This is a genomic window from Pandoraea horticolens, assembly GCF_902459555.1.
In the GTDB taxonomy this organism is placed as follows: Bacteria; Pseudomonadota; Gammaproteobacteria; order Burkholderiales; family Burkholderiaceae; genus Pandoraea; species Pandoraea horticolens.
In genome coordinates this window covers 57,012-155,370 of the sequence record NZ_CABPSM010000014.1, presented here as the reverse complement: position 1 = coordinate 155,370, position 98,359 = coordinate 57,012, and the positions used below count along the sequence as shown (strand labels likewise).

General features: G+C 62.8%; 79 protein-coding genes, 1 tRNA gene, 3 pseudogenes and 1 riboswitch (1 of these 84 running past the window's edge). Of the genes and pseudogenes, 40 read left to right on the top strand and 43 right to left on the bottom strand.

The annotated features are described in order from the left end of the window. Window positions 1-100: 100 nt before the first annotated feature. The 7 genes from PHO31112_RS20730 to PHO31112_RS20700 form a co-directional block, all read right to left on the bottom strand. The gene (locus PHO31112_RS20730; protein WP_150622627.1) at window positions 101-508 is read right to left on the bottom strand and encodes a RidA family protein; all 408 of its coding nucleotides are present in this window, start codon (window positions 506-508) and stop codon (window positions 101-103) included. Window positions 509-510: 2 nt separating this feature from the next. Beyond that, the gene (locus PHO31112_RS20725; RefSeq protein WP_150622610.1) at window positions 511-981 is read right to left on the bottom strand and encodes an acyl-CoA thioesterase; all 471 of its coding nucleotides are present in this window, start codon (window positions 979-981) and stop codon (window positions 511-513) included. A gap of 71 nt (window positions 982-1,052) precedes the next feature. Next, a complete protein-coding gene (locus tag PHO31112_RS20720) occupies window positions 1,053-2,696 on the bottom strand; it encodes an AMP-binding protein (RefSeq protein ID WP_150622608.1) in 1,644 nt (547 codons plus the stop codon). A 37-nt stretch (window positions 2,697-2,733) separates the two neighbouring features. After that, window positions 2,734-3,918 carry an acyl-CoA dehydrogenase family protein gene (locus PHO31112_RS20715; protein ID WP_150622606.1) on the bottom strand — a complete coding sequence of 395 codons (1,185 nt, stop codon included), beginning with the start codon at window positions 3,916-3,918 and terminating at the stop codon, window positions 2,734-2,736. A 13-nt stretch (window positions 3,919-3,931) separates the two neighbouring features. After that, entirely contained in the window at window positions 3,932-4,795 is an 864-nt protein-coding gene (locus PHO31112_RS20710; RefSeq protein ID WP_150622604.1) for an enoyl-CoA hydratase family protein, read from the bottom strand. Between the two features lie 35 nt (window positions 4,796-4,830). Continuing rightward, window positions 4,831-5,652 (bottom strand): SDR family NAD(P)-dependent oxidoreductase, encoded by an 822-nt coding sequence (locus PHO31112_RS20705; protein WP_150622602.1) that lies wholly within the window; start codon window positions 5,650-5,652, stop codon window positions 4,831-4,833. 9 nt (window positions 5,653-5,661) lie between these two features. Beyond that, complete coding sequence (locus PHO31112_RS20700; protein ID WP_150622600.1) at window positions 5,662-8,004, bottom strand: bifunctional salicylyl-CoA 5-hydroxylase/oxidoreductase; 2,343 nt, start codon at window positions 8,002-8,004, stop codon at window positions 5,662-5,664. Window positions 8,005-8,502: 498 nt separating this feature from the next. On the opposite strand from PHO31112_RS20700, the gene PHO31112_RS20695 reads away from it, so the two are divergent. Continuing rightward, entirely contained in the window at window positions 8,503-8,817 is a 315-nt protein-coding gene (locus tag PHO31112_RS20695; protein WP_150622598.1) for a DUF5076 domain-containing protein, read from the top strand. A 117-nt stretch (window positions 8,818-8,934) separates the two neighbouring features. Here PHO31112_RS20695 and PHO31112_RS20690 read toward each other — a convergent pair whose 3' ends face one another. After that, window positions 8,935-10,230: an MFS transporter gene (locus tag PHO31112_RS20690; protein ID WP_246178432.1), complete on the bottom strand. Its 1,296-nt coding sequence runs from the start codon at window positions 10,228-10,230 to the stop codon at window positions 8,935-8,937. Window positions 10,231-10,286: 56 nt separating this feature from the next. Further along, window positions 10,287-11,684, bottom strand: coding sequence for a M20 family metallopeptidase (locus tag PHO31112_RS20685; RefSeq protein WP_150622594.1), 1,398 nt, complete (start codon window positions 11,682-11,684; stop codon window positions 10,287-10,289). Window positions 11,685-11,913: 229 nt separating this feature from the next. On the opposite strand from PHO31112_RS20685, the gene PHO31112_RS20680 reads away from it, so the two are divergent. Further along, window positions 11,914-12,840 carry a LysR family transcriptional regulator gene (locus tag PHO31112_RS20680; protein ID WP_150622592.1) on the top strand — a complete coding sequence of 309 codons (927 nt, stop codon included), beginning with the start codon at window positions 11,914-11,916 and terminating at the stop codon, window positions 12,838-12,840. Between the two features lie 41 nt (window positions 12,841-12,881). Here PHO31112_RS20680 and mdtD read toward each other — a convergent pair whose 3' ends face one another. The 8 genes from mdtD to gloB all read right to left on the bottom strand — a co-directional run bounded on the left by mdtD (window position 12,882) and on the right by gloB (window position 22,534). Beyond that, window positions 12,882-14,336 carry a multidrug transporter subunit MdtD gene (mdtD, locus tag PHO31112_RS20675; protein WP_246178430.1) on the bottom strand — a complete coding sequence of 485 codons (1,455 nt, stop codon included), beginning with the start codon at window positions 14,334-14,336 and terminating at the stop codon, window positions 12,882-12,884. Between the two features lie 249 nt (window positions 14,337-14,585). After that, a complete protein-coding gene (locus tag PHO31112_RS20670; RefSeq protein ID WP_150622590.1) occupies window positions 14,586-16,487 on the bottom strand; it encodes a propionate--CoA ligase in 1,902 nt (633 codons plus the stop codon). A gap of 325 nt (window positions 16,488-16,812) precedes the next feature. After that, window positions 16,813-18,591 carry an asparagine synthase-related protein gene (locus PHO31112_RS20665; protein WP_150622588.1) on the bottom strand — a complete coding sequence of 593 codons (1,779 nt, stop codon included), beginning with the start codon at window positions 18,589-18,591 and terminating at the stop codon, window positions 16,813-16,815. Between the two features lie 55 nt (window positions 18,592-18,646). After that, the gene (locus PHO31112_RS20660; RefSeq protein WP_150622586.1) at window positions 18,647-18,805 is read right to left on the bottom strand and encodes a lasso peptide biosynthesis B2 protein; all 159 of its coding nucleotides are present in this window, start codon (window positions 18,803-18,805) and stop codon (window positions 18,647-18,649) included. Continuing rightward, the gene (locus PHO31112_RS20655; RefSeq protein ID WP_150622585.1) at window positions 18,789-19,277 is read right to left on the bottom strand and encodes a hypothetical protein; all 489 of its coding nucleotides are present in this window, start codon (window positions 19,275-19,277) and stop codon (window positions 18,789-18,791) included. The genes PHO31112_RS20660 and PHO31112_RS20655 overlap by 17 nt, the downstream gene beginning before the upstream one ends. A 13-nt stretch (window positions 19,278-19,290) precedes the next feature. Continuing rightward, a complete protein-coding gene (locus tag PHO31112_RS20650) occupies window positions 19,291-19,473 on the bottom strand; it encodes a hypothetical protein (protein WP_150622583.1) in 183 nt (60 codons plus the stop codon). 229 nt (window positions 19,474-19,702) lie between these two features. After that, window positions 19,703-21,367, bottom strand: a complete 1,665-nt coding sequence (locus tag PHO31112_RS20645; protein ID WP_150622581.1) for a transglycosylase SLT domain-containing protein — start codon at window positions 21,365-21,367, stop codon at window positions 19,703-19,705. Window positions 21,368-21,709: 342 nt separating this feature from the next. Continuing rightward, window positions 21,710-22,534 (bottom strand): hydroxyacylglutathione hydrolase, encoded by an 825-nt coding sequence (gene gloB / locus PHO31112_RS20640; RefSeq protein WP_150622580.1) that lies wholly within the window; start codon window positions 22,532-22,534, stop codon window positions 21,710-21,712. Between the two features lie 14 nt (window positions 22,535-22,548). Between gloB and PHO31112_RS20635 the strand changes: the two genes are divergently transcribed. The 5 genes from PHO31112_RS20635 (at window position 22,549) to PHO31112_RS20615 (ending at window position 26,235) form a co-directional block, all read left to right on the top strand. Further along, entirely contained in the window at window positions 22,549-23,409 is an 861-nt protein-coding gene (locus PHO31112_RS20635) for a methyltransferase domain-containing protein (RefSeq protein ID WP_150622578.1), read from the top strand. An 11-nt stretch (window positions 23,410-23,420) separates the two neighbouring features. Then, window positions 23,421-23,867, top strand: a complete 447-nt coding sequence (rnhA, locus tag PHO31112_RS20630; RefSeq protein ID WP_150622576.1) for a ribonuclease HI — start codon at window positions 23,421-23,423, stop codon at window positions 23,865-23,867. Between the two features lie 100 nt (window positions 23,868-23,967). Further along, window positions 23,968-24,708: a DNA polymerase III subunit epsilon gene (dnaQ, locus tag PHO31112_RS20625; protein ID WP_150622574.1), complete on the top strand. Its 741-nt coding sequence runs from the start codon at window positions 23,968-23,970 to the stop codon at window positions 24,706-24,708. 267 nt (window positions 24,709-24,975) lie between these two features. Then, window positions 24,976-25,050, top strand: a tRNA-Val gene (locus tag PHO31112_RS20620). Window positions 25,051-25,203: 153 nt separating this feature from the next. Next, window positions 25,204-26,235: a tyrosine-type recombinase/integrase gene (locus PHO31112_RS20615; protein ID WP_343042771.1), complete on the top strand. Its 1,032-nt coding sequence runs from the start codon at window positions 25,204-25,206 to the stop codon at window positions 26,233-26,235. An 817-nt stretch (window positions 26,236-27,052) separates the two neighbouring features. On the opposite strand, the gene PHO31112_RS20605 is transcribed toward PHO31112_RS20615, so the two are convergent. Together PHO31112_RS20605 and PHO31112_RS27740 are read right to left on the bottom strand one after the other, a co-directional pair. Beyond that, the gene (locus PHO31112_RS20605) at window positions 27,053-29,071 is read right to left on the bottom strand and encodes an NEL-type E3 ubiquitin ligase domain-containing protein (protein ID WP_150622572.1); all 2,019 of its coding nucleotides are present in this window, start codon (window positions 29,069-29,071) and stop codon (window positions 27,053-27,055) included. Between the two features lie 62 nt (window positions 29,072-29,133). Beyond that, a pseudogene (locus tag PHO31112_RS27740) lies at window positions 29,134-29,337 on the bottom strand (type VI secretion system contractile sheath large subunit); the annotation flags it as partial. A 690-nt stretch (window positions 29,338-30,027) separates the two neighbouring features. On the opposite strand from PHO31112_RS27740, the gene PHO31112_RS28260 reads away from it, so the two are divergent. The 3 genes from PHO31112_RS28260 to PHO31112_RS28250 all read left to right on the top strand — a co-directional run bounded on the left by PHO31112_RS28260 (window position 30,028) and on the right by PHO31112_RS28250 (window position 30,868). Next, window positions 30,028-30,180, top strand: coding sequence for a transposase (locus PHO31112_RS28260; protein WP_174995814.1), 153 nt, complete (start codon window positions 30,028-30,030; stop codon window positions 30,178-30,180). Further along, window positions 30,167-30,310 (top strand): hypothetical protein, encoded by a 144-nt coding sequence (locus PHO31112_RS28255; protein WP_174995813.1) that lies wholly within the window; start codon window positions 30,167-30,169, stop codon window positions 30,308-30,310. The genes PHO31112_RS28260 and PHO31112_RS28255 overlap by 14 nt, the downstream gene beginning before the upstream one ends. A gap of 327 nt (window positions 30,311-30,637) precedes the next feature. Beyond that, window positions 30,638-30,868 carry a DDE-type integrase/transposase/recombinase gene (locus PHO31112_RS28250; RefSeq protein ID WP_425495224.1) on the top strand — a complete coding sequence of 77 codons (231 nt, stop codon included), beginning with the start codon at window positions 30,638-30,640 and terminating at the stop codon, window positions 30,866-30,868. Here PHO31112_RS28250 and PHO31112_RS20590 read toward each other — a convergent pair. The 4 genes from PHO31112_RS20590 to PHO31112_RS20580 all read right to left on the bottom strand — a co-directional run bounded on the left by PHO31112_RS20590 (window position 30,814) and on the right by PHO31112_RS20580 (window position 33,110). Then, window positions 30,814-31,551: a hypothetical protein gene (locus tag PHO31112_RS20590; RefSeq protein ID WP_150622568.1), complete on the bottom strand. Its 738-nt coding sequence runs from the start codon at window positions 31,549-31,551 to the stop codon at window positions 30,814-30,816. The two genes, PHO31112_RS28250 and PHO31112_RS20590, sit on opposite strands and share 55 nt — an antisense overlap. A 99-nt stretch (window positions 31,552-31,650) precedes the next feature. Further along, complete coding sequence (locus tag PHO31112_RS27215; RefSeq protein WP_174995812.1) at window positions 31,651-31,806, bottom strand: hypothetical protein; 156 nt, start codon at window positions 31,804-31,806, stop codon at window positions 31,651-31,653. A gap of 73 nt (window positions 31,807-31,879) precedes the next feature. After that, the gene (locus PHO31112_RS20585) at window positions 31,880-32,233 is read right to left on the bottom strand and encodes a porin family protein (RefSeq protein WP_217427057.1); all 354 of its coding nucleotides are present in this window, start codon (window positions 32,231-32,233) and stop codon (window positions 31,880-31,882) included. Next, entirely contained in the window at window positions 32,202-33,110 is a 909-nt protein-coding gene (locus tag PHO31112_RS20580; protein ID WP_150622564.1) for a surface lipoprotein assembly modifier, read from the bottom strand. The genes PHO31112_RS20585 and PHO31112_RS20580 overlap by 32 nt, the downstream gene beginning before the upstream one ends. 764 nt (window positions 33,111-33,874) lie before the next feature. Between PHO31112_RS20580 and PHO31112_RS20575 the strand changes: the two genes are divergently transcribed. Beyond that, on the top strand, window positions 33,875-36,115 hold the full coding sequence (locus PHO31112_RS20575) for an NADP-dependent isocitrate dehydrogenase (RefSeq protein WP_150622563.1): 2,241 nt from the start codon (window positions 33,875-33,877) through the stop codon (window positions 36,113-36,115). A 155-nt stretch (window positions 36,116-36,270) separates the two neighbouring features. On the opposite strand, the gene PHO31112_RS20570 is transcribed toward PHO31112_RS20575, so the two are convergent. Continuing rightward, window positions 36,271-37,581 carry an MFS transporter gene (locus tag PHO31112_RS20570; protein ID WP_150622561.1) on the bottom strand — a complete coding sequence of 437 codons (1,311 nt, stop codon included), beginning with the start codon at window positions 37,579-37,581 and terminating at the stop codon, window positions 36,271-36,273. Between the two features lie 625 nt (window positions 37,582-38,206). On the opposite strand from PHO31112_RS20570, the gene PHO31112_RS20565 reads away from it, so the two are divergent. Further along, window positions 38,207-39,106, top strand: coding sequence for a PhzF family phenazine biosynthesis protein (locus PHO31112_RS20565; RefSeq protein WP_150622559.1), 900 nt, complete (start codon window positions 38,207-38,209; stop codon window positions 39,104-39,106). Between the two features lie 140 nt (window positions 39,107-39,246). Here the strand turns inward: PHO31112_RS20565 and PHO31112_RS20560 are convergent, their stop codons facing one another. Next, window positions 39,247-39,897, bottom strand: a complete 651-nt coding sequence (locus tag PHO31112_RS20560; RefSeq protein WP_246178428.1) for a TetR/AcrR family transcriptional regulator — start codon at window positions 39,895-39,897, stop codon at window positions 39,247-39,249. A 157-nt stretch (window positions 39,898-40,054) separates the two neighbouring features. Between PHO31112_RS20560 and PHO31112_RS20555 the strand changes: the two genes are divergently transcribed. The 3 genes and pseudogenes from PHO31112_RS20555 to PHO31112_RS20545 all read left to right on the top strand — a co-directional run bounded on the left by PHO31112_RS20555 (window position 40,055) and on the right by PHO31112_RS20545 (window position 42,774). Further along, on the top strand, window positions 40,055-40,894 hold the full coding sequence (locus PHO31112_RS20555; RefSeq protein ID WP_150622557.1) for a metal-dependent hydrolase: 840 nt from the start codon (window positions 40,055-40,057) through the stop codon (window positions 40,892-40,894). Between the two features lie 217 nt (window positions 40,895-41,111). Continuing rightward, a pseudogene (locus tag PHO31112_RS20550) lies at window positions 41,112-41,390 on the top strand (porin); the annotation flags it as partial. A gap of 91 nt (window positions 41,391-41,481) precedes the next feature. Next, on the top strand, window positions 41,482-42,774 hold the full coding sequence (locus tag PHO31112_RS20545) for an NCS2 family permease (protein ID WP_150622555.1): 1,293 nt from the start codon (window positions 41,482-41,484) through the stop codon (window positions 42,772-42,774). A 107-nt stretch (window positions 42,775-42,881) separates the two neighbouring features. On the opposite strand, the gene PHO31112_RS20540 is transcribed toward PHO31112_RS20545, so the two are convergent. Beyond that, complete coding sequence (locus PHO31112_RS20540; RefSeq protein WP_150622553.1) at window positions 42,882-43,607, bottom strand: GNAT family N-acetyltransferase; 726 nt, start codon at window positions 43,605-43,607, stop codon at window positions 42,882-42,884. A gap of 257 nt (window positions 43,608-43,864) precedes the next feature. Between PHO31112_RS20540 and pdxR the strand changes: the two genes are divergently transcribed. Beyond that, window positions 43,865-45,430: a MocR-like pyridoxine biosynthesis transcription factor PdxR gene (gene pdxR / locus PHO31112_RS20535; RefSeq protein ID WP_150622551.1), complete on the top strand. Its 1,566-nt coding sequence runs from the start codon at window positions 43,865-43,867 to the stop codon at window positions 45,428-45,430. Window positions 45,431-45,448: 18 nt separating this feature from the next. On the opposite strand, the gene PHO31112_RS20530 is transcribed toward pdxR, so the two are convergent. From PHO31112_RS20530 to PHO31112_RS20510, 5 genes are all read right to left on the bottom strand, one after another. Continuing rightward, window positions 45,449-46,669 carry an MFS transporter gene (locus PHO31112_RS20530; RefSeq protein ID WP_150622549.1) on the bottom strand — a complete coding sequence of 407 codons (1,221 nt, stop codon included), beginning with the start codon at window positions 46,667-46,669 and terminating at the stop codon, window positions 45,449-45,451. A 162-nt stretch (window positions 46,670-46,831) separates the two neighbouring features. Then, window positions 46,832-47,947 carry an LLM class flavin-dependent oxidoreductase gene (locus PHO31112_RS20525; RefSeq protein ID WP_150622547.1) on the bottom strand — a complete coding sequence of 372 codons (1,116 nt, stop codon included), beginning with the start codon at window positions 47,945-47,947 and terminating at the stop codon, window positions 46,832-46,834. A gap of 88 nt (window positions 47,948-48,035) precedes the next feature. After that, window positions 48,036-48,569, bottom strand: a complete 534-nt coding sequence (locus PHO31112_RS20520; RefSeq protein WP_150622545.1) for an OsmC family protein — start codon at window positions 48,567-48,569, stop codon at window positions 48,036-48,038. A gap of 73 nt (window positions 48,570-48,642) precedes the next feature. Then, complete coding sequence (locus tag PHO31112_RS20515) at window positions 48,643-49,665, bottom strand: PhnD/SsuA/transferrin family substrate-binding protein (protein ID WP_150622543.1); 1,023 nt, start codon at window positions 49,663-49,665, stop codon at window positions 48,643-48,645. A gap of 193 nt (window positions 49,666-49,858) precedes the next feature. Further along, entirely contained in the window at window positions 49,859-54,883 is a 5,025-nt protein-coding gene (locus tag PHO31112_RS20510) for an NAD-glutamate dehydrogenase (protein ID WP_150622541.1), read from the bottom strand. Between the two features lie 130 nt (window positions 54,884-55,013). Here PHO31112_RS20510 and dbpA point away from each other — a divergent pair, with 130 nt between their 5' ends. Together dbpA and PHO31112_RS20500 are read left to right on the top strand one after the other, a co-directional pair. Further along, entirely contained in the window at window positions 55,014-56,426 is a 1,413-nt protein-coding gene (gene dbpA / locus PHO31112_RS20505; protein WP_150622539.1) for an ATP-dependent RNA helicase DbpA, read from the top strand. Between the two features lie 85 nt (window positions 56,427-56,511). Beyond that, window positions 56,512-57,132 (top strand): hypothetical protein, encoded by a 621-nt coding sequence (locus tag PHO31112_RS20500; protein WP_150622536.1) that lies wholly within the window; start codon window positions 56,512-56,514, stop codon window positions 57,130-57,132. 15 nt (window positions 57,133-57,147) lie between these two features. Here the strand turns inward: PHO31112_RS20500 and PHO31112_RS20495 are convergent, their stop codons facing one another. Continuing rightward, the gene (locus PHO31112_RS20495; RefSeq protein ID WP_150622534.1) at window positions 57,148-58,107 is read right to left on the bottom strand and encodes a LysR family transcriptional regulator; all 960 of its coding nucleotides are present in this window, start codon (window positions 58,105-58,107) and stop codon (window positions 57,148-57,150) included. A 221-nt stretch (window positions 58,108-58,328) separates the two neighbouring features. Between PHO31112_RS20495 and PHO31112_RS20490 the strand changes: the two genes are divergently transcribed. From PHO31112_RS20490 to PHO31112_RS20465, 6 genes are all read left to right on the top strand, one after another. After that, window positions 58,329-59,585 (top strand): D-amino acid dehydrogenase, encoded by a 1,257-nt coding sequence (locus tag PHO31112_RS20490; RefSeq protein ID WP_150622532.1) that lies wholly within the window; start codon window positions 58,329-58,331, stop codon window positions 59,583-59,585. A gap of 198 nt (window positions 59,586-59,783) precedes the next feature. Beyond that, complete coding sequence (locus PHO31112_RS20485) at window positions 59,784-60,686, top strand: transporter substrate-binding domain-containing protein (protein ID WP_150622530.1); 903 nt, start codon at window positions 59,784-59,786, stop codon at window positions 60,684-60,686. A gap of 89 nt (window positions 60,687-60,775) precedes the next feature. After that, window positions 60,776-61,504: a cysteate racemase gene (cuyB, locus tag PHO31112_RS20480; protein WP_174995811.1), complete on the top strand. Its 729-nt coding sequence runs from the start codon at window positions 60,776-60,778 to the stop codon at window positions 61,502-61,504. Between the two features lie 474 nt (window positions 61,505-61,978). Then, a complete protein-coding gene (locus PHO31112_RS20475) occupies window positions 61,979-63,751 on the top strand; it encodes a putative bifunctional diguanylate cyclase/phosphodiesterase (protein WP_174995810.1) in 1,773 nt (590 codons plus the stop codon). Between the two features lie 23 nt (window positions 63,752-63,774). Beyond that, entirely contained in the window at window positions 63,775-65,274 is a 1,500-nt protein-coding gene (locus tag PHO31112_RS20470; protein ID WP_150622524.1) for an HDOD domain-containing protein, read from the top strand. Window positions 65,275-65,878: 604 nt separating this feature from the next. Next, entirely contained in the window at window positions 65,879-67,249 is a 1,371-nt protein-coding gene (locus PHO31112_RS20465) for a nucleobase:cation symporter-2 family protein (RefSeq protein WP_150622522.1), read from the top strand. Window positions 67,250-67,308: 59 nt separating this feature from the next. Here the strand turns inward: PHO31112_RS20465 and PHO31112_RS20460 are convergent, their stop codons facing one another. The 4 genes from PHO31112_RS20460 to imuA all read right to left on the bottom strand — a co-directional run bounded on the left by PHO31112_RS20460 (window position 67,309) and on the right by imuA (window position 73,313). After that, window positions 67,309-67,545, bottom strand: a complete 237-nt coding sequence (locus PHO31112_RS20460; protein WP_150622520.1) for a HigA family addiction module antitoxin — start codon at window positions 67,543-67,545, stop codon at window positions 67,309-67,311. Between the two features lie 116 nt (window positions 67,546-67,661). Then, window positions 67,662-70,946, bottom strand: coding sequence for an error-prone DNA polymerase (locus tag PHO31112_RS20455; RefSeq protein ID WP_150622518.1), 3,285 nt, complete (start codon window positions 70,944-70,946; stop codon window positions 67,662-67,664). Between the two features lie 20 nt (window positions 70,947-70,966). Further along, on the bottom strand, window positions 70,967-72,514 hold the full coding sequence (locus PHO31112_RS20450) for a Y-family DNA polymerase (protein WP_150622516.1): 1,548 nt from the start codon (window positions 72,512-72,514) through the stop codon (window positions 70,967-70,969). Then, window positions 72,471-73,313: a translesion DNA synthesis-associated protein ImuA gene (imuA, locus tag PHO31112_RS20445; RefSeq protein ID WP_150622514.1), complete on the bottom strand. Its 843-nt coding sequence runs from the start codon at window positions 73,311-73,313 to the stop codon at window positions 72,471-72,473. Before imuA ends, PHO31112_RS20450 begins: the two co-directional genes overlap by 44 nt. A 147-nt stretch (window positions 73,314-73,460) precedes the next feature. On the opposite strand from imuA, the gene PHO31112_RS20440 reads away from it, so the two are divergent. Next, window positions 73,461-74,771 carry an Nramp family divalent metal transporter gene (locus tag PHO31112_RS20440; protein WP_150622512.1) on the top strand — a complete coding sequence of 437 codons (1,311 nt, stop codon included), beginning with the start codon at window positions 73,461-73,463 and terminating at the stop codon, window positions 74,769-74,771. Between the two features lie 72 nt (window positions 74,772-74,843). On the opposite strand, the gene PHO31112_RS20435 is transcribed toward PHO31112_RS20440, so the two are convergent. Beyond that, window positions 74,844-75,320 carry a nuclear transport factor 2 family protein gene (locus tag PHO31112_RS20435; RefSeq protein ID WP_150622510.1) on the bottom strand — a complete coding sequence of 159 codons (477 nt, stop codon included), beginning with the start codon at window positions 75,318-75,320 and terminating at the stop codon, window positions 74,844-74,846. A gap of 295 nt (window positions 75,321-75,615) precedes the next feature. Between PHO31112_RS20435 and PHO31112_RS20430 the strand changes: the two genes are divergently transcribed. The 4 genes from PHO31112_RS20430 (at window position 75,616) to PHO31112_RS20415 (ending at window position 78,090) form a co-directional block, all read left to right on the top strand. Next, window positions 75,616-76,257: a CsgG/HfaB family protein gene (locus tag PHO31112_RS20430; RefSeq protein WP_150622622.1), complete on the top strand. Its 642-nt coding sequence runs from the start codon at window positions 75,616-75,618 to the stop codon at window positions 76,255-76,257. A gap of 120 nt (window positions 76,258-76,377) precedes the next feature. Next, window positions 76,378-76,749, top strand: coding sequence for a DUF4810 domain-containing protein (locus PHO31112_RS20425; RefSeq protein WP_010805900.1), 372 nt, complete (start codon window positions 76,378-76,380; stop codon window positions 76,747-76,749). Beyond that, entirely contained in the window at window positions 76,746-77,411 is a 666-nt protein-coding gene (locus PHO31112_RS20420; RefSeq protein WP_217427055.1) for a DUF799 domain-containing protein, read from the top strand. The genes PHO31112_RS20425 and PHO31112_RS20420 overlap by 4 nt, the downstream gene beginning before the upstream one ends. Window positions 77,412-77,625: 214 nt before the next feature. Beyond that, a complete protein-coding gene (locus PHO31112_RS20415; protein WP_150622508.1) occupies window positions 77,626-78,090 on the top strand; it encodes a DUF995 domain-containing protein in 465 nt (154 codons plus the stop codon). A gap of 320 nt (window positions 78,091-78,410) precedes the next feature. On the opposite strand, the gene PHO31112_RS20410 is transcribed toward PHO31112_RS20415, so the two are convergent. The 4 genes and pseudogenes from PHO31112_RS20410 to PHO31112_RS20395 all read right to left on the bottom strand — a co-directional run bounded on the left by PHO31112_RS20410 (window position 78,411) and on the right by PHO31112_RS20395 (window position 82,928). Continuing rightward, window positions 78,411-78,551 (bottom strand): DUF3563 family protein, encoded by a 141-nt coding sequence (locus tag PHO31112_RS20410; protein ID WP_150622506.1) that lies wholly within the window; start codon window positions 78,549-78,551, stop codon window positions 78,411-78,413. 492 nt (window positions 78,552-79,043) lie between these two features. After that, window positions 79,044-79,424: pseudogene (gene cueR / locus PHO31112_RS20405) on the bottom strand (Cu(I)-responsive transcriptional regulator); the annotation flags it as partial. Further along, window positions 79,424-80,239, bottom strand: coding sequence for an endonuclease/exonuclease/phosphatase family protein (locus PHO31112_RS20400; protein WP_150622502.1), 816 nt, complete (start codon window positions 80,237-80,239; stop codon window positions 79,424-79,426). The pseudogene cueR and the gene PHO31112_RS20400, both read right to left, overlap by 1 nt. A 175-nt stretch (window positions 80,240-80,414) precedes the next feature. Beyond that, window positions 80,415-82,928, bottom strand: a complete 2,514-nt coding sequence (locus PHO31112_RS20395) for a heavy metal translocating P-type ATPase (protein WP_150622500.1) — start codon at window positions 82,926-82,928, stop codon at window positions 80,415-80,417. A gap of 271 nt (window positions 82,929-83,199) precedes the next feature. Between PHO31112_RS20395 and PHO31112_RS20390 the strand changes: the two genes are divergently transcribed. From PHO31112_RS20390 to PHO31112_RS20380, 3 genes are all read left to right on the top strand, one after another. Then, complete coding sequence (locus PHO31112_RS20390; protein ID WP_425495223.1) at window positions 83,200-83,400, top strand: heavy-metal-associated domain-containing protein; 201 nt, start codon at window positions 83,200-83,202, stop codon at window positions 83,398-83,400. A 221-nt stretch (window positions 83,401-83,621) separates the two neighbouring features. Beyond that, window positions 83,622-83,801, top strand: a riboswitch (FMN riboswitch). 97 nt (window positions 83,802-83,898) lie between these two features. Beyond that, complete coding sequence (gene ribB / locus PHO31112_RS20385; RefSeq protein ID WP_150622496.1) at window positions 83,899-84,639, top strand: 3,4-dihydroxy-2-butanone-4-phosphate synthase; 741 nt, start codon at window positions 83,899-83,901, stop codon at window positions 84,637-84,639. A gap of 146 nt (window positions 84,640-84,785) precedes the next feature. Beyond that, on the top strand, window positions 84,786-85,352 hold the full coding sequence (locus PHO31112_RS20380; RefSeq protein ID WP_150622494.1) for a PaaI family thioesterase: 567 nt from the start codon (window positions 84,786-84,788) through the stop codon (window positions 85,350-85,352). 111 nt (window positions 85,353-85,463) lie between these two features. On the opposite strand, the gene PHO31112_RS20375 is transcribed toward PHO31112_RS20380, so the two are convergent. Then, complete coding sequence (locus tag PHO31112_RS20375; RefSeq protein ID WP_150622492.1) at window positions 85,464-87,251, bottom strand: cation:proton antiporter; 1,788 nt, start codon at window positions 87,249-87,251, stop codon at window positions 85,464-85,466. Window positions 87,252-87,798: 547 nt separating this feature from the next. Between PHO31112_RS20375 and PHO31112_RS20370 the strand changes: the two genes are divergently transcribed. The 3 genes from PHO31112_RS20370 to PHO31112_RS20360 all read left to right on the top strand — a co-directional run bounded on the left by PHO31112_RS20370 (window position 87,799) and on the right by PHO31112_RS20360 (window position 90,662). Continuing rightward, the gene (locus PHO31112_RS20370; RefSeq protein WP_246178426.1) at window positions 87,799-88,509 is read left to right on the top strand and encodes a GntR family transcriptional regulator; all 711 of its coding nucleotides are present in this window, start codon (window positions 87,799-87,801) and stop codon (window positions 88,507-88,509) included. Window positions 88,510-88,511: 2 nt separating this feature from the next. Next, the gene (locus PHO31112_RS20365; RefSeq protein WP_150622490.1) at window positions 88,512-89,897 is read left to right on the top strand and encodes an amidase; all 1,386 of its coding nucleotides are present in this window, start codon (window positions 88,512-88,514) and stop codon (window positions 89,895-89,897) included. Window positions 89,898-90,149: 252 nt separating this feature from the next. Further along, complete coding sequence (locus PHO31112_RS20360) at window positions 90,150-90,662, top strand: disulfide bond formation protein B (protein ID WP_150622488.1); 513 nt, start codon at window positions 90,150-90,152, stop codon at window positions 90,660-90,662. A gap of 89 nt (window positions 90,663-90,751) precedes the next feature. Here the strand turns inward: PHO31112_RS20360 and PHO31112_RS20355 are convergent, their stop codons facing one another. Continuing rightward, window positions 90,752-91,717 carry a LysR substrate-binding domain-containing protein gene (locus PHO31112_RS20355; protein ID WP_150622486.1) on the bottom strand — a complete coding sequence of 322 codons (966 nt, stop codon included), beginning with the start codon at window positions 91,715-91,717 and terminating at the stop codon, window positions 90,752-90,754. A gap of 207 nt (window positions 91,718-91,924) precedes the next feature. Here PHO31112_RS20355 and xdhA point away from each other — a divergent pair, with 207 nt between their 5' ends. The 5 genes from xdhA to PHO31112_RS20330 form a co-directional block, all read left to right on the top strand. Continuing rightward, a complete protein-coding gene (gene xdhA, locus PHO31112_RS20350) occupies window positions 91,925-93,397 on the top strand; it encodes a xanthine dehydrogenase small subunit (protein WP_150622484.1) in 1,473 nt (490 codons plus the stop codon). 12 nt (window positions 93,398-93,409) lie between these two features. Then, window positions 93,410-95,758, top strand: coding sequence for a xanthine dehydrogenase molybdopterin binding subunit (gene xdhB, locus PHO31112_RS20345; RefSeq protein ID WP_150622482.1), 2,349 nt, complete (start codon window positions 93,410-93,412; stop codon window positions 95,756-95,758). Further along, on the top strand, window positions 95,758-96,837 hold the full coding sequence (gene xdhC, locus PHO31112_RS20340; protein WP_150622480.1) for a xanthine dehydrogenase accessory protein XdhC: 1,080 nt from the start codon (window positions 95,758-95,760) through the stop codon (window positions 96,835-96,837). The genes xdhB and xdhC overlap by 1 nt, the downstream gene beginning before the upstream one ends. Window positions 96,838-96,933: 96 nt before the next feature. Then, window positions 96,934-97,974 (top strand): adenosine deaminase, encoded by a 1,041-nt coding sequence (locus PHO31112_RS20335; RefSeq protein ID WP_150622478.1) that lies wholly within the window; start codon window positions 96,934-96,936, stop codon window positions 97,972-97,974. Between the two features lie 171 nt (window positions 97,975-98,145). Beyond that, a protein-coding gene (locus PHO31112_RS20330) for an NCS2 family permease (protein WP_246178425.1) crosses the window boundary here: on the top strand, window positions 98,146-98,359 show its start. 1,211 nt of this gene lie beyond the right edge of the window; 214 of the gene's 1,425 nt are visible here — the first part of the coding sequence; its start codon is at window positions 98,146-98,148; the stop codon falls past the right edge of the window.

The window sequence follows — 98,359 nt, the reverse complement described above, 5'->3', positions numbered from 1 at the left end:
GCGCCTTTCTGCAGCGAGTTGGGTTTATGTCTGAGAGGCGGAAAGGGGCTCCGGTCCGTCTGGAGGGCGGTGTTGAGGGCGGTATTAAGAACGGATTTAATTAAGCGGCAGGCACCACCGCAGTCACTTCGATCTCGACCTTGGCTTCGTCCTCGATCAGATCGGCGACTTCGACGGCGGTCATTGCGGGGAAATGGCGTCCGATGACGGCGCGGTAGTGTTCACCGATGGCGCGATAGCTTTCCACATACTCGCGTTTATTCTTAACGTACCAGGTCATGCGCACGATATGTTCCGGCTTGGCGTTGCCTTCGGCCAGAATCGCCACGATGTTCTCGAGGGTCTGACGAACTTGCAGTGCGAAATCATCCGTTTCGAAACGTTGCTGTCCGTTCCAGCCAATCTGACCGCCGACGAACACGATGCGGCTGCCGGCCGTCATTTCGAAAGCCATGCCGTTCGCGTAGCCGCGCGGTTTCGCCCATTCGGGCGGTTGCAGAACTTGCAGCATCAGGACACTCCTTCAATTACAGAATCGGGTGCGGCAAAGCGCACAATGGCCTCGCGTTGGGCTGGGGGTACGGCGATCGGGGCGGGTCTTCCGCCTGAGCCTTTCGCGACCCAGACCAGTACCAGCGTGGCTTGCAGACGCGTCTCGTCGTTTGCACCGGCGAACCGGATGCGCAGTGTCATGGACGAGCGGCCGAGACGCGTGACTTCCAGCGAGCGCAGTAGTGTCTCGCCTAAGAAACTGGGGGCGCTGAAGCGACATTCGATGTTCGCTGTCGGCACGCCCATGCCGTCGCGCAGGTGCATCTCGCCGAACGACAGGTTGAGCCCTTCGGCGCACCAGTCTTCGACCAGATCGTTGATCATCTCGAAATAGCGCGGATAAAAAACGATGCCTGCCGGATCGCAGTGTTTGAAGCGCACCAGCAGCGGCTTCACGAATGCGTGTGCGGCCACATCAGCCTCCGACATAGTTATCTCCTCCCCTGCGAGCAGGATTGTTCAACGTGAGTGAGCGCCGACTGGAGCGCTCCACCCGTGCGTCACTGCCCCGTCTGCCGGAGCTTGAAGCGTTGCAGTTTGCCCGTTTCCGTACGCGGCAACGTGTCGACAAACTCAATCGCGCGCGGATATTTATACGGGGCGATGTTAGCCTTCACATACTCTTGAAGCGCCTTCACCATCGCTTCGTCGCGCGATTCACCGGCCTTGAGCACTACATACGCCTTCACAATCTGGCCGCGCGCCTCATCGTTCGCGCCCACCACCCCGCACTCCGCCACGGCCGGATGCTTCAACAGCGCCGACTCCACTTCCGGGCCTGCGATGTTGTACCCGGCCGAGACAATCATGTCGTCGGAGCGGGCCTGGTAGTAGTAATTGCCTACTTCGTCGCACATGAACGTGTCGCCCGGCAGATTCCAGCCGTTCTTCACATAACTCGTCTGACGCGAATCCGCGAGATACCGGCAACCGGTCGGTCCCTTCACTGCCAGCTTGCCCACCTTGCCCGGCGGCAGCGGCTGCATATTCTCGTCCACGATCATCGCGATGTAGCCTGGCACCGGCTTGCCGATCGCTCCCGGCACAACGTCGCCGTTCGCCGCCGAGATGAAAATGTGGATCATCTCCGTGCCGCCGATGCCGTCGATCATCTCAATGCCCGACGCCTGCTTCCATAGCTGGCGCGTCGCATCGGGCAACGCCTCGCCGGCCGACACCGTCTTCTTCAGGCTCGACAAATCGTACTTGCCCACAAGCGCCGCCATCTGACGATAAAACGTCGGGGCCGTGAAACAGATCGTCGCGCGGTAGGCCTCGATCGCCTGCAACAAACTGTCCGGCGTGAGCTTCTCCAGTAACACCGTCGCCGCCCCGACACGCAACGGGAACGTCAACAAGCCGCCCGTGCCGAAAGTGAACGCTAACGGGGGAGTGCCGCAGAAGATGTCATCCGGCCCCGGCTTCAGCACATGACGGGGGAACAAATCGCACATCGCGAGCACATCGCGATGAAAATGCATCGTGCCCTTCGGCTGGCCCGTCGTACCGCTCGTGAAAGCGATCAGACAGACATCGTCCACCGCCGTATCGCAGGCCTCGAAGCTCGCTGGCTGACGCGCCATGCGCGCCTCCAGTGAGCCCTCACCCACATCGTGGAAATACACCACCTGCTTCAATGCCGGGCAGAAATACTCATGGCTCGATTCGCGGTTGAACTCAAGCTCCTCCTTCAGACGCCCGTCGCACAGTGCCGCGCCGACCTCCGCCTTGTCGATGATCTGCTTGAGTTCCTTCGCGCGCAGCAGCGGCATCGTCGGCACGCCGACGAGTCCCGCCTTGATCACGGCAAGCCATGCGGCGGCCATGAACAGATTGTTCGGGCCGCGCAGCAACACACGATTGCCCGGCACCAATGCCATGTCATTGCGAAGCACATGAGAGATGCGATCCACCATCTCGCGCAAACCGAGATACGTCGTGACCGTTGGCGTGCCGTTCTCCACCGAATAGATCGCGGGCGCATCGCCGCGACCTTCATCGATCACACGATCCAGCAGTTCGGCGGCGCAGTTGACGCGCGCCGGGTATACCACATCCGGATTGTCCAGCAGAAACTCGGGCCACTGATCTGCGGGCGGCAGATTGTCGCGCGCGAAAGTGTCGAGATGTCCAGATCGTTCCATGTGCTTCTCCTTGCCCCCGGTAAGTCAAAGACAGCGCTCAGGCGTCCTTGAGCAGTTCTCGCGCGATAATCAGCTTTTGTACTTCCGTTGCCCCTTCATAGATCCGCAGCGAGCGAATCTCCCGATACAGACGCTCCACAATGGCGCCCGATACCACGCCCGCGCCGCCGAACATCTGCAATGCACGGTCGATGACCTGCTGCGCCGATTCCGTCGCATACATCTTTGCCATCGCCGCTTCGCGCGTCGTACGCTGCCCCTGTACATCGCGTTGCCAGGCTGCGCGATACGTGAGCAGTGCCGCGGCGTCCACCGACGTCGCCATCTCGCCCAGCGCGGCCTGCGTGATCTGGAAATCGGCGAGCGTCTGGCCGAACATCTCGCGCGACTTCGCACGCGCGAGCCCTTCGTCGAGCGCGCGACGCGCGAAGCCCAGCGCCGCCGCCGCCACCGATGCACGGAAAATATCCAGCGTCATCATCGCAACCTTGAAGCCCTGCCCTGCTTCGCCCAGGCGCTGCGAGGCCGGCACGCGACAGTTCTCGAACTTCAGACGGGCGAGCGGATGCGGTGCGCTCACGTCGATGCGCTCGGCAATCGTCAGCCCCGGCGTGTTCGCGTCGACCACGAACGCGCTGATACCCCGCGCCCCAGGCGCTTCCCCCGTGCGGACGAACACACAGTAGAAGTCCGCGATGCCGCCATTCGAAATCCAGGTCTTCTCACCGTTCAGAACATAGTCGCCGCCATCCGGCGTAGCCGAACAGGCCATCGCCGCCACATCCGATCCGGCGTTCGGCTCCGACAGCGCGAACGCCGCAATCGCCTCGCCTGACGCCACGCGCGGCAAATAGCGCTGCTTGAGCGCCTCGCTGCCCGCGAGCGTGATCGCACCGCTGCCTAGCCCCTGCATCGCGAAAGCGAAGTCGGCGAGGCCGTCGTGACGCGCGAGCGTCTCGCGCAGCACGCATAACGCCCGCGAATCCAGCTCGTCCAGCGCGCCGCCGTGACTGGCGGGCACGCAATACCTCAGCCAGCCCGCACGGCCCAGTTGCCGCACCAGCGACACGCACGTCGCATCGGTATCCGCGTGATGATCGACCTGCAATTCGCGTGAGCACCAGGCATCGAGTTCCGTGCCCAGACGGCGATGCGCATCGTCGAAAAACGGCCATGCCAGAAAGTCGGCGTTGCGCGAGTTATGGGGAGTGATATCGCTCATCGTCTCGCTCACGTCAGTCGCCGTTGAACACCGGTTTCTGCTTGGCGACGAAAGCGTCGTAGGCACGACGGAAATCCTTCGTCTGCATGCAGATCGCTTGCGCTTCGGCTTCAGCCTCGATGGCCTCGTCCACGCCCATATTCCATTCCTGATGCAGCAGCTTCTTCGTCACGCCGTGCGCGAACGTCGGGCCGCAAGCGATCTGATCGGCCAGCGTCTGCGCAGCGCTGAGCACCGCGCCACCGTCGTGCAGCCCATTGAAGAACCCCCATTGCAGCCCTTCCTCCGCCGTCATCACGCGACCGGTGTAAAGCAGTTCCGAAGCGCGCCCCTGTCCGATCATGCGCGGCAACAGCGTGCAAGCCCCCATGTCGGCGCCGGCCAGACCGACGCGAACGAACAGGAACGCCGTCTTCGCCTGCGGCGTGCCCAGACGCATGTCCGACGCGAGCGCCATCATCGCCCCAGCGCCAGCGCAAATGCCATCGATGGCGCTGATGATCGGCTGCGGACACGCGCGCATCGCCTTGACCAGATCGCCCGTCATGCGTGTGAAATCGAGCAGCTCCGGCATGCTCATTTTCGTGAGCGGCCCAATGATTTCGTGGACGTCGCCGCCCGAGCAGAAATTGCCACCCGCGCCAGTCACGACGATCGTCTTGATGTCCGTCGCATAGACCAGTCCGCGGAAGAGATCGCGCAGTTCGGCATACGAGTCGAACGTCAGCGGATTCTTCTTGTCCGGACGGTTCAGCGTGATCGTGCCGATGCTCGGACGCCCCCCGGCATCGTTCGACACCGACCACAGAAAGTGCTTGGCTTCATAGTTCGCGAATGGGCGCTTGTGATGCGCCATCGTCAGTTTCACGTCACTCATTGGCCGATCTCCTTGGATAGATTTTGCATTCGCGCTCAGCCGACGGTGACTTCACCGCCGGCGACCGCGATCGACTGTCCTGTTACCGCACCGGCACCCGGCTGACAGAGCCACAGCACCGTGTCGGCGACCTCCTGCGGCTGCACGAGACGCCCCTGCGGATTTCGCTTGGCCAGTTCGGCACGCGCGTCGTCTTCGCTGCGTCCGGTCTTGGCGACAATGTTCGCCACGGCGTCGCGCACGATGTCCGTTTCCGTATAGCCCGGGCAAACGGCGTTGACCGTCACGCCCCTCTTCGCCACTTCGAGCGCCAACGCGCGCGTCAATCCGACAACACCGTGCTTCGCTGCGCAATACGCCGTCACGTAGGGGTAGCCGATCAACCCGGCGGTGCTCGCCACGTTCACGATACGGCCCCAGCCGGCGCTCACCATGGCGGGCAATGCGGCAGAAATGCAGTGAAACGTCCCCGTCAGGTTGACGTCGATCATCTGCTGCCAAAGCGCGCCGTCCGTCTTGCCGAACGGTGCGCTGACCGCTTGTCCCGCGTTGTTGACGAGCACCTGCACCGGGCCGAAACGCTCGGCCGCCTGCGCGAAGGCCGCAACGACCGCAGCGGCGTCCGAAATGTCAGCGCTCACCCAGGCAACGTCGCCATGCGCGGCGAGTGCCTGTGCACCGCGCGAGAGCGTGGCTTCACTACGTCCGAGCAGCGTTACACGTGCGCCCTGTACGAGCAGCGACCGGGCGACGGCTTCGCCAATGCCGCGCGCACCGCCGGTCACGAGGGCGTGCACGCCCTTGAGCGACGCCGGCGCTACCGGTGACAGGCTGGCCGAGGTTGTCGGTGACGTCATGAACTGTCCTTATTTACCAATCTGTTGAGCGTAGGCGGCAGCACGCTCCAGATTGGTCTCGTACTGCCGTTTGCCCGCATAGTACTGCGCCGGCCACGGCAAGTCCTTGTAGCCGATCCTGGCGGCTTCATGCAGCGTCCAGAACGGATCGGCCAGATGCGGACGCGCCAGCGCACACAAATCGGCGCGGCCCGACGCGATGATGCTGTTCACGTGATCCGCCTCGAAAATCGCGCCAACGGCAATCGTTGGAATACCCGCTTCGTTGCGCACGCGGTCGGCGAACGGCGTCTGGAACATCCGGCCGTACACCGGCTTTTCGGCCTTGCTGACCTGCCCCGACGAGCAGTCGATGAGATCGGCACCCGCATCTTTGAACGCGCGGGCGATGGCGACCGCGTCGTCCGGCGTAATACCGCCCTCGACCCAGTCGTGCGCGGAGATACGCACCGACATCGGCTTGGCCGACGGCCAGACGTCACGCACGGCATGGAAGACCTCCAGCGGATAGCGCAGGCGACTCTCCAGCGAGCCACCGTACTCGTCGGCACGCTGGTTCGTAAGCGGCGAGATAAAGCTCGAGAGCAGATACCCGTGGGCGCAGTGCAGCTCGAGCCAGTCGAATCCGGCTTCGGCAGCGCGGCGGGCGGCTTGTACGAAGTCGTCCTTCACCCGGTCCATATCGGCGCGCGTCATTTCACGCGGTGTTTGCGACACGTCCTCGATATAGGGCAGCGGCGAGGCGGAGATCAGCGGCCAGTTGCCCTCGGCAAGCGGTTGATCGATCCCGTCCCAGGCCAGGCGCGTCGAGCCCTTGCGACCGGCATGGCCGATCTGCATGGCGATCTTGGCATCGCTGCCCGTGTGCACGAAGTCGACGATGCGCTTCCAGGCATCGCGCTGCGTATCGTTCCACAGACCGGGACATCCCGGCGTGATGCGGGCGTCGGGCGACACACAGGTCATCTCTGCGACGATCATGCCCGCACCGCCCAGCGCGCGGCTGCCGAGGTGCACTAGGTGAAAGTCGCCCGGCACGCCGTCGACGGCCGAGTACATGGCCATCGGCGACATCACGATGCGATTCTTGAGTGTGAGTTCACGCGCACGAAATGGCGTGAACATCGGCGGAATCGCGTGCTGGCCTTCGGCGCGTTTCACACCGGCATGCTCGGCGAGCCAGTCTTCGTAGCCTTCGACGTAACCGGCGTCGCGCACGCGCAGATTTTCGTGGGAGATGCGTTGCGAGCGCGTCAACAGCGAATAAGCGAATTGTTCCGGAGAAAAGCGTGCATAGCGCTCGACGGTTTCGAACCACTCGGTCGAGTTGCGTGCGGCGTTCTGAATCTTGAGCACTTCGACGCTGCGCGCGGCTTCGTAATCGGCCAGCGCGCCCGGCAGGGCGTCGGTGCCCTGGGTGCCGAGACCGTCGGCGAGTGCGATGGCGTCCTCCAGCGCGAGCTTGGTGCCGGACCCGATGGAAAAGTGCGCGGTGTGCGCGGCGTCGCCCATGAGTACGACGGGCACGCGCTTGCCGTCGACATTGCTCCAGTGCACCCAGTGTTCGCAAATCACGCGAGGAAAACGAATCCAGATGGCTGAGCCGCGAAGGTGCTTGGCGTTGCTCATCAGTTCATGACCGCCGAGGTACTTGGCGAAGAGGTTTTCGCAGAATTTCACGCCCTCTTCCTGGCTCATCTGATCGATGCCGTGGGCACGCCAGACTTCCTCGGGCGTCTCGACGATGAATGTCGATGTGTCGGCATCGAACTGATAGGCGTGCGCCTGAAACCAGCCATGTTCCGTCTTCTCGAAGGCGAACGTGAAGGCGTCGAAACGCCGATGCGTGCCGAGCCAGACGAAGCGGTTCTGACGCGTATCGATATCCGGGCGGTAGGTGTCGGCGTAACGCGTGCGGATACGGCTGTTGAGGCCGTCCGAGGCGATCACCAGATCGGCCTGGTAGCGGCGCGCAATGTCCTGATCGTCGGCGACGTCCGTCTCGAAGACCAGTTCGACGCCAAGGGCTTCGCAGCGCGCTTGCAGAATGTTGAGCAGCTTCTTGCGGCCGATGCCGATAAACCCGTGGCCGCCGGAGGTGATGGTACGGCCTTCGAAGTGGATGTCGATGTCGTCCCAGTGATTGAAGGCGTCGTTGATCTGCGCGGCGCTGACCGGATCGGCTTCCTGAAGGTTGTCCATGGTGGCGTCGGAGAACACCACCCCCCAGCCGAACGTGTCGTAAGGCCGGTTGCGCTCAACCACCACAACACGGTGGGAAGGCTCGCGCAGCTTCATCAACAACCCGAAATACAGACCAGCAGGACCGCCGCCGATACAGACGATATTCATCTCCAACCTCCGGATTCACAGATCGCGTCGCGCTAGCCGATCTTTGTTAAATCGTAAATAGTTTATGCCTAAAATACTAGAGGAAAAAATTTCCGGCGGCAAGGTCGCCAAGCCTCAGCGCCGGAGGGGTCGGGAAAGTACTTAGAGGGGCCGCGCCCAAAGCCTCTTACGCGGCAGCCGATTTGGCGCCGAGGGCCGTCACAGGAAGATCGCGATCACCGTCCGCTCGCGATTTTTCCAGTGAAACGCCAATTTAGGTGGGGATATTCACCGCAGACATCGCTCCCGCAAACTTGCGGTCAAGCCGCGTTTTCAATGCCCCGCCGCAAGATAACTTATCGGACAAGTACCAAAGCGATCTACGGCCGTCACCTGATGGGTTTGGGGGATTTACCGCGTCATCATCGACAGTGGGTTTCAGCCAGAACCATGCCTGAAACCACTGCCCAATCCCGAGCAAGGGCTCTAGCGAGCCACCAACGTTAAGTGAGGACTGCGATGCACGAGTGCCCAATCCCCGATTCCGTCATGCACGACGACGACGCTGTGGAGATGCTGCGCGTCTGGACCGCAGATCAGACGATGTACTGCTCAATGAAGATCGGAATGTATCGGGAAACGAAGAAGGTGCCGGAAGAGGCCATCTGGGGCGTGATTCTCGCCGACGTCGCCCGTCAGGTATCGACCACGCTGCAACAAAGCTACCCACGCATGAATACCGACTCCCTGGCGCTCGTTCGGGAGCACTTCCTCAAGGAACTCGGCGCCCCCACCGCCGTGTCCAGCGACGGTACGTCACGGCAACATCACTAAGCCCGCACACCACCAGCACTATCGCAAGGCGGCGCCACGGCAGCCTCGCGTGCCATCCTCACACGCGACACTGCCGAGCGCCTCCTCTCGGGTCTCTCGCCCCACCAACCACTCACCTCAGCGTGCCCCCAGCCGCACTCGCGCGATCAGCAGTGTCGTCAGACTGATCACCGCTCCCACCATCAGATACAACCCCGGCGCCAGCTTGTTGCCCGACGCCGCGATCAGCCAGGCCACCGCCAGCGGAGTAAAGCCGCCGAAGATCGTCGTGCCGAGGTTGTAGCCGACCGCCATGCCCGTTGCGCGCGTGCGCGTCGGGAACAGCGACGACATCAGTGCGGGGATCGGCGCAAAGTACACCGCCTTCAACATACCGATCCAGAGCATCACGACCATCATCGTCGCCAGCGACGCATGCGCGTTCATGAACGCAAACGCCGGATACACCGTGCACAGGAACAACACCCCCGCTACCAGCATGATGCGGATACGCCCGACCTTGTCCGACCAATGACCGACGAACGGCGTCAGCGTCATGATGACGAAGCCCGTCACCAGCGTCGCAATGAAGCCTTGTGACGGCGGCAAGCCAAGCTGCTTCGTCGCATACGTGGGCATGTACAAGATCATGTAGTTCGCCGTCGTCGTCAGCACCAGCGCACCGATGGACACCAGCAAACGCGCCTTCTGCGTCGCCAACACTTCCCATACCGGCGATTTGCCCGCGTCACCGTCAGCCGTGCGCGCGGCGTTCTTACGCGCGACGTCGCGCTCGAACGCAGGCGTCTCGTCCATGTACTTCCGGATGTAAAGCCCGATAGGCCCCACCAGCATCCCGAACAGGAACGGAATACGCCATCCCCATGACTCGAGTTGCGGCTGCGTCAGCGCACCCGTGAGTACCGCCCCGAACGCCGACGCCAGCAACGTGCTCGCCCCCTGACTCGCGAACTGCCAGCTCGACATGAAGCCCGGCCGGTTCGGCACGTGCTCGACAAGGAACGCCGTCGAACTACCGAACTCTCCGCCCGCCGAGAACCCCTGCATCAGCCGCGACAGGAAAATGCCAATCGGCGCCCACACGCCGATCACTGCATACGTCGGCATGAACGCAATCAGCCCGGTGCCCACCGTCATCATCGCGATCGACAACATCAGCGAGGCGCGACGCCCACGACGATCTGCATACGCCCCCAGCACGAAGGCCCCCAGAGGACGCGCAAGATACGACAGCGCAAAGGTGCCCAGCGCCATCAGCAGCGACACGGTCTCGTCGTGCGCGGGGAAGAACAGCTTCGAAATCGTCACGGCAAAATAGCCGTAGACGATCAGGTCGTACCATTCGAGCGCGTTACCGATGGACGTCGCGACTATCAGTTTGTAGACGGGCACGTCCGTACGTGCGCCCTCCATACCGGCGCTGGACGCGCCGTTCGCATGATCCGCCCCGGCGGCGGCAACGGTGCTGTTCATCGCGGCTTCCCCTCTTTCAGGTCCACATTCCCCAAATCCCAGAACAGACCCGCCATGATCTGCAACGCTTCGCGCGCGACCGATCCAAGCAGATGCTCGTCCGGCGCGTGCTGCGAACACGCCGGGTACGAATGCGGCACCCACAGCGTTGGCAGGCCGAGCACATCGGCGAACACATCGTTCGGGAGTGTGCCGCCGAGATTCGGCAGCAGCACCGGCGCCTTGCCGGTCGTCTCACGCATCGATGCCAGCGCCCACAGCACCCACGGGTCATCCGGGTCGAGACGCGTCGCCATCACACCGCGCTCCACCTCGACCTCGACCATCGGGAAACCGTGTGCGTCCAGATGCGCGCGCAAAATCTCTCCCAGCCGCTCCCAGTCGGTGCCCACAACAAAGCGGATCTGCATGTGCGCATAGGCATATGGGGGGATCGCGTTGACGGGCTTCTCGGGATTGCCCGTCTTGAACGCCAATACCTCAATGTTGTTCCAGCCAATCACGCGCTCAGTGGGCGTCAGCCCGGGCTCACCATAGTCAACGTCGACCTCGGGATCGTTCGGCCCTCCGCCAACCTCCAGCCCAGCGAGCGCACGTCGCACCGACGCCGGCAACTCGGGCGGACGCAGCCCCTCCACGAGAATCTTCCCGTTGCCGTCGACGATCGACGCAATCGCGTTCGCCAGCACCACCCCCGGATTGCGCAACAGCCCGCCCCAGTTGCCCGAGTGATGACCGCCGTCGCGCAAATTCAGGCTGAGTTTGAAATTGACCAGACCGCGCGAACCGAGGAATACCGTGGGACGCTCCGCCGTCAATCGCGGCCCGTCGGAGGCAATCAGCACGTCGGCTCGCAACTCGTCGCGCAATTGCTCGCAGATCGCGTGCAGCCCAGGCGAGCCCATCTCTTCGCCCATCTCCACGATCATCTTCACGTTGTATCCGAGCTTGCCGCCGCGCGAAGCCAATACCTCCGCCAGCGCCGCCAGATTGATCGTGTGCTGACCCTTGTTGTCGGCAGTGCCGCGTCCGTACCAGCGGTCGCCCTCCACCACGATCTCCCACGGCTTCAGCCCGTCGCGCCATTGCGCGTCATAGCCTCGCACCACGTCGCCGTGTCCGTAGGTGAGCACCGTGGGCGCGTCGTCGCTTTCGTGACGCTGCGCAATCAGGAATGGCCCGCCGCCCGGCACCGGATTGGGCACGATGCGCGACGTGAAACCAAGCGCCGCGAGCGCGGGTGTCATTTCATCGGAGAGATAAGCGCGCAGAGCGTCGCCGCTATCCGCCTCCTGACTCTCGGTCTTGTAGGCGACGCGACGGTTAAGAACATCGAGAAACGCGCCCGAGTCGTATTGGGCGGTGGCTTGGGAAATCGCTGCGCTACGTGTCACTGCTTGTCTCCAGATGGCTTGTGAGGGCACGGCCGCCTGTTTCGCACATCACTGCGACGCGTGTCGGTAGCACGCTGCGGCACAACCGTTCAGGCCATTCTAGGAGCGGGTATTTTTGACAACAATGATAATATTTCGAAGGTTTCTTTGCCGTTTCGGCAAAGCAGAAACCGCGGTTACGCTCACGATCGATCGCCCCGTCACGCGTTCGTCATTCGGTCTCTCGCCCATGCAAACTCACGCGCTGCGTTACTTTCTCGAAGTCGCCCGTACGGGCTCGCTCAGTCGCGCCTCGGAACGCCTGCACGTGGCCGTCTCGGCCCTGAGCCGTCAGATCGCAAAGCTCGAGGAGGATTTGGGCACACCGCTGTTCGAACGCCGGCCGCGCGGCATGGTGTTAAGCGAAGCCGGTGAGTTGCTCGCCGATCATGCGCGTCGCGTGTTGCTCGATGCCGAGCGTGTCACATCGGAAATCCGGGGACTCGCGGAAGTGGGACGCGCGACGATTCGCGTCGCCAGCGCCGAAGGGGTTGCGCGGGATTTCCTGCCACAAGTCTTTGCGCGCTTTCGCGAAACGTATCCCGGCGCACACTTCCTGCTCGACGTCGTCTCGCCGTTCGAAGCCACCGTGCGGGTGCGAGATGGCGAGGCCGATATCGCCGTATGTTTCAGCGTCGCACCGGAAAAAGGGGTGCAGGTCGTGCACACGCAACCAGCGCCGATCTATGCCTTGATGGCCAAGCGCCATCCACTCGCCAAACAGCACGACGTCGCGCTGGCCGACCTGCTGCCGTATCCGCTGGCACTGTCGAACGCCGGCGTGACCATCCGGCAGATGTTCGACCTTTGCTGCACGCTCGAAGGCCTATTGTTCGAACCGGTGTTCGTGAGCAACTACCACGCCGCGTTGCACAGCTTCGTGCGCTCAGGCAATGCGGTGACGCTCACAGGTCTGCTCACGGTGCGCAGTCGTCTCGCGCCCGAAGGGCTCGTCGCTATTCCCATTCGGAATCCGGCGCTGCATCAGCGCTCACTGCAAGTGCAAACGATGGCCGGTCGCACCCTGCCCGCCCCCGTCGAAGCCTTCCTCGGTCTGCTGATCGACGCCATTCGCGCACCCGAGATTCTCGACAAACCCTTTACCTCAAGGGGCTGAAGTGCCTAAGCATCCCCACCGCGCACCTCAATTCGTCGCGGCTAATTTGTCGGCGGTGCAGGCGTAGCCGTCACGGCCTGTGCCTGCGCGTCGCCATCGCTGGCGGCCATCTGCTCACGATCGGTCAACTGCGCGAAGATCCACGCGGAACAACAGGTGATCACGCCGACGCACGCGAACGTCGACCGGAATGCGGGCAGTGCCCCAACGCCCTCACTCGCGCCGAACGCGCCGGTAAACGTCACCAGAAGCGCACCACCCACGGTCAGACCGAAGCTCATTGCCAACATCTGCACGAGCGAGAACAGGCTGTTGCCACCGCTGGCATCGTCCGGGTTCAGGTCCTTGAGCGTCAGCGCATTCATGGCCGTGAACTGTATCGAATTGATGCCGCCGAGAATCCCCAACTGGATGATCAACAATGGCACCGGATAGTTCGGGGTGACGACAGCAAAGCTCGCCATCACGCACCCGGCAAGGATCGTGTTCCACACCAGCACCGGACGATAGCCGTAACGCATGACCAGATGTGTCGCGAGACTCTTGGCAAAAATACCCGTGATCGTGATCGGCAGCATCAGCAGCCCCGCTTCGAAGGCCGTGTAGCCAAGGCTCACTTGCAACAACAGAGGCACGAGATAGGGCACCGCCGCGATGCCGATTCGCGCAAAGAGGTTGCCCAGCAACCCAACGCTGAACGTGTGCACACGAAACATCGTCAGCGAAAACAACGGCTGCGGCGCTCGGTTCGCGTATAGCCCATAGGCGACAAAGCCGGCAAACCCCACCACCAGCAACACCAGCATGAGGGCATGCGCGCCCGCCATGTCGGCACGCCGGTCGAGCGCCAGCGAGGTCGCCACCATACCGACGCAGAGCAACAGATAGCCCTTGATGTCGAACGGCGTCTGGTGCGGCGCGCGCGCGTTAATCAGGAAGAAGTGCGCCGCCACGCACCCCGCCACCCCTACCGGCACGTTGATCAGGAACACCCAATGCCACGACGCCACCTTGACGAGCCACCCGCCCAGCGTCGGCCCGATCAAGGGGCCGATCATCCCCGGCACCGCAACGAACGCGAGCGCCTGCAAGAATTGCTCGCGCGGGAAGGTGCGCAACACCGCCAGCCGTCCCACCGGCAGCAGCATCGCCCCGCCAACCCCCTGCACCACGCGCCACCAGACCAGTGCCTCGAGCGTGCCGGAATAGGCGCACATCGCAGAGCCGATGGAGAAGATCGTCAATGCGCTGGAGAAAACCACACGCGTGCCCAGGCGGTCCGCCAACCATCCCGATAACGGAATCGTCACGGCCATGGTCAGCGCATAGGCGATGACCACCGCCTGCATGTGCAACGGCGATTGGCCGAGATCGCGCGCCATGGCAGGTAGCGCCGTATTGACGATCGTCGAGTCCAGCGTCTGCATGAAGAAGCCGACGGACACCACAAGGAGCATCGCTTTCTGCCGCCACGCGGCCGGGTTGGGTGAAGTCATGTCGATGAGTAATGAGCGGTCATGGGCACGCGTGCCAGCCGTGGATAAAACAGTCGCCTGTCCCGCAGACGTCTCGCGAAATCATACCGGCGATGGTCGGCCGTATGTCGTAATGCGACGTCGATTACCGATATCGAACCATATCCACCGTCTAAATGCACTGCGGCGCAGTCCGAAAAATCGGATGCGCCGCAGTCTTGCTTTCTCTCATCGTCACCGAAGGTTTCGCTCCCGAAGCCCCCCAGCCGGCTACACGCCCTTCACGGCATCGCGCACCTGTTCCAGCGCCACCGGGTCCTCCAGCGTGATCAGATCGCCCGTTTCGCGGCCCTCGCAGATCGCCTGAATCGCACGGCGCAGCAGCTTGCCAGAGCGCGTCTTGGGCAGCGTGGTGACGAAGAATACTCGCGCCGGACGCGCTACCGCGCCCAATTGCTTGTCGACCGTCTTCATGACATCGCCTTCCAGCGCCAGACGCGCCTCGGGCGTCGCCGCCAATTCCGGCTGACGCAGCACCGCGAACGCCATCGCCACCTGCCCCTTGAGCGCATCCTGCGCACCGATGACCGCCACCTCCGCCACCGCCGGATGACTCGCAATGCTCTCCTCGATCTCACGCGAACCCAGCCGGTGGCCCGCGACGTTGATGACGTCGTCGGTGCGGCCAAGAATAAAGTAATACCCGTCCTCGTCGCGCAGCCCCCAGTCGAAGCTCGAGTACAGCATGCGGCCCGGCACCGTCTGCCAATAGGTCTTGACGAAGCGAGCGTCGTCGCCCCACACCGTGCTCATGCACCCGGGTGGCAGCGGCCCTTCGATGGCCAGCACGCCCTTCTGGTTCGGGCCGCAGTCCTCTCCCGTCACCTCGTCAACAAGCTTCACGTCGTAGCCGTACACCGGCTTGCCCGGTGATCCGAGCTTGCCCGGCAAGACTTCGACCCCACGCGCCATGCCGAGGATCGGCCAACCGGTCTCCGTCTGCCAGTAGTTGTCGACCACCGGCTTGCCTACGCCCTCGGTAAGCCAGCGCGCCGTCGGTTCGTCGAGCGGCTCGCCTGCGAGGAAGATCAGCCGCAGCGACGACAGGTCGTATTGCGTCAGATACGCCGGGTCCTGCTTCTTGAGCACACGAATCGCCGTCGGCGCGGTGAAAAGCTCCGTTACCTTGTACTTTTCGACAATCCGCCACCAGATTCCGCCGTCGGGACGAATCGGCGTGCCCTCATACATCACCGTGGCAATGCCCGCGAGCAACGGTGCATACACGATGTAGCTGTGCCCGACCACCCAACCGATGTCCGACGCGCAGAACATCGTGTCGCCCGGTTTCACACAGAAAATATGCTGCATCGACGCCGCCAGCGCCACCGCATATCCGCCGGTATCGCGCTGCACCCCTTTCGGTTTGCCCGTCGTGCCAGACGTGTAGAGCACGTAGGACGGCTCACTCGACTCAAGCCATTCGCACGGAACAAAGGCATCGAGGTGTTGTTCGCGCAATGACGCATAGTCGACATCACGGCCTTCCACACGCGTCATCGGCGCCACCCCCCGGTCGACGAGCAACACGCTCGACGGCTTGTGCTGCGCGAGCGTGATGCCTTCGTCGAGCAACGGCTTGTACGGGACGACCTTGCCATTGCGCGAGCCGGCGTCGGCCGAGACGATGACTTTCGGTTGCGCGTCGTCGATGCGGGTTGCCAGATTCACGGACGCGAAGCCGCCAAACACCACCGAGTGGATCGCGCCCAGACGCGTACACGCGAGCATCGCGAACAACGCTTCGGGCACCATCGGCATGTAGATCAGCACCCGCTCGCCGCGCGCAACGCCCAGCGATTGCAACGACGCCGCCATGCGATTGACTTCCGCTGCCAGTTCGTCGTACGTGTAGACACGTTCCTGTTCGGTCTCCGTCGACACCCAGATCAGCGCGTTTTGCGTGCCGCGCGACGGAAGGTGACGGTCGACGGCGTTGTGGCACAGGTTCGTTCGACCGCCGACGAACCAGCGGGCAAACGGCGGATTGTCGTAGTCGAGCACCTGCGTAAAAGGCGTCTCCCAATCGATCAGCCGGGCCTGTTCCTCCCAGAAGGCCGCGCGCGAATCGGGGGTAATCGAGCGGGCGTGAAACGACGCATACGAAGTCATATTGTCTCCTTGCATATATGAATTGGCTCGCGCGCCCGTCATGCCATACCGGCGGTGCCGGAGCGAAACGGAACTGGCGCGGCGCCGGATCGGGCCGGCGGAGTCGGTCGCGCATCGCCATCGACCGGCGATGCGTTTCAGTGCAATGAAATCGTCAGGCACGGGTGACGTGCCTCGCGTTCAGTGTGCGCGTTGACGCTTACGGAAGGCTTACCGGGCAACCTCGCCCTGCCCGCGAAATCCTAGGGGATTACACGGACACGGCGTCAGGCCGGGGCGGCGACGTTGCCGCGTTGTTGTGTTGTCGGCCTACCGGCCTGGCACATCATGCCGGTGCCGCCCGATGCTGGCCTGCATCCTGGCGCCAGCCGCGCACGAACATCTCTACGGCATACAGGCGACGGATCGTTGCCATCGATTCGAGATGGTGATGCGCAATGCGGCCGATGGCCCGCCGGCATGCGTCGCGATCGATCCATCCCGATGCCGCACAGTAGCCCTCCAGACACACCTCTTCCACATGCGGGAGGTTGGCCGCCACGTCCGCCCCCACGATGCCCGTCATCATCCCCTTGTCGCGCTGCCAGAGATTCGGCAGGCCGCTCGCAAGATAGGCGGCGCGGCGCAACGGCAGCCGGTTGTATATCGCATTGAAAAGGCGGTACGTCGGCATGGCGAAACCGGCTTCGACGACCGGCTGCGTCAGGAACGGAAACACCGTGCCGCTCGCGGCCAACGACGGATACACCTCGATGTCGCGAAGGTTGCCGAGCGTGCGCAGAATCTGCGCGCGCTTGCCCGGGCGTATACGAAGCGACCATTGCGCGAGCCACGCCTGGGCGAGCGGCTCGATGCCCTCGGCCAGACCGTCGCAGGCCGCGGCCGTAAGCAGATCGCTCGCCTGTGCCGCCAGGGGATCGGCGTGACGCTGCCGCAACTGTACGAAGGCGCGCTGCAACACCCACCATAGCGGCAAGCGCTGCATCACCGCCAGATCACGCCACGCGCCGAATCCTCGCCGCCACTGGCCGTCGGCGAAAGCATCGAGAAGCGCGCCATCGGGCGGCGAGGCAAGGAAGATTGCGTTGCCGCCATGCCCGTTGACGAGCCGGTGATCGCGGTACGACGTCAGCCGTTCGCGCAAGGCGTCGAGCTGCGCGAGCATGCACACATGCAGCGCGGGACGCGCCAGACGCGGGATCGTCGCAGGCGGCGAAAACGCGCCATGTTCGATATCGAAACGCTCGAACGCCATGCGCACGTGCCGCGCGACGCTGTCCGCATGATGCGACTTGTCACTCGATGGCGATGCCGGATCGCAATGATTCACCGCAGTGCAGTTGCCGGCACGCCCCGACTCGGCAAGCGCCAACGCGAGCGATGTCGACTCGACGCCGCCCGACAACTCGAGCACCGCAGGCTTGTCTCCGAGGCAACGCTCTGCCGATCGGCGCAGTAGTCCCAGCAGCCCCTTGCCAGACGCCGCTTCGCCTGCCCCATTCGCGTCGCCGCGCTGTCGCCACGACGGCCACCACACGACATGGGTCTTCGGCGCACCGCGCTCGGGAATCCACAGCGCATGTCCCAGCGGCAGACGTTCCACGTCGTGCAGCGCACACTGCACGCGGCCAACGTCGCCATGAACGAGAAAGGACTTGAGTGCGTCGCTATTGAACGCCGGGCGAGCGTCGGCAATCGAGGCCGGGTTCGCGGCGACATGCACCGCCCCGTCGCGGCAAAAGCGGTAGTACGTCGGACAGTGGCCACATGGGTCGCACAGAACGAGTGTCGTCGCGCACCAGCGGTCGTGCACGATGACCCGGTAATGCCCCCAGAACTGCTCGACGAATCGCTCCGGCGATTCGATCGCCGTGCGGGCTAGTTCGAGCCCCGGCGTCACTTCCTGACCATCCTCCTTGCGGAACACGCGGCCGCTCACATACCAGGCGAGTAACTCGCTCTGACCACTCGTGTACCGGCGCTCGCTGCTCGCTTCGGGGCAAATGCGGGCTGCGGGCTGGCCATCCAAGGCACGCAGTACGACGGCTCCGGGCAACGGCACGTGCCGCTCGGCCGGCCCAGGTCTCAGGCGGGCAATTCTCATTGCGGGCTCCGTTTTAATTGAGTCGTAACGCCAACTTGCCGCGTCTCACCTCGGCTCAGGCGGATGTCTCGAAGATCACGGCGAGTTGCTCTCGGCGCCGCGGATCGTCACCGACGACGTGTCCCTGCGCTTCAGCCCACGCGCGGGCGTAAAACGGCTGGCGCTGAACGCCGATCACGAGTTGAAGCCGCCAGCCGTCATAGGCGCACCACATGGCGAGCGCGGCATACCACGGCAGGCACCCGGTCGATCACCCCGGCAATGCGAGCCCGTCGCGTGGCGCGCTGTGCTTGCCATAGCCAGTAGCACGCACGCAGCACGTCGCGCTTGCGGGGTGCTACGCCGATGTCACCGGGCATCGCCAGCCAGGCGTGGAATCCGGGCTGCGCAGGCATGTCGCGTATTGCAGTGCACGAGTCGGGGGCGTTGCGCTCACCCGGCGCGAGAATGCCGTCCGCGTCGAACATGCTCTGCATCGCCTGTGCGGTGTCGACTGACATTGCAGGGTCATGCGACCAGCCGATCAAACGGCGTAACGCTTGTGAATGGTTGTAGGAGAGATTGAAGTAGCGATCGCGGGAGAGCCTGAGCACCACCATATGCCGGTCGATACCCGCAACGTGCACGTTGGGCGCCAGATGACGGAAAACCGGTGCGTTCGCACACGCGTTGGCTCCGATTCGCATCGAATCCGTCACCTCAGACGTTACCCCCGGTGGCCACCGGCAACGGCGGAATGCAAATCGGCGAGAAACTATGCGGCAGCACCGTGAAGCCGTCAGCGCTATTGCCAAGAACGCCGCGCATGGCACGGGTAGCGTCCACCGAGGAGAGCACATCAAGTTCTGTCACTACGTTCGTGGTTCCCACTTGATCCTTCATTTAGGACTCCTTTTTGAGTGAGTACGAACGGATCCATCCGCGTCTTCATCATAGGAAACGAGAGCCAGTCTATTTATAGGAATTTTCCGAAGCAGGTGTGAAGCGGGTCCAGAGACGCGGCAGACATTCCCCGCCCGCAAAAACAAAACGCCCGTGAGGGAGATCCTCACGGGCGTTTTGTTTGACGCCGGCGATACGGTAATCGCCGGGCGAAACGGAGGGCTGGCGCTTAGCGCTGCGCCGTCTTGGTGACCTTCGCAGGTGCCTTGGCGGCAGTCTTTGCCGGGGCCTTCGCGGGCGCCTTCGACGCGACCTTGGCCGGGGCGGTCTTGCTGCTGGCGACAGCGGCCTTGGCCGGGCTGGCGGCCGGACGGCGGTCGACCACGCGGATCATCTTGCCGTTCTTGCCACGCACCATGCGCGTACGTGGTGCGTCGTCTTCCTTGGCTGCCGGTGCCGCCGGTGCGGCGGAAGCGGCCATCACGCGCGAGGCATCCTTGACCGGCACATGCAGCACCAGCAGTTGGCCCGACGTGAGCGTATCGCGACGCAGACGGTTCCAGCTCTTGATCTGCGCCACGCTCACACCGCTGCGCGAGGCAACGCTGGCGAGCGTGTCGTGCTTGCGCGCACGCACCATGACCTTGCGGGTGTCGGGAAGGTCCGGCTCCAGCGCCAGCACCGCGTTGCTGGCCACCGACGCGCTGATGTCCTGATCGATGTCGTTCGAACGCGGCACCAGCAGCGTCGAGCCGGCCTTCAGACGCATACGCGGTGCAATGTTGTTGACCGAGCGAATGATGGCAGCGTCGACGCCCAGCTTGAGCGCCACATCTTCCGGACGCTCACGCGAGGCCGACGTGTAAGTCGTCCAGCTCGATAGCGGTTTGTCGTAGCCCCTCAACCGGCGCTGAAACACTTCGGCGCTGTCGAACGGCAGCAGAATTTGCGGCTGCGCAGCGCCGAGAATCACGGGCTTGCGGAACGACGGGTTAAGTGCATGGAATTCGTCGAGCGGCAGATCGGCCAGCTTCGCGGCGAGCGCCACGTCGATGTCGCGCTTGGTGGTCACGCTGACGAAATACGGGTGATTCGGAATCTCGGGCAGCTTCACGCTGTAGAGGTCCGGGTGCGCAATGATGTTCTTGATCGCCTGCAGCTTCGGCACGTAATAACGTGTCTCGGTCGGCATACGCAGGCTCAGATAATCGGTGGGCAGACCTTGCGCCTGATTGCGGTCGATCGCGCGCTGCACGTTGCCCTCGCCCCAGTTATAGGCAGCGAGCGCCAGGTGCCAGTCGCCGAACATCGCATAGAGCTTCGAGAGGTAATCGAGCGCGGCGGTCGTCGAGGCGAGCACGTCGCGGCGCTCGTCCTGGAACATGTTCTGCTTGAGGTTGTACGTCTTGCCCGTGCTCGGGATGAACTGCCACATACCGGCGGCCTTGGCCGTCGAGAGCGCCTGCGGATTGTATGCACTTTCCACGAACGGCAGCAACGCCAGCTCCGTCGGCATGTGACGGCGCTCAAGTTCCTCAACGATGTGGAACAGATATTTGTTCGACCGCTGGATCATGCGCTCGACGTATTCAGGACGCTGTGCGTACCACTGCGTGCGGTCCTGCGCGAGGTCGGTATCCAGATCGGGGATAGCGAAACCATGACGAATGCGTGACCAGAGATCGGCGTCGGTGCCGTAGGCCAGATCGTTCAAGGAGTCGTTATCGAGATCGATGGTCTGATCGCTGGAGACTCGCTGCTTGCCTTTGGCGGTCGACGCGAGAGGCGACTTGCTCTGCGCTTCGGGGGTGGAATTCGATGCACCTGTGGTCGGCGCTGTGCTGGCGCAAGCCGCAAGAAGCAGCGTCAGTAGCAAGCTAACGAGAAGTCGCATTGATCGGGCTCAAATAGGGTGACATCTTCATGAAATTGGCATGGATGGTAAGGAAACCCTTCGGATGCGTCAACCTTTCTGCCTATTTTTTTTGCAAAATTTATGCCCAAATGCCCTAAAAATGGGGGTTATCCCTTAGTTTGATTTTCGACAATGTCGTCGAAGAGATACACCAAAGTTGCGTATTCGATGCCATCGAAACAGCGCCAAAACTTCATATCCGAGGCGATCCGGCAGGGTTGAGCAGGCGTGTATGAATATGTCAATGTCCGTCTTATGGCAGAAGTCATGATGCGTAATGCTATTGACAGCATGACGCGCTCACGTCATGAAGCACGCCGATTAGCGGAAGGTATCTTTCCAGCGGCGTACGGTAGCGAACACCGCCTCACGGGAAGGCGTTGCGTGGCCGGCGTGCGCTTGGGCGGCGGCGATGACTGCCGGCGCATCGCTGCGCAGGAAAGGGTTCGTCTCCCGCTCCTGAGCGAGCGTGGTGGGCAGCGTCGGACGCCCGGCAGCGCGAAGCGCCGTTGCCTGCCGATGCCATGCGGCGAGTGCCGCGTTGTCTGGATCGACTGCCAAGGCGAAGCGAATGTTCGACAGGGTGTATTCGTGCGCACAGTGCACGAGCGTGGCGGGCGGGAGTGCCGCGAGCGCATCGAGCGACGCGAGCATCTGCGCGGGCGTGCCCTCGAACAGGCGGCCACAACCGCACGAGAACAGCGTGTCGCCGCAGAACAGACGCGGCGCGCCTGCACCGGTGCCGAGGAAGTATGCGATATGGCCCGATGTATGGCCGGGCACGTCGATCACTTCCAGCGTCATGGCCGGGAATGCAATGTGAACCGTCTCGCCACCGTCATGCGGATGATCGACACATGCGATGGCTTCGTGGGCCGGGCCGTGCACGGGAACGTCGAAATGCTCGAGCAGCGTGCCGACGCCGCCAATGTGGTCGGCATGCTTGTGCGTGACGAGGATAGCGCGCAGCGTGAGGCCGCGCGATTCGAGATAGGCGAGCACCGGGGCGGCGTCGCCCGGGTCGACGGCTACGGCATCTTTGCCGTTATCGATGACCCAGAGATAATTGTCCTGGAACGCGGGGACGGGAAAAACTGTCAGTGTACCGGCCGACTGCTTACTCGCCGCATCTGCGTGCGCATCCATATATACTCGCCACCATGTCAGAACGTCCGATTATAGACTGGCCCGTCTGGCTCGTCTCACCGCCAGGCCGCTACGCGCTTGCATGGGAACAAACCCTCTTCGACCAATGGGTCGGGGATCTGTTCGGCTATCACGCACTGCAACTCGGCCGCCCCGAGCTGGATACGCTGCGCGAAAACCGCATGCCTTACCGGGGCCTCATTCTTCCTGCCGCACGGGGCGTCGAAGCACCGCCGCTCATGACCAAGGCCGCCAGCGATACGACCGGCAGCACACCGTCGTGCGATGCGAGTTCGGCGGCCATGGTCGCCCGCGACATCCTCGTGAGCCGGTTCGACGAGTTGCCCATCGCCACGGCAAGCACCGATCTTGTCGTACTGCCGCACGTGCTCGAATTTGCCGAGAATCCGCACGACATCCTGCGCGAGGTCGAGCGCATTCTCGTGCCCGAGGGACAGGTCATCATCACCGGCTTCAACAATCTGAGCCTGTGGGGCGCACGCGAGGAACTGGGCAGGCTCGCCGGTGCGCCATTTCTGCCGCCGGGTGCCGATCTCATTGCGTTCACGCGTCTGAAAGACTGGCTCAAGCTGCTGTCCTTCGACATCGATCGCGGACGCTTCGGTTGCTATCGCCCGCCCCTGCGCGGCGACCACTGGCTGCAACGCTTCGAGTTCATGGAACCGGCGGGCGACCGTTGGTGGCCGATCTTCGGTGCGCTCTATGCAGTGCGGGCGGTCAAGCGGGTGCGGGGCATGCGCTTGGTCGGAAAAGTGCGCAAGCGTATACTCGGCCTCCAGCCAGCGGCGGCACCGGTCGCTACGCCCAATACCACGCATCGCCAGATGGCCGAAGCGACCGATGCGCCCGATTGATTGTTTGAGAGATGACCTTGCCGCAAGTTGAGATTTATACCGACGGTGCCTGCAAAGGCAACCCCGGCCCCGGCGGTTGGGGCGCCCTGCTCGTCGCGGGCAAACACCGCAAGGAATTGTTTGGCGGCGAAGCCAACACCACCAACAACCGCATGGAGCTGCTTGCCGTCATTCGCGCGCTCGAAGCGCTGAACAAGCCCTGCCACGTTGTGCTCCACACCGACTCGCAGTACGTGCAGAAAGGCATCAGCGAGTGGATTCACGGCTGGAAGACGCGCGGCTGGAAGACGGCAGCCAAAGCGCCGGTGAAGAACGCCGATCTTTGGCAGACGCTCGATGTCGTTTCGCAGAAACACGAGATCGACTGGCGCTGGGTGAAAGGCCACGCCGGGCATGAAGGCAACGAAGCTGCCGACCAATTGGCCAATCGCGGCGTGGAGAGTCTGCGTCGCGGTTAGCGCGACGGCGGCGATCCGACGAGCACCATCCGCGCGCTGCGTGAGGCGTCATGACCCGCAGCGCGCCAATTCCGAAAGCACACGAGACTCACCGAACATCATGCGACAACTGATCCTCGATACCGAAACCACTGGCCTGAATGCCAAGACGGGTGACCGTCTGCTGGAAATCGGTTGTGTCGAACTGGTCAATCGCCGCCTGACCGGCAACAACCTGCACTTCTACATCAACCCCGAGCGCGACAGCGATCCGGGCGCACTGGCGGTGCACGGATTGACCACCGAATTCCTCTCCGACAAGCCAAAATTCGCCGAGATCGCTGAAGAGTTGCGCGAATATTGCCGCGACGCCGAGATCATCATCCACAACGCCGCGTTCGATTTGGGCTTCCTCGACATGGAGTTCGGCCGTCTCGGCTGGCCGCCATTCATGCAGCACTGTTCAAGCCTCATCGACACGCTGATGCGGGCCCGCGAGATGTTCCCAGGCCGACGCAATTCGCTGGATGCGCTTTGCGAGCGTCTCGGCGTGAACAATGCACACCGCACGTTGCACGGCGCATTGCTTGACGCGGAACTGCTTGCCGACGTCTACCTCGCCATGACGCGCGGTCAGGAAAGCCTCGTCATGGATACGAACGACGGCGACGACGGGGAAGCCAGCGCACATCGCGAGAAGATTTCGCTGCGTCAGTTCGACCTGCCGGTCATCGCGGCCGCGACCGAAGAGATTGCGCTGCACGATGACGTGCTGAACGGCATCGACAAGAGCATGAAGGGCATGTGCGTGTGGCGCAAAGAACCGGCACCGCCCGAAGGCGACGCACCGTCCGCCGCGTAAGTTCGCGCAGCACGATCCGGGACTTTGCGAGAATTTCGCATGCGGCTCTTCCCAAGCGAAGAAAACATCCTTATAATCGCTGTCTTTGCTGCTTGCGAGTCATCGCGAGAAACGGCGTGAAGTGATCGAGAGATATCGTCACGGCGGCAGCAAAAAAGAACGAAAGAAAGGTTGCAGGCTTCTGCGAAAACAGTTAAAGTTCTGCTCCTGATTGCGAAGCGGAAGCTTCAGCAATCAACACTAAGTCATTGATTTAGTTAATGATTTGGGTGGTTAGCTCAGCGGTAGAGCACTGCCTTCACACGGCAGGGGTCACAGGTTCAATCCCTGTACCACCCACCAAATTTGCGCGAACCGCGCGGAATAAGGCCCTCAGGCAATTGCCGAGGGCCTTTTTCTTTTGCCGTCGAACCTCTGTTTAAGAGCTTTTGGTGCAAAAGCGGTGCAGTCAGAAAATGCGTCCAGACCTCAACAAGAACTTGTCTGGAGCAGCACGTGGCATCGATCTCAAAACGCGGGAACTACTGGCGAGCGTTCGTCCGGAGAAAGGACTATCCGGCGCAAAGTCGGACGTTCGACACTAAGGCCGAAGCAGAAATGTGGGCTCGTCAGGTCGAAGCCGAAATTGACCGCGGGGGGGGCGTCGACAGATCGCAAGCAAGGCGGCATACGCTCAAGGATCTTTTCCAACGATATGCAAAAGAGGTGTCTCCTCAGAAGAAGGGAGGATCCTTGGAGATCTTGCGGCTTCGCAAGCTCAAAACCGACCCAATAGCCCAGGTCAAGATTGCAGACCTCGGCGGCCACAACATCGCTCGCTACCGGGATCGACGCCTAACCGGCACCGGGGATGCCAAGCCCGTGTCAGGATCGACGGTGAATCGAGAGTTGACGCTCATCGGTCACGTTCTGAGCGTGGCACAAAAGGAATGGGCGATTCCGATCGAAATCAACCCCGTATCGCAAATTCGACGCCCCAAGGAAAATCGGGCTCGCTCTAGGCGTTTGCGTCCTGGCGAGGAGGAACGCCTGTTGGCAGAGCTTTCGCTGGGCTCAAGGTCTGAGAACGGGACGTTTGAGGCAGGTGGAAGTAGAAACGAATTTCTGCGCCCTATCGTAATTTTGGCGATCGAAACGGCCATGCGTCGCAGCGAAATGCTGTCTTTGCGCTGGGGAGATGTTCACCTTCCCGAACGATACGCACGCCTCCACGATTCCAAAAATGGGGAAGCGCGTGACGTTCCATTAAGCACTCGGGCGATTCAAACGCTAGAGCTTCTCTCAGCGCATGGCGTAACACCAAACTCTCCGGTCTTCCCCATTTCCGTGGAATCCCTAAAAAAGGCATTTGTGCGCGCCTGCGAGCGAGCCCGCATCGAGGATCTTCACTTCCACACGACCTTCGCCACGAGGCAACGTCACGCCTCGCCGAGCGACTGGACAATGTACTTGAACTCTCTGCGGTTACTGGCCATAGGACGGTACAAATGCTGCGACGCTACTACCATCCTCGGGCCGCGGACCTAGCCTTGAAGCTGGGTTAAGAACACCATTCGATCCGGAGCGGTCGAGCCTGCTGCGCCAACAGCAGGCCCAACCTGACCACATTGACACCTACCGAAGAGGTGAAGCATGGCTAAATTCGATTTTACCGATGTCGCGATGATGCTGTGGGCAAACGTATATTGGGTCGTTCAGTCACAAGCCTCTGAGTCAGCGCAAGAAAAGGCGCTGACTTACGCTCGGCAACAACACTACCTTGAGTACCCTCAGTGCACCGCAGCGCCTCAATAGGCCCACAAATACCGTGCGACACGTTGAGATACAGCACGGCAACGTTGCGCAACGTGCAGCAAGTTTGGTCATGGACACCAATGCGCAATCGAAAGGAGTGAGCGAAGTGCAATCTTCGGATAGACCAACAACATCGCGAATCCTCGTCGTCGATCTTGAAGCAACCCGGCACCAGCCATCCAGATTGCAGCCCCCACTAAGAATGCCCGCCAATCTCCGAGGTCAGACCACGAGGAACTAGTGCGTTGTTCAAACAGGCGCGACTGCCCGTCAACCATCCGCATCGTGGTTGCCCGGAGCGTTGCCAAGTCGGCTCGAATGCTTGCGAGTCCGTCGTTACCCATGATCTTCTGCCTGCTTAGTCGAAGTGGGACGATTGTAGCCATACGTGCCGACGATCTCGTAGACTTGATTCGGGTCATACGGCACTTGCTTGACGCGATGATCCGTCACCAACGAATGCGGCAACTTTGCCGCGCGGGCTGGCACCGAGGCCAGCGACATGGATGCACCGGCGACAAGGGCCACAGCGAGAGAGATACCGGTGCCGTCACCGATTGGCCGCACCCAAGATCTGGTCCATGAGTGCCTCCTCACCCCGCTTGCGCAAGAGTTCTCGAGTGAGCTCTTCATAGACCGCCAACTGCTGTACCTTCATGAGGCCAACCCCAGCCTGCGCCTGCGTTTCAGGATCTTCCGGCACCCCAAGACTGGCCAGCTGCGCGGACACCTCCCGGTCGTAATCGGCGAGCATGTCCTGCAATTTTTGATGCGCGCGTTCGGTTCCCTCAGGATCCAGCCGGGCCAGCACCTGCTGCCAAGGCTCCCATTCGACTAGGAAGTACTGGGAGAACTCCGTCTGCTCTCGGGCGAGAACCTCCTGCACGGCATCCTCCAGATCCTGCGCATCCACCCTCGAGAACCAGAGGAAGCGCATGTTTGCGATGTCAGTGGGCAAGTGCAGCCGATCACGCAGTTGGACCTGATAGGCCAGATAGACTTCGATTTTGTCGACCAGCCATAACGCCTCGGCTTTCTTGCGGGCAATCCTCTCCAGTGCGTCCAGGCGAAATGCCCCACGCCCGCGCTCGACGATCTCAACGAGCCTGTTGTCATAATCGCCACGGCTGACGGCATGCGCATGACTGAGTTTAGTCAGGTCGTTATACGTCAGTGCAACGCGATCCTCGCAGGTCGCGGCGGCCCCTTGGGCGGCCAGGAAGGTCAGTTGGCGAAATTCTCCATCCTGGGAGAGTTTGGTTAACCACTTGGCGACCCCCGCCTTGAACTCGGCATTGTCGTCGACGGCCGCTTTCAAATGGAACAGAAAACGTGCGAACCCATCGGCATTTAATTCGATGCTGTGCGCCTGCCATCGGCGTATCTGCGTTTGTTCGTTGTTGCTCAACCATTCCCGAACTGCTTCGCCCACACAGCGAAACGCCATCTCGAAGCGAATCTGAGGCCCGTTATAGCCTGGCGCCAACATCGCCTTGTGCGCCTGTTCCATAAATATGAGCGAAAATAAGTTGGATTCGGCATTTACCTCACCCTCATACGGCATACCAAATACACTTGGCGGCAGGTGGGTCAGTCGGTTGGACGAGATATCAAGCATTCTTAGACTTGCAGGCAGCGCCGGCAGGTGGGTCAGATGATTGCCGCTTACGCCAAGCGTCTTGATACCCTCGGGCAACGTCGGCAACTCGGATAGTCGGTTGCTGCTTGCGAAAAGCGTTGTGAGACCCATGGGCAAGGGGGGCAGGTAGGTCAGCAGGTTGGTGCGTACGTCAAGCTTTGTGAGGCCCTCAGGCAATTCTGGCAGGTGGTCTAAGTAGTTGCCGGCAGCTGAGAGCTTCACGAGGCTCTCAGGCAAGGCTCGCAGCTCAGTCAACCCGTTACTGCGTACGTCAAGCGTTGTGAGACCCGCAGGCAAATCCGGCAGGCTATCCAAAAGTAGACCCTTCAGGTCTAATTCGCCACCCACCATGTTGAGAATCCTGTCCTGCGCGATTGCACGGCCTTTCCTCTCATCCCCCCTCGGCGCGAATGCCACCCATGCGGCCAAGGAGTACCGATAGAGCTCATCGACGCCGCTATCATCTCCCGCCTGCTGCCCGGGTAAGTCTGCGATCAGTTCTCTCAAGAGTTGACCCGCGTTCACGCGAGCCTCCAGCGTGGCGAGCACATCACGGGCGAGTTTCACATGAGCTGGCGACGGTTCACGGGTCTGGCCACCGCGCGCATTTTCCAAGCCAAGGTTTACGAATGCATCGACCAATACCTCGATGTCCAGGCCTTCACGGCATGAGCGTGCCAAATGCTGCGTCAAGTCCCGGCACACCCACTCAATGTCCGTGCGACCCACCTGGCTGAGCTGGCGATGGGTCCAGGCGAGCGCGGCCAATAGCGCGGCGCAGCGCCACTCATGGTCCGGATCGTCCCGCTGGCCGGCATACTCGAGCATTAATTCTCTTTCTTCATCGACTTGCGGGGACGAGCAAGGGCATTCGCACAGCACTTGGGTCAGCCCGGCCAGTAAATGTGATCCTATAGAAGTGATCGGCATGGATGAAAAGTCAATGGAAGAAGGTAACGGCTTGGCTCGACTTCGACGCCAGTTCGAGGAACGCGCACAATGCGCTCGTCGGCCGACGCCTCGGCGAGCATGTCGTTGTCACGAAACGCCTCGATAGAACGTGCTTCGGTCACGGGTTGGAGGCTGATCTTGCTGCACAGCGAGGCGTACACGCTGTCGTGGGCAGCCTTGGGGGCGTCATGGGCGTCCGGGACTGCGGCCTGAGCCGCGCCTTGTTGCGATTCCTTCGACTTCATATCGGCTTTCGCCTGTGTTCGTGGGGTGATTTGACTGTGAAAAGCGGTGAAAGCCCGTTTGGGCTTATCGCGCTCAGGCATGGCCTTCGGGTTGAGTGGCCGCCATGGCAATCTGGGCCAGCTCCGAGCGTAGCCTGTCGGATCGAGGGTGATCGAAATGCGGTTTCGCGGAATTTCTCTCTGGAAGCTGTTCAATTTGCTTTTTTCTTTCAGATTTAAAGCGACTATCGCTCAGTGCGGCGTAATGTTCGGTTAGGCGTGCGAAATGGCACTATTTCACGCGCGTTTCTTCTTTGAGTCAAGGTCGGACTGGCCTAGTAGAATCCACTTAGCCGTCCATTTTTTGAGATTTGTTTCATTGACAATTTTTTCGATCATCGATCGTGAAAAATCCTTAATTATATGGAAATCCAATAGCCGCACGGATTTTATGGAAATTTACATAATGTGGTGGAGCGGCATTTCAAATATCATTCACAAATTATTTTTAAAGTTTTTTGAGAAACCTAATTCTTTATGTTGTGTTTCCTTGACGCAAAAAAACGTCAACTTAATTTGGCTCTGTGAATTTCTCGAAAATTGCGCATAGAATCCAGCGCCTTATGGGCTTGGTTCTACTGGCCTGTCCGGGAAATCTCGTACCAGCGAAATCTAGAGATAATGGCTCCTCAGCTCAGACGAGGAGTTGGTATGAAGAAAAGCCGATACAACGACGAACAGATTGTGCGGATACTGCGCGAGGCAGATCGGGACACAGTGCCTGAAGTGACCAAGCGACACGGCGTGAGCGAGGCGTCGATTTACGGCTTGGTGAAAGCGCTTCGGCGAGATGGTCAGCGATGACGTCAAACGCCTCAAAGCGCTCGAAGCGGAGAATGTCAGGCTGAAGAAGCTGGTCGCCGACCAAGCACTCAATATCCAAGTCTTGAAGGAGATCGGCGCAAAAGGTGGTGAGCGTGCAGGTTCACTGTGAGCAAGCCCGGTTTGCGATGACGCGGGGCTTGAGTCAACGGCGGGCCTGTGCGCTTATGCAGATCAGCCGATCGAGCTTGGTCTATATGCCCAAGATGCCCACAAAAAACGCGCCTGTGATCGAAGCGATGCGAGCGTTGTCGGGTCAATTCCCGCGCTTCGGTTCTCGCCGCATCCGAGTGGTGCTGGGATGCGAAGGCATCGTCCTCGGTCGTGTCCGATGTGCTTCGCTTTGGGCGCAGGCGGGTCTGCAAGTGCCGAAGAAGCGACGTAGGCGCCGCGTGGCTGGCAGTCGGCCAAGACCCCATCGCCGGCAGCCCGCAACTCGGTGTGGTGCTATGACTTCGTGTTCGATGCCTGCGCGAACGGCCAGCAAGTCGAATGTCTGACGGTGGTCGACGAACCTACGCAGGAGTGCCTGCCGATCGATGTGGCGGGATCGATTCGCTCACGTCGAGTCATTGAGGTGCTCGGTCGATTGATCAGCGTGCACGGCGCACCACGTTATCTCCGGTCAGACGACGGGCCGACTCTCGTGATCCCCGATCCCGTCACGTAGGTCTGTCCGGGCATCGCAATATTCAAATTAGGCGTGACGTTGTACTGCGCATTCTGAAACGCAATGCTGAGCGCCCCCGATAGCGTGCCAACCGCGCCCGTCGTTATGTCGACAGCCTTCGTCGCGCCGGCGAGCGCATAGGTCATCGTGCCGGACACCGGCAGATTAGCATCCAGCGTCGGGCGCCCCACGAGGTATGGCATGCCCGAGCGCCACGTCGACAGATCGAACGCCACGTTGTGATCGGACACACTCCCCAACGTCCATCTCCCCCACCCGAGGTCGTCGAGATTGCCGACCTCAACCACCGTCAATGTGGAGTTCACGGCGAACGGCATGGCCGATCCCGTGAAGTTCACCAGCCAGTTCGACGCATTGAACGTCGCGGTTCCCGAGCCAAGATTGCCAAGACCGTCCGCCCCCCAGTTCGTCAGGTAATAGCCGGCGCCGCTTGCCAGCACTACCGGCACAGTGACCGGCGGTCTCACGACAGGGAGAATGGGCGGCGTCACGACATCAGGCGGCGGATTGCTGGTCGACGACGGATGAAAAAAAACGGGCGGCGGCGTGAACATGATCCCCGGATTCACGGGCACGAGGATCGGCGGCGGGGTCATGTTTGGCGTTGGCGCGAAGCCGAACTGCCCGGCAGCGAACAGCTGCGTGCCCGTAGGATTTGTCACGTTGATCAAGCCGTCCAGCACCTGAACATAAAGCCCCGGACTCAATGGTGTGCGACTACCACCAGTGCCGCTCGGCACAGTACTCCCCGGTGCCGAGGGTTACGCGAAGCGGCCGAAATCCGGGATCACGGTCTGAGCGGCGGCTGGCGCAATCCCGGCCACCATCAAGCAAGGCATTGCGCTCAGAAGTGCCGCCACACGCCGGAAGGCATCGCGAGACACACCACGGGTCGGTATCGGTTTGCGCAACGTCATTTTTCGCTCCATATCGGGACGGCAAGGCAACATATCGAAGACGGAAACAGACCGGGCACGCACCCGCGAAGCGTCAGCGGAAGTCATAACGCGCCACAACTTCATAAACGCTGCGGTGATAGTCATACAGCGTCAGACTGGAACGGTTGCGCGTGAAGCTATATTGCGGCGTGATTGAAAATGCCTTCGTCACGAAATACGAATAGCCCGCTCGCACATCAAGCTGGCGGTCGCGGCGCTCGACGAGAAACATGCTGTCGAGCGTGTCGTAGTTGCGCCGCTCGAAGCTCACGTTCGCAAACAACACCTGATTGGGCATCGCATGCCATTCGCCACCGAAGCGTCCGCCCCACAGGTGATTGCCGAACGCCGCAGCGTTGTTGTCCTTGGGACTCTCACGTCCCGCATACATCGACGCAAAGACCACCGGCTCGCCATACACCCGACGTGAATCCCTTGACGAGGGAGGCACCGCCCAACGCCCGGTTCACATCGCGCACGTCTGTTCCCATATAACGCAGCGGCGTGTACTGTGCGAACGCCGCAGCCTGAAGGCTGTCGCCCAGGTCTCGCGTCCACTGCGCCGTGAAACCGTTCAGATTGCGATAGCTCTCCGCGTCCAGCCACATGTGCTGATTGGCATATTGCAGGCCGAAGTTGTTCGGACCAGATAGCCAGTTCGCCCCAAGCTGGAACATATAGCTGCCCTGATCGAACCCCCGGGCGTTGCCGCCATATCGGCGAATATCGACGTCGGCACCGCCCGACACCACGAGGTTCTCCGTCAAGGCATGACGCACCGACAACCCACCGCTAACATCGCCAAAATTGGCGGGCGTGCCGCGTGCGTTGCCGTCGAGAACGAACACCAGACCGCCGAGCGACGGAATGGCAATCGACGAGTTGATCGTCGCGTTATTGGCGTTGGTGTCGCGTCCGAAATTGCCTTGCACGTATCCCGACCACGCGGTGCGCACGCCCACCGGCGCATTGATCGCGTTCAGATAAGCCTGAATGACCGGGCGCACCCCCTCCGGCACCTCGCCTGCGGCCACGCTTTCGAATTCGCGTCGCGCATTCTCGCGTTGCCCCAGCAGAAAATAGGTTCTGGCAAGCTCGAGATGCGTGGGGCCGTCATCGGGACGCGCTGCGGCACTGCGCTTCAATGCACGTTCGGCAACCTCGAGATGACGGCTATCCGCCGCGGCGATGCCAAGCAGATAGTCATACTCCGAATCCCCGGCCAGACGGCTCTCCAGCGGAGCGAGCACCGCATAGGCCGCATCGGGCGACTTCGTGCGCATCAATGCGCGCGCCTGTTCAAGCGCCTGATCTTTTGCGGCGGACGAATCTGACGAGCCGGGCTGAGCGGAGGAACGAGCGTCGACAGAAGCGCCTTCGGAAGCGTATGCACCACCAGCCAGAACGACAGAAAACGCCGCTGCAACGAACGCGCGCCAGCGAAACGATAGAACGGACACCCGATACGACGAGACCCCGGTCGCCGGTAGCCTCTTGCGGGTCTGTTTATTGGTTTTGCTTTGTACAGCCGAATCCCACTGTCGCGCGTCTACCTGTTTTCATTGCAGCAACGGCAGTGGACGCGCAGCGCAAAGTCGGGGGCCAAGACCGAACCCGCAACGACAATGTCCCAGGGCCGGCGCGTGGGCGCCATTAGAGCGCAACGATATAGGCATGGCAAGCGGGAAACCCGGAGGTGCGCCCACGGCATTCGCTCTGGGTTCGCCTGGCGAATCCGATTTTGGCGCATCTTTTTCATAGATTATTTCTATTAAAATATGAAATTCATTAATATTCGACTTCCCGCTGCCTCCCTCAACACACCGTCTGATCCACGCCTCGCCTCACGTTGCGGGATCTTGCACGAAGTTATGCGGCCTACAGAGGCAGTCTTATATAAGACCCAAGCATTCACATTACGAAAAGGCATTTCAGTTTTGCCCCCGACCCGTGTCACAATCGGGGAAATTTGTCATGGCTAGCGGACTGGCACCTCAGTCAGCGGCGTTCCCCCACCTTTCCCTGCTTCTTGAATCCGAGACCAGCGATGAGTACGCAGCAACCCAGCATCATCTACACCCTGACCGACGAAGCACCGCTTCTGGCCACCAGTTCCTTCCTCCCGATCATTCGTACGTTCACGGCACCGGCGGGCGTGTCGGTCGAGACGAGCGACATTTCGGTCTCGGCCCGTATCCTCGGCGAGTTCCCCGAATTCCTGACGGAAGAACAGCGCGTGCCGGATAACCTCGCCGAGCTGGGCCGTCTGACGCAAGAACCGGACACGAACATCATCAAGCTGCCGAACATCAGCGCATCGGTGTTCCAGCTCCAGAGTGCCATCAAGGAACTGCAATCGAAGGGCTACAAGATCCCGGATTATCCGGAAGATCCGAAGACCGACGAAGAGAAGTCCATTCAGAAGCGCTATTCGAAGTGCCTCGGCTCGGCCGTGAACCCGGTGCTGCGCGAAGGCAACTCGGATCGTCGCGCCCCGCTCGCCGTCAAGAACTACGCCAGGAAGCACCCGCACAGCATGGGCGAGTGGAGCATGGCTTCGCGCACGCACGTTGCGCACATGAAGCATGGCGACTTCTACCACGGCGAAAAGTCGATGACGCTCGACCGCGCCCGCGATGTCAAGATGGAACTCGTCACCAAGAGCGGCAAGACGATCGTTCTGAAGCCGAAGGTCTCGCTGCTCGACGGCGAAATCATCGACAGCATGTTCATGAGCAAGAAGGCGCTGTGCGACTTCTACGAAGAACAGATGGAAGACGCGCGCAAGACCGGCGTGATGTTCTCGCTGCATGTGAAGGCCACCATGATGAAGGTCTCGCACCCGATCGTGTTCGGTCACGCCGTGAAGATCTTCTATAAGGAAGCCTTCGAGAAGCACGGCAAGCTGTTCGACGAACTGGGCGTGAACGTCAACAACGGTCTCGTGAACCTGTACGAGAAGATCGAAGCGCTGCCTAGCTCGCAGCGAGAAGAGATCATCCGCGATCTGCATGCCTGCCACGAGCACCGTCCGGAACTGGCGATGGTCGACTCGGCCAAGGGCATCTCGAACCTGCACGCGCCGAACGACGTGATCGTCGACGCCTCGATGCCGGCCATGATCCGCATCGGCGGCAAGATGTGGGGCGCCGACGGCCGTCCGAAGGACACGAAGGCCGTGATCCCGGAAAGCACGTTCGCCCGCATTTATCAGGAGATCATCAACTTCTGCAAGACGAACGGCAACTTCGATCCGACCACGATGGGTACGGTGCCGAACGTGGGCCTGATGGCTCAGAAGGCAGAAGAGTACGGCTCGCACGACAAGACGTTCGAAATCGCCGAAGACGGTGTGGCGAACATCGTCGACATCGCCACGGGCGAAGTGCTGCTCTCGCAGAACGTGGAAGCTGGCGACATCTGGCGTATGTGCCAGGTCAAGGACGCCCCGATCCGTGACTGGGTGAAGCTCGCCGTGAACCGCGTGCGCAACTCGGGCATGCCGGCCGTGTTCTGGCTCGACCCGTACCGTCCGCACGAAGCAGAACTGATCAAGAAGGTCGAGACGTACCTGAAGGATTACGACACCAACGGCCTCGACATCCAGATCATGTCGCAAGTGCGCGCCATGCGTTACACGCTCGAGCGCGTGATCCGCGGTCTAGACACCATCTCGGTGACCGGCAACATTCTGCGCGATTACCTGACCGACCTGTTCCCGATCATGGAACTCGGCACCAGCGCCAAGATGCTGTCGATCGTGCCGCTCATGGCCGGTGGCGGCATGTACGAAACGGGGGCGGGCGGCTCGGCACCGAAGCATGTGAAGCAACTGGTGGAAGAGAACCACCTGCGCTGGGATTCGCTGGGTGAATTCCTGGCATTGGCCGTCTCGCTGGAAGACCTGGGCATCAAGACGGGCAACCAACGCGCCAAGATCCTCGCCAAAACGCTGGATGCCGCGACCGGCAAGCTGCTCGACAACAACAAGAGCCCGTCGCCGAAGACCGGTGAGCTGGACAACCGTGGCAGCCAGTTCTATCTGGCAATGTACTGGGCGCAGGAGCTGGCCGAACAGAAGGACGACGCCGAACTGGCCAAGGCCTTCACCTCGCTCGCCAAACAACTGACCGAGAACGAGAAGACCATCGCGAGCGAATTCGCCAGCGTGCAGGGCAAGCCGACGGACATCGGCGGCTACTACAAGCCGGACTTCGAGAAGCTCGATCAGGTCATGCGTCCGAGCAAGACGTTCAACGCGGCACTGGCAAGCGCCGCGAAGGCGTAAGACGGGAAAGCAAGCGATGCGGGCGGTCTGTGAGGACCGCCCGCTAACACCGCAGCGTCCAACAAAAAAGCTGGCCTAGGCCAGCTTTTTTGTTGACTTCACGCCGATGGCGCGAAAGCGGGCCATGCCGCCCTTCGCCCCACCGGATCAATGCGTTAGCGATTGACCTGTTCCTTCGATTGCGTGAGTGCGAGCACGGCGCCGATGGCCAGTGCCGCCGATACGCAGTACATGCCCGCGTTGGTGCTGTGCGTCACGTCCTTGAGCCAGCCGATGACGAAGGGGCTCACGAAGCCAGCGAGGTTGCCGATCGAGTTGATCATGCCGATGGCCGCGGCCGCCGAACCACCGACAAGGAGCGCGCTCGGATACGTCCAGAACACAGGCATCGTGGCGAGCATGCCCGCCGTGCCGACCGAGAGTGCAACCATCGCGAGCGGCACGTTGTTGCCCCAGACGGTGCTCAGGTACAGGCCCACGGCACCGGCGAACGACACCACGGCAAAGTGCCAGCGACGCTCGCGCGTGCGGTCCGAACTACGTGCGACACCAATCATGCTGAGCACGGCACAAGCGTACGGAATGGCGGTGAGCAGACCGACGTCGAGTGCGCTCTTCACGCCGCTGGCCTTGATAAGCGTCGGCAGGTAGAAGCCGATGCCGTAGAGCCCCATCATGCAGCAGAAGTAGATCACGGCCATCAGCCACACGCGACCGTTCGCGAACACCGATGTGACCGAATGCTGCGCCTTGCCCGCGCTGTCTTGCGCAATGTTGTGCTCAAGAACCGCCTTTTCGTCTTCCGTCAGCCAGGACGCGACGCGAATGCCGTTCGGCAGATACATCAGCGTCACGACACCGAGAATCACCGACGGAATGGCTTCGATGAAGAACAGCCACTGCCATGCAGACCAGCCACCCACGCCATTGAACGCGGCGAGAATCCAGCCCGAGAGCGGCCCGCCGAACACGCCCGCAATGGGAATGCCGATCATGAAAAGCGCGTTCATCCGGCCACGGCGTTGCGCCGGGAACCAGTAGGTCAGATACAGCACGATGCCGGGGAAGAAACCTGCCTCGGCCACGCCGAGGAAGAATCGCACGACGTAGAACTGCGTCGGTGTCTTCACGAACAGCGTGGCTGCCGAGAGGATTGCCCACGAGATCATGATGCGCGCGATCCAGCGGCGCGCACCGACCTTGTGCATGATGATGTTGCTCGGCACCTCGAAGAAGAAGTAACCGATGAAGAAGATGCCGGCGCCCAGACCGTAGATGGTCTCGCTGAACTGAAGGTCGTTCAGCATTTGCAGCTTGGCAAAGCCGACGTTCACGCGGTCAAGATAGGCCGCGACGTAACACAGGAAAAGGAACGGCAACAAACGCCAGGTCGCTTTTGCATAGGCTTGCGCCTCGATCTCGCGCGTATGCGCGTTGGGTTTGACTCCGCTAGCGATAGTACTCATGGTCTCCACTTCGAACCTTGGCTGCCCAAGCAGCCAGAATCACGACTGCAACGCTGCCTCCGGACCACTCGCACTGATCACGCCGCCTTACCCGCTCGACTGCTCTGAAAGACCTCACGGTTCTCGCCGTAAGAGAACCGATCGCGCGAAGTCCGGACGCATTGTCTCCGGACGTCGCCCCCGGCCGGCGGGCCGTTGGGCGACGTTTCTCACCCTGCCATCCCCTTTCGTCATTGGGAGGCCGACGCGATTGTAAACCATAGGACACCGCTCCATTTCGAACGCTTGCTCGGTCATTGGCCACATTCCGAAATCGCGTACGACGAGAATGTCGTGTTGACACGACGTTCATCGTGAACTGACACAATGCGGCGTTGCAAGCGATGTCAGCGTTGCAATGCCATACAGCGCGGTGCGTCCGGAGGCTGACATGCGTATGCCAGTAAGGATGTGTCCGAAAAGCCATCGAAAATTCGTCACATCGCCACCTGACAGGCTGGCGGCTTAGCGCGTAACCTAGACGTTTTCGGGTGGCATCACGCGGTGCACGCAATGCCCGTCGCAAGATGGGGCGAGACACCTTGCCAGGCTTCCCACCAAGACATTTTCCGAGTCACCTATCGCCATGACGTCACTCACTGCCCTTTCCCTCCCCACGCCGGCGACGGTCTCATTGGTGAGTGTGTTTCCCGCTGCCGAGAATGGCGGCAATCCGGCGCCCATCGTGCTCGATGCGGATGCCATGACCACAGACGACATGCGTGCTGTGGCCGCACACTATGGTCACGAGAGCGCGTTCGTGATGGCTCCGGAACACACGGGCAATGCCTGGCGTTTTCGATTCTTCGTACCGAATCACGAGATGGAGATGTGCGGACACGCGACGCTGGGGGCGTTGTGGGTGTTGCGTCGTGCCGGACGATGGGATGGCAGCCCCGTCACGATCGAGACACTCAGCGGACGGGTCGAAGGCCGCCTCGCATCGGATGGCGAGCATATCGAGGTGAGTCAGCCGGCCGGGCGCACCGAACCGGTCATCGATGCCAGCGCCATCGCCGCCATTTGCGCAGCGCTGCGAATCTCACCTGACGACATCGCGCTCGAAGGCATCTGTAACGCTGCGACCAGCCGCGTGAAGACGCTGGTGCCGCTACGCAGCGTCGAACAGTTACAGGTGTTGGCGCCCGACTTTACGACGATGCTCGCCACATGCGATGCCATCGGGTCCACCGGCCTGTACCCGTGTGCCCGGGAAGACGTTGGCAACGGACGTGCGTTACCGGTACTGCAAGCGCGCCAGTTCCCGCGCGCTTCCGGCTATCCGGAAGATGCGGCGACCGGCATAGCGGCCGCCGCGCTGCTCTATGGCGCGCGCCGCTATGGCTGGCTCGCGCCCGGCGAGCGTGGCGTCGTCGTACGCCAGGGGGTGGCAATGGGGCATCCCTCCGCTATCACCGTCACGTTGCGCGATCCGCTCGACGCTGCCGCAGGCTGCTGGATCAGCGGCGACGTGCACGCCATGTGACGACGACCGGCACACCGGGCACAGCACCACACAGGAACACCGCACGGGTCAGGCAGGCGAGAAGACGCCATGGCGTGCCGGCGAACGTGGAACGTCGACCGAAGGACCACGATGGGAAACGCCTGCCGGTGCTTGGGGCCTTAGCTGTCTGCGCGTAACAGCCCCCAACATAACCGGTAGAGTTCGTCTTCGAACTCGGGAGTGCCAAGCAATGGGGAGTCTTCGAGCGCGGCGGAGCGCAGCGTACCCATGACGGCGCGCGTGAGCACGAAGATGGTGGCGGCGGTGGGCGGACGCATCTCGGGGGCGTCGCGCCGCGACATGGCGACGGCGATATGTTCGGCGGCCTCGCGCATGGCTTGCATGATGTTCTCGTGATGATCGAGTTGCCACGCCATCTTGATGAGCGAGCGCTTCACGCGCCCGCCCGCGCCGAACGCTTCGATGAGCACCCGAAGCCGCTCACGGATCACACGCTCGGGGTCGGCCCCTTCTTCAGCGGCTCGGGCGATACGCTCATTGAGTTCGTCCATCACGCGGCGACGTTCACGCGCGATCATCGCCAGCAGAATCGCTTCTTTGGTCGGGAAGTACTGGTAAAGCGTGCCGATAGAGAAACCGGCCTTCCGGGCAATGCGATTGGTGGTGAGCGCAGCCTCTCCTTCTTCGTCCAGAACCTGAGCAGTGGCCTCGAAAATCGTTTCAACGGTGTGTTGTGCGCGTGCCTGCATCGGCCGCTTTCGCATGGTGGACGGGGCGTTCGGGGTAGCGGGCGGCTTGGGTGTGAACACGTTGAAAAACCTGAGCGGGAAGCGAGTTGCGGCAAGACGCCTGAAAAATGAATAATGCTCACATTCAAGACAAAACTCAAGTGACGGCGACAAAGTGTGCCTTCCGCACTCAACGAGTGCCGCGAATTCGCCAATATCGCCGGCGAGCCAAGACACCATGAGCAACGACATTTCCGCCCTGACCGTACGTAAGCTGACTGTCGACCTGGCCAGTGGCTTCGACCGTCATTGGCATAGCGGCGACGCGTATCGCACGATGTACTACAACGCGCTGTCGATGAGCTTCCCGGTCGGCGAGCAATCGTTCATCGATTCAGTGCGCGACACAATGGACCATCTGCCCGGCGATGCCCGCTACGACAAGTTGCGTGCCGACATCGTGCAGTTCATCGGACAAGAGGCGACACATCGTCATCTGCACGGTCAGTACAACGCGCAGTTGGCCAAGCAAGGGCTGATCAATCACTGGGAGAACTGGGCGACGGCCCGCATTCAATGGGCTCGCCGCCGCAAGCTCTCGCCGATGTATATGCTCGCCGTGACGGCGGCATACGAGCACTGCACCGCCGTGTTCGGCGATGGCGCGCTTCGCTACGACCGCTGGCTCGCGAAGGCAGAGCCGAAGATGCGCCTGATGTGGCGATGGCATGCGGCTGAAGAAACGGAGCACAAGGCCGTCGCGTTCGATCTGTATCGCGCACTCGGGGGCAGCGAGCGTCAGCGCATCCTGACCTATCTCTATGTGCTGTTCATGTTCGCGCTGGAAAGCCATGCGCAGACGATCAATAACCTCTGGCACGACGGCACGCTCTTCAAGCCGCGTACCTGGTGGGGATTCACCACGATGTTCTTCGGCCGGGATGGCATCGTCTGGCGTAGCACCAGGCCAATGCTCAAGTACCTCGCACCCTCGTTTCATCCAAAGCGTCACGGAGATCCGAAGCTCGCTGAAAACTGGCTTGAGGCGCATAGCGCCAGTTGGCGCGCCGTTCGCTGATTTGCTTTGCCTGCTGCTGACGGCTGATCTACGCTTCCCTCAGCGGTCGGCCGCCGGGCCGCTCCCCGCCGATGGCAGACCGCAGCCGTGTGCAAGAGGCAAACCACCGGCGTTAACCCGAAAATTGTGCCGTCAACAACGGAATACCGAGTATCAAAGCCAAGTGATATGTCACATGAGGCAACTTGATAATAATAATCACGCCTCAAAGCAACACCGATATCAGCACATCAAAAACACGATTACCGGCGGCAACCTGACGTCGAACGGCGGTCAGTTAGGCATGTCGGTGCCGCTCGGCGCGGGTAGCGTGATGGCATCGTTCGCCTATACGAAGAATTCGGGCATGAACGACACGAGCCGAAGCACCTGGGCACTTGGCTACGATTACGACCTCTCCAAGCGCACGGATCTCTATGCGGCCTACCTGAACGACAAGGTGTCCGGGCTCGAAGCCGGGAATACTTTCGGGGTGGGCATGCGCACCAAGTTCTGACAAACTCGGCTGCACGGGTTCGCTCACAGTACAATGCGCGCGCCCCCGCTGCACACGGACAACGGCATAACAAAGTCACAAGGAGAGCACGTTGCTGACTAAATTCTTCAAGCTCGAGGAGCATGGCTCCAATGTACGAACAGAAATGGTGGCCGGTCTCACGACCTTCCTCACCATGTCGTACATCATTTTCGTCAACCCCAACATCCTCGGCACGACCGGCATGGACAAGAGCGCCGTGTTTGTGGCGACCTGTCTCGCGGCCGCCATCGGCTCAGTGGTGATGGCGTTCGTCGCGAACTACCCGATCGGCATGGCGCCGGGCATGGGGCTGAACGCCTTCTTCGCCTTCACGGTCGTCGGCGCAATGGGCTACACGTGGCAGCAGGCGCTGGGCGCGGTGTTTATCTCAGGGTGTTTGTTCATCATCCTGACGGTAACAGGCATACGCTCATGGCTGATTGCCGGGGTGCCCAAATCGTTGCGATGTGCAATTGCGGCCGGTATCGGGCTGTTCCTCGCGATCATCGCGCTCGGTAACGCCGGCGTGGTCGTGGCAAACCCGGCGACGAAAATCGGTCTGGGCGACCTCCACTCGCCGCAAGCGCTGCTCGCGATCTTCGGCTTCTTCCTGATTGCCGTGCTCGACGCCCTGCGCGTACGTGGCGCCATTCTGATCGGCATTCTGGTAGTGACGATTCTCTCGATGGTCCTGGGCCTGAACCAGTTCCAGGGTGTCTTCGCCATGCCGCCAAGCCTGGCCCCGACGTTCCTCCAACTCGACATTCCAGGCGCACTGCACGCAGGCTTCGTTCACGTGATTCTCGCGTTCGTGCTAGTGGAAGTGTTCGACGCCACCGGCACGCTGATGGGCGTGGCAAAGCGCGCCGGTCTGCTCGAAGGTACACATTACAAGGGCCTTGGCCGCGCGCTCTTCGCCGATTCGATCGCGATTTTCATCGGCTCGCTGCTGGGTACGAGCAGCACGACAGCCTACGTGGAAAGTGCCTCGGGCGTTCAAGCCGGCGGCCGCACGGGCCTCACCGCCCTCACGATTGCCGTGCTCTTCATCCTCGCACTGTTCATCGCTCCGCTGGCCGGTTCGGTACCCGCCTACGCAGCCGCCCCGGCACTGCTGTATGTCGCAGGTCTGATGCTGCGCGAACTGCTCGACGTGGAGTGGGACGACATCACGGAAGCCACCCCGGCCGCATTGACCGCACTGGCAATGCCGTTCACCTACTCGATCGCCACGGGTCTGGCATTCGGCTTCATCTCGTATGCCGTGCTCAAGCTGTTCACGGGCCGCGCGAAACAAGTTCACCCGGCCGCCTGGGTAATCGCCGTCCTGTTCGTGCTGAAGTACGCGTTCTTCCCGGGTTGATCGATTCGATATCTCCATGACAAAACGGCCCGCCGGAGGATTTCCCGGCGGGCCGTTTTGCATTGTGATGCGATGCTGCGACTTGCGGCCGTTGCCCTATCCGGCACTCACGCCTTCGCGGCCGAAATCAATGCCGCCAACCCCGTGCGATGCTGCCCCTGCGCATCGAAGTTCTCCGGCGACAACCATTGCTGGAAACCACGGCTGATGGCCGGCCATTCGCCATCGATAATCGAGAACCACGCCGTGTCGCGGCTACGGCCCCGGTACACAATCGCCTGACGGAAGATGCCCTCGAAGATGAAGCCGTAACGCGCCGCCGCCCTGCGCGACGGTGCATTCAAAGCGTCGCACTTCCACTCGTATCGGCGATAACCCAACTCGTCGAACGCTCGACGCATCAACAAGTATTGCGCCTCCGTACCCGCACGCGTGCGCTTGAGCAACGGTGAATACGCCACATGCCCAACCTCGATCACGCCGTTCGCCACGTCGATGCGCATGAGCGCAAACGTCCCCACCGCCTTGCCCGTCTCCCGATCAATGATCGCGTAATGCAACGGATCAGTAGACGACGCCAACTTGGTCGCGTACGCGTAGTAACTGTCGAAGTCCGGGAACGGGCCGCCACTCATGTATGTCCAGTCGCGGCCGTCCGATGCTCCGGCATATGCCTCGTACAAATCCTTCGCATGACGCTCCACGTCAATCGGCTCGATCCGGCAGTAACGCCCCTCGATCGGCGTACGAGACGGCGCAGCTCGCGGCTTCCAATCCGGCAGCGCAGCACCGATCGGCTGGTCGTAATCGTTGAAGTTTGGTGCGTCAGTCATGTCCTTCTTTCTCCGAAAATTGGCCCACGTTCAGTTCATGACGCTCAAGGTATCGCTTCAGTGGTACGATTAAAAGCACCACTGTAACGGAATCTCATGGTGCCAGGATTTGCGCTAAACCCGCCGAAAGCCAGACCGGAGCCCCATTCCGCCACTCAGACAGTGACCCAACTCGCAGCGGAATGGGGCTCCGGTCCGGCAGCACACGCTCTCGGTTGCGCCTGGACACCCCTCCCCCTCTATTTCGCCCCGTCGCCATGATTACCGCCCCGAAAAGCCGCCCCGCTCTCCACGATCACCCACCGGAAAACGTCGCCGCACTCTTCGATAGCCCCCTCACCGTCAAGCCCGGTCGCGGCGCCTCTCTCCAAAAACAACTCCTCTCCCGACTCAAACACGCCATTCTCGAAGGCCGCCTGCCCGCCGGTGCCCGACTTCCCGCCTCCCGCACCCTCGCCGAAGATCTCGCCGTCTCCCGGAACACCGTCTCCATCGTCTACGATCAACTCGCCGCCGAAGGCTTCATCGTCCCCCACCGACTCGGTACCCGCGTCGCACAACTCTCCCTCGACCCACACTTCGCCGCCGAAGCCGCCAAACAACAGGCCAACGCGCTCGTGCCCCCGCTGCCGGACGATCTCCCCGCCACACCCGCCGCCTCACGACGCATTCAACGCCTACCATCCACCCGGCACGCCGCCCGCGCCAACGAAACACCCCTCCCGTTCACCCCCGGTGTGCCCGCGCTCACTCGCTTTCCCGCCAGTACCTGGCGTCGCACACTCGAACGGGTCATGCGCGAGGCCCAACCCCGCCACTATCACTATGGCGACCCGCTCGGGGAACCCGCCCTGCGCGAAGCCATCGCCGAACACCTCCGCATCTCTCGCGGCGTGCGTTGCGATGCCTCTCAGGTCGTCATTACGGAAGGCGCGCACGAGGCGCTGATTCTCTGCGTCCGGCTACTCACCGACCCCGGCGATACGGTCTGGATGGAAGATCCCGGCTATCGCGGCGCCAAGGCCGCCTTTCATTCGAGCGATGTTCGCCTCCAAGCCCTTCGTGTCGACGACGAAGGGATCGTGATTCCGGAAGGTCTGTGGGAAACGTCGCCTCCACGGCTGGTGTATGTCACCCCATCGCACCAGTATCCGCTCGGCAGCGTGCTGTCGGCCGCTCGCCGCCTCGATCTGATCGCTCAGGCTCGACATTACGGTACCTGGATTCTGGAAGACGACTACGATAGCGAGTTTCGCCATCAAGGCGAACCCATCGCCGCCATGCAAGGCATGGTGCCGGATAGCCCCGTGGTGTACGTCGGGACGTTCAGCAAGACAATGTTTCCCGCACTCCGCCTCGGCTTCCTGATTCTGCCCGCGACACTCGCCACCCAAGCCCGCGATGCACTCGACGAACTCCTGCGCGGCGGTCATCGCTTCGAACAACTCGCTATGGCTGATTTCATCCGAAGCGGTCAGTTCGCGCGACATCTCGGCCGCATGCGGCGTCTGTACCGGGAACGTCAGACCGCACTGCGTGACGCGCTGGCCTCGTATTTCGACCCGGCGTATGCGGTGATCGGGGAACGCTGTGGCCTACACCTGACAGTGCGGCTCGACCCCGCTTTCCCCGACAAAGCCATCGTGGCCGCCGCACAGCGCGAAGGCATCGGCCCCCGCGCCCTGTCGAGCTTTGCACTCGACCCACAGCCCTCAGATAACGGTCTCGTGATCGGCTACGGCGATACGGATGCTTCGCGTATCCCCAGTCTGATCAAGCGGCTTGCCACCCTCGTGGCAGCGCAAAAGTCAGCGGCAAGTTGATCGCGCCGCCGTGCGGCATTACGCAGTTTGTGCGACTTTCTTGCCGCCTTCGCGAGCCTGTGCAACTCGCGCCATCCACAACGTCAGCAAGACGGCCGCGATGGCGGCGATGGCCGCACACAAGTACACCTCGGCGTACCCATACGCCCCCACGATCAGGCCCGCTACCGGCCCTGTCACGCCAAGCGCAACGTCGAGAAACACAGAGTACGCACCCAGTGCCGCACCACGGTTCTGCGCCGGCACCAAGTTGACGGCCGCCACGCCCAGCGACGGAAACACCAGCGAGAAGCCCGCCCCCGAGAGTGCCGCCCCCAACAACGCGGTGAATCCGGTCGGCGCTATGCCAAGCACGATCAGGCCGAACGCTTCGAGCGCAAACGACACCATCGCAACACGGTAGCCGCCGAAGCGCCCGATGCTGCTGCCAAGCAATAGCCGCACGCCCATGAAGCACACACCGAACGCGGTCAGCGCAAGCGCCGCGTTGTCCCAGTGATGGCTCGCGTAGTAAAGCGTGATGAAGGTGGAGATGGCGCCAAAGCCGATGGAACCCAGCGCAAGGCCCATGCCGAACGGCAATACGCGGCCGAGCACGGCATGGAACGCCAGACGCTCACCGTGGATGACCGGTGTCGCGCGCTTCATGCGCGCCAGCAGCAATCCCACAATGCCGGACAGCGCAATCGCACCGCCCAGCGCTTCAATGCCATAGGCATTGTCGAGCGCGACGCCCAACGGTGCGCCCAGCGCCAACGCGCCGTATGTCGCAACACCATTCCACGAGATAACGCGTGCGGTATGCGACGGCCCCACCTGCCCGATGCCCCACATGATCGCGCCCGTCGACACCCAACTCTCGCCGAAACCCAGCACGAGACGCCCGAGAATCAACGCAAGGAGCGAGAGCCACGCCACGTCGGAGAACACACCGGCCAGCGCCACGAGCAACCCGGATGCGCCGCAGGCCACCAATCCGCACAGCACGGTGCGCTTCGGTCCCCACGCGTCAGCCGTGCGCCCGGCGTAGGGGCGCGAGAGCAGCGTCGCCAGATACTGGACGCTGATGGCCAACCCGGCGACGACCGAACTGTAAGCCAGATCCACGTGCACGAACGACGGCAGCACTGCGAGCGGCAAACCGATCGTCAGATAGCAGAGGAACGTGAAGAACACGGTGGAGACGATCTGCAACGTCGTCGCGAACTGTCCGTTCGAAGGGCGGGTGTCGTTAGGCATTGCACAGGGGATCAAGAATCGACGAAACCCCAGGAAGCGCCAACCCACGCGCCGGGCAAGCATGCGCATAGGTCAACTCGATCCTAGGGTTTTCCCGGATGATACGCCGTTTCGCGTTTTTTGTGTAAACGCTTAAAAAATGACGGCGAACCGGATTTTCAGCTACCGATTGGCCACATTCCCGCGCGCCCGGTCCCTCTCGGCCGCGCCTTCGCGCAGCAGGGGAATGAGCGTCTGGCCATACGCCAGGGTGTCGTCGAGCAGATTCCAGCCGCGAATGTAGAAGGCGCTCACGCCAATGTCGTAGTAACGAAGATAGGCCTGCGCCACTTGCTCCGGCGTGCCGACCAGTGCCGACGTTGAGCCGCCCGCGCCAAGCAGCCGCGTGTACTTGAGCCAGAGGCGTTCGTCAGCCACGTCCTGCTCCTGCGCCACGGCGTCGAGCCGTTTCGCGCCGACGGAGCTGCGTACCGGGGACGAGAACTGCGGGCCATCCGCCTTCGCGGCCGCCTCGAGTTCACGGCGCGATGTCTCGAAGATATGCTCGGCGCGCTCCCACGCCTCGGCTTCGGTCGCCCCAAGAATCGGGCGCTGCGATACGCTGAAACGGACTTGCCGCCCGTGTCGCGCCGCTTCGCCCCGAACCCGCTCGACGAACGCCTGTGTCGGTGCAAGCGGCTCGCCCCAGAGCATATAGATGTCGGCATGCTTGGCGCCAACGCGCACCGCCCCGTCCGACGCCCCCGCGAACGACAGCTCGATCGAATCGGGATGGTGCGGCTTGACCGCCGAAAACGCACCATCGACACGATAGAAGTCGCCGTGGTGAGAGAACGTGGACGGTTCGCGCCACACGCGTTTGAGTACGTCGAGATACTCGTCGGTTCGCACATAGCGGGCGTCGTGCGGCACCTCATCGCCGTCACGACGCTGATCTGCTTCGTCGCCTCCGGTGACGATGTGCAACGCCACGCGCCCTGCCCCGGCCAGTCGCTCCAGCGTGAGCGCCTGACGCGCAGCCAGCGTCGGTTGCGTGAAGCCGGGGCGATGTGCCACTAGCGCGCCGAGCCTCGACGTCTGATACAGCACATAGGCGGCAATCTGGAACGCGTCCGGACGCCATGACTCGTGTCCGATCAGCACACGGTCGTACCCTGCCTGCTCGTGGGCGCGTGCTACCGCCGCGATGTACTCCGGTTCAAAGGCACTGGCGCCGCGCAATCCGGTCGTCTCAGTGACACGGCTGTGCGACACCGTGCCGAGGATCTCGATGGGCATGACAGGTGTTTCCTAAATCAGCATCAATCAACATCGATCAACATCAGCCAGCGTGAACGCAGCCCACGCCGGAAGTCGTTCCATACGCTCACGCGGCAGTGCGGGTGTGCTCGATCTGGCCCTGAATCGTCTGCGGGTTGATCAGGAAGTTGTAGATCGGGCAGGTGCGCTCAACCGCTTCGTGCAGCGCCGCGATCTGTTCGCGCGACGCGGGCGATTCGATATGCGCCGTGTAGCGCACGTTGACCGGATAGACCGGCACGTTCTCGAAACCCGGCTGCCCGGCACGGTGATCGATGTAGGCCGTCACCTCGACATTGATCGCATCGAGCGGCACGTCCTGCAACGCCGCCTGCGTCAGAAAAATGTGCGTGAGGCAGGTACCCAGCACGCCGAGCTGCATCTCCTGCGAACCTGGGCCCAGCGAATGCCCCGCCAGTTCGGGCCCGCTATCGAAGATGATCTGGAAGTCGCGCACGCGGATGCGGCGCACGCCCGTGCGACCTTCGGCGCTCACACGCGCGCTCAGTTGCGCGGGTTGCGAACCGTCGTCGCGAATCTTGTTGCGCCAGCTTGTCACGGCGCCTTTCTTTTGCAGCAGATATTCACGCAAGTTGCTCACGAAAACCTCTTCGATGAAGTCGATGAAATGAATGGGATGAACGGCGCGAGGACAAGGAAAACAGGCGACACCCTCACGCCGTCGCACGCGCGGCAGCCGCCGCCAATACGGTGTTGAAACGGGCATCGAAGACGGGGCGCACCTCCACGGGCCGCGCGATGATGCCGAGCGACGCGAAGCGCTCGGCTTCCTGCTGCACGGTGGCGATGAGCGCGTCGTCGATGGGGGTGAACTGCCCGCCCGTGCGGCTCGCGGCAAGCGCGGCAGCGTCAGGCGACAGACGTGCGGTTTCGACCTGTTTGCCCGCCCATGCCTGCGCATGCGTCCGAACCCAATCGGCAGCGGTCTGTGCCCGCACGAGATAGTCCTGCAAGGCGGCGCGACGGGCGCTGTCGCCAAGCACGGACTTGCTGGCAAATTGGAAGGCGTACGACAGGCGCTGAGGTGTCGCGAGGATGCGCGCCCCGTATTGGCGCTGTGCAATCGCCGCATTCGGGTCCCAGATGCCCCAGGCATCGACCTTGCCGCCGATGAGTCCCGCAAGACCGTCGGCCGGTGTCAGATAGACCGGCTCGATATCCTGCCAGCGCAAACCCGCCTGCTCGATGATCGACACGAGACTATTGTGGAAGCCCGAGCCGCGAAAGACCGCCACGCGCTTGCCCTTGAGTTCGCTGACCTGGTGCAGCGGCGAATCGCCACGCACCAGCAGCGCCCCGTACAGGCCATTGTTCTGTGCCCCCACAACGAAGGCGTTGCCCGGCCGTGCGGCAATCGCCAGCGTTGGTGTGTCGCCCCCCGAGAAAACGTCGATATGTCCGCTGAGCAGCGCCTCAAGCGCTGGCGGCGCCGCATCGAAACTCGCCCACTCGATGCGATAAGGCAGGTCTCGCAACGCACCCGCGATCTGAAGCTGAACGTCTGGGCCGAGACGGCTCGCCAGACCGACGCGCAGCGTCACGCCCGAGGGAATCGCCTGCGCGGCACGAAATTCGTCACGGGAATAGGCACGCCTGGAAACGGCTAGCGGCGGTAAACCAAACGCGGCAGCGCCCGCCAGACGAAGCGCGCCGGAGAGAAAACGTCTACGACCCACGGGGTGTCCTCTACGGTGAAAAACGAATAACCGTGTCGATTACATCATCCGTGGGCCGCGCGCCCAACCAACGATTCGCCACAAGGAATTCCGCGCCCGCCGCATATGCAATCCCGGCAAAGCCATCGATCTCTCGATCGTGACCGCGCCCGGAACCCCTCGTCACATCACACCCACCGCCATCCGCCAAACGTCAGCGCCCGACCTCCGCCAATGCCTTCAGACTCACCGACAGCATGGCGAGATCGGTATTGCCCACGGCCACCTGATCGGCAAGCACGCGGTGATAACGCGCCAACGCCTCGGCATGCGCGTGCTGCCACCCGGCGACCAGTCTGCCTGCCGGACTCGCGTCGGCGACGTCGGCAGCGTGAACGGCGGCCTCTGCCCGCGCCCCGCCGTCGAGCACGCTGGCCGTCAAACGCCGCCTAAGCACCGACAACTCCTCGAGCAACGTGGCACGCGCGAGCCGTTGCCAGTGCGTCTGCATCGGCAAACCCAGTATGCCGGTCTGCAACCAGCCATAGCCGAGCGGCGCATCGAGCGAGAAATACACCTGCGCGGCAAGCGCCGGCTCGCGCGCGCTGGTGCTGGCCACTTCCGCGATGTCGAGCAATGCCATTCGCGCGCCGATCCCCGCCGCCGTTTGTGCAAGCGACAGCGGCACACCAGCGTCGATCATCGCCTGCGCCTTGAGGCGCGCATCCTCAGCCGCCTCACCGCTGACCAACGTGTCGAGCGTCGGCAGAATCGGATCGAGCACACCGCGCAACCGCTCGACGGTCTGCGGCACATCGCCCAGCCGCCGGCGCAGGAACCACAACGTCGCCTGCTCGTGCCATTGTGCGATGGCCGTAAAGAGCGACGCCTGTGTTTCGTGCGAGACCCGTGCGTCGAGCGCATCGACCTCGCGCCATAGCGCATCGAGGCCATAGGCGCCGCGCGCCGCCAGACTGGCCCGCACAACGTCGGCCGGCTCCGCGCCGGTCTCCTCGCTCAACCGGTGCACGAACGTCACCCCTGCCCGGTTCACGAGCGCGTTGGCGTGCATCGTGGCGAGAATTTCGCGTTTGAGCGGGTGACGCAGCATCGCCGCGCCGCATCGGCTCGCCAGCGGCGTGGGGAAGTAGGACGGCAACTCCTCGGCAACGAAGTCGGCATCGGGCAGATCGCTTGCGAGCAGTACGTCGTAGAGCCACATCTTGCTATACGCCATGAGCACCGCGCGCTCCGGCGACGTCAGCCCCGCCCCGGCCGCGCGACGCGCGTCGAGTGCTTCGTCGTCGGGCAGAAACTCAATGGCGCGCACCAGCCGCTGTGCCCGCTCGAGATAGCGCATGAAGCGCGCGTCGTCGTCGAGCGCCGCCGCCGCGCGCAACCGTCCCAGCGACAAAGCCTGCGTCTGCAAATAGTTGTCGCGCAGCACGAGCGTACCAACTTCTTCCGTCATTTCCGCGAGCAACGTGTTGCGCTGCTTGAGCGTCATTTCGCCATCGGCCACCACCAGACCCAGCAGAATCTTGATGTTGACCTCGTGATCGGAGCAATCGACGCCCGCCGAGTTATCGATGGCATCCGTGTTGATGCGCCCACCGTGCTGCGCGTACTCGATGCGCCCGAGTTGCGTGAGCCCAAGATTGCCGCCCTCGGCCACGACCTTGCAGCGCAGCTCTGCACCGTTCACCCGCAGACTGTCGTTGGCGCGGTCACCCACTTGTGCGTGTGTCTCGGGACTCGCTTTCACGTACGTGCCGATGCCGCCGTTGTAGAGCAGATCGACGGGGGCTTTCAATAGTGCGCGCAACAGGTCGTTCGGCGGCATTTCCGTCGCCTCGGTACCGATCAATTCACGCACCTGCGGTGAGAGTGCAATCGCCTTGGCCGTGCGGGGAAACACACCGCCGCCCTCCGAGATGAGACTCGTGTCGTAATCGGCCCAACTGGAGCGTGGCAGCCGGAACATGCGCTCGCGCTCGGCGAACGACGTCGCCGCGTCGGGGTTCGGGTCGAGGAAAACGTGCCGATGATCGAACGCCGCCACGAGCCGGATGTGTTTCGAGAGCAACATGCCGTTGCCGAAGACGTCGCCCGACATGTCGCCGATGCCGACGACGGTGAAGTCCTGCGTCTGGGTGTCGACGCCGATCTCGCTGAAGTGACGCTTCACCGACTCCCAGGCGCCGCGTGCCGTGATGGCCATCTTCTTGTGGTCGTACCCGACCGAGCCGCCCGACGCGAAAGCATCGCCAAGCCAGAAACCGTACTCCGCCGAAATGGCATTGGCGTAATCGGAGAAGGTGGCCGTGCCCTTGTCGGCCGCGACCACGAGATAGGGGTCGTCGCCGTCGATACGCACGGTTTGCGGCGGCGGCACCAGCTGGCCGTCGACATAGTTGTCGGTCAGATCGAGCAAGCCGCGCAGGAACATCTGGTAACACGCCACGCCCTCGGCCAGATAAGCATCCCGGTCGCCCGGCGACGGCGGTTGTTTCACCACGAAGCCGCCCTTCGAGCCGACCGGCACGATCACGGTGTTCTTCACCATCTGCGCCTTGACCAAACCCAGTACCTCGGTGCGGAAGTCCTCGCGGCGATCCGACCAGCGCAGGCCGCCACGCGCGACGCGTCCGCCGCGCAGATGCACACCTTCCACACGTGGCGAGTACACCCAGATCTCGAACATCGGCTTCGGGTCGGGCAGGCCCGGTACCTTCGATGGATCGAACTTGAACGACAGGTATGTCTTTTGCGTGACACCGTCCTTGCCCGTCTGGAAGTAGTTGGTGCGCAACGTCGCTTCGAACACGCCAAGGAATTGACGCAGAATGCGATCTTCGTCGAGATTGGGAACGTCTTCGAGCGCCGCATGAATCTGTGCGCGCAGCCGCTCTGCCTGCGACGAGCGCATAGGCTCGCTCAGCGCCGGATCGAAACGGGCGAGGAACAGACGCACGAGCACGCCGGCAATCGACGGGTTTCCGGTCAGCGCACTCTCGATATACGCGTTGCTGAAGGTCGAACCCACCTGACGGATGTATTTCGCGTACGCCCGCAGAATACGCACTTCTCGCCACGTCAGCCCGGCTTGCAAGACCAGACGATTGAGGTCGTCGTTCTCGACATCGCCGGCCCAGATGCGCGCGAAGGCATCTTCGAAGCGCGAGCGGGCGTGCTCGAGATCGACGTCTGCACCATCCAGACTCGTCATACCGAAGTCGTGCATCCAGACGGCCCCCGTGTCGGCAGGCTCGATACGGTACGGACGCTCGTCATTCACCCGCACGCCGAGGTGCTCGAGCATTGGCAGGCTGCGCGAGAGCGCGATAGGCTCGCCCGCCTGATAGATCTTGAAGCGCAACGTGCCAGACGAGGCCTCCAGCGGCCGGTAGAGCTGCATGGCGAGCGGTGTAGCGCCGCTGGCACCGGCGCGGGCCGTCGGCGTGGCTGCCAGCAGCGGCTCGATCAACTCGACGTCGCGCACCGCCACGCGGGCGGCGTAATCTTCGCGATACCCGGCAGGGAACGCCTGCGCGAAGCGCCGCAGTGCACGCGTGCCGCGCTCTTCGCCCAACTGTTCGCGCAGTGCGTCGGACAGGTCGTCCTGCCAACGGCGCGTCGCCTCGACGATGCTCGCTTCGAGTTCGTTGACATCGACGTCCGGCACGTGTCCCGGCTCGGTGCGCACGGTGATGTGAATACGCGCGAGCATCGACTCGGAGAGTTGCGGCGTGAATTCCACGCTCGTGCCGTGATAGGCCGTCTGCAACAGGTTCTGCACGCGCACGCGCAGATCGGTGTTGAATTTCTCGCGCGGCACGAACACCAGACACGACACGAAGCGGTCGAAGCGATCACGTCGCACGAACAAGCGCGTGCGCTGACGCTCCTGCAATCGCAGAATGCCCAGCGCGATATCGGCCAGTTGGTCGACTTCGATCTGAAAAAGTTCGTCGCGCGGATATTGTTCGAGAATCGTGGCGAGCGTCTTGGCCAGATGCCCGTTCGGCAGGAAGCCGGTGCGCCCGATCACCTCGGCGACCTTGCGGCGCACGAACGGAATTTCGTCGACCGGCACCATGTAGACAGTCGACGTGTAGAGCCCCAGGAAACGACGCTCGCCGCACACGCGCCCCTGGGCGTCGAAGCGTTTGACGCCCACGTAATCGAGATAGCCGGGGCGGTGCACGCTGGCCCGCGAATTCGCCTTCGTCAGAAAAATTGGCGCACTCTGCCGCACGATGCCGATGGCGCCGGGCGACAGACGGGTGACGTCGGGGGTGCTGGCGTCGCGCCGCGCCTCTCGAAGCACGCCCAGACCGGTGCCCACCACCCCTTGCAGATAGTGCTCGCCGTCGCGCTCGATCAGTTCATAGTCTCGATAACCGAGGAAGGTGAAGTGACGGGCAAGCATCCAGCCGATGAATCCATGCGCTTCGTCGATCTCCGCCCGCTCCTGCGAACTCACGCCCTTTCGTCCGGCATGCTGCACGAGAGCTTCGATGGCCGCATGAGCCGCCGCCTGCATCGCGCGCCAGTCTTCGACAGCAGCGCGCACGTCGCCAAGCACACGTTGCAGGCCGTCCGCCAGCGCCTGAATGCGCTCGGGCTCGGAGAAGCGGTCGACTTCTATATGGATATACGATTCGAAACGGCCGTCGTCGGCCGTGGTGTCGCTGTCGCTCTGTGGCGCCACATCCGACGCACCGGCCGCCAGCAATGCCCCCACGTTGCTCCCGCCATTGGACGGAACATGCGTGCTTCCAGGCTCGGGCCGAACGAGGCCGCTGCCCGGCACCACCGCGAGGCGCTTGCCTGCCGCGTCGCGCCTGATACGGTAGACCGGATGAAACGCGGAGTGCAGGGCCAGCCCCTGCCGGTTGATCTCCATCGTCACGGAATCGACGAGAAACGGCATGTCGTCGTTCACGATTTCGATGACGGTATGGCTGCAATGCCAGCCGTGTTGATCGAGCGTGGGGTTATAGATGCGGATGCGTGGCTCGCCGGAGACGAATTTCTGGCCGAGTTGCCAGTGCGCCATCGCCGCGCCATAAAGATCGGCGACACTGCGCGAGACGACATCGTCGGCATCGGCCAGACCGTAGTAATGCCGTACGAAGGGTTCGAACAGCGCAGCCACCTCTGGCGCACGCTCCCGGGCCATCGTGACGACTTCCGCCATGTGCTGGCGGACTTTCTCTTCCGAATTCACGGGCATGGGCAACCTCAAGCGGGAATGGACGAGACATCGACAGGCAGAGCCATGCTACGCCCGGCAGCCCCAGGCTGGCAACGTCGCGAACCCTGACGCGAGCGCAACAGGCCCAACCCGACCGGTATAATTGCGCATGAACTCAAAAGCCACCGAATCGCGCAACGACAGCGCCCCCTTCTCGAGCCTGCCGCTCTCGCCTGCCATGCAGGAGAACCTCGCACGGCTCGGTTACGTCTCGATGACGCCCATCCAGCAGGCGTCTCTGCCCGACATCCTCGCCGGCCACGACATCATCGCGCAGGCCAAGACCGGCAGCGGCAAGACCGCCGCGTTCGCGCTGGGCGTGCTCCGGCGCGTCGATGCCCGCGATTTCGCGGTGCAGGCTGCCGTGCTCTGCCCCACGCGCGAACTCGCCGAGCAAGTCGCGCAGGAGGTACGCCGTATCGCGCGCGCCGAAGACAACATCAAAGTGCTTACCCTGTGCGGCGGCTCGCCCCTGCGCCCGCAGGCGGAAAGCCTCGCCCACGGTGCCCACGTGATCGTCGGCACGCCGGGGCGCATCATGGATCACCTGGACCGCGGCACGCTCTCGCTCGCCAACATCAAGACGCTGGTGCTTGACGAAGCCGATCGCATGCTGGATATGGGCTTTTTCGACGACATCGCCACGGTTGCGCGTCAAACGCCCGCTTCGCGTCAAACGCTGCTCTTCTCCGCCACGTACCCGGAAGGCATCGGCAAGCTCGCTCAGCGCCTGCTGCGCACGCCGCGCGAGATTCGTCTGGAAGAGAAGCACGACGCGAGCAAGATTCGCCAGCGCTTCTATGAGGTGAGCGAGAACGAGCGTCTGCACGCCGTGGGGCAACTACTCGACCATTTCCGGCCGGTGAGCACCATCGCGTTTTGCAATACGCGAGCGCAATGCCGCGATCTCACCGACGTGCTGCACGCCGAGGGGTTTCACGCCCTGATGCTGCACGGCGATCTGGAACAGCGCGAGCGCGATCTGGTGCTGATCCAGTTCGCGAACCGTAGTTGCTCCGTGCTGGTGGCCACCGACGTGGCGGCGCGCGGGCTGGACATCGCGCAGCTCGAAGCAGTTGTCAATGTCGACGTGACGCCCGACCCCGAGGTGTACGTTCACCGCATCGGCCGCACAGGCCGCGCCGACGAGGAAGGCTGGGCGTTCAGTCTGGCATCGATGAACGAGATGGGCCGCGTCGGCAACATCGAGGCCGCACTGGGCCACGAAGTGCCGTGGCACAAGCTCTCGGAACTCACCCCGTCGGGCAGCGGGCACCTGCTGCCGCCGATGGTCACGCTGCAGATGCTTGGCGGCAAGAAGGACAAGATCCGTCCGGGCGACGTGCTCGGCGCCCTCACCGGCGAGGCCGGTTTTGCCGCCGCCCAGATCGGCAAGATCAACGTGCTGGAGAACTTCACGTATATTGCCGTGGATCGCGACATCGCACCGACGGCATTGCGCAAGCTCGCAGATGGACGTGTCAAGGGCCGCAAGGTCAAGGTAAGATTTCTCCAGGATTAAGGTTCCTAAGGTTCGGTTCGTTACCCGCCGGGTTCGTCACCATCCGGATCGTCCCCTGAGCGCCGCGCGCGACAAGGAGGCTGCAATGAGGTCACTGCGTACCCTGTGGTTCTCCCCTGTCGCGAGTCTCGCTCGGCGTTCGGCGCTGACGGCGCTGATGGCACTGGCCGTCGGCTGGCTGGCAGCGTGCAGCACCAAGGGCGTACCGCCCAACCCCACCCTTACCGAAGACACCCTCGACGAGTACGCCATCGTCATCGTCGGCCTCGACACGCCGCTGCAAAGCACGTGGGGTCCGTGGACTTTTTCGGACGTCTCTCAGACGGTCAACGGCATCATCGGCGGCAAGGTCACACGCACGCTCAACAGCAATCCGCCCACGCGCGGCTTCGTCGCCATGCGCGTCTCGCCGCTCATGCGCAACGAGCGCTTCGGACCGATGGAATTCACCCCCGCCGACAACAGCTATCGCTTCCGCTATTGCAAGGGCCGCAAGGTGCCGACGGTGCAGGTCCGCCGGGGCGACGTGATCTACGCGGGCACGCTGGTGCTCGACAGTCACGACGGCAAGGTCTGGCTGCGCACCGAGTTCGATATGGCCGGTGCGCGGCGTTTTGTACAGGCAAACTATCCCTCGCTCGCCGACAAGCTTCAGGCCCAACCGTTTACCTACTTTGAAGTGAAAAGCGAGCCGGGCTGCCGCTGACCCCGCCGGGCGGGCTTACCCCTCGTCGGCGTGCTCGCCCGGCGTGAGCACGATCTCCCGTCCCTCGCACAACGCTTCGGCACGTTCGCTGAGTTCGCTCGCGACGTCTGCCAGATGCCGCCGCAGCGTGTCTGCCAGCACGGACTCGGGCTGGTGCGCGGGGCGCAACATCTCCACCGGAAATTCAATGGCCGGCGCCACGCGGTACAGGCGCTGCGTCTGCACATGCGCACTCGCCGCCGTGAACTGGTCGAGCAACGCGTAACCCAGACCATGCTCGACGAGCGCCGCCGCCAGCGAATACGTCTGCACCATCAATTCGGCGTCCTGCAATAACGCCGTCTGATCCAGACGCTCGTTGATCAGCGCACCCAGTGGCGTGTCGTCGTGCAGCTTGATGAGATCGCGCCCGGCGAGTGCATCGGCACTTGCCGCACCGCGACGCGAGAGCTTCGGCCACGACGCAGGCACCGCCAGCACGATATGTCCCTGCGCCACCGGCCGGCTCACGATGCCCGCCGCCATCGGCGGTGCCGAAACGATGCCGACGTCGACCGAAGACGTCAGGATCGCGGTAATCGTCTCGGTGGTGTGATGCGTGATCAGTTCGAAGACAACATCCGGATGCGCGCGACGCATGCGCTCGATGGCAGCAGGCAACAGGCTCTGCGCAAGACTCGGCGTCGCCGCAATGCGCAGATGACCCACGCCATGCTGGCGCAGGTTACGCGACGTGGTGCGCAGCCGCTCCAGATCGCTGAAGATGCGTTCGACGTCGGGATACAGCCGGCGCGCTTCGGCCGTTGGGACGAGCCGGCCCTTGATGCGGTCGAACAGCTTGAAGCCCAGTTGCTGCTCGGCGTGCTGCAACACGCGCGAGACGACGGGTTGCGATACGTTAAGCAATTGCGCCGCGCCACTGGCCGAACCGGTCAGCACCACCGCGCGAAACGTCTCGATATGCCGCAATTTCATGCCTGACGCCGTCCCCCTGTTCCAGATACCGGATTGGCAGCGAGGCCGACCCTATAGCCAAAAGACATATGCTGCCTCAAATCCGCATAGGTTACCGAATTTTCTCGCTCTACACTGCGTAGCAAAGGGTGTGTAGAAAGCCCGCCGCGAGGCCCCCGTCCTCCCGCCCGGAATATTTTCCGCCTTGCATTCTCTAGCGTTTTTGGTTGTTATTCATCGTCATGCATATTGGAGTCATCGGGGCGGGCATCGTCGGCCTCGCCAGCGCGTATCAGTTGCTTCGCGCAGGCCATGAGGTCACCGTCATCGACGCCGGACGCGGTCCGGGCCTCGGGACGAGTTTCGCCAACGGCGGTCAGTTGAGCTACGGCTATGTGTCGCCGCTCGCCGCCCCCGGCGTACTTTCGCAACTGCCCTCGCTGCTGTTCTCGCGTACAGGACCGCTACGCATCAAACCATCGTTCGATCCGGATTTCTGGCGCTGGTCGATCGAGTTCGTCAAGCACTGCAATGCGCGGGCCAACGCCAGCTCCACGTTGCGTCTGCTCTCGCTCGGCCTGCACAGCCGTGAGGTGATGCAGGAGTTTCTGGCGAAGGAGTCGGTGTCGTTCGACTACCGCCGCAGCGGCAAGCTCGTGGTGTATCGCGATGCGGGCAAACTCGCCGCCGCCGAGCGCTCACTGGAGCTTGCCAACGGCCTCGGTTACACGCAACGTCGTGTCGACGCCGCGACGTGCGCCACCCTGGAACCCGCACTGGGCAAGATCGCCGGCGAGTTGGCGGGCGGGATTCATACGCCGGGCGAAGGCACCGGCGATTGTCAGTCGCTGTGCAAGGAACTGGCGCGACTTGTGGGTGCGCACGCAAGCGGCACGCTGCTGTTCGACCGCGAAGTGACAGGCTTCGACACGCGCGGCGGCGCCGTGCAGGCGATTCGTACCCGCGCGGGCGACGTGGCGGTCGACGCCTGCGTCGTCGCCAACGGGTTGGCCGCCATGCCGTTGTTGCGCACGATCGGCGAGTCGGTGTCGCTGTATCCGCTCAAGGGTTACAGCCTCACGTATCGCGGCGCCCCGGTCGACGCACGGCCGCAGGTGTCGGTGACCGACGCCGACAACAAGGTCGTCTATGCGAGCCTCGGCGAGCACCTGCGCGTGGCAGGCATCGCCGACCTGGTGGGGTATGACGATCGCATCGCGACGCATCGCATCGACGCATTGCGCTCCCTCTCCGCAGGGTTGTTCCCTGCGCTGGGCAGCGCGCACGCGCCGCTGGAATGGACTGGCATGCGACCAGCCACGCCGCACGGCCGTCCGGTTCTGGGGCGCGCGGACAAGTTGGGCAATCTGTGGCTGAACGTCGGCCACGGGGGGCTGGGTTTTACCTTGTCGATGGGCGCGGCGCGTGTGATTGCCGACGCCATCGACGGCAAGCGTCCCGCAGTCGATCTGGCAGGGTTTGCCCGGCTGGCCGGGTGACCCCCGGTGGCCGACCATGGCGGGCCGGCCGGATCGAACGCCCTGATGACGAAGCAGGACGAGGCAGGATGCGGGATTTCAGTGCATCACTCCCACGGGGATCGTCGAGTGCAAGTGTTGGGTTGTACCAGTGTGTTTGGCTTTCGATATTCCAACGGCGCGGACCACCGCGCCATCACTTCCGATAGGACAGAGACCATGAAGAAGTTGTTTGCCCCCCTGCTGCTCGCCAGCGCTGCCGCCGCCCTGTTCGCGCACACCGCGAGCGCACAGGAACTGACGGGCACGCTCAAGAAGATCAAAGACACCGGCGTGATCGCTCTCGGGGTGCGCGAGTCGTCGATTCCGTTCTCGTACACGGACAATGCCGGCAAGACGATCGGCTACTCGCAGGAAATCGCGCTCAAGATCGTGGACGCGGTCAAGAAGGACCTGAACCTGCCGAACCTGAAAGTGACGGAAACGCCGATCACCTCGCAGAACCGCATCGCGCTGATGCAGAACGGCACGATCGACCTGGAGTGCGGTTCGACCACGCATACGTTCGAGCGGGAGAAGCAAGTGGGTTTCTCGCACAACATCTTCCTGTACTCGATCAAGATGATCGCCAAGACGGGCTCGGGCATCACCGACCTGAACAGCCTGAAGGGCAAGACCATCGCGACGACCGCCGGTACGACGGCCGACCGTATTCTCTCGGGCAAGAAGGGCGAGATCGGCTTCAACCTGATTCAGACGAAGGAACACTCGGATGGCTTCCTGACCGTCAAGCAAGGCCGTGCCGCGGCCTTCGTGATGGACGAGCCGCTGCTGTACGGCCAGCGCGCCGCGCTGTCGACCGACGAAGCCAAGGGCTATGAAGTGGTCGGCCCGAACCTCCAGTTCGAAAACTATGCGTGCATGCTGCGTCGCGACGACCCGGCGTTCACCAAGGTCGTGAACACGGTCATCGCCGACATGGAAAAGTCCGGCGAAATGGAGAAGCTGTACAACAAGTGGTTCACGCAACCGGTTCCGCCGAAGAACCAGAACATGAACTACCCGATGACGCCTGAAATGCGCGCCATGTTCAAGGATCCGATCACCAAGGCTTACGACTGATCCTGATGGGCCGTGCGTTGTGCGGGGGCCCCGGCCCCCTCACCGCGCGCGATCCGGTTTTCTGCCGCTCCCCCCCCATTGTCATCATCATGAACTCGCACGCCACGCTCGGCATCCTCGGCGGCATGGGCCCCGCTGCCGGCATCGACCTTTGCCGCAAGATCGTCGATCAACATCCGGCCAGCCGCGATCAGGATCACATCCCGTTCATTCTGTACTCGGTTCCGCAGATTCCCGACCGCACCGAAGCCCTGCTGCGCGACGGCGACTCCCCACTCGACGGCATGCTCGACGGTGTGCACGCGCTCGAACAATCCGGCGTCGGCTGCATCGCCATCGCCTGCAACACGGCCCACGCCTGGCTCGACGCACTGCGGCACCGCACCCGGCTGCCGGTGCTCGATGTGGTCGAAGCCGTCGCCGGCGAGTTGTCCACATGCGTCGCGCCCGGCGCCCCCATCGGCCTGATGGCCACCGAAGGCACGCACCACGCCAACGTCTACCGGCCGCGACTCGAGGCCCTGGGCTACCGATTTGTTCAGGCGGCCGAACCGCTCGCGCATCAGGCGCTCGTGAACGAAGGCATCCGGCTCACGAAGGCCGGCGACGTGCGTCGCGGCGGTGAAGCGCTCGCCATGGCAATAGAGCAACTGCTGGCCGCCGGCGCGCAACGCGTCATTCTCGGCTGCACCGAAATCCCGGTCGCTCTCGCCACGTGCGAAACCCCGCTGGGACGCTTCGGTCTGGACGCCTCGGCAGCACTGGCTCGCACCTGCATCGCGTGGTCGCTCGCCCACGAGCGCCCGGCCCACGCCTGAACCGGCCGCATCGGCCGTCGACACCCTCTTCCCGAACGACACGCCACCGCCAGGCACCGACAGGGGTAGCCGCAACGGTGGCGATGTTGCATCGCAGTAACAAAAATTCACGATTGCTGCTCCCCAAAGTGCTTCGCGCTTGAGTAGACTGACGCTCGCAGGAGAATCGCACCGGGTGCCGGTGTGCAGAAGGTCCGGATGGTGAGCGTTTTGGGGCGACTATCGACCAAACGCCAACAGCCGCGCAGGAAATAATCCCGATTGTCTTGTCAGAAAAAAACCCACAGGGAAAAACCTGTGGAAAGCGGCATAAAACGGGGATTGCGGCGGCCAAAATCGCTGGCGTCTTTAGCTATAATGGCCCACAATCCATCGGACACCTGCCGGACCACGGTTCGGCCAAGAGCGTTTGCCTGAACGGGGAAGCACATGAGCGGCAGCGCGCTCGACGTGATGCATGCACAGACAACAACAATGAGTTCAGATCGACTCCTAGCCGGTGTGCCTTTCGTCGAACCTTCGACCATGGCGCCGGTCATCGCCGAGGGTAGCCCCCCGGCACCGGCACCCGCATTATCCCGGGCGCTGGTCGAGCTGACCGGCGGACTCTCGGCGCACGTTGCTGCCGACGGCCGCTTCCTTTTCATTGCCGAAGCCTCCCTGCGCCTGCTCGAGTACTCACGTGAGTACCTCGATCACGCCACGCTCTTCGAGCTGACCGGCATCGAAGACGTGCCGATGTTGCAGGATGCCTTCGCCGCCGCCCAGACGCTCGGTCCCCAACAGTGCACGGTGCGCCTGTTGCGCGGTCTGACCGACCGTATCTGGATGCGCCTGCGCATCGCCCAATACACGCCGCGTATCGCTGGTGCGAGCGCGTCGTTTATCGTACATGGCGAAGACATCACCGCCTTCAAGGAAAACGAAGCGCGCCTGTCCGATCTGGCCGTGCGCGATCCCGTGACCGGCCTGGGCAATCGCCAGTACATTCAGCAATGCATCGCCGAAGCCATTCAACACGCCCGTGAAGGCGGCCCGAACTTCGCCGTCGCCCTGCTCGATCTGGACGGCTTCAAGAAGGTTAACGATTCGCTTGGCCACGATGTGGGCGATCAGCTCCTGCGCGACGCGGGCCAACGCCTGATCGCACAGATTCGCGAGACGGACATGGCCGCACGCATGGGCGGCGACGAGTTCGTGCTGATACTGCCCGGCTGCGACAACGAACAGGCACTCGGCGGGATCATGAAGCGCCTGCTCTCTGCCGTGCAGCAGCCGTTTCAGGTCGGCGACCAGTTGCTGCACCTCACGACGAGCATCGGCGTGTCGTTTTTCCCGCAACATGGCGATTCGGCCGGCTTGCTCATCAAGCATGCCGACGCCGCCATGTACTGCGCCAAGGATCGCGGCCGCAACGGTCTGTTCGTCTACACGGACGATCTGGGCAATCTGCACCGTAAGGCGTTCTCGTTGGAATCGGCCATGTTCGAGGCGATTCACAACGGCGAATTCAGCTTGCACTACCAACCGATCTGCGACCCGACTTCACTGAACGTGAAGGGTGTCGAAGCGCTCATGCGCTGGCATCCGGCGCTCGGTCCGGTCTCGCCGACCGAATTCATTCCGCTGGCCGAAGCCAATGGCCTGATCAACCTGCTGGGCGGCTGGGCATTGCGCGCCGCCTGCATGCAACTCGCGCGCTGGGATCGCACCCGGCTCGACGGGCTGTACATGTCGGTCAACGTCTCGGCGCAGCAATTTCACCATCCGTCGTTCCCCAGCCTCGTGTGGCAAGCGATTGCCGACTCGGGCGTGGAAGGTCACCGGCTGGTGCTCGAAATTACCGAAAGCGTGCTCATGCGCGACCCGGAGCAGGCCAATCTTGTGCTGCGCGAGTTGCAGACACTGGGCGTGCGTTTCGCCGTCGACGACTTCGGCGCGGGCTACTCGAGCCTGGGATACCTCAAACGGTTCCCGCTCTCCGCGCTCAAGATCGACCGCAGCTTCGTGAAAGACATGCCCACGTCACCGAACGACCGTACGATCGTGACGGCCGTCCTGGGGCTGGCGCGCGAGTTGGGTCTGTCGGCTATCGCCGAAGGGGTCGAGACAGAAGAACAACGGCAGATGCTGATCGATCGCGGCTGCCATTCCATCCAGGGCTGGTTGGTGTCGAAAGCCCTGCCTGCGGGAGAACTCGAGGCGGCCTTTGCGAGCGGGCGTCTCAATGTGGATGCCGGCCACTGACCGGACATCCCCGCTACCATGACATGAGCCTTACCAAAGAAAAAACGCTCGAATTACTGTGGCAGCGCATGGCCGAGCGCGGCGACTTTCCGTCGCTGCAACGCTCGGTCACGGGTATCGTGTCCGCTATGCAAAGCGAGAACACAAGCACGGCCGACCTGGCGTCGTCGGTGCTCTCCGACTTCGCCCTCACCCAGAAAGTGATCCGCCTGGCCAACTCCGCCATGTATGCGCCGTTCGGCTGCAACGTGACGACGGTCTCGCGCGCGATCATGATCCTGGGCGTCGATACGATCGGGCACCTCGCGCTGAGCTTGAAGCTGCTCGAGGGTTTCGGTGAAGTGGCCGCCCGTCGCGACGACATGGCCCGCGAGTTGGCCCGCGCCACGTTGGCCGGCGCCTTCGCGCGCGACATCACGGCGAAGAACGGTATCCGCGATGGGGAAGAAGCGGTCGTCTGCACGTTGCTGCACCACGTAGCGCGACTGCTGGTGACCTACTGCTTCCCGGACGAGTGGATGGAAATTCAGGCCATCGCCGCCGCGCAAGGCATCAGCGACAGCGACGCCTGCGAACAGGTACTAGGCATCTCGTTCCCCGAACTTTCGGAAGCCGCAGCCCGCAAGTGGGGTCTGCCGGAATCGATTGCGACGAGCATGCGTCCGATCGATCTGGAGGGCAACGCTCCGCTCTCGCACGCCGACTGGCTGTGCGCCGTGGCGAACATGTCCAACGAGATGGTGACGGAACTCACGCGCGGGGCAGACCCGGTGCGTCTGGCGGAACTGGCGGAGCGCTATGCCGAACGCCTCGCGCTGGACATCAGCGAGGTGGTTTCCGTAGGCGAAGAGATGGTGCGCGACACGAGCCATCAGGAATTCATCGCGATCGGCACCGGCGCGTCGAAGACGCGTCAACCGCCGGCGGGCAAGCCGCTGGACTCGGCGCGGCGTCTGGCTGACGGTCTATCGGAAGTGCGGGCCGCCACCGGCGAGACCGATGCCGTGGGCCTGCTCAATCTGACGCTCGAGGCCATCCTCCAATCGCTGGGCTTCGTCAACTGCGCAGCCTTCGTGCGTGCACCGGCGAGCAAGGTCTTCGAGATGCGTTTCGGCATTGGACGCGACGTGCAGCCGCTACTCGGCCTGACGTTCCCCGAAGCCTTCGAGCCGGACGTTTTCCATCTGGCACTGACCAACGGCCGGGCGATTCTGATCGATAATGCCCGCGAGCCGCGCATCGTGCCGCGGATTCCGATGTGGCACCGTCACCATTTCTCGAGCGTGAAGTCGTTCTTCCTGCTACCGGTTCGCCAGCGCAACCAGACCGTGGCACTGCTCTACGGTGACTGGGGCGGCGCGCTGTGCGCGGGCGGCATCGGCGCAAAGGAAATGGAGTTTCTTCACCACATGGGCGAAGAGATCTCCTGCAAGCTCGAAAGCGTGGCGCAGCAAAACGCCAGCACTGGTAATACCATCGATTCGCTCGCCCGTCGGCCATCCGGCACCACCGGCACACGCTGAGCATCATCACACGTCGCCAAGCCGCCGGTGTCCGGCAGCCTGGTGTCGAGTGAAGCCTCGTTCATCGGGCCCTGGCGCCCCTCCCTCTTCGCTGACACTCCCCCGTTTTCCATTCCCCGTGCCGACGGCGTGTTCCCGGCCATTTCCGTTTGGCCCGCGTCGTTCTCGTTGCCAATCTTCCGTCGTGGCGAGCCCGTTTATTCGCTGCCGGGCAGCGCTCGTGTGTCTCTGCAATTCATACGCCAAACACAATCTTTAGTATTTCGGATTCGATATAAACCTCTGTGGCTCGCCCGCACTCACCGCCGCGCACAGGACGATGCGAACGTGGCCAATCTCGGCCCGCAATGTCTCTCGACCGGTTTTCCGACGGCGCCCACCCCATATGGCATAAGGCTTTCCGGGTGTTCCACCACGGCGGTGCGGTCGGGCTTAACATGTCGCCATGCCGCAGTTCTCGGCCGTTACGGCGTGCCGGTCACCGCTCATGGCAGCGACGTCGCCGGTCCGACGGCTTTTTGACTGCACTCGCTGCGCCCCGGTAAAAAATTTACGCTCGGTTCCGCCATGTAAATCAAATCGTATCGTCGGATCAGGAGAAAACATGACGCAATCTGCTGCTTTACCGGTGCATCCGGTCGACGAGCGCCTGCCGCTCCCCAAGTTGTTCACGCTGGGATTGCAACACGTGCTGGTGATGTATGCCGGGGCGGTTGCAGTACCGCTGATCGTCGGGGGCGCACTCAAGATGTCGGTCGATCAGATTGCCTTTCTGATCAACGCCGATCTGTTTGCCTGCGGTATCGCCACCTTGATCCAGACGCTCGGCCTCTGGATCTTCGGCCTGCGTTTGCCGATCATGATGGGGGTAACGTTCACCGCCGTCACGCCGATGATCGCCATCGGCACGAACCCCGATCTCGGACTGCTCGATATCTATGGTGCGACCATCGCGGCCGGTCTGATCGGCATTCTGATCGCCCCATTCATCGGGAAGCTGCTCCGGCTCTTCCCACCGGTGGTCACGGGCACTGTCATCACGGTGATCGGTATCTCGCTCATGGGCGTGGGGATCAACTGGGCGGCAGGTGGCTTCGGCAATCCCGACTACGGCAACCCGCTTTATCTGGGCGTGTCGTTCGCGGTACTGCTGTGCATTCTGTTCGTCACCAAGTACGTGCGCGGCTTCTTCTCCAACATCGCGGTGCTGCTGGGCATTCTGTTCGGCACGATCGTGGCGATTGCGCTGGGCAAAGTGTCGTTTGCAGGCGTGTCGGAAGCGCCGTGGTTCGGCCTCATCATGCCGTTCCATTTCGGCATGCCGCGCTTCGATCCGATTGCCATTGCGACGATGACGCTGGTGATGCTCGTGACGTTCATCGAATCGACCGGCATGTTCCTCGCGGTGGGCGACATCGTCGGCCGTCCGGTGGATCAGAAGACACTGGTGCGCGGCTTGCGCGTCGACGGGCTGGGCACGATGATCGGCGGCATCTTCAATACGTTCCCGTACACGTCGTTCTCGCAGAACGTGGGGCTGGTCGGCGTGACCGGCGTCAAGAGCCGCTGGGTGTGCGCGATGGGCGGTCTGATCCTGATCGTGCTAGGCATGTTTCCGAAGGTGGCCCACGTGGTGGCGTCGGTACCGCAGTTCGTGCTGGGTGGCGCGGGTATCGTGATGTTCGGTATGGTCACCGCCACGGGGGTGAAAATTCTCTCGACGGTGGATCTCTCGAAGAATCGCTACAACCTTTACATCATCGCGATCAGCATTGGCGTAGGGATGATTCCGGTGGCGTCGGACAAGTTCTTCATGAAGCTGCCGCACGCCCTGGCCCCGTTCTTCCACAGCGGCATTCTGCTCGCCTCGATCAGCGCGGTGCTGCTCAACGCCCACTTCAACGGCTTGCGCAGCGAGGAAGAAGCGAGTGCACTGGCGCAGGAAGCCGGTAAGCAGGCAGACGCTGCGCACTGATGCCGCGGCGGCACGTCGGCCGGGGGCAATGACCCGGCTGACGTGCTGTGCGCCCGCGATCACGCCACCGCGAGAATATCCCGGGCGCGACGCTTGATCTCGCGCAACACGTCGGCCATATTGGCGCGAGCGATCTCGGCGTCGTATTGATTCTGCAGATTGAGCCAGCTCTGTGCATCGACACCGAAGAACGCGCCCAGGCGCAGTGCCGTATCGACGGTGATCGCGCGCTTACCGAGTACGATTTCGTTGATGCGACGAGGCGGCACATCGATGACTTTCGCCAGCTTGCGCATGACGACCAACTCCACCGCGCGCCGGCGCGTCGCCCTGCGCCCATCACGTCAATTGAGAGTGACGGGGTCCACGCATGACCGGGGGGCCGAAGACACACCATCCTATCGAAATCCCTTCAGTGAAAGTTCCGACTCGAGATGGCGAGATCGCCTAGCATCGACGAGAGGTCGACCAGGCGATGGGCGACCAGATGGGTCACACGTTCCTCGCGTTGCCAGACACCTTCCACGCCCAATAAGGACGACGCCAGCAACGCCTTGCGTTGCGTCTCGACCAGATCGGGCCAGACGATCACGTTGATGACGCCCGTCTCGTCTTCCAGCGACACGAAGACCGTGCCATTGGCCGTGCCCGGCCGCTGCCGTCCCGTCACGATGCCTACCGTGCGTACCCGGTGCCCGTTCACGCCCTCGGTCTGCAATTCCTTTGCCGTTCGTACCCGCATCCTCGTGAGCTTCTCCCGCAACAACAGCAGCGGGTGACGGCGCAGCGTCAGTCCCGTACTCGCGTAATCGGCCACGATGTTCTGCCCCTCGGGCATCGGTGGCAATGTCACCTGCTCATCGCGACTGCTCGGCACCGCGTCGCGCAGTGCCGTCGCCCCCAGCAGCGGCGTGGGCGGCTGCCATGCCGCAACCGTCCAGCGCGCCTGACGCCGCCCGCCCAGCAATGCCGACAGCGCATCGGCGGCAGCGAGCGCGTCGAGATCCCGTCGCGACAATGCAGCCCGTGCCGTCAGATCGTCGATGTCGGTGAACGGCTGCTGCCGGCGCGCGCGCTCGATTGCCCGCGCGCCTTCGTCAGACAAGCCCCTGACCAACGACAGCCCCAGTCGCACCGCCGGCCTGCGGGCATCGCCGTACCGTCCGATGCGCGCTTCGGGACGCGACTCCACATCACTCACGCAAACGTCGATTGCGCGCACCTCGACGCGATGCCGTCGCGCGTCCTGCACCAATTGCGACGCCGAATAGAACCCCATCGGCAAACTGTTGAGCAACCCGCACAGGAACATCTCCGGCGCATGGCATTTGAGCCATGCACTCGCGTAGGCGAGCAACGCGAAGCTCGCCGCATGACTCTCGGGAAAGCCGTACTCGCCAAAGCCCTCGATCTGCCGGCAGATAGCCTCGGCAAACTCGCGCGGATAACCGTTCTTCAGCATCCCGCTGATGATGCGCGTCTGGAATTTCTCCAGCCCGCCCTTGCGCTTCCAAGCGGCCATCGACCGGCGCAACTGATCGGCATCGCCCGGCGTGAAATCGGCGGCGATCATCGCGATCTGCATCACCTGCTCCTGAAAGATCGGCACACCCAGCGTGCGCTCAAGCGCCTCCTTGATTTCCTCACGCGGATAAATCACATCCTCTTTGCCCTGCTTGCGGCGCAGATACGGATGCACCATGCCGCCCTGAATCGGCCCCGGCCGTACAATCGCCACCTCGATCACCAGATCGTAGAACTTGTCCGGCTTCAGGCGCGGCAACATGCTCATCTGCGCACGCGACTCGATCTGGAACACACCAACCGTGTCGGCGCGACGAATCATTCCGTACGTCGCCGGATCGTCTCGCGGAACGTCGGCCAGCTCCATCGGCGCACCGCGCCATTCTCCGAGCAGATCGAGCGTACGGCGCAAAGCGCTCAGCATGCCGAGCGCCAACACGTCGACCTTGAGCAGCTTGAGCGTCTCGATATCGTCCTTGTCCCATTGAATGACGTAACGATCCTCCATCGCCGCCGGGGTGATCGGCACGAGCCGCGAGAGCCTGTCGCGCGAGATCACGAAGCCACCGACGTGCTGCGACAAATGCCGGGGAAAGCCGATCAGCCGCGCCACCAGATCGGCCCATAACCGGGTGGTCGGCGCGTCGGGCGACAACCCCTGCGCCGCCATGCGCGCGAGCAGATTCTCACGGCCATCCCACCACTGCTGGCTCTGCGCAACCTGCTCGACGATCGACAGATCGATGCCCAGCGCTCTGCCCGTGTCGCGCACCGCACTGCGCATGCGGTACGAGATCACCGTCGCGGCAAGCGCCGCCCGGTCCGTGCCGTACTTCTTGTAGATGTACTGAATCACCTCTTCACGCCGCTGATGCTCGAAGTCGACGTCGATATCGGGCGGCTCGTTGCGCTCCTTCGACAGAAAACGTCCGAACAGCAACTGCACTTCGTCGGGGTTGACCGCCGTAATCCCCAGGCAATAGCACACTGCCGAATTCGCCGCCGACCCGCGCCCCTGGCACAAAATGTTCTGGCTGCGCGCGTAACGCACGATGTCGTAGACCGTCAGGAAATACGGCTCGTACTCGAGATCGCCGATGAGCGTGAGTTCGTCCTCGATGAGATTGCGCACCTTCAGCGGCAACCCATTCGGATAGCGCCGCTTCACCCCCGCCTCGACTTCCTGACGCAGATACGTCACCGGTGTATGACCGGCAGGCACCAACTCCTCCGGATACTCGTAATGCAGACTGCGCAGATCGAAATGGCACCGCGAGGCGATGGCCACCGTTTCGGCCAGCGTATCGGGGGGATACAACCACGCGAGCCGCAGCCGCGTGCGCAGATGCTGCTCGGCATTGGCCGCAAGCGAAAGCCCACAAGCCTGCACCGGTCTGCCCAGACCGATGGCGGTCAGCGTGTCCTGCAACGGCTTGCGCGAGCGCACATGCATGAGGACATGGCCGGTGGCGACAAGCGGCACACTACACTCGGCGGAGATCGTGCGCAGACGCGCCAGATGCGCGTCTTCGTCGGCACGGTGACGGCGCTCCAGCGCCAGCCATACCCGCCATTCGCCAAACGTTTGCGCTGCCCAGCGGGCTTGCGCCAGCGTGCACTCGGGACTCGCATCGGCGTCCGGCACCAGAATCATCAGACACCCCGGCAGCCCCCGCAGGTGCGCTTGCTCGGTCGCCGGCGCACTGAAGTCTCGTGCATGCAGACGATAACTGCGCTTCGGGCCGCGCATGCGACCGAGCGTAATCATCTCGGAGAGATTGCCGTAGCCTTCGCGATGCTGCGCCAGTGCGACCAGATGGATAGTGCCGAGGGCATCCGGCGCGCTCTCCGGCGTCAGACGAAACTCACTGCCCACGATCAACGACACCGAGGGATGCTTCATCACCTCAGCCAGTGCGCGAACCACACCGGCAAGCGAGCACTCGTCGGTAATCGCCAGCGCGGTGTAGCCCAGATGCGCCGCTCGCGCGATCAATTCCTCCGCGTGCGACGCGCCACGTTGAAACGAGAAATTCGACAGACAGTGCAGCTCGGCATACGCGGGCAGGCTGCCGTCGCCGGCCGCGCGCGAGTCCGCCGCATCGGCACTGTCGTCGTTGGCGGCCAGCCCTTCGGTCGGGCCTTGCCATGGCAGGAAATCGTCGACATTCATAAGACAGGGACCCCGTGGACTCAGCCGAACAGACCATGCAAATACCACGCGGCATCCGCCCCTTTCACGGGACGCTCGCGAAACACCCACAGCAATGCCCCCTGGGTATCGGCCGCAATGAAGTAGTCGCGCGTAACGGTGCCCGGCTCCCACCAGCCCGCTTCGATACGCTCCGGGCCGCTCACCAGTTGCAACGGCCCCTGCCGCCACGGACGCTCCTGCTGCACGCTGAGGCTGAGCCGCTGCGGCACATCGAGCAGCCACGCCGGACGCGGCGGCAACGGCTTCTCGCCATCCGGCAGATGACGGCTCGTACCGGACGTCGCGCCATCGGCAGTCGCCGCCGCACGTACCGGCGCCCCGTACGGCACACTGACGAACGCCGCCTCGGGCCGATGATCGCCGCGCACCTGCAAACGCCTCACATGCTCGTCGCCCAGACGGGCCGTCACGCGCTCCATCAGTTGCACAAAATCCTGCCGGGCACGTCCTGGTTCGGGCAATAACGAGCCGCTTTGCGGCACATGCGGAACCGTTTGCGTGATGTCGAGCCGCAAGGTCAGCACCGGGGCGACCAATGGCGAGCGGGCGAGCCGCTCCTTGCACAACGACAACAAATGCGCAGGCGCGGCACTCGCTTCGGCGAGACGGATATCGAAACGCGTCGGCGCCAGCGTTTGCCGCCCGAGCGGCTCATGCTCGAGCACCAACGTGAGTGCGCGCGTGGCCAGTTGTCCGGCACAAAGCCACCCCGTGAGTTGCGCCAGCAAACGGCGCAGGCCAAAGAGCAGCACGTCGATGTCATGGGTAAGCGATGGCAGCGGCAGCACCGCCTCGAAGCGGGGCGGCGCGCGATACCAGTTCGGCGACTCCGGCGTTTCACCATAGGCCCGGCAAAGCGCGGCAGGCAGATCGGCGCCACAGCGGCGGCGCACGCCCGCCGTGGGCAACGCGCGCAATTCGCCCAACGTCGCACAACCAATTTGCGCGAGCCAGTCGAGCCACGGCTGCGCCTCGGCCAATAACGTCACCGAAAGCAAATCGAGTTGTTGCGGGAGATCCGTCGAGGCAGGGGGCGACGTTTGCCTCAGCGGCATTGGCATGGCCGGCTCGCCGGACAGCGCGAGAAGCGCTGCCGCGCTGGCCGTCGCGGCAATACCCAGCGACGCACGATGACCCAGCGCCTCGGCACTCTCGAGCACCTGCGCCGCCAGCGATGCCAAACCGCCGAACAAACGCAGACTTGGCGCCACGTCGATCAGCACGCATTGCAGCGAAGCGATGGCGACATCCGGACCGAAACGCAGCAATGCCAGCGCCAACGCTTCAAGCGCCACGGTCTCGGCCGCCTCGTCGCGATCGTGAAACCGCGCTTGCGGCAACAGCGCCAACACGCCCCCACGGCGCATGCCGGGTTGTACCCCCGCAGCCTGCGCCGCTTCACTCGCCTGCCAGACACGCGACTGTGCGAGCACGACCGTCGTGTCGGTCAGCGCGTCAGCCCGTGTGAGCGAAGAGGCGATCTCAAGCGCCAGACAGGGCAGATGCAGGGCGATCCAGCAAGCCATGCGAGACTCCGGAAGCAGAAACCAAAGACACCGTAGACGGTGCAAACGAAGGGGCCGGATCGGGCCTGACCGGCATCAGCCTGTCGTCGTCGGCAACCCCCGTGACCGGTTGCGGGGCACGGGTATAAGGCGCAGGCAACGTCAACCATAGCGGTTCGGTACGAGGCGGCCCGCGGCGCTTGTGAAATTGCACGCTGAGACGGCTCCCCTCTGCGACGGTAAGCCCCAGCCTCAGCGGTGCCGCCGAGGCCGTCGCGACGGCGGCCGGTCCGCGCATCACCCAGGCCAGCGTCTCGCCACCACCGGCTGCGACCTGAAGCCGCCGGATCTGCTCGGGCGTCGCCGCCGGAAGCCAGGTCAGCACCGCACCGCAGCACGCGCTTTTGAGCGCCTGCTCGGCGCACCAGAGCATGTCCCGATCCTCGGTCTTCATGCCTCGCCCGCCACGCCCCCCTGTCATCGGACCCGTCTGACGCGCCGGACGCATCACGACACTGAGCCAGCGCAGGTCGATCCCCCACCCTGCCAGCGCCGGGGCGTACGGCAGCATCGGCGGCGCAATCACCATCACCGGCTGCCCCGTCTGCGTGAGATCGCGCAACGCCGGTGCCAGCAGCCGCCATTCACCGATACCCGGACGCTCGCTCAACAATTCCGTCACCGTGCCATGCGGCCAGCCGGCGCCGGGCAACTCGGCGTCGAGCGCGGCAAAGCCAGTGGTGTGACCAGCACGGTGGCAACGCGCCAGTTCACTGGCACGCCACAACCCAGCAGGCAAGGAGGAAAGCGGCAGGGTCATCGTGCACCCGAATACTGTATGAATATACAGTATAACAGTTCATACGCTGTTTACGGATTATCCGCGCCTCGCCTGCTGTCAGGATCCTGCTTGCGGTGGAACGCCGCCCCGGCTAACGTTGACACCATTGGACGAATCCCCTCCCTCATGCCTCTGCCAACCACAGCCACTGCGCCTTTCTGTCCCTCCGAGGTCAAAGGCAGTATCGTCATCGACGCGCGCGAATCGCGCTGGGTCAAACTCAAACGCTTCACCGGCCCCGGGCTACTCGTCGCGATCGGTTACATGGACCCCGGCAACTGGGCGACGGACATCCAGGCCGGGTCGCAATTCGGCTACTCGTTACTCTGGGTGGTCGCGCTCTCGAGCCTCTCGGCCATCTTTTTGCAGATGCTTGCCGCCCGGCTAGGGCTGGTTGCCGGACGCGACCTCGCGCAAGCCAGCTATGACCGCTACGGTCACGCGGGACGCCTCGTGCAGTGGATCACCGCCGAGATCTCGATCATCGCCTGCGATATCGCCGAAGTCCTCGGCTGTGCGCTCGCATTCAAGTTGCTGCTGGGCGTGCCTATTGCCTGGGGCATTGTGCTCACCGCGCTCGACACGATGATCGTGCTCGGCCTGCAAGGCAAAGGCTTTCGTCAGATCGAGGCCATCGTCTTCGGGTTGATCGGCACGATGGCGTTCTGCTTCGTCGCGCAGGTGGCGATGGTGCCGCCCGACTGGCATGCCGTGGCGGCAGGCCTCGTGCCCGGCGCTCCCAGCCACGACCGGCGCGACGCCATCGTGCTCGCGCTCGGCATCGTCGGCGCCACGATCATGCCGCACAACCTGTACCTGCACTCCAGCGTCGTACAGACTCGGCGTGTGGTCGGCGGCAAACGCGGCGATGTGCGCGACACCCTCGCGATGGTCCGTATCGACACCTGGGTCTCGCTCGTGATCGCGATGGGCGTGAATGCGGCCATTCTGATTCTTGCCGGTTCGGCATTTCATGCCAGCGGTCAGACCAACGTCACCGATATCGAGCAGGCGTATCGGCTCATTACGCCGATTGCGGGCAGTGCGGCGGCGTTCCTGTTCGGCATCGCCCTGCTCGCGTCGGGGCAAAGCTCGACGCTCACCGGGACCATCGCCGGGCAGGTCATCATGGACGGGTTTCTGAAAATGAAGATCCCCTGCTACCAGCGTCGCCTGATAACCCGCGGGCTTGCGCTCGTACCCGCGCTGATCGGCGTGCTATGGCTTGGCGACGGCGCCGTCGGCAAGTTGCTCGTGTGGAGTCAGGTGCTGCTCAGCCTGCAACTGCCGTTCGCCATGTGGCCGCTCATCCGCTCGGTCAGCGACCCGCGCGTGATGAACGGCAACACCATCGGACGCCCCACGCAAGTGTTCGCATGGGGCCTCTTCGCAGTCATTACCGCCACCAACCTGTTGTTGATCTTCGGACTGGATTGAGGCGAGCGGTCTGAACCGGGCGGACGGCGACACGACATGCGCGACGCCTGGCCGCCGCCGTCACGGTGCGTTCTACAAACCGAGATCGCTCAACCCCGGATGATCGTCGGGGCGGCGCCCCTGCGGCCAGAGAAACAGGCGCTCGCGCTCGGTGATGCGCGAGTCGTTGATGCTGGCGTGGCGCTCGGCCATAAGCCCTTGTGCGTCGAACGCCCAGTTCTCGTTGCCATACGAACGAAACCAATTGCCCGAGTCGTCGCGCCATTCGTAAGCGAATCGCACCGCAATACGGTTCTCGGTGAACGCCCACAATTCCTTGATGAGCCGATAGTCGAGTTCGCGTTGCCATTTGCGCGTCAGAAATTCGACGATCTGGTCGCGACCGCGCGGAAACTCAGCACGATTGCGCCAGCGACTGTCGACGGTATAGGCCAACGCAACCCGTGCAGGATCGCGCGAATTCCAACCGTCTTCGGCCATTCGAACTTTCTGAATTGCCGTCTCACGCGTGAATGGCGGAAACGGCGGGCGGGCTTCATTGTCGGCCATGACAACTCCTGTCAAAAACATGAGGGGGACGCGGGGCGAGTGTATCGCCAAGCGCCGCGCGCTGCTTATCGCAGAGAGCGTACGCACCGTATTTCCGTGCATCAACACGCCAAAAACGCGTGCTAATATCAGGCCCCCTAACCCGAAATTACAACAGTAAAGCGCCGCAAATCGGTAAGGGATCAGAGGCCCGCGACAGGTCGACGTCACCACGCGCCGCCTGCCGGGTCAAAACACATACAGGGGTATCACCGTGCAGAAAAGCAAGTCCAGCATTGCGCTGCTCAGCGCCGCCATGGTCGCCGTCGGCGTGCTTGGCGGTTGCGCCACCGAAAGCTCGCGCACCGTGCAAGTCGCCAAGGTGGAAAGTGCCAGCCGTCCGTACGTGGGTGTACGCACGCCTATCGCTGTCGGCAAGTTCGATAATCGTTCCGCTTACATGCGGGGCGTTTTTTCCGATAACGTCGATCGACTCGGCAGCCAGGCCAAAACGATCCTGATCACCCATCTGCAACAAACCAATCGCTTCAACGTGCTCGACCGCGACAACATGGCCGAGATCCGTCAGGAAGCCGATATCAAGAAGACTCAGCAGACGCTCAAGGGCGCCGACTACGTGATCACCGGCGACGTCGTCGAGTTCGGCCGCAAGGAAGTGGGCGACAAGCAACTCTTCGGCATCCTCGGCCGTGGCCGCGAGCAGATCGCTTACGCCAAGGTCAACCTGAACGTGGTCGATATCGCCACGTCGGAAGTCGTCTACTCGAGCGGTGGTGCGGGCGAGTTCGCCCTGTCGAATCGCGAAGTGATCGGCTTCGGCGGTACCGCTGGCTACGACTCGACGCTCAACGGCAAGGTCCTCGACCTCGCGATGCGCGAAGCCGTCAACAATCTGGTCGCCGGTATCGAAAGCGGTGCCTGGAAGCCGGGCAAGTAAGCCAGCCAACTCACTTTTGCAGCATGCTGCAGGTGCGTCGCGCGTAACGCGCTCGGCCTCGCACATCAGTGCAGGCCCGCGCTCGCCCGCCGTGGCATGCGTATCAGGATCTCTATCGCCATGAACCGCAAGTTCTCATCCGGCCGCGCCGCCGTGGCAGCCATCATCGGTGGTGCACTGCTCACGGGCTGCGCCACCCCGCCCAAGCCTCTGTACGACTGGGAAAGCTACCAGCCGCAAGTCTACGAATACTTCAAGGGCGAATCGAAAGAAGCCCAGATCATCGTGCTCGAGCGCGACCTCGAGAAAATCAAGGCCGCCAATAACGCCGCCCCCCCTGGCTTTCACGCTCACCTCGGTCTGCTCTACGCCTCTGTGGGCAAGTCCGACAAGATGGTCGAGGAATTCCAGACCGAGAAGCAGTTGTTCCCCGAATCGGCCGGTTACATCGACTTTCTCCTCAAGAACAAGACCCCGGAGGCCAAGCAATGATCGCGCGACTCTGCAAATGGATGACGGTAGCGGCGCTGGCCGCCGTGATGACGGGTTGCGCGGTGCATCAAGCCAAACCGTACGACTACACCGCGTTCAAGGAAAGCAAACCGAAGTCGATTCTGGTGCTACCGCCGCTGAATGAATCGCCTGACGTCGATGCGACCTACAGCGTGCTGTCGCAGGTTACGGTACCGCTGGGCGAGGCTGGCTACTACGTGATGCCGGTGGCATTGGTCGATGAGTCGTTCCGTCAGAACGGCCTGACCGTCGCCGGTGACATCCATCAGGTAAGCCCGGCCAAGCTGCGCGAAATCTTCGGCGCCGACGCCGCGCTCTACCTCAAAATCACGCAGTACGGCACGAAGTACATGGTGCTCGACAGCGCTACGGTGGTGACCGTCTCGGCCGAACTCATCGATCTTCGCAACGGCGCCAAGTTGTGGAGCGGCGCGGCCAGCGCGTCGAACAACGAAGGCAACAACAGTAGCGGTGGCGGCCTGATCGGCATGCTGATCACGGCGGCGGTCAAGCAGATCGTCAACAGCGTGTCGAACGCCGGCTACACAGTCGCCGGCACGGCCAATGCGCGCTTGCTGTCAGCAGGTCGTGCCAACGGCCTGCTCTACGGCCCGCGCTCGCCGAAGTACGGCACCGACTAAGGTCGGTTCCCACACCCCAGACACGCGGTCGTCGCTTGACCGTGTGTCCGGGGCGCACCGACTGTGCAGACCGTGGCACGTCGCCTATAGTGGTAACGCATCACGAGGCAAGACCCTGACCGATAGCTACACCGTGCCCCGAGCACGGGACGATAACGTCTGACGACGCATGCGCGCGCGTCGGGCGTCAATCAAGCGACGTCCAGGGGTCATCATGGTTCCCCGCTTTGCTTCCCCCATCACCGCCTTCCTCGCCAGCGGCCTGCTCGCGCTGTCGACATTCGTATACGCCGACCCGATGCGTCTGTCCGACCTCAAGGACGCCAACGGCCGGCAACTCAGCGTTGACGACTTGCGTTCGCTGATGCCCGGTGCACATATCACCAACGTCATCAACAATGGCAGTACGCGTAAGTGGATTAACAAGACCAATGGCACGCTCAATGCCACGAGCGACAACAAGGGCAATCTCGGATCGGGGGGGCGCCTGGTCCAGGTCGCCCACGCCACTGGCACCTGGTCAGTCAACGACAACGGATCATATTGCGTGAACCTGGAATGGCGAGCGCTCACCGAGAACTGGTGCCGCTTCATGTTCAAGGTCGGTGACAAGTATTACGGCGTGACCTCGCTCGCCAACGGGGCTGCGATCACCACCGAGTTCACCATCGAGAAGTAAACAGCGGTCTCCGCCGATGAAAAACGCCCTGGTATGGCTTTCAGACCGGGGCGCGACTGCTGACCGCGTTTTTCGTCGTCATCGCCAAGGGAGATGCTTGGAATTGCGTTCGCCCGATGTGCCGCGTAAACGACAAAGCCCGCCAACGTGGCGGGCTTACGCGAGCCAATCCTGAGAACATCAGGGATTGGCATCCGAACTTACGGTTGGGTGCCGTCGCACATCATCACATCGATGACGGGGATCGCCCAGTGTGACGATCGACTTGCCTGATTGCGCCAGCGACGACCGTTCGTCCGGAACGACTTGCTACAGACAGCTTAGTAACCGGCGGTTTCCAGCGTGCGGATACGTTGTTCCAACTCAATGATGTCCTTCGACTCCGCCAGGAACGCTTCACGACGACGGCGTTCAGCAGTTTCGAACCAAGTATTCACAACTTCAAACAGGGCGGCAAACATGGCGTTTCTCCAATTTATTTAGTGTGCTGCATCGCAGCAGTGTTTCGCATTATATAGGGTTTTCCCGTTAAGGGTTAGACCCTATATTGGAAAACCACAAAAAATCTGCTATAGGATTGGTAAAAATGCAATCACCCCCGAGTAAACACTATGAAAATCAACAATTTAAACAACTGTCAGCGCGACACAACACCTCACTGCGGCGCACTGTCGCAGGGGACGAAAAAAATTCGGAAAATAAAAAAAGCGCCGCTACTGCGGCGCGTCATACCGGATTCTGGAGGCCAGTGAGTGGCAGCCAGCCCCCGCGATTTATCGTCGGGGAATCTGACTGGCCTGAGCGTCGCCGTCACCGACCGGTTTGTCCGTCGGGGCCGCAGATTCGACGGCCGCAGCCTCAGATGCAGCGGCTTGCGGCGCAGGATTGCAGGACGTCATCGGACTAGCGGAACACTCTGCCTTGGTGCCCAGATCGCCGGGAAGCGCTGCGGCGGCAATGCCCTCCAATATCGGGCAATCGGGGCGGTCATCGCCGTGGCAATGCATGGCGAGATGCGAAAGTGTGTCGCGCATGGCCACCAGTTCGCCAATGCGTTGATTGAGTTCGTCGACATGAGATTGGGCGAGCGCTTTCACCTGTGCGCTGGAACGGCCGCGATCCTGCCAAAGTGCCAGTAACTGGCGGATCTGGTCGATCCCGAAGCCCAATCGTCTCGACTGGCGAATGAACCGAAGCAGATGAAGATCCTGCTCGCCGTATCGCCGGTAACCTGCCTCGGAGCGAGGGCTCGGAGGCATCAGGCCGATACTTTCGTAGTACCGGATCATCTTGGCCGTCACGCCGCTGGCCTGTGCCGCTTGTCCGATGTTCATCACTGCCTCACTGGGGGGAACCGAGGGTTGAACGACGGGATGGAGGAACCGTTCATCGCCTTGTCGTTACCCGATAGCACAAGCCGGGCGCTGATAGGCGCGTGATCGGAAATCCGTGACCAGGGGCGCCCACGCAAGACCTGCGCCCCTTCGATATGAAAGCCGCGTGCGTAAATGCGGTCAAGTCGCAAAAGCGGCAATCCACTCGGGAAACTACGTGCGGGACGCCCCGCACTGTTCTGAAACACCTCGGTCAGCGCCAGTTTTTCCGCCAGCAACCGATCCGCCTGATTGCTCCAGTCGTTGAAGTCGCCCGCGATGATCAACGGCGCATCGGCGGGAATGGCATCGGCAACGCGCTCCGCGAGCATCTCGAACTGGCGCCGGCGGCCGCGACCTGCCAGCGACAAATGCACACACAGGCAATGCAGCGGTTGCGTCAGTCCCGGCACGGCAATCTCGCAATGAAGCATGCCGCGCTTCTCAAAACTATAGGTCGTGATGTCGTGATTGTCCGACCGGACGATCGGATAACGGCTCAGAATCGCGTTGCCATGATGCCCATGCTCGTAGACGACATTGCGTCCATAAGCGTGATCGCGCCACATACCTTGAGCCAAAAACTCGTGTTGTGGCTGTACCGGCCAGTTACTGTGACGCAGGGCATGCCGCTGGTGCATGCCCTGCACTTCCTGAAGGAAGACAAGATCCGGTGCAAGTCCCTCCAACCCCGCGCGCAATTCGTGAACACGCAAACGGTTGAATGCGGAAAACCCCTTGTGGATGTTGTAACTTGCGATATGCAGACTATTCATATTCGGCAGCACTGGCTCCACGACAAAAGACGGGCGATATCATCCAGATGACGTCGCTTTCGACGATTTTCAAGCCAGATGGAAATCCGGGTGAGGCACCAGCAGGACCTTTTCCGTGCCTCACCCCTAATCATTTCATTATGCGCCGTTCACCTTGCGTCCGGGCAAACCACCCTCACGCGCCAGCGCGACGGGCCTCGCCAATACTCCTGGCAGCGCTCTCATTGACCTCTTGCACCACTGGACGCCACCGGCGCAGCAACAGCGCATTACTCACCACACTGACACTGCTGAGCGCCATCGCCGCACCGGCGATCACCGGACTCAACAGCCCGAAGGCCGCCAGCGGAATACCGATCACGTTGTACGCGAAGGCCCAGAACAAGTTCTGACGGATCTTCGACCACGTACGACGGGAGACATCGATAGCATCGGCAACTCGAAGCGGATCGCCGCGCATCAGCGCGATGCCCGCCGTCTGCATCGCGACATCGGTACCGGACCCCATCGCGATACCGACGTCGGCTGCGGCGAGTGCCGGAGCGTCGTTGATGCCATCGCCAACCATGGCTACGACCACACCGTCGCGCTTGAGTTGCGCAATTACCTCCGCTTTGCGCTCCGGCAGCACGTCTGCATGAACCTCATCGAGCCCCAACGCGTCGGCCACGGCCTTGGCACTCCCCGCGTTATCCCCCGTGATCATCACGCAGCGCACACCAAGGGCATGCAATCGGTCGATGGCCGGGCGCGCCGTGGCTTTGAGCGTGTCGCCGAACGCCAGCAGCCCTAGCAACCGCGCCGCACCCGCACTAGTGCCCTCGTCGCCGGTCTCCACCAGCCACGAGACGGTACGCCCCTCAGCCGCCAGACGCTTGGCCTCCCCGGCCAGCGCTGCCTGCGAGATGCCCAGTTCGTCGAGCAACCGGGCATTGCCCAATTGCAGTCGATGGACACCGCGCAGTTCGCCCACGTCGCCCGCCTCCTCGACACGCGCGCGCATCCCTCTGCCAGGCAACGCGGCAATCTCGGAAGCCACCGGTATTGCCAACGTTAGCCCAGCCTCCTCCGCCGCCGTCATCACCGCCTTCGCCAGCGGATGCGAACTCCCCGACTGCACCGCAGCGGCCCAGCGCAACAACGTCTCGGCGCTCGTGCCCGGCGCAGGCAGATGGGCCACCAGTCGCGGTTTGCCTTCGGTCAGCGTTCCTGTCTTGTCGAAGGCAACGACGCCGATACGGTGTGCCAGTTCGAGTGCTTCGGCATCCTTGATGAGAATGCCATGCCGCGCTGCCGCGCCTGTGCCTACCATGATCGCGGCAGGCGTTGCCAGCCCCAGCGCACACGGGCAAGCGATGACCAGCACCGCCACCGCATTGAGCAGCGCTGCCTCGAGTCCGATACCCAGCATCCAGCCAACGACGACCGTGGCAATCGCAATAAGCACGACCACCGGCACAAAGACCGCAGCCACCCGATCGACGGCACGTTGAATCGGCGCCTTGCCGGCCTGCGCGTCTTCGACCATGCGAATGATGCGGGCCAGTGCCGTATCGGCACCGACAGCCGTCGTCTCCACTCGCAGCATCCCGGCCCCATTGATCGAGCCACCGACAACTTTGTCACCGGCCGCTTTGTCGATAGGCAACGGCTCGCCAGTCAGCAACGATTCGTCGAGCTGGCTGGCGCCGTCACGAATCTCGCCGTCCACCGGCACACGCTCACCGGCACGCACCACGACCCAGTCACCCACTTTCACTTGCCCCAGCGGCACCGTGACCTCGTTCGCCGCACCTTGCGGGTCGCGCAACACCTGCGCCGTCTCCGGGCGCAACGCCGCAAGCGCGCGAATCGCTTCCACGGTACGGCGCTTTGCCCGCGCTTCGAGCCACTTGCCGAGTAGCACCAGCGTAATGACGACGGCTGCTGCTTCGAAATACAGATGCGGCATGCCACCCGCGGGCGCACGCCACCATTCGTACAAGCTCAGACCGTAGGCCGCAGACGTGCCCAAGGCCACCAGCAAATCCATATTGCCGCTACCCGCGCGCACCGCCTTGTAACCTGCTCGATAGAACCGCGCACCGAGCCAGAACTGCACCGGTGTGGCAAGCAGCCACTGCAGCCACGGCGGTGGCATCAGATGAATGCCGAACGGCTCGAGCAACATCGGTAACAGCAACGGCAGCGATAGCACCGCGGCAACCGCCACCGGCCACCACGCAGGGCCTTCCTGCGATGTCGCAGCCTGCGCCGGGTCCGTCACCGGCGACGCTTCATATCCTGCCTTCTCGACGGCCGCGGTGAGCGCGGCTACGTCGACGACCCCACGAACGCCGCGCACGGCAGCGCGTTCCGTCGCCAGATTGACGTTGGCTTCGACTACGCCCGGCACGTTCCGAAGCGCTTTTTCCACACGTCCCGAGCACGAGGCACAGGTCATGCCGCCAATCGCCAACTCGAAGGATTGCTCTGCAATTTGATACCCTGCGTCGCTCACGGCCGTCTCGAGCGCACCGAGCAACGCCGCAGGGGTCACGTCAGGCGCGGCCTCCACGGCCGCCGTCTCAGTTGCAAGATTCACGTTGGCACTGGTCACGCCCGGCGCTCGCCGCAACGCCTTCTCGACCCGCGTCACACACGAAGCGCAGGTCATGCCCTCAATACCGACCAACCAGTTCCGATTCATTTCAGGGTCTCCAGGAAGACTGCCATCATCCGTCACACCATAATCCTTGCCATGACAGGAAGGTCAAGCGGCTCGCGTCAACATGTCGCAGCCCTCACCATGACAGCCTCGCCAGCCCTCACGATAGCGCGCCCGGAGCCGCCCAGGTTTGGGCGACGTCTGAGCGATCGCGCGAATTCTCTGAAAAAAGCGCTTGAGCTTCCTGCCGTAGGAAGGTCTATCATCGATTTGCCTGGTCAGTGCCACCCCAACCTCTTTCAAGGAGTTGAACATGCAAGTGCAAGTCGAAGGTATGAGCTGCGGTCATTGCGTCAAAGCCGTCACGCGGGCAATTACCGAGCGCGACGCTGCGGCCAAGGTCAATGTAGATCTGAGCGCGGGTCGCGTGGACGTCGAAAGCCGTCTCTCGCCGGCTGAAGTCAGCGCCGCCATCACCGACGCCGGTTACACGGTGAAAGGCACCACGGCCTGAACGTCGTCCGGTAAGTCAGATGCCGCAAGCCTCACTCGACGTTGCGGCATCTGACGCCCCCCAACTGCCGGCGAATCGTCCGGTCTCGCCCCGTTCCACAATCCCACGCGCGCCGCGCAGTCTTCCCTGCAAACGCGCGACACCTTGTGCTACGCTCTCTCTCGCCGAATACGCACGGACGCCGCGCGATAAGTCACCGCGCGGCTCTGCGCGTGCGGCATACACGTCTTCAGGGCGGGGTGAAAGTCCCCACCGGCGGTATGTGACACTGCGCAGCGAAAGCTGCGTTCGTCATGAGCCCGCGAGCGCCTGCCACCGTCGCTTTCGTGACACCGGCAGGGTCAGCAGATCTGGTGTGAAGCCAGAGCCGACGGTCATAGTCCGGATGAGAGAAGATGCGTCGATACCCACGTGCCATGGGATGCCATTCCATGGCGACGTCCGTTCGCATGCCCCGAAAACGTTTTTCGCCCGATTGACTTACGCGAGGAGCGTTTCATGTCCGTTATCACCAGTACGACCCAAGCTGCACCGCAAGACACCGCATCGGCCTCGACAGTCGGCACAGCCGACACGGTCGACGATCTGCATGCCTACCCGGCTTTCACCCACCTGCCGCCCGTCGAAGTCCGTCTGGCCGCCTCGCTCCAGGCGATGCGCGAAGGCCGTCCGGTCATTCTGATGGACGATCTCGACCGCGAGAACGAGGCCGACCTGATCGTCGCCGCCGAGAAAATCACCCCGGCCACCATGGCCATGCTGATTCGTGAGTGCAGCGGCATCGTCTGTCTGTGTCTGCCTGACGAGACCCTGCGCCGTCTCGATCTGCCGCCAATGGTCGAGCAAAACCAGAGCCGTTACGGCACGGCGTTCACCGTGACCATCGAGGCCCGCCAAGGCGTGAGCACTGGCGTATCCGCCGCCGACCGAGTGACCACGGTTCGTGCCGCGATTGCCGACGACGCCCAGCCCTCCGACCTGTCCCGCCCAGGCCACGTCTTCCCGCTGCGTGCGCAGCCGGGCGGTGTACTCACGCGCCGGGGCCATACGGAAGGCTCCGTCGATCTGGCGATTCTCGCCGGTCTGAAACCCGCCGCCGTGCTGTGCGAGTTGATGAATCCGGACGGGACGATGACGCGCGGCGCAGACATCGAACGCTTCGCCGAGCAACACGGTCTGCCGATTCTGACCATCGACGAGTTGGCCAACTATCGCCTCAGCCACGCACAAGCGGCCTGAGGCCGGCCTGAACCAGCGTCGAGGCGAGGGAGCACTGCGGCGCCCCCGCCTCGACGCTTCCCTCTAACGCGGAATGCCCCAACGCACCTCGCGACTTCTATAATCGGGCATATCGCTAGCATTATAAAAGTTACGAGGAAGACACCATGAATACCCGAGCGGACGCTGCCACCGTACTGGCGCAGTGGGAAGCCGACGAAGCCGCCGTGCGCGAACGGCTCGCCCGCAATGGTCCCTTGCGTTACGGTGTTGCAACGCCGTCCGACGTGATCGGTCTGACCGGTCAGGAAATGTTTCAGGCGATGTTCGACGGCAAGCTACCGATGCCGCCGATCAGCGAGACGCTCGGCTTCATTGCCATTGAGGTGGCGAACGGCCGCGCCGTCTTTCAGGGCCGCCCGGCCTTGCCGTATTACAACCCGCTCGGCTCCGTCCACGGCGGCTGGTACGCAACCCTGCTGGATTCCGCCGTCGCTTGCGCAGTTCATTCGACGCTACCCGCCGGGCGCAGCTACACCACGCTAGAACTCAAGACCAACATGGTCCGTGCGCTCACGCGCGACGTCCCCTGCGTGCGTGCCGAAGGCAACATCGTTCAGGTCGGACGCCAGATCGGCATCGCCGAAGGCCGCATCGTCGGGCCGGACGGCACGCTCTACGCGCACGCCACGACCACCTGTCTGATCTTCGACTTTCCGCCGCGCAAAGCCTAGCCCAAGCGCAGCGCCGGCAAATAGAAAAAGCCCGCCGGAGGCAACCCCGGCGGGCTTTTCATTACGCTTGTCTCGCACCCGACACGCTATCGCGGCAAGCGCGAGCCTCGATCAATGCGACGACGGACCGCCGCCGTGCTGCTCGCCATCGGGTTGGTGCTCCAGCGTCTCTTTGAAGGCGATCTGGAGCTTGGCGTGCATACGCACGAACCAACTGCGCATCACGATAGCCAGCACCACCGTGCCCGCAACGATCAACGCGATCATTTCCGTCGACGGTAGAATGCTTGCCGACAAAGCCGCTACCAGCAGGATCACCCCGACCATGGCGGCAATCGGCAGGATCTCGGCCACCACGCGGCGCACCTGAAGCGTGTACCGGCCGGTCAGGCTCGGCGGCACCGACAGTTCCACGAGCAACAACGAGAGCGACTTGAGCTTGCGGTACACCGCAATCAGGAATGGCAGCGACAGCACTAGCGCCGCGCCCCACACCACGGCGCTTTGCAGGCTAGGGTCGCGCACCCAGGGCGACATCAGGTCGGCCAGCCGCCGGTAGAAGAACGCGCCACCGAGGAAGATCGTGACGACCAGCGCCAGATTGATGGCAACGCTCACCACGATACGCCGCACGATCGTGACAAGCGCAGCACTGTCGCCCGTCAGTTGAATGCTCTGCAACCACTGTGTGTACTGCCCCAGCACATAGGACAGACGCCCCGGCATCGCCCGGCCAAGCCATCCTGTCACCGGATCGGCGCTCTTGATCAGATACGGCGTGAGCAGCGTCGTGATGATCGACACGGCCACGGCAATCGGATAAAGGAAGTCGCTCGTCACCTTGAGCGAAAGCCCGAGCGACGCAATGATGAACGAGAACTCTCCGATTTGCGACAGGCCCATGCCCACGCGCATCGACGTACGCCCATCCTGCCCGGAGAGGTACGCTCCCAGACCGCACGACACGATCTTGCCGATCACCACCGCCAGGGTGATAACCAGAATCGGCCAAACGTACGTAACGAGGACGTGCGGGTCGAGCAACAGGCCGATGGTGACGAAGAACACGGCGCTGAACATGTCGCGCAGCGGTGCAACCAACCGCTCGATCGTGTGCAGCTCACGCGCCTCGGCCATGATGGCGCCGATCAGGAACGCGCCGAGCGCCACGCTGTAACCCATCTGGATGACCATCAGGCAGAAGCCGAAGCACAGACCCAGCACGACGATCAACAGCATTTCGTCGCTCTTGAACTTCGCCACGTACGCGAGAATACGCGGCACGAGCAGAATGCCCACGACGAGCGACACCACCATGAACAGCAGCAGCTTGCCCAGTGTAAAGGTGGCTTCACCGGCATCGACCGAGCCGCTGATGGCAATGCCCGAGAGCAGCGCGATCATGCCGATGGCGAGCACGTCTTCCACGATGAGCACGCCGAAGATGAGCTGGGCGAAACGCTCGCGCTTCATGCCGAGTTCGTCGAGCGCCTTCACGATGATGGTGGTCGACGAGACGGCGAGCATCGCGCCGAGGAAGATCGAGTCCATCGCCTTCCAGCCGAAGAATCGTCCGATCTCGTAGCCCAGCCAGAGCATCAATACGATCTCGGTGATCGCGGCCACGAATGCCGTCACGCCAACCCGCGCGAGCTTGCGCAAGCTGAACTCCAGCCCCAGCGAGAACATCAGGAACACAACACCGAGTTCGGCCAGGATGCCGATGGTCTTCTCGTCATGTATCAATGCGAACGGCGGTGTATACGGGCCGATGATCACACCCGCCACGATATAGCCGAGCACGACCGGCTGCCGGAACCGGTTGAAGATAACTGTCACGATGCCTGCCAGCAGCATGATGACGGCCAGATCCTGAATGAAGTCGATGGCGTGATGCATCCGATACGTTCTCCCCGCGGCGTTTTACACCGATATTGCTGTTCTTGACTCCACGCCGGTCGCACGCCGCGCCCCTGCCGGGCCGCAGCGATTAACACAAGACGTGATGCTTGATGAAGGTGGGAAGCCGGCCGCGTGCAGCCGGCTTGATAGACGTTGTGTTCGTTCGCCCGGTCGTCCATGGTGAACCGTCGCCGGGGGTGCTGGCCTGCGCATCCCCGAAGGGGCTCCGGCACGATGGCCGAATTGGCAATTCCAGACGAAACACCGGCCGAAAACTGGCGCCAAATCAATATACGCGATGGGCGAACACGCGCGCAACCCAAGATTGACGGGGCTTTTCATAAAAAATTCCCGTTTTTCGTCACTTGCGACGAATTTTTTCTTCTTGCTTTTTGTCTCGTCGCCATATGAAATATCACACAAATATCAATCGAATTTCACAGAGATTGCCGGCTATGCATTTTCATCCGTCCGTCAGAGAGAACCGTGACGGCATCGATACGAGCGTCGATGTGCCCATCGCCGGCCGATACCTCCCCCACTGATGCCCAACGACACCCCCCTCGAACCCAGCCACTCCGCAACGGCAACAACCGGCCTCGTCAATTCGCCGGCGATCGCTGACGGGCGCAGCCTGACGCAGCGCGCTTACGAAGCCATCAAGCACGACATCATCACGTTGCGTCTGCGCCCCGGCGAAACGCTCAACGAAGCACAGTTGATGCAGTCGACGGGACTGGGGCGCACCCCCGTGCATCAGGCGATGCACCGGCTCGCACTCGAGGGGCTACTGGTCATCCTGCCGCGCAAGGGCGCGATGGTCGCGCCCGTCTCGCTCAACGACGCACTCGAGATCATCGACGTTCGCATGATCAACGAAACGTACTGCGTGGAATTGGCCGCGCGCGCCGCCACGCCCGACGACCTCGCCGCCATCGAAGCGGTGCTGGCTCGCTCGCGCGAGGCGATTGCCACGCGCAACGTAGCAGCGATGATGTGTATCGACCGCGACTTCCATCTGGCGATCTCACGCGCCTCGCGTAATCAGACGCTCGCCGAGCTGTTACGCGGACTGCACGAGCGCTCGCTGCGCTTCTGGTTTCTCGCGCTGTCGACACCGAGCCATCTGGAAGACGTGTACGAGGAACATCTCGAACTGTTCGAAGCACTCGCCGCGCACGACGCCGAACGCGCCCGCCGCGCGATCACCCGTCATATCGAAGAATTCCGCACCCACATCCTGAAAGCGATCTGACCATGAGCACCGACGCCATCGATCTGCAACGCCCCTTGTCCGAACTCGCCGCCGCGCTCGACGCCGGGCGCACCACCAGCCGTGCATTGACCGAGCAAGCGCTCGCCCGCATTGCCGACCCCGCCGGTCAGGGCAATGTCGTCTTCACGCAATTCGACGCCCAAGCCGCTCGTCACGCCGCCGACGGCCTCGACGCCCTGCGCCGCGCAGGCGCGCGTCTGTCGCCGCTGATGGGCATTCCCGTGTCGGTGAAGGATCTGTTCGACGTGGCAGGGCAAGTCACGCGCGCGGGCGCCAAAGTCCTATCGGACGCCGCCCCGGCCAAGCACGACGCCCTCGCTGTGGCGCGGCTGCGCCAGGCGGGTACGGTGATCGTCGGCCGCACCAACATGACCGAATTCGCTTTCTCGGGCCTGGGCCTGAACCCGCACTACGGCACGCCGCGCTCGCCGTGGCAGCGCGAGGCGGGTCATATTGCGGGAGGCTCGTCGTCGGGGGCAGCCGCGTCAGTGGCCGACGGCATGGCAGCCGTCGGACTCGGCACCGATACGGGCGGCTCGATTCGCATTCCGTCGGCATTCTGCGGTCTGACGGGATTCAAGCCAACGGCCGCGCGCACGCCACGCGACGGCGCGCTGCCGCTCTCGACGTCGCTGGACTCGGTCGGTCCCATCGGCCGCTCGGTCGACTGCTGCGCCTGGGTCGACGCCATCCTCAGCGGCAACGCCATCGACGAGACCCCGGCCGCGCCGCGCGATGTGCGCGGCATGCGCTTCGGCATCTTGACGAACTTCGTGCTGGATGGCGCGGAACCCGCTGCCATCGCGATCTACCAGCGGGCCCTCGCCGTGCTCGCCAAGGCAGGCGCCACGCTCGTGGAATTCAAGTTCTCGCCGTTCGATGGCCTGCCCGCGATGAACCGCTTCGGCTTTTCGCCTATCGAGGCTTATGCCTGGCACCGCACGCTACTCGCCGAACGCGCGCAGGATTACGATCCGCGCGTGCTGGTGCGCATTCGCAAAGGCGAGCCGGCCAGCGCCGCCGATTACATCGACCTGTTGAACGCGCGCGCCGCCCTCATCGCTGCCGCGACCCCGGTTTGGCAAAGCTTCGACGCCGTGCTGTGCCCGACGGTGCCGCTCACGCCGCCGGCCATCGCGCCGCTCGAAGCGAGCGACGAGACGTTCACAGCCACCAACGCGTTGGTGCTGCGTAACCCCACGGCCATCAACATGATCGACGGCTGCGCGTTTTCACTGCCGTGTCAGGGCGCGGGCGAAGCCCCCATCGGCCTGATGGTCAGCGCAGCGGCGGGCGACGACGCGCGCCTGTTCCCGGTCGGACGCGCCATCGAGCACGCCCTGCGCTCGGCACGTCTTGGCGGTTGATGTCAACCGCGCCACGCGTTTAGACACCGGCCACGCACGCGCGGGCGGCTGCATCGCCTGCGCGTCCGCACAAAAATGGGGGGGTTGCGCTGTGCCGCACGGCGTGAAAGCGTCTGATTTTCGAGCAAAAAGTTCCGTAATTTTTCGACTCACGCACGAATCGGGCAGGGGTTACAATGCCAGCCCAAGTGCCTGCCGCCCAGCGTCATGCGGGTTTTGCGGGATTCGTGATGGCCCACCGCCCGAAGTGAAATGAACGCTCAAATCGACCCGGCCCTGCGCCGCGAACGCCGGCTGTACCTCCTGCTCACCGTGGTCTGCCTCGCCCTGTTGGGCGGCGCGCTGTATTTCCAGTACGTACTTCACGAAGACCCATGTCCGCTGTGTATTCTGGCGCGTTACGCGCTCGTGCTGATCGCGATCTTCGGTCTGGTCGGCGCGGTCTCGCGCAGTTGGGCAGGCATTCAGTTCGCACGCGTGCTCGCCGCTTTGTCGGCCATCGGCGGCATGGCCGCATCAGGCTATCTGATCTATGTGCAGGTCAATCCGCTGGTGAGCTGCGGATATGACGTGGTCGAAGCCTTCGTCGATGCCTTGCCGACATCGCGCATGCTGCCGCAAGTATTCCAGGTGCAGGGAATGTGTCAGACGGTGTACCCGCCGATCCTCGGCCTCACGCTGCCGATGTGGTCGCTCGCCGCGTTTGTCGTGATTTTCCTGTCGCTGGCGTTGCGTCGTCCGCGCCGTGTGATTTCTTTGCGCTAAGTCGTTGCGCTGAGACTTCGCCGGGCATGACTCGTGTCACCGGCCGTCTGCCTTCGGGCGACGGTCGCGTCCCTCTCGCCCGCGTTCCCTCAGGGCCGCGCCAGTACAGGCGCTTCCGCCCCGCCACCGTTCTCGACATCCAACTCCGTCGCCACATCCGCCACTCGCCGGCGCAGCCACGTCACCTCCGGCGCGGCATGCGTGCGCTCGTGCCATAGCTGATAGAAGCGCATCGGCGGAAAGGCAAAAGGGGACGGCAACACACGAATCGGCAAATACCGCGCGTAATGCTGCGCGAACTGCCGCCCCGTCGTAAACACCAGATCGGTGCGCATGAGCACATACGGCACGAGCCCGAAATACGGCATCGTCATCTGGATATTGCGGCGCAGCCCCTGCTCCGCCAGGCATCCGTCGATAAAGCTCTGACGCTCGGCTACGTAAGGCGTGGGCGCCAGATGCGGCAACTCCAGATAATGCTTGAGCGAAATGCCCTTGTTCGCGAGGGGATGCTGCGCGCCGAGCATGCAGACCACTTCGTCGTCGAACAGACGCGACATATGCAGTTGCGGCGGCGGTTCCAGCCAGTTGCCGATCACCACGTCGAGCGAACCGTTTTCCAGCGCGCCGGCGTAGTCAAAGCCTGCGTTGATCGGCTGCACATGCAGTCGTGCCGAGGGCGCGTCGCGGCGCAGCACTTCAGCGATGTTGGGCAGAAAAACGGCGTCGAGATAGTCGGGCGCACCGAGGCGAAACGCCCGCGTGGTGGTCTGCGGCGCGAATTCCATGGTGGGATGCGTAATGCGTTCGATGGCGGCCAGCGCATCGGTCGCGTAGCCCAGCAACTCCCGGCCGCGTTCGGTGGCCACCATGCCGCTCTTGCCACGCACCAGAATGGCGTCGCCGGTGATCTCACGCAGGCGGCGCAGCGAATTGCTGATGGCTGGCTGCGACTGACCGAGCTTGAGCGCCGCGCGTGAAACGCTTTGTTCGGTCAACAGCGTATGAAGTACCCGCAGCAAGTAGGCGTCGATCTGTTCGCGGGGTCTTTGCATGGGTTGGGACGCTCTGGGGGCAGGTTGAACGCCAGATGACGGCGGGTTGAGCCGTAGTTTATGACAATGCCGGGTCATCGGGGCGCCCGAATAGGCATCATCATGGCCCCGAAATATTTACCTCCCCGGCCGGTGCTATCTTCGGCTCATCCCCACGCCGGCCAAGACCTGGCGCGCCTGCAATCCCACTGCACTACACTGAGAACCATGGAGACACAAGCCATCCGCTTCTATTACCGCGGCAAGGTGCACGAGGTCACTGGCGAGGCCACGACCCGCACCGTGCTTCAGTACACGCGCGAAGACCTGCATTGCACCGGCACCAAGGAAGGGTGTGCCGAAGGCGATTGCGGCGCCTGTACGGTCGTGATCGGCGAGTTGACCGGCGATGGCAACGTGGCCCTGCGGGCAGTCAACGCCTGCATCCAGTTCCTGCCCACGCTCGACGGTAAAGCCCTTTTCACGGTGGAAGACCTGCGTGCGCAGGATGGCACCCTGCATCCCGTGCAACAGGCGCTCGTGGACTGTCACGCCTCGCAATGCGGCTTCTGCACGCCGGGTTTCGTGATGTCGCTGTGGGCCATGTATCTGAATCGTCCGGCAAATACCGGCTGCCCGAGCCGCCGTGAGATCGACGACGTACTGTCCGGCAACCTGTGCCGCTGCACAGGCTATCGGCCGATCGTCGACGCCGCCCAGAAAATGTTCGACCTGCCACGCCAGGCATTCGACCGTGAAGCGCTGGCGAAGCAGCTTCAGGCGTTGCAGCGCGGCGACACCCTGACGTACGAGCACGACGGCCACGTCTTCCACGCTCCGCGCACGCTGGCCGAAATGGGCCGCCTGCACGCCGCCTACCCGGACGCACGCATCCTCGCCGGCAGCACCGACGTCGGCCTGTGGGTCACCAAGCAATTCCGCGAACTGAAGCACCTGATTTATCTCGGACAGGTGGCGGAACTACGCGAGATTTCCGAAGGTCCGAACGGCATCTATATCGGTGCGGGCGCCCTGCTGGGCGATGCTTTCGATGCGCTCGTCAAACACTATCCGGAACTGGCGGAGATGCGTCAGCGCTTTGCCTCGTTCCCGATCCGCAACGCCGGAACGCTTGGCGGCAACGTTGCGAACGGCTCGCCCATCGGCGACTCGATGCCGGGGCTGATCGTGCTCGGCGCCCGCATCGTGCTGCATCGCGAAGGCGTTGTCCGCGACATGCCGCTGGAGGACTTCTACCTGGCGTATCAGAAGACGGCGCTCCAGGCAGGCGAATTCGTTCAAGGCATCCGCGTGCCGCTGCCGAGGGCGGCACAGCGTTTTCGCACCTATAAACTGGCCAAGCGCTTCGATCAGGACATCTCGGCAGTGTGCGCCGCGTTTGCGGTCGAACTCGATGGCGATACCGTGCGTTCGGCCCGCGTGGCCTTCGGCGGCATGGCCGCCACGCCCAAGCGCGGCAGCACCGTCGAAGCGGCGCTAGCCGGACAGCCGTGGACCGAAGCCACCGTGCGTGCGGCGATGGCAGCGTTGCCCGCCGACTATCAACCGCTCTCGGACATGCGCGCGACCAGCGCCTACCGGCTCGCGGGCGCGCAGAATCTGCTGTATCGTTTTTTCCTGGAAACGCGCACCGATGCGCCGCTGGCGGCACACGAAGTCAACGCGTTCGCCAACGTCTAACCGGAGTTGCCCATGAACAAGCAAGTTGAAGACTTCATGACGCAGACCGGTGCCGCGAGCGCGGCCGGTGCTCAGGTTGGCCGCTCGCGTCCGCACGAGTCGGCCGAACTCCACGTGGCCGGCGAAGCCACCTACACCGACGACATCCCCGAACTGCAAGGCACGCTGCACTGCGCCCTCGGGGCTTCGCCCAAGGCGCACGCCCGCATCCTCTCACTCGATCTCGACGCCGTGCGTCGCGCACCGGGTGTGGTCGCCGTGCTGACTGCGGCCGACATTCCCGGCGTGAACGATTGCGGTCCGGTCATTCACGACGACCCGATTCTCGCGGATGGCGTTGTCCAGTACATCGGTCAGCCGATGTTCGCCGTGGTGGCCGAGTCGCACGACGCGGCGCGCCGCGCGGCGCGTCTGGCGAAGGGCGAGTACGAAGACCTGCCCGCGATCCTCACGCCGCAAGCGGCCAAGGCCGCGGGGGCCGGCGTGCTGCCGCCTTGTCGCCTGCGCCGAGGCGACGCCGATGCCGCACTGCAAGCCTCGCCGCACCGGTTGACCGGCACGTTCGAATGCAACGGGCAGGAGCAGTTCTACCTCGAGGGGCAGATCTCGTACGCGATTCCGAAGGAAAACGACGGCATCCACGTCTATTGCTCGACGCAGCACCCGACCGAAATGCAGGCACTCGTCTCGCACGCACTCGGCTGGCACAGCCATCAGGTGCTGGTCGAATGCCGCCGCATGGGCGGCGGCTTCGGTGGCAAAGAATCGCAATCGGGCTTGTTCGCCTGCGTTGCGGCGCTGTGCGCGACGCGTCTGAAGCGTCCGGTGAAGCTGCGTCTCGATCGCGACGACGACTTCATGATGACCGGCAAGCGTCACGGTTTTTATTTCGAGTACGACATCGGCTTCGACGACGACGGCCGCATTCAGGGCGCGAAGGTCGACATGACGCTGCGCGCAGGTTTCTCGGCCGACCTGTCGGGGCCGGTCGCCACGCGTGCCATCTGCCACTTCGACAACGCCTACTTCGTACCCGACGTGGACCTGCGTGCGCTGTGCGGCAAGACGAACACACAGTCGAACACGGCGTTTCGCGGTTTTGGTGGCCCGCAGGGCGCACTCATCATGGAAGTCGTGCAAGACGCCATTGCCCGCCACCTGGGCAAAGACGCCCTCGACGTGCGCCGCGAGAACTTCTACGGCAAAACCGAGCGCAACGTCACGCCGTACGGGCAAATGGTCAAAGACAACGTTATCCACGAACTCGTCGCGGCGCTGGAACAGTCGAGCGACTATCGTGCCCGACGCGAGATCGTGAAGGCGTTCAACCGCACGAGTCCGGTGCTGCGCCGCGGCCTGGCGCTCACGCCGCTCAAGTTCGGCATTTCGTTCAACGTACAGGCCTTCAATCAGGCGGGTGCGCTGGTACACATCTATCGCGATGGCTCGATGCTCGTGAATCACGGCGGCACGGAGATGGGTCAGGGTCTGAACACGAAGGTCGCGCAGGTGGTGGCGCACGAGTTGGGCGTCGATCTCTCGCATGTGCGCGTGACGGCAACCGACACCAGCAAGGTGGCGAACACATCGGCCACGGCGGCGTCGACCGGTGCCGACCTGAACGGCAAAGCGGCGCAGAATGCCGCCTGGCAGATTCGCCAGCGTTTGGCCGCGTTCGCCGCGCAGAAGTACGGCGGTTCGGCCGACGACGTGCGCTTCGCCAACGACATCGTCAGCGCGAACGGCCATGACATCGCCTTCCCCGATCTTGTGGAAGCGGCCTACTGGGCGCGCGTGCAACTGTGGTCTGACGGTTTCTACGCCACGCCGGGCCTGTCGTGGGATGCCGCGACGATGAAAGGCAATCCGTTCTACTACTTCGCTTACGGTGCTGCCGTCTCGGAAGTGGTGCTCGACACGCTCACCGGCGAATGGCGGCTGCTGCGCGCCGACGTCCTTCACGATGCCGGCAAGTCGATCAACCCGGCACTGGACATCGGGCAGGTCGAAGGAGCTTTCATCCAAGGGATGGGCTGGCTGACAACGGAAGAGTTGTGGTGGAACAAGGACGGCAAGCTCATGACGCACGCCCCTTCCACGTACAAGATCCCCGCCATCAGCGATTGTCCGACGGACTTCCGCGTGGCGCTGTTCGAGAATGCGAACGTCTCGGACACGATCCATCGTTCGAAGGCCGTGGGCGAGCCGCCGCTGCTGTTGCCGTTCTCGGTGTTCAATGCTTTGCGCGACGCTGTTGCGAGCGTGAACGACTATCGCGACGAGCCGGTGCTCAATGCACCGGCAACGTCCGAAGCGCTGCTCATGGCGATCACCGAGCTGCGCACACGGAGCGCCACCTGATGCATCGCTGGGTCGACGCCGCCCACAAGCTGCTGGTCCGCGGCGAGGCCGCGGTATTGGTGACGATCGCGCGCGTGGAAGGCTCTGCGCCGCGCGAGGCGGGCACGCATTTGCTCGTGACGCGTGAGCACGTGTGGGAGACCATCGGCGGCGGGCATCTCGAATGGCGGGCGATGGATGTCGCCCGCCAGTTGTTGCGCCAGTACGGGCAGCAAGGCGCACGGCACGTCGAGCGTTTCGCGCTGGGCCCGAGTCTCGGCCAGTGCTGCGGCGGCGTGGTGACCCTCGCCTTCGAAGTGCTCACGCTGGCCGATCTCGCGTGGGTGAGCGCACTGCACAAGCGGCTCGCGGCGGGCGAAGCGAGTCTGCGCAGCGTGGCGTTCGGGGCGCCGGGGGCCGGCGCAGCAGCCAGTCAGCACCAGGGCGGCCCCGTCCTGCTGACCGAACTCGGCCCGGACGAAGCACTGGCGCACCCGCACACCCTGACCCGCGATGCCGACGACGCCGCCTGCTCGTTCTGGCAAGGCAGCGATGGCTGGCTCTGGCTCAGTGAGCGTCTGGCCCCCAGCGACTTCCATATCGTGCTGTTCGGCGCAGGACACGTCGGGCAAGCCCTCGTACAGGTGCTGGCCACGCTGCCGTGCCGGGTGACGTGGGCCGACGAGCGCACCGAGACCTTCCCGGAAACCGTGCCGCCGAACACGGTGGTGGAATCGACCGACACGCCCGAGGCCAGCGTCGCCGAAGCGCCGCCGGGCACGTATTTCCTTGTCATGACGCATAACCACGCGCTGGATCAGCGGCTGTGCGAAGCCATCTTCAAACGCGACGACTTCGCATACTTCGGCCTGATCGGGTCGATGACGAAACGCCGTCAATTCGAGCACCGTTTGCGCGATCGCGGGGTGCCGCCCGAACGTTTCGAACAGATGATCTGCCCCATCGGTGTCGCAGGTATCACCGGCAAGGCACCTGCCACGATCGCGATTGCGGTCGCGGCACAACTGCTGCGCGTGCGCGAGCAGCAGGTGCGCCAAAGTGCACCGGTATCGTCGCAGGACACCGGTCTGCCCATCTGAAAACGGCGCGGCTGGCGAGCGTGTGTGCTCGCCCGTGACCGGCATTCGCTCACAACGGTAGAATCCGGCCCATCCCCCCCACAACAAGTCCTATCCATGCCACTCACGCCCGAACTCGCCAAGACCCTTTGCGCCATGCCCAAGGCGGAGCTGCATCTGCACATCGAAGGCACACTGGAGCCCGAACTGATCTTCCGGCTGGCCCAGCGAAATCGCGTCACGCTGCCGTATCCGAGCGTGGAAGCGCTGCGCAACGCCTACGCTTTCACTGATCTACAGTCGTTCCTGGATATTTATTACGCGGGCGCGAGCGTATTGCTCACGGAAGACGACTTCTACGACATGACGCGCGCCTATCTCGAGCGCGCGGCGGCCGACAACATCCGTCACACGGAGATCTTCTTCGATCCGCAGACGCACACGGTGCGCGGTGTATCGATGGAGACCGTCGTCAACGGCATCGAGCGCGCGCTGGCCGAAGCCGAGGCGCAACATGGCATCACCAGTCGCCTGATCCTGTGCTTCCTGCGCCACTTGCCCGAAGAAGACGCGCTGCTGACGCTGGAAACCGCCCTGCCGTATTTCAACAGCCACGGACACCGCCTCGTGGGTGTGGGGCTCGACTCCTCCGAACAAGGGCACCCGCCCGCCAAATTCGCCCGCGTGTTCGAACGATGCCGTGCGCTGGGCCTGCGCATCGTGGCGCACGCCGGCGAAGAAGGGCCGCCCGAGTACATTCACGAAGCGTTGGACATGCTGCACGTCGAGCGTGTAGATCACGGCGTGCGGGCGATTGAAGACGAAGCGCTGCTGGACCGTCTGGCCCGTGAGAGGATCGCGTTGACGGTGTGCCCGCTGTCGAACGTGCGTCTCAAGGTGTTTGACGACATGGGCCAGCACACCCTGCACCAGTTGCTCAGACGTGGCCTCGCCGTGACGATCAATTCGGACGATCCGGCCTATTTCGGCGGCTATCTGAACGAGAACTTCCTGGCAACGTTCGACGCACTGGACATGACGCTCGACGACGCTTACACCCTGGTGCGGAACAGTTTCGAAGCCTCGTTCATCGACGACAGTGAGAAACGTCGTCTGGTCGGCGAACTGGAGCGTTTCCGCGCTGCGCAAGCGGCGTAGCCCCCATCGCGCCACATTACCTCGCGATGATGTGGAACATTCCGCATAAGGAATATTTTCACCGGGGCCCGATGCTATTTTTTGTGCGTGCCCGAATAGGCGTCATGTGGTGCCCCCACACCTGCGGCGGCGAGCGCACAAAACACCTTAGAACATCGGAGACAACACCCCATGGACTCATCGCTCAGCCCCCCGGCGGGTACTGCCGCACCCGACGCGGCTCACGACAGCACGCGCGTGGCGGGCGCGCAACCTGTCTCGGCGCTCGACCGGTATTTCGGTATCACGGCGCTCGGATCGACGTTCCGTACGGAAGTCATCGCGGGTATCACGACATTCCTCGCGGCGATGTACATCATCGTCGTCAACCCGGCCATCCTGTCGA

Excerpts from the sequence above, each read along its gene's own strand:
- imuA (WP_150622514.1), bottom strand. The coding sequence starts at position 73,313 with ATGACCCTGCCGCTTTCCTCCTTGCCTGCTGGGTTGTGGCGTGCCAGT.
- PHO31112_RS27215 (WP_174995812.1), bottom strand. The coding sequence starts at position 31,806 with ATGACGTTGCGCAAACCGATACCGACCCGTGGTGTGTCTCGCGATGCC.
- PHO31112_RS20695 (WP_150622598.1), top strand. The coding sequence starts at position 8,503 with ATGCACGAGTGCCCAATCCCCGATTCCGTCATGCACGACGACGACGCT.
- PHO31112_RS20690 (WP_246178432.1), bottom strand. The coding sequence starts at position 10,230 with ATGGAGGGCGCACGTACGGACGTGCCCGTCTACAAACTGATAGTCGCG.
- PHO31112_RS20645 (WP_150622581.1), bottom strand. The coding sequence starts at position 21,367 with ATGCGACTTCTCGTTAGCTTGCTACTGACGCTGCTTCTTGCGGCTTGC.
- PHO31112_RS20490 (WP_150622532.1), top strand. The coding sequence starts at position 58,329 with ATGCATATTGGAGTCATCGGGGCGGGCATCGTCGGCCTCGCCAGCGCG.
- rnhA (WP_150622576.1), top strand. The coding sequence starts at position 23,421 with ATGACCTTGCCGCAAGTTGAGATTTATACCGACGGTGCCTGCAAAGGC.
- PHO31112_RS20420 (WP_217427055.1), top strand. The coding sequence starts at position 76,746 with ATGATCGCGCGACTCTGCAAATGGATGACGGTAGCGGCGCTGGCCGCC.
- PHO31112_RS20670 (WP_150622590.1), bottom strand. The coding sequence starts at position 16,487 with ATGACTTCGTATGCGTCGTTTCACGCCCGCTCGATTACCCCCGATTCG.
- PHO31112_RS20555 (WP_150622557.1), top strand. The coding sequence starts at position 40,055 with ATGAGCAACGACATTTCCGCCCTGACCGTACGTAAGCTGACTGTCGAC.
- dbpA (WP_150622539.1), top strand. The coding sequence starts at position 55,014 with ATGAACTCAAAAGCCACCGAATCGCGCAACGACAGCGCCCCCTTCTCG.
- ribB (WP_150622496.1), top strand. The coding sequence starts at position 83,899 with ATGTCCGTTATCACCAGTACGACCCAAGCTGCACCGCAAGACACCGCA.
- PHO31112_RS20430 (WP_150622622.1), top strand. The coding sequence starts at position 75,616 with ATGGTCGCCGTCGGCGTGCTTGGCGGTTGCGCCACCGAAAGCTCGCGC.
- PHO31112_RS20335 (WP_150622478.1), top strand. The coding sequence starts at position 96,934 with ATGCCACTCACGCCCGAACTCGCCAAGACCCTTTGCGCCATGCCCAAG.
- PHO31112_RS20455 (WP_150622518.1), bottom strand. The coding sequence starts at position 70,946 with ATGAATGTCGACGATTTCCTGCCATGGCAAGGCCCGACCGAAGGGCTG.
- PHO31112_RS20500 (WP_150622536.1), top strand. The coding sequence starts at position 56,512 with ATGAGGTCACTGCGTACCCTGTGGTTCTCCCCTGTCGCGAGTCTCGCT.
- PHO31112_RS20355 (WP_150622486.1), bottom strand. The coding sequence starts at position 91,717 with ATGCAAAGACCCCGCGAACAGATCGACGCCTACTTGCTGCGGGTACTT.
- PHO31112_RS20465 (WP_150622522.1), top strand. The coding sequence starts at position 65,879 with ATGACGCAATCTGCTGCTTTACCGGTGCATCCGGTCGACGAGCGCCTG.
- PHO31112_RS28255 (WP_174995813.1), top strand. The coding sequence starts at position 30,167 with ATGGTCAGCGATGACGTCAAACGCCTCAAAGCGCTCGAAGCGGAGAAT.
- pdxR (WP_150622551.1), top strand. The coding sequence starts at position 43,865 with ATGATTACCGCCCCGAAAAGCCGCCCCGCTCTCCACGATCACCCACCG.
- PHO31112_RS20680 (WP_150622592.1), top strand. The coding sequence starts at position 11,914 with ATGCAAACTCACGCGCTGCGTTACTTTCTCGAAGTCGCCCGTACGGGC.
- PHO31112_RS20360 (WP_150622488.1), top strand. The coding sequence starts at position 90,150 with ATGAACGCTCAAATCGACCCGGCCCTGCGCCGCGAACGCCGGCTGTAC.
- PHO31112_RS20565 (WP_150622559.1), top strand. The coding sequence starts at position 38,207 with ATGACGTCACTCACTGCCCTTTCCCTCCCCACGCCGGCGACGGTCTCA.
- PHO31112_RS20660 (WP_150622586.1), bottom strand. The coding sequence starts at position 18,805 with ATGTGGTGCGCCTATGACGGCTGGCGGCTTCAACTCGTGATCGGCGTT.
- PHO31112_RS20700 (WP_150622600.1), bottom strand. The coding sequence starts at position 8,004 with ATGAATATCGTCTGTATCGGCGGCGGTCCTGCTGGTCTGTATTTCGGG.
- PHO31112_RS20475 (WP_174995810.1), top strand. The coding sequence starts at position 61,979 with ATGAGTTCAGATCGACTCCTAGCCGGTGTGCCTTTCGTCGAACCTTCG.
- PHO31112_RS20395 (WP_150622500.1), bottom strand. The coding sequence starts at position 82,928 with ATGAATCGGAACTGGTTGGTCGGTATTGAGGGCATGACCTGCGCTTCG.
- PHO31112_RS20510 (WP_150622541.1), bottom strand. The coding sequence starts at position 54,883 with ATGCCCGTGAATTCGGAAGAGAAAGTCCGCCAGCACATGGCGGAAGTC.
- PHO31112_RS28260 (WP_174995814.1), top strand. The coding sequence starts at position 30,028 with ATGAAGAAAAGCCGATACAACGACGAACAGATTGTGCGGATACTGCGC.
- PHO31112_RS20635 (WP_150622578.1), top strand. The coding sequence starts at position 22,549 with ATGTCAGAACGTCCGATTATAGACTGGCCCGTCTGGCTCGTCTCACCG.
- PHO31112_RS20720 (WP_150622608.1), bottom strand. The coding sequence starts at position 2,696 with ATGGAACGATCTGGACATCTCGACACTTTCGCGCGCGACAATCTGCCG.
- PHO31112_RS20495 (WP_150622534.1), bottom strand. The coding sequence starts at position 58,107 with ATGAAATTGCGGCATATCGAGACGTTTCGCGCGGTGGTGCTGACCGGT.
- PHO31112_RS20470 (WP_150622524.1), top strand. The coding sequence starts at position 63,775 with ATGAGCCTTACCAAAGAAAAAACGCTCGAATTACTGTGGCAGCGCATG.
- PHO31112_RS20540 (WP_150622553.1), bottom strand. The coding sequence starts at position 43,607 with ATGACTGACGCACCAAACTTCAACGATTACGACCAGCCGATCGGTGCT.
- PHO31112_RS20485 (WP_150622530.1), top strand. The coding sequence starts at position 59,784 with ATGAAGAAGTTGTTTGCCCCCCTGCTGCTCGCCAGCGCTGCCGCCGCC.
- PHO31112_RS20725 (WP_150622610.1), bottom strand. The coding sequence starts at position 981 with ATGTCGGAGGCTGATGTGGCCGCACACGCATTCGTGAAGCCGCTGCTG.
- PHO31112_RS20525 (WP_150622547.1), bottom strand. The coding sequence starts at position 47,947 with ATGCCCATCGAGATCCTCGGCACGGTGTCGCACAGCCGTGTCACTGAG.
- xdhB (WP_150622482.1), top strand. The coding sequence starts at position 93,410 with ATGAACAAGCAAGTTGAAGACTTCATGACGCAGACCGGTGCCGCGAGC.
- PHO31112_RS20415 (WP_150622508.1), top strand. The coding sequence starts at position 77,626 with ATGGTTCCCCGCTTTGCTTCCCCCATCACCGCCTTCCTCGCCAGCGGC.
- PHO31112_RS20715 (WP_150622606.1), bottom strand. The coding sequence starts at position 3,918 with ATGAGCGATATCACTCCCCATAACTCGCGCAACGCCGACTTTCTGGCA.
- PHO31112_RS20650 (WP_150622583.1), bottom strand. The coding sequence starts at position 19,473 with ATGAAGGATCAAGTGGGAACCACGAACGTAGTGACAGAACTTGATGTG.
- PHO31112_RS20410 (WP_150622506.1), bottom strand. The coding sequence starts at position 78,551 with ATGTTTGCCGCCCTGTTTGAAGTTGTGAATACTTGGTTCGAAACTGCT.
- PHO31112_RS20435 (WP_150622510.1), bottom strand. The coding sequence starts at position 75,320 with ATGGCCGACAATGAAGCCCGCCCGCCGTTTCCGCCATTCACGCGTGAG.
- cuyB (WP_174995811.1), top strand. The coding sequence starts at position 60,776 with ATGAACTCGCACGCCACGCTCGGCATCCTCGGCGGCATGGGCCCCGCT.
- PHO31112_RS20665 (WP_150622588.1), bottom strand. The coding sequence starts at position 18,591 with ATGAGAATTGCCCGCCTGAGACCTGGGCCGGCCGAGCGGCACGTGCCG.
- PHO31112_RS20365 (WP_150622490.1), top strand. The coding sequence starts at position 88,512 with ATGAGCACCGACGCCATCGATCTGCAACGCCCCTTGTCCGAACTCGCC.
- gloB (WP_150622580.1), bottom strand. The coding sequence starts at position 22,534 with ATGGATGCGCACGCAGATGCGGCGAGTAAGCAGTCGGCCGGTACACTG.
- PHO31112_RS20705 (WP_150622602.1), bottom strand. The coding sequence starts at position 5,652 with ATGACGTCACCGACAACCTCGGCCAGCCTGTCACCGGTAGCGCCGGCG.
- PHO31112_RS20580 (WP_150622564.1), bottom strand. The coding sequence starts at position 33,110 with ATGCGCACGAAGTCGCCCGATGCGGCCTATGCGGTGCTCGCTCCGCTG.
- PHO31112_RS20375 (WP_150622492.1), bottom strand. The coding sequence starts at position 87,251 with ATGCATCACGCCATCGACTTCATTCAGGATCTGGCCGTCATCATGCTG.
- mdtD (WP_246178430.1), bottom strand. The coding sequence starts at position 14,336 with ATGACTTCACCCAACCCGGCCGCGTGGCGGCAGAAAGCGATGCTCCTT.
- PHO31112_RS20400 (WP_150622502.1), bottom strand. The coding sequence starts at position 80,239 with ATGAATAGTCTGCATATCGCAAGTTACAACATCCACAAGGGGTTTTCC.
- xdhC (WP_150622480.1), top strand. The coding sequence starts at position 95,758 with ATGCATCGCTGGGTCGACGCCGCCCACAAGCTGCTGGTCCGCGGCGAG.
- PHO31112_RS20460 (WP_150622520.1), bottom strand. The coding sequence starts at position 67,545 with ATGCGCAAGCTGGCGAAAGTCATCGATGTGCCGCCTCGTCGCATCAAC.
- PHO31112_RS20380 (WP_150622494.1), top strand. The coding sequence starts at position 84,786 with ATGAATACCCGAGCGGACGCTGCCACCGTACTGGCGCAGTGGGAAGCC.
- xdhA (WP_150622484.1), top strand. The coding sequence starts at position 91,925 with ATGGAGACACAAGCCATCCGCTTCTATTACCGCGGCAAGGTGCACGAG.
- PHO31112_RS20605 (WP_150622572.1), bottom strand. The coding sequence starts at position 29,071 with ATGCCGATCACTTCTATAGGATCACATTTACTGGCCGGGCTGACCCAA.
- PHO31112_RS20390 (WP_425495223.1), top strand. The coding sequence starts at position 83,200 with ATGCAAGTGCAAGTCGAAGGTATGAGCTGCGGTCATTGCGTCAAAGCC.
- PHO31112_RS20710 (WP_150622604.1), bottom strand. The coding sequence starts at position 4,795 with ATGAGTGACGTGAAACTGACGATGGCGCATCACAAGCGCCCATTCGCG.
- PHO31112_RS20570 (WP_150622561.1), bottom strand. The coding sequence starts at position 37,581 with ATGAGTACTATCGCTAGCGGAGTCAAACCCAACGCGCATACGCGCGAG.
- PHO31112_RS20450 (WP_150622516.1), bottom strand. The coding sequence starts at position 72,514 with ATGGCTTGCTGGATCGCCCTGCATCTGCCCTGTCTGGCGCTTGAGATC.
- PHO31112_RS20425 (WP_010805900.1), top strand. The coding sequence starts at position 76,378 with ATGAACCGCAAGTTCTCATCCGGCCGCGCCGCCGTGGCAGCCATCATC.
- PHO31112_RS20575 (WP_150622563.1), top strand. The coding sequence starts at position 33,875 with ATGAGTACGCAGCAACCCAGCATCATCTACACCCTGACCGACGAAGCA.
- dnaQ (WP_150622574.1), top strand. The coding sequence starts at position 23,968 with ATGCGACAACTGATCCTCGATACCGAAACCACTGGCCTGAATGCCAAG.
- PHO31112_RS20530 (WP_150622549.1), bottom strand. The coding sequence starts at position 46,669 with ATGCCTAACGACACCCGCCCTTCGAACGGACAGTTCGCGACGACGTTG.
- PHO31112_RS20655 (WP_150622585.1), bottom strand. The coding sequence starts at position 19,277 with ATGCGAATCGGAGCCAACGCGTGTGCGAACGCACCGGTTTTCCGTCAT.
- PHO31112_RS20370 (WP_246178426.1), top strand. The coding sequence starts at position 87,799 with ATGCCCAACGACACCCCCCTCGAACCCAGCCACTCCGCAACGGCAACA.
- PHO31112_RS20440 (WP_150622512.1), top strand. The coding sequence starts at position 73,461 with ATGCCTCTGCCAACCACAGCCACTGCGCCTTTCTGTCCCTCCGAGGTC.